We start from the raw sequence: 115,343 nt of genomic DNA on the forward strand, positions 1-115,343 counted from the left end.
CGGAGGCTCCGAAGAAGGAGTCGGCTGGCGGCGGCGGCATGCCTGGCGGCATGGGCGGCGGCGGCATGGGCGGCATGGGCGGCATGGATTTCTAATCCAGGCCACCTGGCTTATTATGCATACGGAAGGGGCGGCAGCGACGCCGCCCCCTTTTTTTGGGACGGAGCCGGTCGGAAAAGGTTTGGGCTCGCGTGATATTGTAGTGCGCGCGCCTCCACGGCCACACTACATCGTCGCAGTGGAGCTTTCGGGTGGCGAACTGAACAAACATGGCTTTGTGCGCGACTATCAAGACTTAGCAGCGCTCAAGCCACTACATCGATGGCACGTTCGACCATGGCGGTCGGTTTCGATGTGCCTGATATGAGCGGCCGTGGAAGCCGCTCAAAGAATGATACCGCAGTGCTGTTGCCAACGTCGGCGATTTCGATGATCGACTCCGCCTATGCCAGCTGTTCACGAGCTCTATCCGCGCTTGCCTGTTATGGAGCGAAAGCCTTAGCGCGACTCGTGATTATTGCTATGGGCTAATCAGTCGGGAAGCTGCGCTTGCAATGACGGAGGGCCGGAACGATCTCGTCCGATCATCTGGCACAAGGTGTGCTTATTAGTACGTTGCGAAGCTAGTAACTTAACCATGAAGGGGGACGACGGTTTGACCGTGACACAGTCGCTGACGAGACGTCTCAAAAATCCCGAGCTATTTGACGATCTGGCCGGTGTGCCTGGTCGGAAGGCGGAGCAATCCACGAGGCGTTTTTCGGTGTTCAATCCCTCAACGGGCGAGCTGTTGGCTGAACTTCCAGATATGGATGTCCGGGACGTTTCCAAGGCAATCGATAAGGCTGAAGCTGCGCAGGAACATTGGGCGGCGCTCACCGCGCGCGAGCACTCCGACATCTTATGGGAATGGCACCAACTGATCCTCGACCACAGCGAGGATCTTGCAGCCATTTTGACGGCTGAAATGGGTAAGCCGCTTGCAGAGGCGAAGTCTGAAATCGCCCATGCCGCAGCCTACCTCCAATGGTATGCCGAGGAGGCCAATCGCATCTATGGCGAGACGATTTCGCCGCCTTCTAACGACAGGCGTATGCTGGTAATCAAACAGCCGATCGGTGTTGTCGGCGCCATTACTCCTTGGAATTTTCCCGCCTCGATGGTGGCTCGCAAGATTTCGCCTGCGCTTGCCGCCGGCTGCGCGATTGTTCTGAAACCCGCGGAGCAAACACCGCTTGTCGCGGGTGCTATGTTCACGCTTGCCCGGATGGCAGGTTTTCCCGATGGCGTTCTAAACTTGATCTACGCATCGGAAGGCGATGCGGTTGGGCGTGAACTTTGCTCGAACCCGAAGGTCCGCAAGATCAGCTTCACTGGGTCGACCGAGGTCGGGCGGCTGCTCATGAGGGAGTGTTCGGATCAGATCAAAAGAACCAGCTTCGAACTTGGTGGTAACGCTCCTTTCATTGTTTTTGATGATGCAGAGACGTCGACGCTGCCGTCGATGGTGCGCTACAGGCAAAGTTTCGGAATGCAGGCCAGACCTGCGTTTCAGCCAATCGGCTTTACGTACAGTCCAGCGTGTATAATGAATTCTGCGACAAATTCACCAAGCGCGTCAGTGCATTGCGCGTCGGTGACGGTTTCGAGCCAGAAGTTGCGATCGGTCCCCTGATCGATAAGTGCGCGCTTGCAAAGATTGAAGATCATATTCGCGATGCTGTGCGGCAGGGTGGGAAGATCCGTTGCGGTGGCAACCGTATCGGCGAATCGGGAACCTTCTTCGAGCCCACGGTGATCACCGACGTCGAAAGGACAATGCGGGTCGCTCAGGAAGAAACCTTCGGACCGCTGGCTCCCATAATCCGCTTCAACGATCCCGACCAGGTGGTGCGCGAGGCGAATGACACGATTTACGGTCTTGCAGCCTACTTCTACGCTTCCAATCTAAAGCGCGTGTGGCGCGTGGCTGAAGCCCTCGAATACGGAATGGTCGGCATCAATACGGGACGCATGTCATCCGAGGCCGCACCCTTTGGCGGAATGAAGCAATCAGGGATCGGTCGTGAGGGGTCGCGCCACGGCCTCGAGGATTATCTCGAAATGAAGTACCTGTGCATGGGTGGGCTATAATCCCACAGCATCTGCGTCCCATTGACTTCGCCCTGACAATCCGCCGCGGCCATCGATGGAATGGTGGCCTTCGATCAAGGCCCAGCGTAAAACCTTGATGCTGTCATCCTTGCCTTCGGCCGCATTCACCGATCCCTGATTGACACGTGCTTGCCATGTACCGCTTCAATCCGCCGGGAGTGGTTTTTCCTGTCTCGGCCGCGATACTGGACCAGATCAACGAGCACAGGGGCGTGCTCGCCACCTGTCGAGCCGTGCTTGCAATAAGGAATTCGCCGCGCTGACCAATGACGAGGCACGGCGGATCGAGGCGATCTACGGGCAAACCTTTGGTGGCGGTTGAAGGCGTGATCATCATAAGGATTGATCTTTAGTCCGACGGCACGGCGGTGCCCTTAATCCGCCCATTGTTTCCGGACCTTGGTTTGTCGCCGACACATGCGCGAGCGTCCCTCGGGTTCGACCGGCCGCCGATGACCGCCGCGAGCCGAATGCGCTTAACAAGATGGCAGATCGTCCGCTCGATTTGACGCATTCACTAGGGGAGTCCCGGCAAGGGGCTGAGATACTGCTGGCTTTCGCGGCGCAGTGACCCATTGAACCTGATTCAGTTCATACTGGCGTAGGGACGGTGCGAGCGTTGCGCGTCCCATGCCCGAAAACCTTGTAAGTAGGCAGGCCGAAGTGCCCGCCTCGCGGTGCGCAAAATCTCCGTCCATCCGACAGCCGGCGAGCCTTCGATCACAGTTCTACCGTCTGGTCGAATGGCGGCATCTTCTGAAGCCTTATTGCAGCCCTAGCTTCCTCTTCAGTTCCGCGTTCTCTGTGCGCAGGCGTTCCGCGAGCAGGCTCTTCAATCGCTTGTTTTCTTTCTCGAGGGCGACCAGGTCCTTCAGATCGTCACCATCGGATCTAGGCGCCGCGGCCTTCTTCCAGTGATAATAGGTCTGTTCCGATATACCCGCCTGCTTCACGGCGCTCTTGAGAGTGGTGCCGCCGCTGATCGACGTCTCGACCTGAGCGAGCATTTGGGCGCGCTCTTTTCCGGAGTAGACCTTCCGGGCGCTCCGCACGGCCGCTGCTGTTGCTGTTGCTTCCGCCGGGGACGCCGTATTGGCGCCATTCTTGCGACCAGGCTCAGTCTTGGCCTTCCGCGAAGGTGGGGTTTTCTTCTTCGTTTCAGGCGTCCTTCCTTTGGGAGCGTGTTCGGTTGCAGCTTCTACTGATTCAGCGTCTAGGGGATTTGCCATGAGATACTCCGCTCGGGGTTTGTGCGCGTGTTCAGCATCAAGGGCTATGACATTAGAGTCAATCAGCCGACGATTTGGCAGATCCATATCTTTGAGCTCCCTTGTTGTGTCGGCTATAGCCGCGGAGAGATCGACATCGCTCCAGATGGAATGGCCCCGTTTTTGATAATTGCGCTTTTGTTTGACCTCCACAGTGAACGGTCGGGTCTGCCGCCTCATAGTTTCTTCCTTGTTAGAACGAATTGCACAGGAGGTCGCGGCTGACGATGACTGAACAACTGGCGCTTCCTCTGTTGCGCCGAGCTATATGGATGAGATAGCCCGAGAGCAAGCGGCACTTGCGGTGTGCATTGACAAATGCTCGGGCCACGTCGCTGGCTGGCCGCAGCTTTGTTTTCATATCGATGCGTTTGCAGAGCTGGAACAGCGGCTCGCGCGTCGCAACGCCATCGAGCACGTTTTGAAGGGGTGGATTTGAAGGCATCCGGTTTCTGCTGGGCGCACGCCAGCGGCTCGCGGAATATTGTCCGCGATGGCTCACGTGGTTGCGAGCTTGTCAGCGAATCTAAAGCGGGGGTAGGGGGTACATGTAACGACACATCACGACACAGTCGGCTAGTCGAGCGTCTGATCGACGTGGCCGGCAAGGCGGGTCATGCTGTCGTGACGTAAGTGGGCGTCGCCGGGTCAGGTTTTCATTTAGCGTTTCAATTGAATTTCGGAAATGAAAGTCCCCTAGCTTTCCAGTTGGATAGGCCTCGCCGGAAGTCATGATCGTCTCGTCCCAGTGAAGGTCGCAATCATTCGTGATTGCGACCTTCACTAGCCAGCTCCGGCCAATCATTGCGGGAGGATATGCAATACAGGTCGAGGCGTTGTCGGCGTTTCGGCGGGTAAGACGGGATAGGCGACCTCCGGTACTTTTCCGGTCAGCGAATTAAGGAAGGCAACGAGCAGGTCGACTTCTTTTTCCGTCAATTCTTGGCCGAGCTGGGTGGTCCCCATAATGGCGACGGCCTGTTTCAGATCCCAAACCTTGCCCGAATGAAAGTATGGCGCGGTGAGTGCTACGTTGCGCAACGGCGCCACGCGGAAAACATAGGAATCGTCGGCTTCATGGGTCACGGCAAATCGGCCCTTGTCGTTTTCCGGCAGGACATCGGTGTTGGGCTTTTCAACGAGGCCGAATGGGGAATAGCCCTCCCCACCCACGTTGATACCGCCGTGGCAGGACGAGCAGCCTTTGTCCATGAAAAGCGTCAGGCCCTGTTTCTGTTCGGAAGTCATAGCGGCGTCATCGCCGTTGAGGAAGGCATCGAAGGGCGCCGGTGTGACCAGTGTCGCCTCAAAGGCTTCGATTGCCTTGGCGACGTTTTCGAAGGTGACGCGATCGGCTTCGCCCGGGAAAGCTGAATTGAACCACTCGACATATTGCGGCATCGACTTGAGCGTGGCGATGAGTTGACCTGGTGTGTTGGCCATTTCGTCAGCGGCTTGGATCGGTGCCTTGGCCTGAACCTTCAGGTCTTCAGCACGACCATCCCAGAACTGCGCTATGTTGAAGACAGCGTTCAGTACCGTCGGCGCGTTGCGCGGTCCCTTCTGCCAGCCATGGCCGATCGAGCTTTCATGATTGTCGTCGCCCCCCGTGGCCAAGTTGTGGCACGAATTGCACGACAAGACGCCTGACGCCGAGACGCGTGGATCGAAGAACATTGCCTTGCCCAGGGCTATCTTCTCCGGTGTGATCGGGTTGTTGGCGACTGTCGGCGTGATGGATGGTAGAGCCTTGAAGGTGGCCCGTGCTGTTTCTCTGAGGTATACGGGGATCGTTTGCGCAGCAAAAGCGATGGCCGGCAACGCGACAGCCACCGTAGTGAATAGGATTTTCACAAGTGATCTCCCTGCGTTTTGCACGGAAGCCATTGTTGATATGCGGTTCGTGAACGCCTTGCGCTAAAGGCGGCAATCCTCTTTGCATAAAATCGATTCTGACGCGGACCTGACATATTGTCTTCCTTCGTTGCATTGCGCGATGTCACCCACGATGAACGCCAGTCGGTATCTCCTGTCGCCTCTCGAGAAGCATCAAAAGTCGTGCCAACTGAGCAGAAGGAACCTCCGGGGGATTTTCTGGTCATCATTCAATAGGTTGAAGGAATTCGCAGCAAAGCGCAGCCCTATTCCGGTGTCGCGGATCTGACAGCCAACAGTCGGGCTGAAACAGAGAGATGTTGGTCCCTCAGCGTCTTGTCCGATGGGCACCCGGCCTCCAGCATGGGCGGGAGGGGACCACACGGTATTAAAGCTCAAGATGAACGCCGCCGGCAAGCATCGCTAGACAGTCCCCGCAGATACTTTGACGCTGGTCCGCGAGCTGGTGCGCCTAGTGCCCGACCGCCAGATCGCGGCTCCTCAATCGCGCCGAAAGCCGACGGCGCGTTAAAGCGGCCGCGCAATCATCGATGTGAGCGTGATGACGGCGCTGCGCACTGTGTCGTCGAATTGTGGCCACTGGAGCAATCCTCGTAAAGCGAGCCAAGGTTCTTGATCTAAACGGCGGCGGCCGCCATATTAGCGTAGCGCCTCTCACACGTTCGAGAGTGATCGCATTTTTGGATGCCGCCGGCTCGGGCTGTTTCGGCATGCTATTTCAACATCGGCCGCCGCTTGTTTCGAGTTATCGAATGGCCGTTCTCTGCATTTGGAGGCAAAATGACCGCAACGCCTTTCGCGCTGCCCGAGGCAGTGCTTACCGCAATCTCAAACGGAAAACCCGTAATCCAGGCATGTCGGGAACATCTTGGCTATTCGACCGAGGACGTTGCCGTGACCAGCGGTCTGACAGTCGAGGAGGTCGGGCTGATCGAATCTGGCCATTGTTTCGACAAGGGCTATCGCGATCGGATCGCTCGGGCGCTTGGCTTGGCTGAGAGTATCTTCGATGAAATCTGGGGTATCCCGAACGCTGCCTGACGTCGGCCTCTGAAGATTACCCGCCGCCTGCCAGGTCGGATCAAAATCCCAAGGGTATATCAATACCCTTACGGCGGCGGGGCGGTGGCAGAATTCTTATTTCTACGGAATCGATTCGCTCTGCGGAAGATCGGCCTCATGCTGGGCGACACGGATGTAACCTTGGCCCGCACGAGAGGCCAGATCTGTGGATAGAGAGAACCGGCTAGCCGGTTGATGGTACGAGGGCATGTGGACAAAATATCCCTACCCGATGGTGGCGCCGAACTACGGCACAACGATCAGCGCTTGCGAAGTCGAGCGCTTAGACGAAAGATTTCGGCGAAACCATCCGAGGCCATCAGGAAGGTTCGTCACGATGAAAGCGATCCCTTGCCCGTTCTGCACAAGCTGCGAGGTTAGGCCATATGAGACGGACGAGGCGCGCGTTGTGATGAAATGCGAGGACTGCGGTGCATCGGGGCCGGTCTGCATCGACGAAGTCAACGCCGTCGAAAGCTGGAATTACCGTCCATCTGCCCAGCCCGAATAGGATTGTCCACGTGGCATGGCGATAGCGATGCGCCTACGCCTAATGGCCCCGGTCCGTCACCGGCGCGCAGGAGCGTATTATCTTCGTCAGCCGGTGCCGCGTTTCTCTTCCGAGCCCCCGCCAGTCAGGCCCGGCGCATGCTGGCCTACCCCGTCAGAGTGCCAGGCCGCTCATCTCGCGCCTGCCGTACATGGCAACGAACCTTATCGCGCACCTGATCGAATGATATTGCCGATCACCTTCCGCAACTCGAGCGGCTGTAGCAGCGCATGCCGTTACATCGGATGCGCAAGTGTCGTCTGACAATCTCGCCGGAAAACTGCCGTCTCAACAATTCGGCCAGCCTGTCGTTGCGACATCGCTCACTAGCCATACTGATAAAACCTGTTCTGGTTTGCCTCGCCTTGCCTAGCCGCCGGTCGCCTGACAGCCCACATGCCGACGCAGGTTCGGTCTGCCAGCCACCGTAGGGCATGTGACGTGGGACTGTCAGGTTCGACCGTATACGTCCTCAAGCCGCACGATGTCATCTTCGCCGAGATACTCGCCGCTTTGGACCTCGATCATCACCAGTCCGATATTGCCGGGGTTTTCGAGCCGGTGTTTGTGGCCGCAAGGGATATAGGTGGATTGATTAGTGGTCAGGAGTAGCTCCTGGTCGCCGTTGAATATTTTTGCAGTGCCGCTGACCACGACCCAGTGCTCGGAGCGGTGATGGTGCATCTGCAGGCTCAAGCGTCCGCCCGGCTTCACCTCGATGCGCTTGATCTTGAAGCGCTCGCTTTCCTCCAGAACCGTGTAGGTGCCCCAGGGCCGGTGCACGGTACTGTGAAGCAAGTGCGCTTCATGTCCCGCAGCCTTGAGGCCCTCGAAGAGTTTCTTGACGTCCTGGACGCGATCGCGGGATGCAACAAGCAATGCATCGGGGGAATCCACGATCACCAGGTCGCTGATGCCGACAGTGCCGATGACGCGTTTGTCCGAGCTTATGTAACTGCCCACGGTGTCGACCACATGGACATCGCCGCGAATCCTGTTGCCGCTCCCGTCAGCGGCGATCAGTTCGGCCATTGCGTTCCAAGATCCAATGTCGTTCCACCCCATTTCGCAGGGAACGACAGCGAGATTGTGGGTTTTTTCCATCACCGCATGGTCGAGTGAAATACGCGGCGCCATGGCGAAGTGCTCAGATGAGAGTTCGACGCTGGCAACATGTTCGCCGTGGCTGACGCGAGCGTTATCATAGCTATCGAGAACGGCATCGATCACCTGCGGGCAATGCGCAGCCATTTCGTCGAGCAAGACCTGCGCCTTGAAGCAGAAGATGCCGGCGTTCCAGAAGAAACGTTTGGACGCGACATAAGATTTGGCAGTCTCGGCGTTCGGTTTCTCGACGAACCGGACAACTTTCTCACCGTCGGCCTCGATGTAGCCGAATGCGGTGTCTGGCCTATCCGGGGTTATGCCCAAGGTTGCAATACGCCCCTGCTGCGCCTGTTCGATTGCCCGGTTCATGGCGGTTTGAAATGCGGGCAGATCACCAATCATATGGTCGGCGGGAAAAACACACAGAACAGCATCGGGACCCTGTGTTGCCTTGGCATGGACGGTTGCCGCAGCGACGGCGGCGGCGGTATCCCGACCCTCAGGCTCAAGCAGAAAGGTGCGTGGCAAAACAACGGAATCCAGCTCGTCGAAAACGTCTTTCGTAAGGAAGAGGTGCCCCGTGGACGTCACGGTAACAAGCTCCACGACATGCTGCATCGAAGCGGCGCGCAACACGGTGTGCTGGATGAGCGAAAGTCCATCCGCCACCTTGAGGAAAGGTTTGGGGTGCGATTGCCTTGAGGCGGGCCAGAGCCGCGAACCAGCTCCACCGCTGATGATGACCGGAACCACTTTCATCAAAGGTCCTCTATCTCGTCTGTAAGCGCGAACGCATGTGCCCCTTGCAGCGTCGAGGCGACGATCGCCATGGCCCTGCTCTCGGTCGAAGCTTCCGAGTAGCAGCGCAGTTCCGGGGCATTGCCGGAAGGCCGCAGATGTATGATCTCACCTGAAAGCATCCGCGCCCTGAGGCCATCGGTTTCGTCAATTTCGGCGACGGTCCCGAACGAGGCAAGAAAGTGCTGCAGTGCGTTCCGGCTTGCGAGATGATCCATCAATCTGCGCGAACTTTCCGCGGGGAAGTTCTGAAGCCGGTCACTGGCGCACACAGGAAGATTCCAAAGCCCGCGCAGTCGCGAAAGCTTCTTTTTTGTCGACGCCATGGTACTGAGGACGGCCATAATCGGGAGGAATGAGTCCCGCGTCGGCAGTGCAGTCAATGTCTTCCCATTCACCACACAATCCGAGCCCAGCAGAACACCACCATTGGCCTCAAAGCCGACGATGACGCCGCCGGCGCCGTGTAATGCTTCCATTGCTTCAATGACAAATGGAGACCCGACTTTCGTCCTCTGGACCGCGAAACCAAAGGCCTTCGAAATTCCCGAATTGGAGGTCACTGGCGTCACGATCGTGTCTGCCTTCAGGAAAAGAGCCGTTGCAAGCCCAACCAGGTCGCCGCGAAGAAGATCGCCATTTTCATCAGCTATGAGTGGCCGATCAGCGTCCGCATCGGTCGACACGATGGCATCGAGACCGAATTCGCGGACCCACTTCTTCAATTTTGCGATTGTTGCTGCGTCCACGGCTTCGGTATCGACAGGTACGAAGGTCCCGGTTTTCCCGACGGCGACCACGCTGGCACCGAGCGATCGAAGAACCTGTACCAACAGTTCCGCCGCGACCGAACTGTGCTGATAGACACCAAGTCTCATGCCGGAAAGTGAGCCCGGCTCCAGCATGTCATGGGCGCGCTCTCGATAAGAGGCGATCGCTTCTTCACGGTGCATAGGCCACGTCGTTCCCAGACAAGCCGTTGGTAAGCAATACGCAATTGATCTTTCGGCTACAAAGCGCGTAATCGCGGCCTCATCCGCCTTGCTGATTTCACCATTCGGGCCATAGAATTTGATGCCATTGCGATCGGCTGGAATGTGCGACCCGGTGACCATAAGAGCCGCCGCGCCGTGTTTGCATGCATATAGTGCCAGGGCAGGCGTGGGTATGGTGCCGCAATCGATCGGCTGGAAACCATTTGCGGCCAACGCCGCCATGCAATTGTTCGCTATCGCCTGACTGCTGTCACGTAGGTCGCGGCCTATGAAGACCGAACTATTCGGCTGAACCCGGCTGGAAATCAAACGCCAAGCGAAAGCTTCGGTATAAAGTCCGCTGGCCTTGCCGACCAATTCCGAAGCCAAACCTCGAACGCCGCTTGACCCGAATTTCATGATTTCGCTTTGCTAGTGGACAGGCAGGGTGGGGTAATGTTGCAATGGGCTAGTACTTTCTACTGCAAGCGCCATCGTTCTCAGGCACCTGCTGTTCAGGTATGCGGTCTCTACAACACGGTGTGGCGTAAGGACCCCTCAGAGTTCCGCCGAACAGCAGGGCATCCACTGGCACAGGGGCATCCACAGTTCTCCTTCTAATGGAATCTTTTGGCGCGCTCATCTAATGATCAAGGAAGTGGAGTGATCGATCGGTGCCTGCCGGTATTTCGCTATGCAGCATCATGACAGGTCCGTAAACTTGGTTGTTTGGATGGAACGCATCCATGGCATGGATAGGGCTAGAAAGCCGTCTCGATCAGCGCAATGGAACCCTGTGATTCTTGGGTAATGGATTAAGGTCAGCCAGAGCGCTCGCCGACCATGGCGTCGCCTAGGGCGCTGGACCCAAGCAGGAACCGATGCTTGGATCAGTTGGGGCGACGATCAGCGCCGACAATGTCTTGCCTCGCGACGCCTTCAGAAAGTTGTTTCTGGAATTGCGTTCGATCAAGGCCCAGCGCAAAACCTTGATGCAGTCGTCGCCGCCGCAATCTTCGCCTTCGGCTTTGTCTACATCCATCCGTTCGAGGACGGAAACCGGCCGCATTCACCGCTACCTGATCCACCACGTCCTTGCCATGCACCGCTTCAATCGCCGGGAGTGGTGTTTCCCGTCTCGGCCGCGATCCTGGACCAGATCGACGAGTACAGGCGCGTGCTGGAGAGCAATTCGAAGCGCCTTCTGCCATTGGTCGAATGGGAACCGACGCCGCAATTCAACGTCCGGGTGCTGAATGACACACCGGGGATTTCTACCGATACTTCGATGCAACCCCGCACGCCGAATTTCTTTATGCCTGCGCTCGGCGGACGATCGAACGGTACCTTCCTGGCGAAACAGCTTTTCTGCAGCGCTACGATCAATTCCGGCAATAGGTGAATGCCTTTATCGACATGCCCGAGCGGCTGATCGATCTGCTCTTCCGTTTCCTTAACCAGAATGGTGGCCCCTATCGAGCCGCGCCCTCGGAAAGGAATTCCCAGCTCTGACCAATGACGAGGCGCGGCGGCTCGAGGCGATCTATGCGCAGACCAGAAAACGGCAAAGCACGAGGCAGAAGCCTTTCACTGGACTGCCGGTCGACCGTTGCGTTGTCGCCGAAAGTCGGGACGTCATGTGCTGGGGCAAACCGGACAAGCCGAAGGTGTGTCGGGAATGCTGCTGCGCCACGGCAGTGATTTCTGCATCGTCTATACGCCTATATACGCAGTGCCGGCGTCAGCACTCCAGCGGTCGAAGATACGCGACAAGTCGCGTGCAAAGTCATCTTGGGGACGCTGACAACAAGGTACGTGGGCTCAATCGCGTCCACCCCATTCACAAAACCGGCTCCGTGGAGTAGTGGGAACGCAGAGAAATCTCCGGTCGCAGCCTTACCCGGTCAAAACAAGGACTCAAACCATGAATGCCCTCGTCATCTGCTCCGGCGGATTGGACTCTGTTTCGCTCGCTCACAAAGTGGCGACCGAGCAGAAACTCATTGGCCTGCTTTCGTTCGATTACGGCCAGAGGCACAAAAAGGAACTCGGCTTTGCCGCCATCTGCGCCAAGCGGCTGGGTGTTCCGCACCAGATCGTCGATATCCGCGATGTCGGCCGGAACCTGAGCGGCTCGGCGCTGACTGATAATGTGGACGTGCCCGACGGGCACTATGCCGAAGACTCCATGAGGATCACGGTGGTGCCGAATAGGAACGCCATCATGCTGGCCATCGCCTTCGGGGTTGCCGCCGCGCAGAAGGCCGATGCGGTGGCCACTGCCGTCCACGGCGGAGATCATTTCATCTATCCCGATTGCCGGCCCGCTTTTATCGACGCCTTTCAGACGATGCAGAACCATGCGCTCGCAGGCTACGCCGATATCCGCCTGTACGCTCCGTATGTGAATATGTCGAAGGCCGACATCGTCAGCGAGGGGGCAAAGTACGCCACACCGTTCGAGGCGACGTGGTCCTGCTACAAGGGCGGCGCACGTCATTGCGGTCGCTGCGGGACATGCGTCGAACGGCGCGAAGCATTCGATCTGGCCGGCATCACCGACCCGACAGATTATGAGGACGCAGACTTCTGGCTCCACGCTATCCAGACAAGGAGCGCGTGATGTTCCGCATTACCAAAGAGTTCCACTTCTCGGCCTCGCATCAGCTCACCTCCTTGCCACCAGATCATCAGTGCGCACGTCTGCACGGCCACAACTACATCGTCGTAGTGGAGCTTTCAGGTGGCGAACTGGACGAACACGGCTTTGTGCGCGACTACCAAGATCTGGCGGCGTTCAAGCACTACATCGATGGGACGTTCGACCATCGGCATCTTAACGACGTGCTGGGGCATGACCATGCCACAGCGGAATGTCTGGCCAGGCACTTTTACGACTGGTGCAAGGTGCGGCTACCCGAAACCTCCGCCGTGCGGGTGAGCGAGACGCCGAAAACCTGGGCGGAATACCGACCATGACTTGCGCGTTGCATCCCGGAATCCGGGTGAGCGAGATTTTTGGGCCGACCATTCAGGGCGAAGGCGTGCTGATCGGCTTGCCGACGGTGTTCGTAAGAACCGGCGGGTGCGATTATCGCTGTTCCTGGTGCGACAGCCTGCATGCGGTGGACCGTCGCTTCCGCCATGATTGGGAGATGATGTCTCCCGACGCGGTTTGGCAAAAGGTCATTGCGCTTTCCGGCGGTCAGCCCGTGATGGTATCGCTGTCGGGCGGCAATCCGGCCATCCAGCCGCTTGGCCAGTTGATCGACCGCGGGCATGGTGAGGGCTACCGTTTTGCATTGGAAACCCAAGGCTCGGTGTCTAAGCAATGGTTCGCGGATCTCGACGTGCTGGTATTAAGCCCCAAGCCGCCCTCAAGCGAAATGACGACAGATTGGGCCGCGTTCGACGCCTGCTTAGAGGCGGCGCAGGATAAGCCGCAGATGGCGCTCAAGCTCGTTGTCTTCGACGATGATGACTATGCCTATGCAAAAGACGCCGCGGCGCGCTACCCGCAATTACCCGTCTATCTGCAGCCCGGCAATCACACGCCGCCGCGTCCCGGCGACGAAGACGGGTTCATCGACATGGCCGGTGTGATGAGGCGCATGGAATGGCTGGTTGAAAAGGTGACCCGTGACAGGTGGTTCGAGGCGCGTGTACTGCCGCAGCTTCATGTTCTGCTCTGGGGGAACAAACGGGGCGTCTAGCCGAAGCGGAAGGATTGCCGACGACGAGCAAGACAGACATCTATAGCAATCTCACCCCAACTGGGTGGCAGCAGCGTCGTTCCGGAAAGCCCCGAAAATACCGTGCTGGAAAAGGCACCGAATCCGCATGAGGCCTCGCCTTATTGGGGGCGCTTCACCGCTGCTCTGGGGCGTCACTTGCTCTCGATGCTAGCATGCTTTTCCGCTGGGTTTGTTTGGTCGTCGATCACCGCTGCGGGACGAATGCGCTTGACAAAATAGCGCCGGCCCATTCAATTCGACGCATTCACCAGGGGAGTCCCGGCAAGGGGCTGAGATACTGCTGGCTTTCGCGGCGCAGTGACCCGTTGAACCTGATCCAGTTCATACTGGCGTAGGGACGGTGCAAGCGCTTTGCGGGAGTTTACGCCCAAGGTCCTGTTTTGGCAGGTCGACCAAAGCGTCTTTTCATCCTTCCGGCACAGAACTGGGTCTCCAATGCATGAGCAAAGGAGCCTCAAGATGAATGCCCTCACCCCAGCCGTCTCGACGGGACCGCTACCTGCCTCACGGAAAATCCACAAGTCCGGCGTCCTCTATCCGCACATCAAAGTGCCGATGCGCGAAATCTCCGTCCATCCGACGGCGGGCGAACCGCCGGTCATCGTCTACGATCCATCAGGCCCCTATACCGACCCGACAGTCGAAACCAGCATCGAAAAAGGCCTCGCCCGGCTTCGCCATGAATGGATTACGGCGCGTGGCGATGTCGAAGCCTATGACGGCCGCCATGTCCGGCCGGAGGACAACGGATTTGCGACCGGCGAGCGCCTGACGCCGGAATTTCTCACTCGCAACCGGCCACTCAGGGCCAAGCAGGGCAAGGCGGTGACCCAGCTCGCCTATGCGCGCGCCGGCATCATCACGCCCGAGATGGAGTTCGTCGCCATCCGCGAAAACCTCGGCCGCGAGATGCTGCGTGGCAAGCTTGAGCGCGACGGCGAAGCCTTCGGCGCGGCGATCCCAGACTTCGTCACGCCGGAATTCGTGCGCGATGAGGTTGCGCGCGGGCGTGCGATCATTCCCGCCAACATCAATCATCCCGAAAGCGAGCCGATGATCATCGGCCGCAATTTCCTGGTGAAGATCAACGCCAATATAGGCAATTCCGCCGTCACCTCCTCGATGGCCGAAGAGGTCGAAAAGATGGTCTGGGCGATCCGCTGGGGCGCCGACACGGTGATGGACCTGTCGACCGGCCGCAACATCCACAACATCCGTGAATGGATCGTACGCAATGCGCCGGTGCCGATCGGCACGGTGCCGCTCTATCAGGCGCTCGAAAAGGTCAACGGCATTGCCGAGGACCTTACCTGGGAGGTCTACCGCGACACACTGATCGAGCAGGCCGAGCAGGGCGTCGACTATTTCACCATCCACGCCGGCGTGCGGCTGCACTACATCCCGCTGACTGTCGACCGGGTCACGGGCATCGTCTCGCGCGGCGGTTCGATCATGGCCAAATGGTGCCTGCAGCATCACCGGGAAAGCTTTCTCTACGAGCACTTCGCGGAAATCTGCGACATCTGCCGCGCCTATGACGTGTCCTTCTCGCTTGGCGACGGTCTTCGTCCCGGCTCGATCGCCGACGCCAACGACGCGGCGCAATTCGCCGAGCTGGAAACGCTTGGCGAGCTGACGCAGATCGCCTGGGCCAAGGATTGCCAGGTGATGATCGAGGGGCCTGGCCACGTGCCGATGCACAAGATCAAGGAGAACATGGACAAGCAGCTCGCCGTTTGCGGCGAGGCGCCGTTCTACACGCTTGGACCGCTGACGACCGACATTGCGCCGGGCTATGACCACATCACCTCCGGCATTGGTGCTGCCATGATCGGGTGGTTCGGCACCGCCATGCTCTGCTACGTCACGCCGAAGGAACATCTCGGCCTTCCCGATCGCAACGACGTCAAGATTGGCGTGATCACCTACAAGATCGCCGCCCATGCCGCCGATCTGGCGAAGGGCCATCCGGCGGCGAAAGTCAGGGATGATGCCCTCTCCCGCGCGCGCTTCGAGTTCCGCTGGGAGGACCAGTTCAACCTGTCGCTCGATCCTGAAACCGCGCGGTCCTTCCACGACCAGACCTTGCCCAAGGAGGCGCACAAGGTGGCGCATTTCTGCTCGATGTGCGGGCCGAAATTCTGCTCGATGCGCATTTCCCACGACATCCGCGCCGAGGCACAGAAGGAGGGCATGGCGGCGATGGCGGCGAAATATCGCGCGGGTGGCGATCTCTATATGCCGGCTGACAAGACCGGCGTAGCACTCATGACAGGGGCGCCGGAGCCGTCATGAGGGTGCTGGTCAAAGGGGCCGGCATCGCCGGCCTCACCGTCGCCTTCGAACTCGCCACGCGCGGCGCGGCGGTGACAGTTGCTGAGACAAGACATGCCCTCGGCGGCAATGCGTCGTGGTTCGCCGGCGGCATGCTGGCGCCATGGTGCGAGCTCGAAAGCGCCGAGCAACCGGTGCTGGATCTGGGACGCGATGCCGCCGACTGGTGGGAGGCGGCAACGCCCGGGCAGGTGACGCGGGCCGGAACACTGGTCGTGGCCGCGCCGCGCGATGCGGGCGAACTCGACCGGTTCGCCAGCCGCACGTCGGGTCATCGGCGCGTCGATGAGGATGAAATCGCGTTGCTGGAGCCCGACCTCGCCGGCCGCTTCCGCCGCGGACTGCTTTTCTCCGACGAAGCCCATCTCGACCCGCGCCAGGCGATGGCAGCACTTCATGACAAGCTCACAGCCATGGGTGTCGAATTCCACTTCGGCGCCGACGCGCGGCCTGTTTCCAGTTTCGAATGGCAGATCGACTGCACGGGAATGGCCGCTGTCGATGACAGGCTGCGCGGCGTGCGTGGCGAGATGCTGATCCTGCGCACACCCGACATCTCGCTGTCACGCCCGGTCCGGCTGCTTCATCCGCGCTTTCCGCTCTATGTGGTGCCGCGCACCGACCATCGTTTCATGATCGGCGCGACGATGATCGAAAGCCAGTCCGCCGGACCGGTCACGGCGCGTTCGATGATGGAGCTTCTGGGTGCTGCCTATGCCCTCCATCCCGCCTTCGGCGAGGCTGGCATCATCGAGACCGGCGCCGGCGTTCGTCCGGCCTTTCCCGACAACCTGCCGCGTATCGAGGCACTCGGAAACACGGTCGCGATCAACGGGCTCTATCGCCATGGCTTTCTGCTCGCCCCAGCCATGGCGCGCCAGGCGGCCGAGCTTGTCTTCAGTCACGACAAACCCGCGGAGTTTGCACATGAATCTGATCGTCAACGGCGAACCGCTTGAGACCGCCGCCACATCGCTGGCGGCGCTGCTTGCCGCGCTCGACTATGAAGGCGATTGGCTAGCAACCGCCGTCAACAGCGACCTCGTACACAAAGCCAACCGCGCGGAGTTCCAGTTGAGCGACGGCGACCGGATCGAAATCCTCTCGCCCATGCAGGGAGGCTAGCATGTTTGAACTTTTCGGAACGTCGCTTCCCTCGCGGCTGCTTCTCGGCACGGCTCAGTATCCTTCACCGGCCATCCTTGCCGATGCGGTCAAGGCGTCGGGCACATCGGTGGTGACAGTCTCGTTGCGGCGTGAGATGGCAGGCGGGAGGGCCGGCGAAAAATTCTGGTCGTTGATCCGCGCGCTCGGCACGAGAATCCTTCCCAACACTGCCGGCTGCCACTCCGTCAAGGAAGCGGTCACGACCGCGAAGATGGCGCGCGAAGTGTTCGGCACGAGCTGGATCAAGCTCGAAGTGATCGGCAACCAGGACACGCTGCAACCGGACGTGTTCGGCCTGGTCGAAGCCGCGCGCATCCTGTGCGAGGACGGTTTTACGGTATTTCCCTATACCACCGACGACCTTGTTGTCGCCGAGCGGCTGCTGGAGGCGGGCTGCAAGGTCCTGATGCCGTGGTGCGCACCGATCGGTTCCGCCCTCGGGCCGGTCAACATCATGGCACTGCGTTCGATGCGCGGACACTTCCCGGATGTCCCGCTGATTGTGGATGCGGGGCTCGGACGGCCGTCGCACGCGGCAACCGTCATGGAACTCGGCTTTGACGCCGTGCTGCTGAACACCGCGGTCGCCAGGGCGGCTGATCCGGTCGGCATGGCGCGTGCGTTCGGCAAGGCTGTCGAAGCCGGCCGTGAAGCTTACAGCTCGGGAATGCTCGAACCGCGCGACGTCGCCGTGCCATCGACGCCGACAATTGGCAGAGCCGTTTTTTCATGAAACTCGATCCCTTCTACCTGATCGTCGACAGCGCTGCCTGGATCGAACGGCTGGTCCCACTCGGCGTCAAGCTGGTTCAGCTTCGCATCAAGACCATGGATGAGGCCGGGTTGCGCGCGGAGATCCGCAAGGCAAAGGCCTTGTGCGCCCAAAACCGTTGCCAGCTCATCGTCAACGACCACTGGCGCCTGGCAATCGAGGAAGGCTGCGACCTCGTCCACCTTGGCCAGGAGGATTTGCAGACCGCCGATCGTTCGCGGATTCGGGTAGCCGGCGTGAGGCTCGGACTGAGCACACATGATGATATCGAACTGGAAACGGCGATGGCCGCCGGGCCGGACTATATCGCGCTTGGGCCGATCTATCCAACCATCCTGAAGACGATGAAATGGGCGCCGCAGGGACTCGAACGGATCAGAGAATGGAAGCATCGGGTAGCGCCAATCCCATTGGTCGCCATTGGCGGTCTCAACCCTGACAGGCTCAACGGTGTTTTCGCGGCGGACGCCGATAGCGCGGCAGTGGTCACCGATATCACGCTGAATGCCGACCCCGAAGCGCGTACGCGAGAATGGATCGAAAAGACGGAGCGATGGCGCTGAGGCGAGAACCGCATGTCCTTGTCGTTGGCGGATCGGACTCCAGCGGTGGAGCTGGAATTGCCCGCGATATAGAAACGGTTTCCGCCATCGGGCTGCGCAGTTGTCTTGCCATCACCGCCGTGACAGTCCAGACGCACTCGGCTGTCGAGCACGTCAAGCTTGTGCCGTCGGAGCTTGTCGCCGCTCAGATGCGCGCCGCGTTCGCTGCCAACGCTGTCGCGGCCGTCAAGATAGGCATGATTGGGACATCGGCGGCTGTTGAGGCAGTCGGCGCTGTTTTGGTCAACCGCCAAGTGCCTGTGATACTCGACCCGGTCCTGGCCTCTACCTCGGGACGCAATCTGCTGGCGGACGATGCCATTAATATGCTGCGCCACGATCTGATGCCGATCTGCCGGCTTGTAACGCCTAACCTGGTCGAGCTGGCTGCGTTTACCGGCTCCTCACCGGCCGCGGACGAAGAAGGGGCTTGTCGTCAGGCTGAAGAGCTATCGAGGACGGTGAGGACCGCCGTACTCGTCAAGGGCGGACATGCACAAGGAACCCGTTGCGTCGACGTGCTTTTGCAGCCGAACCAACCTGCAGTTCGGTTTGAGGCGCCCCGCTTGCCGCGAGAGATGCGCGGAACGGGTTGCATGATGGCCAGCGCAGTCGCCGCCTCGCTTGCTCTTGGAGCGTCGCTGGAAGCGAGCGTGCGCCAAGCCAAGCAACATGTTTTCGATGCGCTTGCCGGATCGAAGGATATCGGGCCGATAAGCTGATCGGCCCGAACGTATCCAACGCTCCGATCAAGTCTGGCAGGCGATCGTGGGTCTAAGGACATGAAGGCCCTATCGGGGTGAGAATGCGGCATACACGGTCGCTTTCGCCTATGAACAACACGCCGCTTCGAGGAGGAAGCCGCATGCCTCTGTGCCAACCGGTTGATGGGTCATCCGAAACCCGCACCTAGTCGTCGCTAGCGACAGCATGCCGCTTGGCACGTTGTTGGGTGAGCGAACGTTCGAACCGGGGTTAGCCAACTCGAGCCATAATTGCGGATTGAATCGCCGTTGCGGTATATAGGGAAGCATCTAACGACAGATTCCCAAACGCCGGTTGACAAAGGAGGTAGTTTGCACCCGCCGCTTCCAGCTGATCAAGAAGAGCTTGTCCCGCAGATGCTGCCGTTCCTACTACGCACAATTCCTTCTCGATTGCTGCATCGAAGGTCAGCGGCAGGTTTGGTGGAGTCGGCATGGCATTGAGATCATAAAGGAATTTAAAGCTCTTGAGCCACCGTTCGTAAGCAGGTGCGGCGAGTGAACGTGCATCTGTTTCAGAACGCCCAATCACGACCATTCGGAGCAATCCAAGAAATGGCGCTTGGTCGTCCGCCTCACTGGTGTGCTCTCGACCGGCGCGGAAGGCATCAGTGATTCTTCGAACGGAAGAGGAAGGTCCCACGCACGCTATGTTCATGCCATTCGCAGCGGCCCAGACTGCCGATTCCGGTCGATTGGTGGCGATCCAAGTCGGCGGATGTGGACGCTGATGAGTTCTTAGCGTCAGCGGAACGCTGTTCAACTCAAAATGGCGACCTTGATACGATAGCGTGCCGCCCTTCAGCGCATTGATAAGAATTTCGCTGGCTTCCGCATAGTGGTTTGGCGCCACGTCCGAGCCAATCCCGAAGTAACCCAATTCGATCGGGAGCGAGCCGCGCCCTATCCCAAGTTCGAGCCTGCCACCGCTCAATTGGTCCAGCATACAGATCTCTTCGAACGCACGTAGCGGATGATAGAGGGCAAGCAGCATTACCAACGGGCCGACACGAAGGCGCCGGGTTCGCTGGGCTACGCTCGACAAGAACAGATTCGGTGAGGGACCTCTCCCATGTGGGGTACAATGGTGCTCTGCGAGATGATATGCATAGAACCCAAGGTGATCGCACGCCTCCGCTAACATCAGGCGATCTTCGTACTGTCGGGCGATATCGGGGCCGTCCTCGTCCAGATGATCGAAGATGCCGACAGCTAGGCCTGAAGGAAAGGCCTTATCCATGATATTGTCTCCATTTTTGACGCAGAAAGTCCGGTTGCTTGCGTATTCCAAGCAATTTAAAGATTTCTCGCTCGTGTAATCGCTCGGATTATTGCCTGCGAAATGCTAAAGCAGAGCCTTAGCAACCTAATGCCGGGGTGTTGACATATTCAATATTCTGCTAATACGACTAGCGGCACGAAGAAACGCATCCATTTGCTCTTTTGTACCGATGCTGACGCGGATGTAATTTTCCAAACCTTTATCTGGAAAGACGGCAACAAGTATTTTTTGCCTTGCGAAGGCTGATTGCCACCATGAGCCGTCCTGTGCCGTTGGCACGCGGGCAAGCAAGAAGTTTGCGTGGGAAGGGATTACGGAAAATCCAAGTTGCGACAGCGCGAGCGTCACTCGCCGTCGTTCATGCCTGATGTGTCTGTGGTTGTCTGCATAGGCGGCGCGGTGCGCAAGGACGCTGATACCAACCGCCTGCCCGATCACATTCATGTTGAAGACGTTCTGGATGTTGCGTAGCCTGCCGATAATTTCAGGATGACCGAAACCGAAACCGACGCGAACGCCGGCGGCAGCATAGCTTTTCGAAAATGTCCTTAAGACCAGAAGGTTCGAATAGCGATTGATGAGGCGTAGACCATTCTCGGGTGCAAAGTCGACGTAGGCCTCATCCAGCACGATCAAGCGGTCCGATTTCGCTACCAGGCGTTCGATATCGGCCACCGGAACGAACGTTCCAGTCGGATTGTTCGGATTGGCTAGCAGAATGAACTTGGCGTCCTTTGCAGGACCGAAGAGCAATTGCTCCATCGGCAAGGAATGATCTTTGCTAAATTCGATTTCGACAAATTGAGCACCCTGCAACGTTGCAAGTTTGCGGTTGAACGAAAAGCCTGGCGACATCATCGCCACGCTATCCCCCGGGGCAAGGAATGCTCTGTAGACAAGTCCAAGCAGTTCAGACGATCCGTTGCCGGCGATCACCTGATCCATGGAGACGCTGTAGGCATTCGCGGCTGCTTCTCTCAAGCTGATGTTATCGTCTTCTGGATATAGATACTGCCGTTCGAGAGCTGCAATCGCACTTTGCATTATGATTTCCGGAAGCGGGAAGGGGTTCTCATTCGTGTTTAGTTTTACCCAACTTGAATCCGGCGCTGGTGTATCGGATGGCAGAGCATCTAACTGTCTCGCCACTTGCGAAAGAGACGACAGCACACTCTGAAGTTTTGCATCGGACATGTTTTTCTCCGTTTCAGTCGCAGAGGGAATCCGGGATGAACTGATGGTCTGAGCACATGGCCGACCAACAGTGCATTCACACCGCCGTTGTCAGCACATTGACCCCGCGAGGTCGGGCGGGCTGTCCTCCCGGGTCGGATTGGCCCGACGCTCAGTCCGCATCCACTCGTCATCGGGCCAAGGCTGCGCCAACCACCAACGCTTGATTTGTCCCTGATATTTGCCTCGGTCAGCCTTTCAAGGACGCTTGATCTGATGCCGTATTTCCTCAGCGTGTATCCAATCTGGCGCGGCGTCAGTCCAAGCAGGCGCCGCGCCTTTGCCTGCACCGAGCCATCTCTCCACGGCCGCGATGACACGCTCGCGATTTGACATACTCGTACCTTTAAAGAGGCTGCGCTGGCAGGCGCCAGCGGTGCCTGGTCCCTGACGACGGACGGGACCGTAGCGGCGGCCCAAGGAGCAGCCTCAGTCGGCCGCGTGGCCGGCCTTGTCTGGCATCATCGGCCCCAGTTGCAGAACCTTGGTGCCCGGTCCGCTCTTCCATGGCGTTGCGGAAAACACTGTCCGTGGCAGCAGTCAAAGTCGTTTCAGCCGATTGACGCTCCCGCTGCCAGGAACATGCGATGCAGCTTCACTGTCTGCCCAACCAGATTGGCGATTGTGGTGAGGAGGCGGAGGTCGTAATCGAGGAGGGAACCTGATTTGTTGTCCAGAATGCGGTCGATGGTCGGCGTGCCCACGACGTTCGCATCGACGCGAACGGGTACGCCGATGAACGACACTTTCATGTTGTCGGACGCCCCGAGCACGTCCTTGTCGGCGGCGTTGAAAGCCGGATCCACCGCTTGGTTGCGGATTTTGACTGGTCACGGGCAAGCGCGAAAAACGCCCTGGCCGTAAGTCGGGGCGCCGCAACGTGGTCGAGTGCACAGCGGAGCGATGCCTTGCCATGGGTTTCCTTTCATGAATCGCGACCGTCGACTGACTTCTGCACGCCGCAACCGCACGTTGATTCACGAGACCGGAATGGGGCGGGAGAGTCAATCGAGCTTTCTTTCATTCGCGAAAGGAAACTCTGCGCTCATGATAGAATTCCATCAGTTTCATATAGCTCCGGTAGATGATATCGAAAGGCAGAATGTCTGCCCCGGCGTCCCCGCGGTGCCGGTGCTGATGGCCCGGGCCATCAGCCTAATCAGCTCCTGGCAAAGCTGGCACAGTGGCGTGGCGACCGCCATCGCGACGATGTCATCTACGTGGGCCGACCGCGACTCCGGCGTGATTTCATTCACAATCGCGACAAGGTCTTGACCTTGCCCACCTCGCGGAGCGGCTGACGGCCCCCTGCCCCGCCGAGCTGCGCTACGCCGTTTCCCAAACGTCTAGGTCACATTTTCGAAGTGCGTGTTGGAATCGGTGATTCCGTATCACATTATCGCCACGTTTTAGCCGCGACGTGGTCGCAATGCCCCACCAGAAAGCCGGCGTTGCCCTGACAGTTCGGTCCGGCATCGGCTCAAACCAGCCCCCCGCTTAAGGGTCAGTGCCGGATCGAACGCTTCTTGCATCTCTTTTTGAAGGAAATCAGGTGCGACGCCCGAAAAGCATACGGCGGCCATTAGAAGCAAGCTGATCCGCTCCATTGATCGATACATGGTCCGCCAAATTGCACAGCGCGCCAAGGATCTGCAAATCAACGATGGTTTGAGGCGGCGGCTGCCAGGCGAGACACATCTCGGGCCGACAGGGCCATTCCGAGCGCCAGCGCGCGAGATGCTTCGGATCGGAAGTGTTGCGCAGCTCACTTCTCGAGGATCGATCCCGGTCGCAAAGACGCATCACGGATCGTCGTGCTCGACCAGTAGAATTGAAACATTGTCGGCCTAAGCATCTCGATCTTGTCGGCGACCTCGGCTTTTTCGGTCGCGTTTAAGCCGGCCAGTGGCTCGCCCAGCGGCATGATACGAGGTCCAGCCGCCAAAGCTGTCGAGATGCTAAGCATTCGACGGAGCCCGCCAGAAATTCCCGCCGAACTAGGTCGAGCACATGACGGCACTGACGGAACGCGATACTCAATACGGCGCGTGCATGAAGATAAATGACGTCGCCGTCGACGGGCCTGACGCGTGGGCCGTACAGTCCCGGCAACATCATGAATTGAATCGATATCAGGAACTGGACGGCCCTTATGCGCGCATCACTAGTAGCCGTGACCGTCTTGATAGTTTTCGCTGCACCGTCTTATGCCGGCGGCACACTGGCAGAGAAAATACGGGAAAATCCGACCTGCCAGCAGTTCAATGACGGATGCAGTATCTGCAAGATCAGCGAAGGCGTCGCGTCATGCTCAAGTCCCGCGATCGCCTGTATCAAAACCGAGTGGCGTTGCACGTTCGATCATTCGAAGACTGGCCAATCAGGGGGCGAAAAGCTTCCTCTGCAATGATCGGAAAACCGGGTAACGACGCATTGTAAAACGTCAATAGGGTTTGGCGAGGCTCACTTTCTTTCCAATATGATCTCGCCATAGCCCTAGCCGCTTTATTCGATATTCAACAAGTTCCGGTGAGGTCCCGAAGAAGGACGCGATCTCGGGGGCACTTTTGCCACCCGAGACCATACGCTTGATCGGGTCTCGTGGAAGCAAAGTTGCCGATGCCAAGAAATACGCGTCGTGCTCTTCAGCGCTATCATATGTTCGACCGAAGCAGCCAGCAATCTTAGCTATCTTGGTTAGCTTGTGCCCGGCAAGAATATGCCAATATTCCTCAAGGAGCGTCACTCTTTGTCTCTCAACGGTATGGTAGTCGTTTAAAAAGACAACCCACCTATCCTGATCGGAATTTAAGGGAACGCTCATAGCGGACCACTCGCCTCGCGACGGTCCAGCAAGTGTGTTCTTTGCCTTTCCAGTAATACAGGAGGTATCCCGCAATCGCTCTACCATAACAGAATCAACAACCAAATAGAATGGATCTAGCGGGTCGCTTTTCTTCAGCCCTAAATCTTTTCGGAAATCTTCGGCCGTCTGCTCCAGCTCTTCCTTTGACATGGCGATAACTTCGGCATCTATCGGCGCGCTGCTCGGGTCTGATATGTCACCCTTAGTGTAGTGCTGACGAAGACACACGGCAGCGTCCAGTAGGGTTTGCACAGTCTTGGAGGACGCGTTTTTGCCAGCGCGGAAGTGAACGAATGCCACCCGATCAAAGCCAAGCTCGTGTTCATCGGCATCGGGGCCGAGCCACTCGAGCAGCCTAATTTTGGAATTGTTGTCGGGCGACCCGTCGCCCCGCTCGATGCGGGCCAGCGTGGAGAAGCTGATTCCCACAATCCCCGATAATGCCCTTATACTAAGACCTTCGCGTTCCCGCTTCTCGCGGACCGCCCCGACGAGCTTTTCTTCGAATTCGTTCATGTTCACCATTGTGCGATCAGCACACCTTGACACGCTTCGCTCCAGAATGCATCCTGTGCTGGTGACACAGACTCGCACATTGGCAAGCAAAATGAAAGTGTTGTTGACCGACGATGCGCGGGCTGAGTTGCATCGGATTGGCGTCGGTTTGGACGCGCGCCGGCCCGTGCGGGTGAAGGACGGGGGCATCGTTATCCTCGACCCACAGCCCACATCACCCACTGTCCAGGAGAAAAGTAATGAGCAACAGCAAGGAGCGGGAGGACCCGCAGCCCGATCATGGCAAAGGTCCACCCGGCGGCAAAGGTCGTCCGGTAGATCACGGGCGCCCCGTGCCGGATCACGGATCGTCGGCCTCGCCGGCAACTACGCCGGGCAGCTAGAGAATGTGCAACGGGCATACCCCGGCGCAACTCTCCTCCCCGATGACCATGGAGTATGGCTTCTCGCTCGCAGCCAAGTGATAGATGGCTTATCGCGAGAAGCCATATTCCTTATTGCCCTACCAGAAACGCCAGCGGTCGAGCCGCGTGGATGGGCGTTCTGGCAGCAAGATGGGCAGGTCGAATGGATCGGCCCGCGACATACCAATTTCCCTGACGGCTCGGTGTGCGCTTATCACCCCATGCTCGATAAAGCTTGGTCGCCAGGCAGTGATTTGTGCACGTTGCTGGACCTTTATAGCGTATGGGCGCTTCGCCAGCTTCATTTGGTGGTGTTTGATCGGTGGCCGGGACGCCAGTATGCGATGCTGGATGAACGGGGCCAAGCTGATCCCTATTATCGGCTAACCCAGTTTAAGGAGGCCGAGCTTTGCAACTGCGGATCAAATCGGCGCTATGGCGAATGCTGCCGGCCGCATGATCTGAAGCTACCCTTCCCGTCGATTCTGCACGCCTTCAAAAGCCGTAATCTCGGTCTCGGCATCTTTGATCGAGCCCCTCCCGCCGAAATTGCAGTGTTGATCGCCGAAGGAGGACAAAATCCTCCACCCCCCATGCTAGGGGTTCACTCTACTTTGCGGGCTCATGTCGCGGACGAAAGGGGGAATCCTTAGCTCTACATCCCGTAAGAGATGCTCGATCGGGTCAGAGGGAAAAGCATTCCGCTTCTGACGAAATCCCCAATGCCAGGTGCCGACGACTTCCGAGCCGTCGAACCATGTCGAGAAGTTCAGCTTCGGAAAATGCAGCAACACGCGGGCCGCCCACCATATTTTCTCAATATCGTGGTCGCCTGGACCCTTTGCCCATGGGGTCCAGCCCTTGCATAGCCGTTGCGCCAATTCGCTGTTTCGCATCTTCAATCCCACGGAATGATGGATAAAATAACGGGGTATATCCGTCGTAATAGGGAAGTCTACGAACTGCCAGCAGGTGGAATTTACCAGATTTGTTCATCACTCTTGCACCAAATTCAACTTTAGGAGATGCTAACTCGGCCTTGGGAGGGCTGGGGGATGGTGCCACGGCAGCGCTGGGCGGCTGTCAAACAAGCAATCAAGCCGACTACATGCAAATAGGCTACGGGCCTAGTTTCGACGTCGCCCACGCTCAATGCGAAATGCATAAGGGGTCGGTTCACCAAGGCTATATTGCTATCGGGTCCCCGGGCTTTGTTGCGGGGGCCGGAATCGGCAATGCCCTCGGCAACTTGGCTGCCGAAGACCAGTATATGAAGAACTGCCTCATCCTAAGCGGGTGGAAGCGTGCCCCGCATGGCCAGGGTGCCACGGCAGCTCCAGCCGTTGCTGGTGGCGCGCCACCGACACCGTATGGGATCCAGCGCGCACCTGGCAGCTGGATCAATACGGCGCTGCTGGACTGGTCAGACGCGAATAGCAAGTGCGTCGCCGGCGACAAGGCCGCGTGTGGGACTCGAGCGAAGCTTGGTGCGCAACTGAGAGCCGCCGGCATAAACCCGGCGCCGGTCTAGGGGCCATGCAGTGGAACCTGGCGATCTGCCTTGGCATCGTTCTGGCATTGAGCGGCTGCGCAGCGGATTATCTCAATCACTATGACAGTGTGACGCTCTCTGCCGGCGACGCCAATCGCGCCAATAGTCTCGCCCAGACAGTCGACCCGTTCAACCCGAACAGTCAGAACACGCATATCGAGGGCGACGGCCAGCGAACAGCTGGAGTCATCCAGGCCTTTCGCGGAATCCCGCTGACACCGCCAGGCCAAGGTGCGCGCCAAGGTGGCGGCGGGGACTCTGGCAATCATCCATGCGATCTGCGCAATGGGGTTGACAGCCTAGGCCGGGCTTGTGGTGAACGTGCCGCCGAAGCGAAACCGGGCGGCCGCACCGGACATGAGGCGAACTAGCAATGCTGCGTAGAATGCGATCGCCTCGCCGGAGGCCACTTGGCGTGGTGCAAAGGCGCCTGATCTTGGTGACGGTGGCCGCGGCCGGCGCTCTGGCTGCGCAAACGGCCATGCAACACAGCGACCACATGCCCGAGCTCCATCTGCCGAATTGGACCAGCGCGGGCCTGGCGACGATTGCCGGCGTGGCATCCGTCATCGACGGCGACACGATCGAAATCCACGGCCAGCGCATCCGCTTCAACGGCATCGACGCGCCGGAGAGCCAGCAGCTTTGTAAAAATGCGAGCGGGGCCGACTATCCTTGCGGGCGGCGATCGGCCGCCGCGCTGGACGGCTTCCTGGCAGCCTCGAAGCCGGTGCAATGCACCTTCGTGACCTGGGACCGCTATCATCGCTATATCGGCGACTGCCGGCGCGCCGATGGCGCCAGCGTTGCCGCCTGGATGGTCGAGCACGGCCAGGCGCTGGATTGGCCCCGCTACAGCCACGGCACCTACGCAGAGAAGCAGGCGACGGCCGAGGCGTCGAAAGTCGGCATTTGGGTCGGCAAGTTTCAGTCGCCGTGGGATTGGCGCACGGAGCATGCAGACGGCGCGGCTCCGTCGAGCCAGCCGCTCGGCATCAGCCGCCAACAGGTCGCGCAGAGCTATTCGTGCCAGCCACGGCGGACCTGTTCGCAGATCGGCTCCTGTGAGGAAGCCCAATGGTATCTCAGCAACTGCCCTTGGGGCCGGAAGCTGGATCGGGACGGCGACGGCGTGGCGTGCGAGACGTTGTGCTAACGCGGCGCCCTGAGTTGCGCTTCAAAGGCCCCAGCCCCATCGACATGGTCGAGACCCACATCGAGACCTGCGCCGAGGTCAGGGTCGAGCGGCGATGCTACATCTCCTCTCGCATCCTCACCGCAAAAACTTTCGCCGAGGCCGCCCCGTTGGGGATCGAGAACGGGCTACGCTGGGTTCTCGATGTCCAATTCAAGGATGATCAGTCCCGCCTGCGCCGCAGCCACGGCGCCACAAACATGGCCATGGTCCGCCACCTCGCCCTCAACCTCATCCGAGCCATGTCCGGAAAACAATCCATCAAGGGAAAGCGAAAACTCGCGACCTGTGATACCGACTACCTGATTGCAGTTCTCCAATTCCGGGTGGTCGACCCATGCCAGCATAATAGGAGGATATTTGCTGCTCTTTCCTCGTCCCGCTATTGGAGGAAACGGCACCGCGACCTTGATGCAGTGTCATGGATGGATAGGGCATTATTCGGGAACCGAACCAATCCACAGAAATATTTTGTTGGTATTTTTGTTGGTCCGCGCTGCTATTGCTCCATGCCGAGGCGATTGAAAACGAATTCAAATTTCCTCTACTTGGATTCCGCCTCTGGCACCATCACCTTTCGGGTCCATTCTCCCGACATTCCCTCTCGCCGAAGCCTCTACGCTTCTGTGTCTGCAAATCCATGAAATCGCTCATCTTTTTGTAGGGAATGGCGTGGCTAGGCGCGTTTCACGGAGATCCGGGCGTACTTGGTCCAACGGGCCGCCGGGATGGGGACGCAATCATCCTGGTGCACAATGATCTCGCTCGGCACCCCAGATCTCGCTCGGTACCCCAAGGCCTTGCCGCTCAAGATCAGGCACGCGTGAATTCAATATCAGCTGGTTGTGGCTTTCTTCTCGGTATCGGCACGAGGGTGACAAACCACAGACGTCCTAGCCACATGTTTCTCGCTGAGGACATCGGCAGATCGTTGAGAGAAAGCCATCGCAGGCTAGTCTAGGGATCAAGCATCACAGATCCATTGTCCGCCTCGCTACCGCTGCTTGCACCAAGCGATCAGTAAGAATGGCCAGGAAGGCGATTGATAGCCCGGCAATCAGACCCATGCCGGCATCGGCCTTGCCCAGCGCGACATAGACTGCCTGTCCGAGATCGCGCGTGCCGACCAGTGCTGCGATGGCAAGCATCGACAGCGCCGCCATGATAGTTTGATTGAGGCCAAGCATCACCACCGGCAGCGCCAGCGGCAGCTTCACCTGGAACAGCGTCTGCGCAGGTGTCGCGCCCATCTGCTCGACCGCCTCGACGACATCGATCCGAACGTGCCGCAGCCCATGCTCGACATAGCGGATGGGAGGCACGATGGCGTAGAGCATGATGGCGATCAGCGCGGTGAATTCGCCGACCTTGAAGAACATCAGGGCCGGGATCAGGAAAACGAATTGCGGCACGGTCTGCAGCGCATCGCAGATCGGTTTCAGGATACGCGACACGCGCTCGCTATGCGCGGCCCAGATGCCGAGCATACCGCCGATCACAAGGCAGAGCAGCACCGCCAGCGTGCACAGATAAAGCGATTGGACGAGCGGCCCCCACAACCCGTTGAGAAGGATCAGCAGAAATCCGACAGCAGCAAAGAGAGCGAGCCGGACGCCGGAGACCTGCCAGGCGAGAAGGGCAGCGCCCAGGATGAAGGCCGGCCAGGGAAAGCCAAGAAAGCCGGTATAGAGAAGGATACCGGCAACCAGCACCGCCAAGGCCGGACGCCACCTGAGGCGGCGCATCAGCAGCGCCGAGACAAGCAGGACGGCAGTGGCATAGGCCGTGTTTGCCAGCAGCGTCAGCGCGAACCCCCAGATCGCCGGGGTAGCGGCACCCGAAATGCCGATCCTCAACGGCAGCAGCAGGCAGTAGAGAACACTGTTGCGAACACCGTCAAAGAACCAGGCATAGTCGCGCACAAGCCCCAGCAGCCATTGGTTGACGACGCCCATCTGCGTGCGCAGCCCGGTGCTCGGCAGCAGCGTTTGATCCGGCCAGAGGAAGCGGATCGTGATCGCCAGGCCGGCCGCGGCAATCATAAACAGCGCCAGCCGGCGGCCCGTCATCCAGATCATGGCCGGCGTCGGACCCGCCGGTCTTTCCCTGGCGAAGCCGATCGTCAGCCGGTCGATGAGGATGGCCAGCAGCGCAATGACGAGGCCCGACAGGATGCTCTGGCCGAACTCGGCCTTACGCATCGAAGACAGCACCTCCCAGCCGATGTCCTCGAAGCCGCCAATTATGGCAGCGACGATCACCATCGACAGCGCCGCCATCGTGGTCTGGTTGAAGCCGACAAGGATCTGCGGCAGCGCCGTCGGCACTTCGACGTGCCAGAACTGCTGGCGGCGCGTGCAGCCGCTCATCAGGCCCGCTTCACTGATGGCGGCGGGCACACGATCGAGGCCGAGCATCGTGTTGCGCACCATCGGCGGCGTCGCATAGATGGCGCTGGCGATGAGCCCGACCACCGGCCCGAAGCCGAACAGCAAAAGCAGCGGAATAAGATAGGCGAAGGCCGGCACGGTCTGCATCAGATCGAGCGCACCGAGCAGAACGGGCCGCAGACGGGGATTGATATAGCCGAGCACGCCAAGGGCAAAGCCAAGCACGGTGGAGATCGGCACGGCGATCAGCACCAGGGATAGCGTGCTCATGCTTTGCGGCCAATAGCCGGCCAGCAGGATATAGGTCAGCGCCAGCAGCGCGAAGACCGCCAGCCTGATGCCGCTTGACTTCAGCGCCAGCGCCGCCACTGCCAGCATCACCGCCGGCCACGGTAACCAGACCAACGCCAGACGCGCGCCGCGCATCGGCGCCTCGAGCATGGCGGAGAGCGCGCGAAAGCCGGGCTGGACAACAGTCACCACGGCATCCGTGACGATGTTGACGCCTGCGGCCAGCGGCAGCGTCCATTCCTTGGGAAACGTTACCAGCCAGGGAAAAGCCGTCTTCAGGAGGAGGCAAAGCGCGGTCACCGCGAGGAACCCGCACCAGGGCAACAGGGCCGGCTCGATCGCGACCCTCGGCGGGGATCGGAATGTCGCGGCCGGCGCCGTCATGGCCGGGTCCGGCGGGCCTGTTCCCGCTCCAGCACGGCAAGGATGGAACCGGCCGTCAGCAATGACGGCGGACTGTTGCCCTCGCCGGGCACGGCGAAGGCGCTGACACCGGAGGCCAGGCGCGGAATGAGTTCCTCCAGGCTGGTGCCGGCGGCGACGCATTCTTCGGGCAGCGCCGTCCCGTTGGCTGCGATCGCAAGGTCGCCCGCCCTGATGACGCGCAGCAGCGGCATGTCTTCGGTGAACTGCGCGACATAGTCGTCGGCGGGGTTGAGCACGATGTCGGCCGGACGGCCGATCTGGACGATCTTGCCGGCGCGCATGATGGCGAGCCGGTCGGCCAGCCGGAAGGCCTCGGCCATGTCGTGGGTGATGAAGATGATGGTCTTCTTGAGCATACGCTGCAGGCGCAGGAATTCATCCTGCATCTGCCGGCGGATGAGCGGATCGAGCGCCGAGAACGGCTCGTCGAGGAACCACAGTTCCGGCCCGACGGCGAGCGAGCGGGCGATGCCGACGCGCTGCTGCTGGCCGCCGGAGAGCTGATGCGGAAACGCGGCTTCGCGGCCTTCGAGGCCTACCAGCGAGATCATCTCGCGGGCGCGGATCTCGCGCTCCTTCGAGGACTTGCCCTGGATCTTCAAGGGGAACGCGACATTGCCCAGAACGGTCAGATGCGGCAGCAGGCCGAAATTCTGGAACACCATGCCCATGGCATGGCGGCGAAGCTCGATCAGCTCCTTGCCGGTGGCCTTGAGCAGGTCCCGCCCGTCGAGCAGGATCTCGCCGGCACTTGGCTCGACCAGCCGCGACAGACAGCGCACCAGCGTCGATTTGCCAGAGCCGGACAGGCCCATGATGACGAAGATCTCGCCGGCCGCGACCTCGAAACTGGCATCGACCACGGCCGGCAGATGGGCTTCCGCTCGCAGCCGCTCGGCGAGCGCATCGGGCTCGATGATATAGCCGCGCGAGTCGAAATAATAGGCGGGGCGCCGCCCATAGACCTTCCACACATTGCGGCAGGCGAGTTTTATCGGGCGCGCGGCGGTGCTCATCGCAAGCTGCCGGCGCCAACCGTTCGCCCGGCCCCCGAACTGGCGGGAACCGAGCGGCGATTTTCGTCATCGCTTGAGCGAGACATTGTGAAATTACCCCTTGGCCGCGTCGACCCAAGGTTTCCAGACGGCCTCGTTCTTGTCGACCCATTCCTTGACGACGGCGTCGAGGTCCTTACCCTCCTTGTCCACCGCCAGCATCATCTTCTGCTGCTCGGTGGCGTCCATCTTGAACGCCTTGAGGAACGCATAGGCGGCGGGCCATTTGGCGCCGAAGCCGGACCAGACGATCTTGTCGACATCCGGCGGGGTGATGCAATGTTCGTTGGTCTGCTCCTTGCACGGCGGCATGGTGATCCAGCCGACCTCGTTCTTCGCCAACGCGTAGTGCGGGCCCCAGAACATCATCACCAGCGGCGACTTGGCGGCCTCGGAGGCTTCGAGTTCGGCGACCAGCGCGCCCTCAGAGCCGGCCGGCACGGCAGTGTATTGCATGTTGTTGTCGGCGAGGATCGTGGCGGCGCGCGATCCCCAGTCGGCCGGATAGTCGAGGAAGCGGCCATTGGGCGCGGTTTCGGGCGTCGACAGTGCCTGAATGCATTCAGGCTTGTTCAGCGCGGTCCAGTCAGGCAGCCCAGGGCAAACCTTCTCCATGAACTTCGGATAGATCCAACCCTCCTGGGTTTTCAGATCGAGCTTGCCGATGTCCTCGATCTTCTTCTCCGCCAGCACCTTCGGATAGATGTCGCCGACATTGTTGAGCCAGATCTCGACCGAGGCGCTCAGCGAGCCGTCGGCAAGGCCGGAAAACTGCGGGAAGTTGCCGGCGGTGACGTATTCGACCTTGTAGCCGAGCTTTTCGAGCAACTGTCCGGCGATGTGGGTGGATACGTGGGCGCCGGTCCATTCGAGCATGGCGAGCTTGATCGGCTCGTCCTTGGCGCCGGGTTCGGCGGTTCGCCCTTGAGCGGTTGCGGCAAGCAGAAGCGCCAGCCCGATGCCGACGCCTTTCAAGACATTGGTACTTTTCATATCAGTTCCCCTGTCGGTTTGACTTTTCCTTGCTTTATACCGGCCTCTTCCCATGAAGGCCGCAACCATCCAGCGCGAGCGCTACCACAACGCTCCGCCGGTGATCTGTATGTTTTCCATGGTGATGCCCTTGGCCAAATCCGAGCACAGGAAGACGGCGAGTGCCGCGATCTCCTGCGGCTGCAGCATGCGCTGCTGCGGGTTGCCGCGGGCGATCTCGGCCATCGCTTCCTCTGGTGTGCGCCCCTTGCCCTCGCGCTCGACGACCTGCGCCACGTTGCGGCGCATCAGCTCGGTCTCGACCCAGGTCGGGCTGATCATGACGCAGGTGACGCCGTGTGCTGCCCCTTCCAGCGCCACGCAACGGGTCAAACCGAGCAGCCCGGCCTTTGAGGCGCAATAGGCGGGATTGTCCTTCCAGCCGACCGAAGCCGCGGTCGAACCGATGTTGACGATACGGCCCCAGCCGCGCTCGATCATGCCGGGCAGTGCTGCACGGGTCATACGGAAGGCGCCGGTCAGATTGGTGTCGACGATCTTGTCCCAGAGCGCGTCGGAATGGCCGCAGACCGGCTGCTCGGCGGTGGTGCCGGCGGCGTTGACCAGTATGTCAATCGGGCCGATGGCGGCTTCGGCGTCAGCCGCGAAACGGTTGGTGACGTCGCTGTCGCGCACGTCGAGATGGGCGGCGTGGACCTTCGTTCCATGGGACGCGAGGGCCGCCCGTACACGCTCGATCTCGTCCGCTCCGGGGTAGTAGGCGGCATCGGATTTATCAGTGCCGACAGGGGCGATATAGGAACCGACAGCGACATTCGCACCCGCCTCCACCAGCGCCGTGGCAATGGCAAAGCCCATGCCGGAGAACCCGCCGGTGATAATCGCGCTACGACCGGAAAGATCTGTCATCGCGCGCATTCTCCGGTCGGTTTGGGGCAAGCAATCAGGCCGGGCGAGATTTGGCGATTACACGGCAAGGTAGCCTCCATCGACGACCATTTCGGAGCCAGTGACGAATTTCGATTCATCCGAGGCGAGGTAGAGCACCATGTAGGCGATATCGTCGGGCTCGCCGAGGAAGCCGATCGGGTGGCGCGCGAGCGCCCTTGCCTTTTCCTGCTCCAGCGTGCCGAGGTCGCGCAGATAATTTTCCGTCTGCGGCGTCCAGATGTAGCCGGGATGGATCGAGTTGCAGCGAATGCCGTAGCGCTTCTCGGCACAGTGCACGGCAACCGCCTTGGTCAGCGTGCGGACGCCGCCCTTCGAAGCGCAGTAGGCGGCAAGGTCGGCCTCGCCGATGATGCCGTCGATGGACGACAGGTTGATGATCGAACCGCCGCCCGATGTCTTCATCAGACGGATGCCTTGCTGGCAGCCGAAGAACACACCGTCGAGATTTACGGCCATGGTGCGCCGCCATTCCTCCAGCGACGTGTCCTCGATGTTCCTGGCGATGGCGATGCCGGCATTGTTGATCAGCACGTCAAGCCGGCCGAATTTTTGCTCGACCGCTGCCATGACCGCTGGCCAGGCTTCGGATCTGGAGACGTCGTGGTGGTGGTGAAGGCTTTCGCCGCCAGCCTGCCCGATCAACTCGGCCGACTGCCGGGCGGCGTCCTCATCGATGTCGGTGACCACGACCTTCGCGCCTTCGGCCGCAAGCAGCAAGGCAGCCGCCCGCCCGAGCCCCATGCCGGCCCCGGTGACGAGCGCAACCTTGCCTGCGACGCGGTTCACAGCATCATGTTCCTTCGAGCGGCTTTCCCAGCCAGTCGCGATAGAACCCTTCGAGGTCGGGTTCGAAATCATGGACGATCGGATAGCCCGGTGCCGCCGCCTCGACCTCGTGCAGCGTGCCGCATTGCGGGCAGATGAATTCGCGGATCTCCATCCACTGGGGATCAGGGAGGTCGCTGTTCGGATAGATCTCGCGCAGCGACTCTTCCGTGTTGCGCACATGGATCGCAGCGCTCAGCTTCCAGTTCTTGCGGTAGTCCCCGAACGAATGACTGCATTCGCATCTGGTCACTCGGCTATCGCCGCTCTGGCAGATGAACAGATGGTCGCTGACCGGCAACAGGATGGGGTCCTTCCAGGCGACGCGGTCTTGATAGACGGCGACCATCTTGAAGAAGCGGTCATCGTCCTTGTAGGCGCTCATGATGCGCCTTGTCTGCGGCCACGGCAGCTGGCCGCCAGCCAGATCGCGAAGGATTTCCTTGCTGTACGAGGTCATGGCTTTGCTCCCGGCGTGAAGATCGATATCGCATCAACATTCCAGAAATCATTGAAATCCTTGGTGAAGCGCGACGACAGCTTGATCGCGCTGGCGTACATTTTCTTGACCTCGGGTGCGAAGTCGGCCTTCTCGACGCGACCACGCTCGGCGGCGATCCAGTCCGCCACTGGTATCGCATTCGCCAAACGTTGCTTGCGCACGGCGGCGCGGCGTTCGACCGTGGCTTCAATATCGGCAACCGGATAGCCGTCGGCATCGTCCTTCAGCACAATGCCGAAAACCTGGTCCGCGGCTTCGCGGGTGAGAAAGCCGTTCTCGACATCCCAGGCCGTCTTGATCGGATCGCGCTCAAGCACGTCGCCGTAACCACCGCCGCCATTGTAGGAATGACTGAAGATGTCGCCGGCCTTGTGCGGCGCGGTGATGTAGGGGCCCTCGACCACGACATGGTCGCCGCCGATGTTCTTCTGATAGTCCGAGACGTGCGGGTCGATGCCGGGCGCATGCGCCAGCGGCGCGCCTTTCGCGGCCAACTCGTGAATGTCTGAGTTGCGCACCGCGCGGTGCTTCTGGCAGGTCGGCGCCGGATAGCCGCCGCACATGCCGCCATTGTCGAACACGCGCGAGGAATGTTCCGACGTATGCAGCCTCAGATGCGAGGTCTTGTTGATCAGCCAGGTCGAGACGAAGGAACAGCCGCCGCGATATTTGCCAGCGCCGCCGGAGTTGGGCACGATCGAGCGGCCGATATAGACCATCGGCATCGACTGTTCCCAGACCTCGATGTTGCCCATGTCCGATTCCGGGTTCCAGCCGACATAGGCGGTGTCGAGGCCGTCCTTGATGGCGAGCGCGCCGGAGCCGGCGGCGGCGCATTCGAAATGCGCCATGCCGAACGGCGTGCCATACTGGCTTTCGCCTCCCATCTCGATCATCGGGCTGTTGACCTGGCCGACGAAGGCCTCCTCGACGAAACCACGAGCAATGAAGCTGCGCGACAGCAGCCGCTGGAACACACCGTAAGCCGGCAGCAGCAATGCCCATGACGTTGCGGTCGCCACCATCTCGTTGTCGGGGTTGGTCCAGGTGCCGTGCGGCAGTTTCAGTTCGGTCGCCATCCAGGCGCCGTCATTGACCAGCCCTTCGAAATTCATGTGCTGGGTCAGCGTGACGAACATGCCGCCATCCATGCCGGCCGGCGTGCAGTTCATCGAATGGTAGCCCCAGGGCTGGGTGCCATCGAAGTCCATGGTGATCTTGCCGTCGGTGGTGATCTCCATCTCGATCGGGATGTTGTAGAGCCAGTTCGGATCGCCGAGCGGCTGGAAGCCAGGCTTTCCCTCAGTCACGTGGCCATAGAAGGTATGGCCACGATAGATGCCGGGCACGGTGAGCTGGCGCGTGCGGGCAAGCTGGGCGCGCCGACCTTCCTCGATGAACTCCTTCGACACCTTCATCCAATAGTCGAGGCCGATCTCGGAGATCAGCTGCTTGACGCTTTCGCGCATGTCGATGCAGGAGGCGACCTTGGCCTTTTCGTCCAGCACCCAGTAGATCGGCATGCGCAGATTGCGCTCGCAGCGGATGACGTAGTCGCGGCGAATCTCGTCATTCTCGCCGATCTTCTCGGCGCAGACGAACAGGCCCTCGGTGAAACGCTCCTGCGCCAGACAGACATCGCCGCCCGGCGTGATGCCGCCGACCTCCAGCTCGTGGCAGACCGCGCCCGCCCAGCCGACCAGCGTGCCCTCGTAGAAGATCGGAACCACGTCCATGACATCGGGAACCTGCACGGTGCCGATGAAGGCGTCGTTGTTGGCGAAGATATCGCCTTCGCGGATGCGCGGGTTTTCCTCGTAGCCCTCCTTGATCATCCATTTGATGAAGCGGCTCATGGTGTGGACATGGACCATGATGCCGTTGGACAGCGCGATGGCGTCGCCTTCGGGCGTATAGATGGCAACCACCATCTCGCCGACCTCGCGCACGCCGGGCGAGGCGGAGATGCGGCGCGCCATCTCGCGGGCCGAGACGCAATAGGCGCGCAGCTTGGTGTGCAGCGTCTCGAATTTCAGCGGATCCTGGTTGCGCAGCGACAGTTCAGTGATGCCGTCATAGCAGCCGGTCTCGTCCATCAGCCGTTCGGATTCGATCAGCCTTTCGCGAAGGCGCAGAGCCGAGGCAGGTTTGTCCAACATGGCGTTCGCCCTCTCAAGCATGGGAATAATGCAGCAGCGTCCATTCATCGACAAAGACACGATCTTGCGGATGGACGACGAGCGTGGTGGCGGGGTGTTCGATGATGGCCGGGCCGATCACTTCATGGCCGGGCTGCAGCAGGTCCATCTCGTAGAGATCGGCCTTGTGCCAGCGCCCAGCGATATAGGCCTCGCGCAAACCCTTGTGGGCGGCTGCGGGATCGGAAGCCCCGAGCGGTCGCTTGAGCAGCACCGGCTTGACCTTGTCGGCGGTGGCGATCAGTCCCAGCTCGGTGATGGTGAAGCCGGCTTCGCCATAGCGCGAAACGCGATGGTTGACCTTGGCGTAGACCGCCTCGAACTCGTCGATGACCTTGCGCATGTCGTCGGCCGACTTGACCTCGGCAAGCGGTGCCATGACCTCGACGTCCTCGAGCTGGCCGGTGTAGCGCATCATCAGGAACGGCACGGTCCTGATCTTTTCGCCGGCGTGACCGTCGGCGATCATTTCGTCGACCGCGGCCTTGGTCAGATCGTTCCAGACCGTGGTGACTTTGGCGCCGAAGCCGGCAAGCGTCGCCTCGTCGGCGCGCGACGGGATGTCGTGCTGCGTCGACACCGAATGCCGGCGCATGAAATCGGCGGTGGTGCAGCCGAAAGCGGAGAAGGCGGCGGCGAACTGGAAGGTGATGATGTCCTTGAAGCCGATGCCCCGCGAGCAGCCGGCGAGATGCAACGGGCCGGAGCCGCCATAGGAGAGCAGCGTGAACTCCGACGGGTGGATGCCTTGCCCGGAGATGACGCGGCGCAGTGCGTTGTTGGCATCGGACTCCAGCATGTCGATCATGCCTTCGGCGGCCTCCTCCAGGCCGACGCCCAATATGTCGGAGCACTTCTCCTGGAAGGCGCGGCGAGCCTTCTCGACTTGCAGCACGACCTTGCCGCCAAGGAAATAATGCGGGTTCAGGCGACCAAGGATGGCGTCGCAATCGGCAATGGTCGGCTCGGTGCCGCCGCGGTCGAAGCAGATCGGGCCGGGGTCGGAGCCGGCGCTCTCCGGCCCGAGCGAGACCTTCTTGGTCAACGGATCGACCTTCAGGATCATGCCGGCGCCGGCGCCGATGGTGTCGAGATGCAGCGTCGGCACGTTGAGCTTGAAACGATCCATCAGTGGCTCGTTCTCGATCCGCGTCTGGCCGCGTGTGATGACCCCCATGTCGAAGGAGGTGCCACCCATGTCCGAACAGATCAGCGAGTCGTTGCCGATCAGCTTGCCGACATAGGCCGCCCCAAGGATGCCGCCGATCGGGCCGGAGATCATGGTTTCGTGCAGGCGAGGGTGATTGATCGAAGTCAGACCGCCAAAGGAGAGCAGCGTCTGCACGCCATATTTGAAGCCGTATTTCTTCGAGACGTCCTCGATCCCCTTGAGCTGCTTGCGGCCACGCGAGGTGGCGTAGGCTTCGATCAGCACCGAGTTCAGCCGCGACTGCTCGCGGATGACCGGACGAACCTCGTGGCTGGTGTAGACGATGATGTCGACGCCGGCCTTGTCGATCTCCATACGGCAGATCTCGGCGATGCGCTTCTCATGCACCGGATTGACGTGCGAGAAGATGGTCATGATGCAGATAGCTTCGACCTTGTCGGCGATCAGATTCTTCGCGGCAACGGAAACCTCGTGCTCGTAGAGCGGCAGCACGATATCGCCGAACTGGTCGATGCGCTCGGTGACGCCATGGGTGCGGCGACGCGGCACCAGCGGATCGGGATGGTGATGTGTCACCGCGTGCAGACGGTCGGCGTAGGAATAATCGGCCCAGGCCTGCAGGCCGCGGCCCATCAGGATCATGTCCTCCAGGCCCTTGGTGGTGATCAGGCCAAGCCTGCGCCCGGTGCGCGACAAAAGCGTGTTGAGCATGCCGGTGCCGGAATAGAGCACGACATTGACGCCGGAGAAGAGCGCTTCGAGCGAGATGCCCCATGCATCAGCCGCGTCTTCGGCCGAAGCGAGGAAGCCCTCGGCCTCGTTCTTCGGCGTGGTCGCCGACTTGCCGATCTTGAAGTGTCCGTCCTGATCCACGAGGATCGTGTCGGTCATGGTGCCGCCGGCGTCGATGCCGATAACGATTGGATTGCCAATGATTGGCGGATTGCCAACGATCGGGCCGGTGAGGTTTGGCTGAGTCACGGTCGCCTCGGGGATCTGTCCAGGTTGACGCTAGGCTAGATTCGGCGAGTGGCCTCGCGCCATATGCCTAAAGACACAATGACGGGTGGCTGTTCATCGCCGAGAAAAGGGCATGCGCATGGGGAAAATCTGGATGCCGCTGGCGAAGGCGATCGCGGCCACCGGCACAGACCGGCATGTCGACTGCCTGATCGACCTGATCGGCGCCGACATTCCGCACGACCTCGTCACGGTGACCCGCTATTCGGCGACGCAGACCCCTGAATTCGTCAAGCACCGGCGCTTCTCGGACGAGATGGTTCGGCGTTATCTCGACAGCTACTACGTGTTCGATCCGTTCTATGCCTCGTGGCGACGCGAGCGAAGGCTCGGAATCATGCCGCTAAAGCGGTTTGCCGACGACGAGGCCAAGCGCGGCCAGTACATAGCCGACTTCCTGGCGCAGTCGGAAATCTGCGACGAGGTCGGCATTATGCTGGCCGATGGCGGCGACTGGTGTCTCGGCATCTTCCTCGACCGCTCGACCACATCGTTCAGGGACAGCGAAATAGCCCAACTGGAGCAGCGGCTGCCGGTGTTCGAAGCGCTGCATGCGCTCGACATTACCACGCGCGGTGCCGATTTCTCTCGTACGTCGGCACCAACCAGCCCTGGCGCATCGCCGCGGCAGGAGCCGACCATCCCGGTCAGCCTGTGGCCGGAGCTGTCCTTGCGCGAGCGGGAACTCGTCCAGCTTATCCTTGCCGGCCACCCGACCGCCAACATCGCCGAGCGTCTCGGCATCACCGTCGGCACCGTCAAGAACCATCGCCGGCGCATCTACGAAAAGCTCGACATCACCACCGAGCGAGAGTTGTTCTTGCAGTTCTTCCAGTACCGGATGGAAAAGTAGCCAACGCCCGGCTTGGTCCCGTCGCGGTTCAGCCACGACTACAACCCGGTCGTGGAACGATGCCAGGGCGGCAAATTCATCGTCGTCGACTATAGCCGCGCCGACTTTCCACCGCCTTCGATGTTCCTGGACGAGTAAGATTGCTGCGCCGGCGGCTGGCTGCGCCCGACGATCATATCCGCCGCCTTTTCAGCGATCATGATGACGGCGGCGTTGGTGTTTGACGAAACGATGCCTGGCATGACCGAGCTGTCGCAGACGCGCAGGCCCCCGAGTCCGCGCACGCGAAGTTCGGGATCGACGACGCTGTCGGCATCGCCGCCCATCCGGCAGGAACCGACCGGGTGGTAGGCGCTGCGCCCGTGTTGACGGGCGAAGGCTTCGAGCGCGGCGCGCCCCTTGGTTGCCGCGCCCGGAAGGTGCTCCCGGCTGATGTATTTGGCGAAGGCCGGTTGCGACAGGATCTCACGGCTGATCTCGATGCCGTCGATGGCGCGCTCGAGGTCGTAGCGCTCGGCGAAGGGGTTGGGATCGATAACAGGCGGATCGCGCGGATCCGCTGATCGCAGCGTGACGCTGCCGCGCGAGCGAGGGCGGACATGGTAGGAATTCAGCGTGCAGCCATTGCCGCCGGGGACCGAGCCGATGCCTTCCTCGACCCCGGCACCGGGCAGGAAATGAAACTGGATGTCAGGCGTCTTCTCCGCCCGGTCGCCCCACCAGAAGCCGCCGGCCTCGACGATGTTGGACGCCACCGGCCCCTTGCCGAACAGCGCGTATTCGAGGCCGGCGACCGCCTGCCAGCGCTTCTTCTTGTAGCGGTCAATGCCATGCGGCCCGTTGAGCTCGGCGACGACGTCGACATCCATGTGATCGTGCAGGTTCTGGCCGACGTTCTTCAAATCGTGGATCACCTTGATGCCGTGCGCGCCGAGATGGGCGGCCGGGCCGATGCCCGACAGCATCAAAAGTTTCGGCGAGCCGATGGCGCCGGCCGTGACGATCACCTCGCGCCCGGCGCGCAGCAGCTCGGCGCGGCCATTGGCGATGATCTCGACGCCGATGGCGCGGCCGTTCTCGACAATGATGCGGCTGACCGTGGCGTCGGTCCGCAAGGTCAGATTCCTGCGGCCAAGCGTCGGCTTGAGATAGGCAACCGCCGTGCTGCTGCGCTTCCCCTGACGCGTCGTCGTCTGGTAGAATCCAGCACCTTCCTGCTGGCCATCGTTGAAATCCGCCCTGAAGGGAAGACCCGCCTGCTGTGCCGCCTTGACGAAGACCCGGGTCAGCGGATGCGGCGCGCCGCTGGAAACGCCGAGCGGTCCATCGATGCCGTGCTGCGGACCGGCGAATGTGTCGTTGCCCTCGGAGCGGATGAAATAGGGCAGCACCTCGGCGTAGCTCCATCCCGCACAGCCTTCTTCGGTAGACCAGCCGTCGTAATCCTGCGGGCAACCGCGGGTGAACACCTGGGCGTTGATCGAGGAGCCACCGCCCAGCACGCGCGCCTGCGGATAGACCATGGTGCGGCCGTCGATCGCCTTGCCCGGCGCCGTGTCATAGCCCCAGATCAGCGGTCCCGATGTCATCTTGAAGAAGCCGACCGGCAGATGGATGTAGCGATCGGTGTCGGGCGGGCCAGCCTCAAGCAGGACCACGGACACATCCGGATCCTCGCTCAGCCTGGCGGCGAGAATACAGCCGGCCGTGCCGCCGCCGACAATGATGTAATCCGGCATTTTTCCTCCCGATGCTGCCCGGCCTCTCATGCGCGCGACGATCTCAAGTCCCTTGTGTCGCGTCAAGAGAAAGGGTATGGTTGCCGTGTTGAAGGGTTGTCGTACAAGTGGAGGAACTTGGCAATCCTTGCCGAAGGCGAGGCGCTCCGCGCATGCCGCCGAACGGAAAACGGAGATTCAACTGGGAGGTTCGAGAATGAAGGACAGGACGATTTCCACACGTTCCGGCACGGTCAGCCGCCGGACGCTGATGATGGGCGCCACCGCCGGACTGGCGACGCTCGCCATGCCGAGGGTGTTGCGGGCGCAGGACAAGCCGACGCTGGTGACGTCGATTCGCTCGCTATCCAATCCCTACCATGCGGTCTGGAAGACCGGCGCCGAGGCCTACGCCAAATGGGCCGGGCTCGAACACGTCACGCTGGTTTCCGAAGGCAACAGCGAGAAAGGCATCGCCGACATCAAGGCAATGCTGGCCAAGACCGGCGGCAACATGGTGCTCAATTCCGATCCCAACGACACGCCCGATGCGCGTCCGATTGTGGAAGCCTGCGCCAAGGCCGGCGCCTATGTCGTGACGCAGTGGAACAAGCCGGCGGATCTGCACCCGAAGGACTTCAATCCGAACTATGTTTCCCATATCGAGTTCGACGGCATTGCAAGCGGCAAGACCATCGCCGAGATCCTGTTCAAGACCATCGGCGGCAAGGGTGGCATCGTCGCACTCGGCGGCCTGATCTCGACCACCGCGGCGATCGAGCGCAAGAAAGGTCTCGACGCAGCGCTTGCCGCCAATCCCGACATCAAGCTGCTCGACTTCCAGGTCGCCAACTGGAAATCGACCGAAGCCTTCGACCTGATGGGCAATCTGCTCACCCGCTTCGGCGACGACATCAAGGGCATCTGGGCCGCCAATGACGACATGGGCTCCGGCGCGCTCGAGGCGCTGCGCGCCGAGAACCTCGCCGGCAAGGTGCCGATCGTCGGCGTCGACGGCATCAAGACGGCGGTCGACGCGGTGCGCACCGGCGAGTTCGCGTGCACCGTCACCTCCGATCCGTTCTGGCAGGGTGGCATGGGACTGGCCATCGGCTACAACGCCAAGATCGGCAAGTTCGACCCGGTCAAGGAGCCGCCGGAGCACCGCGAATTCTACGGCAAGGCGGTGCTAATCTCGCACGACAATGTCGAGGAATATTACAAGACCAATGTCGATGCGAAGCCGGAGATCGACTGGAACGACCTGTGGGGTCGGGTGACCGGAGCCATCCGTACCTGACCGCCCGAGCGGGCCTGCCACCCCCCCTTGGCGGCCCGCTCCCTCTTACAGGCGCCGTGCACGGTATCCGCATCGGCGACGGTCATGACGCAGACGGGAAGCGGTTTCTTGACAATCCATACAGAACCCCTGAAGTCCGTTTCGGACATCGAGCGGACGACGCTTATGACACTGATCCCCGGCCGCATCGCCGGCCTGTTCGGCGGCAGGCGCTGGCGCAGCCTGGCGCCACTGGCGGTGCTGATCGTGCTGTGCGTGCTGATCGCCATTGCCAATCCCAACTTCATTGAACTGCGCAATCTCGTGCGCGTCGCTAATTCGGCCGCCGTGCCTTTGACGCTGGCGATGGGGCTGACCTTCATCATCCTGATGGGCAGCATCGACCTCTCCGTCGAGGGGACCTTGTCGGTGTCGGCGATGGTGGTGGTGCTGCTGGCCGCCAATGACGGCAATGGCAATGACTATGGCTGGTGGGCCGTGCTCGCCGCGATTGTTGCCGGCACCGCCATGGGTTTCGTCAGCGGTCTTGTCCAGACCATGCTGCGCATCCCGTCCTTCATGGCCACACTTGGCATGTGGTTCATCGGCCTTGGCCTGTCGGTCTATATGCTCGGCGGCTCGGCGATCCGCCTCAACGACGCCTCGATCCGCGACCTCGCCTTACACCGTTTCTTCGGCATGCCGCTGGCGGTCTGGGTCGCGACGGGGGCATTCCTGCTCGCCGCTGTCATCCAGTACCACACCAAGCTCGGCCGCCACATCCTGGCCATCGGCGGCGACGAGGACGTGGCAAAACTCTCCGGCGTCAACGTGATACGCGTGCGCATCACCGCCTTCGCGTTGGCGGGGTTTTTCTTCGGCATCGCGGGCGTGCTTGCCGCCGCGCAGCTTGGCCAGTCGCACGCAGTGATCGGCGACGGCAGGCTGTTTGCCGCGGTCACCGCCGTCGTCGTCGGCGGCACGGCGCTGACCGGCGGCGAAGGCGGTGTCGTCAACACGCTGATCGGCGTGCTGATCGTCACCGTGCTCGCCAACGGCATGATCCTGCTCGGGATTTCGCCCTATATCCAGCAGACCGTGCAGGGCCTGATGATCATCGCCGCGGTGGCGCTCTCGCTCGACCGCATGCGCCTCAGAATCGTCAAGTGAGCGCCATGCTGAGCGCATCCGGCATCATCAAGAATTTTCCCGGCGTCCAGGCCTTGCGTGACGTCTCGATCGAGGTCCGGCCGAACGAGGTGGTCGGGCTGATCGGCGAGAACGGCGCCGGCAAGTCGACGCTGATGCGGGTGCTGGCCGGCAGCTACCGGCCGGACGGCGGCAGCCTGACGCTGGACGGCGAACAGCTTCGCATGCGCAGTCCGCGCGATGCGGCCAGGCATGGCATCGGCATGGTGTTCCAGGAACAGTCGCTGGTGCTCAATTTGACGGTCGCCGAAAACATCTATCTCGGCGAGGAAGACCGTTTCACCCGAATCGGCATCGTCAACTGGCGCGCCATGAACGCGGCGGCGCGCCGCCAGCTGGCCAAGATCGGCATCGATATCGATGTCACCCAGCGCACCTCGGAGCTGACGTTCGCCGCGCGCCAGATGGTGGAGCTGGCCAAGGCGCTGACGCTGGAGGAGATGGTCGAGCGGCCGCTGCTCATCCTGCTCGACGAGCCGACCTCGGTGCTCAACGCCGCCGATATCGAGGTGCTGTTCGCGCGCGTGCGGTCGCTGAAATCCCGCGCCAGCTTCGTCTTCGTCTCGCACCGCCTCGACGAGGTGCTGGCGATCTCCGACCGCGTCTACACCATGAAGGACGGCGCGGTCGTCGCCGAACACCGTGCGGCGCAAGTCACCGCGCCAGAGCTGCACGAGATCATGGTCGGACGCGGGCTGCAGGCTGAATATTACCGCGAGGCCCGCCAGCAGCAGCCGCGCGAGACGGTCATGGTCGAGGCCAAGGGATTGGGCGCGAATGGTGCCTATCATGGCGTCGATCTCAAGATCAGGGCCGGCGAGATCGTCGGCATCGCCGGCGTCGTCGGCTCCGGCCGGGAGGAGGTCACGCGCACCATCGGCGGCTTCCTCCAGCACGATGCCGGCGAGATGAAAATCGCCGGCGACACGGTGCGCTTCGGCTCACCGGAGCCGGCGGTGCGCAAAGGCATCGGCTATGTGCCGCGCGAGCGGCGGCTCGAAGGACTGGTGATGTTCCTGTCGATCGCGGAAAACATTTCACTGGCCGATCTGTCGAGCGTCATGCGCCATGGCGCCATCGACTATGGCAAGGAGCGCCGACTTGCCGCCGACTGGATCAAGCGGCTGCGCATCAAGGCGCCCGGCCCTGACGCGGCCTGCCGAAAGCTCAGCGGCGGCAACCAGCAGAAGGTGGTGCTGGCGCGCTGGATGACGGCAGGCTCGCGCATCCTGGTGCTTGACCATCCGACGCGCGGCCTCGATGTCGGCGCCAAGGAAGAGGTCTACGAACTCGTGCGCGATCTCTCCGCGCAAGGGGTCGCGATCCTGCTGATTTCCGACACTCTGGAAGAGACGATCGGCCTGTCGCACCAGGTGCTGGTGATGCGCGACGGCGAGATCACCGCGCGCTTCGACGCCAGTCCGGGCAACAAGCCGAACCAGGTAGACCTGTTGCGAGCGATGGTGTGAGCCGATGAACGAACCTTTTCCCCTCAGGCGGATCTTCGAAGGCAAGTGGACTCAAGGCGCCATTCCGCTGGTCCTGCTTGTCGCCCTGTTGCTGATCATCGAGATCGCCGCGCCCGGCTTCCTGACCGGCGAGACCGTGTCGCTGCTGTTTGCCAACACCGCCGTGCTGTTCATCCTGGCGACCGGCGTCACTTTCGCCATCCTGCTCGGCGGCATCGACCTTTCGATCCAGGCGGTGGCTTCGCTGGCGAGCGTCATCCTGGCGCAGTTGCTGCCCTCATTGGGTCTCGCCGCTTTCCCGGTGGCGATCCTGTCCGGCCTTGCCTTCGGCACGTTGAGCGGCATCGTCCATGTCAAGCTACGCGTTCCGTCCTTCGTGGCGACGCTGGCCACCGGCGGCGTGGTCACCGGCATCGCGCTGTGGGTGTCCGACGGCCGCGCCATCACCATCGAGGAGGGTGGCCGCGAAAACACCGCCTGGATCAACGCCACCGTCGTGGGCGTACCGGTGGTGGTGCTGATTTCGGCGGTCATCGGCATCGCCGCCTTTCTGGCGCTGCGCTACACGCGCTTTGGCCGCCAGGCGATCGCGGTTGGCGCCGGCGAGCCGGCTGCCTGGGCGGCGGGCATCAATGTCGACCGCACCAAGATCGTGGCCTTCGCCGCCTCAGGCATGCTGGCCGCTGTCGCTGGCGTCGTGCTGGCAGCCAGGCTGTCGAGCGGCTCGCCGGTTCTTGCCAACCAGCTGCTGCTGCCGGCGATTGCCGCCGTCATCGTCGGCGGCACCGCCATCACCGGCGGGCTGGGCGGCGTCGCCCGCACGGCGGTCGGCGCGTTGATCATCTCGATCGTGCGCATCGGCATGACCTTCGTCGGCGTCAACATCTTTCTGGAAAACATGGTGTTCGGCGCGGTGCTCATCGCCGCTGTCGCCATCACCATCGACCGCAGCAAGATCGCGGTCATCAAGTGACAGTTTCATCCGCACCGCCTCCCAAGCAAGCGCGGACAGGACGGGGTCGCATCACAGGCCCGATGCGACCCCGCCTGGTCGAATCACATCGTGTCGAGGCCGATCAGCTCGATCTTGTAGCCGTCCGGGTCCTCGACGAAGGCGATGTGGGTGGTGCCGTGCTGCATCGGCCCAGGCTTGCGCGGGATCTTGGCGCCGCGCTTTTCGAGCTCGGCGCAGACCGCATAGATGTCGTTGACGCCGAGCGCCAGATGGCCGAAGCCGGTGCCGATCTCATAGGGCTCTTCCCTGCCCCAGTTCAGCGTCAGCTCGACGACGGCCTCCTTGTCCTCGGGGCCGTAGCCGACAAAGGCGTTTGTGAACTTGCCGCCGGGATAATCGTCGCGGCGCAGCAAGGTCATGCCGAGAACCTCTGTGTAGAAGGCGATCGACTTGTCGAGGTCGAGCACCCTGATCATGGTGTGCATATAGCGAAAGCCCGGGGCGTCGCTCATTGGGAAAGTCCTCCGAATTCAGTGATTTGCTGGTCTGACCATCCACATCAAACGGCTGGTTGGAATGTGGTCCCGCTTGATGTTCTAAATCAGGGTTGTATGATAACACGACAAGAAAGGTGCTTGTCCAGTCGTTTTCCCAAGGGGTGCAGAGTCAATTCATGAATGCCGTGCCTCCCACCTCAGCGTCGCTGATCGCAGCCCTTGCCGGCCTGCTGCCGAATGGCGGGTTGCTGACCACGGACGAAGACCTGGCGCGCTACAGCCGCGACTGGTCCGGCGACCATTTCGGCCGTCCGCTGGCGGTGGCCCGTCCGGCTTCGGTCGAGGAGATGTCGGCCTTGATGCGGCACTGCCACGCGGAGCGCATTCCCGTCGTGCCGCAAGGTGGCCTGACCGGCCTCGTGGGTGCAGCCGTGGCGGCGGATGGCGGCGAGATCGTCATCTCGCTGGAGCGCATGAACAGGATCCGCTCGATCAGCCCGATCGACTTCGCCATGGTGGTCGAGGCCGGCTGTATCCTGGAGGATGCCAAGCGCGCCGCCGAAGAGAGCGACTGCCTGCTGCCGATCACCTTCGGGGCGCAAGGAAGCTGCCGCATCGGTGGCAATGTCGCCACCAATGCCGGCGGTTTCAACGTGCTGCGCTATGGCATGACGCGCGACCTGGTGCTCGGCCTCGAAGTGGTGCTGGCCGACGGCCGGATCTGGAACGGGCTGAAGGTGCTGCGCAAGGACAATCGCGGCTACGACCTCAAGCAGATCTTCATCGGCTCGGAAGGCACGCTCGGCATCGTCACCGCCGCCGCGCTGAAACTGTTTCCCAAGCCGACGCAGATCGAAACAGCTCTGGTGGGCTTGCGCTCCGTCGAGGATGCGATGGCGCTCTATGCCCGCGCCCGGCGCGACTGCAGCGACCTGCTCACCGCCTTCGAACTGATCCTGCGCGGCGGCATCGAGATCACCATGCGCGAGGGCAAGGACTTTCCCGATCCGCTGGGCAAAGCCTATCCAGCCTATGTGCTGATCGAGGTTTCCGCCGGCGGGCTGATCGACCTGTCTGCCATGCTGCTTGGTTTTCTCGACGGCGTCGCTGATATCGTCGAGGACGGCATCGTCGCCTCGACGCGGGCGCAGGCCGAGCGGCTGTGGCTCTACCGCGAGATCATGGTCGAGCGGCAGGGCCGCGGTGGCCGCTATCTGCGCACCGACGTTTCGGTGCCGATCTCGAAACTCGCCGATTTCGTCACCGACGCGCTCTTCGACTTGCAACGGGCGCGTCCCGACGCGCTGGCCGTCACCTATGGCCATGTCGGCGACGGCAATATCCATCTCAACGTCGTGCCGCCGGAAGGCATGACGCCAGAAGCGATCGAACATCTGTTCGAAGAGGCCGAGGCACATATCTTTGCCGTCGTCGATCGCTGTGGCGGCTCGATCAGCGCCGAGCACGGCATCGGCCGGGTCAAGCAGAAGGCATTCCTCGAGCGCATCGATCCGGTGACGCTCGATCTGGCCGCAGGCATCAAGGACGCGTTCGATCCGCGCCACATCCTCAGCAACGGCCGCATTCTGGCGTCCACATCCGCCCTCGACTATAGGTGAGCGATGGCGCTGAAACTCGACAAGGTCAATCGCGGTCCACATCTCTCCACTTTGGTGGCGAGTTCCATCTCCCGCGAGATCGCGCAGGGGCGCCTGAAGCCCGGCGACCAGTTGCCGACCGAACAGGCACTGGCGACCACGTTCGGGGTCAGCCGCAACGTGGTGCGCGAGGCAATCGCGCGGCTGCGCTCGGAAGGCCGCATCTGGTCGCAGCAAGGGCGCGGCGCCTTCGTGGTGGAGAGCAACAACCCGACGGTGCTGACCATCGACTACGAGGCGCTGCAACGCGCCGATTCGTTCCGCAACCTGTTCGAACTGCGCGGCATCCTCGAAGTGCAGGCCGCCGCCCTCGCAGCAAAGCGGCGCTCCGAGGCCGATCTGATCGCGATGGGCGATGCGCTGGCCGGCATGCGCGCCGCGCCCTATGGCAGCGTCGCCTGGCTGCGCAGCGACCTCGAATTTCACCGCACCGTCGCCGAGGCGACGCGCAACGCCTACATGGGCCAGTTCCTGGTCTTCGTTTCCGAGCGTGTTCGCGAAAGCATTCTCGCCGCCGGCAACCAGCAGAAATCCGACGACATGGCCCGCATCACGCTCGGCGAGCACGAGCGCATCTTTGCCGCCATCCGCGCCGGCGACAGGGAGGCGGCGCAAGCGGCCATGCGCGACCATCTGGCGGGTGCCGCCCTGCGTGTCGGACTGCACGAGGGTGATGCGGCTGCGGAGCCTCCGGCGCAGGAGGCAGCCTCTCCGGTGCGGCATTCAAGGCTGAGAAAGGCTATCCGTAAGCAGGCCGCGGGATAGCTGCTTCGTCCGAATTTTTCGGCTAGTCGCCGGTTCGCTCTCACGGCAGAGTGTGGCCATGTGCAACCTCTACAACATCACGACGTCGCAAGAGGCCGTCCGCCAATGGACCAGGACCTTGCGGGACATCTTGGGCAACCTTGAGCCGTCCATCGACATCTATCCCAACCGCCCCGGCCCGGTGGTGCGCAATGCGCTGGACGGGCAGCGAGAGCTGGCCAATCTCCTGTGGGGCATGCCGACACCCGTTGAGCGGATGAAGGGCAAGGCCGACTACGGCACCACCAACATACGCAATCCTCAGTATGGCCATTGGCAGCAGTATGTCAGCGTCGGGAACCGCTGTGTGGTGCCAGTGACCAGCTTTGCGGAGCCCAGCCCAACGCCCGGCGACAAGGACCCTGAGACAGGCATTCAGCGGAACCATTGGTTCGCGCTCAATAAGGATCGCCCGCTGTTCTTCTTCGCTGGCCTCTGGACGCCATGGCACGGGGTTCGCAAAGTAAAGGACGGCCCAGGCGACTTCGAGCTTTACGGCTTCCTCACGACCGCGCCCAACGCCCTCATCAAGCCTATCCACGAGAAGGCCATGCCGGTGATCCTGACCACGCAAGAGGAAATTGAGACGTGGCTTACTGCGCCATGGTCGGAGGCAAGGCGACTACAACGCACGGTACCGGACGACGCTCTTGTGATCGTCGCGAAGCCAGCTACGCAGATCAAGTTCCCTCAGGCTGTCATAAGCCCTAACGGCCAACTGTCGTTGCTGTAGGGCTGGGATGAGGCAACCGCACGACCTCAGGGGCATTCGGGGGAAAAGTGGCAAGGCATTCCATAGATGATATTGCAGATGCGCTTCGTTTGAACGGCGGCAGAGGCCGACGCTGCACTGTCCTGATCGGGGCCGGTTGCTCGGTCAGCGCCGGTATTCCAACAGCCTCAGAAATAGTTGCAGAAATTCGGCGATCCTTCCCGTCGGCTTTCTCCCGGGCGTTGGTCAAGGACTATCCTAGCTGCATGGCAGCACTTGAGATCGGAGTGAGGCGCGATCTCATTGCCCGATACGTTGATAGCGCGAAGATTAACTGGGCCCATGTGGCCCTCGCACAGCTCATTGAAGCAGGTTTTGTCGATCGCGTTCTGACAACGAATTTTGACCCGCTTGTTTCCAGAGCCTGCGCGCTCATCAACCGGTTTCCCGCTGTCTATGACCTGGCCGCGTCCCGTATTTTTAAACCTGATCAAGTAAGTGAACAGGCGATCTTCCATCTGCATGGGCAACGCGACGGATTCAATTTACTAAACACGAAGGATGAAGTTCAGCGGCAGAAGAGACGGCTTGGGCCGGTGTTCGATGAGGTAAAAAGGGGACGAATCTGGATTGTCGTTGGATACAGCGGTGAAAATGATCCCGTCTTTGAGTTGTTGGCACGCGTACGGCATTTTGAGTTCGGCCTATATTGGATTGGGTACGAAAGCGCACCATCGCCGCATGTGGAGCGCGAAATCATTGCCCCCGCAAAGGGCGCGCATTTTCTGGGCGGAGTTGACGCCGACGACTTCTTTGTCTCGCTAGCTCAAAAGCTTGAATGCTTTCCGCCCAACTACGTTGCACAGCCATTTTCCCATCTGCACCGCACCATAAGTATGCTGGCGCCCTATGGCGCTCCACACCCCGAAGATTCCGAACATCCGGTGTTTCGGAAGAGGCGTTTCGACATCTGCCAGGTGATCCGATCTGAACTTGATGAACTAATTTCAAGCCGGGAACGGGGCGTGTCTGCAGGATATTACTTTCTAGCTGGGAACTACGATCGCGTGGTTGAACTGCTGGGACAGCAGAAGCTCACAGGTATGTCTCAATCGGATAAAGATGCCCTCGGCTGGTCCCTCGCCGAGCAGGGGAACCGCCTTCATGTCGAAGCGAGGGAGTCTGGTTCCGAAGGGCGCTTTAGGGAGGCCATGCAGAAATTCAGGCAAGCAGCAAAGATACTCTCAACGAGAGCTGACGCGCTCTACAACTGGGGTAATACCCTTTTTGATTTTTCAATTATGAAGCGATACGGCGCGCCGGAGGTTATGACGCGCGCTGGTGAGCGTCTACTTCGCCAAGCGATCAAGAAGTATCAGAAGGTCATAGCGATCGAGCCGAACTACGCTGATGCACACAATAATATGGCAAATGCTCTCACCGATATTGGGCGATCGGTAAGTCAGGAGGAGGGAATACCGCTATTCAACGAAGCTCGCAGGCACTACGAGATCGCCTTAAAATATACCGAGTCGCCCGATGTCGTCCACAATAACTTTGCGAAGGCTCTTCACGAACTAGCAAGAATAACAAATGATCAACAGGCGTTTGACGACTGCCTGGTTCACTTTTCTATCGCTGCTGATTTCAACCCGAAATACTATAGCGTGTTCCTGAGTTGGGGAAACGCACTCGCGGATGTTGCCCGTCGTTCAGGTGACCGAGATACTTTGCGAAAAGCTTGCGCTATGTATCGTCGCGCGTCAGAAATTCGCCGATCGGACTCTGCGTCTTGTTGGAATCTAATTGGGGAGTTGACCCGACTCGCCGAAATGGAGAGTGGCATGGAAAAGACGGCAGTATTGGAAGAGGTTGCATCTCTTCGTAGGAAGATGGCACGCCTCCGCCGCGCTCGAGCTAGGGTCCGGACTCATAACCAGTAGCTGACGATTGCCGCGAGGAAGACGGCGGCGAGGAAGCTCGTCGCCGATCGATCGTATCGTGTGGCAATGCGGCGGAAATCCTTGAGCCGTCCAAACATCCGCTCGATGGTGTTGCGATCGCGGTATAGGAATGGCGAGAAGCAGTTCTTCCAGCGTCGGTTAGCTTTCGGCGGAATGTTCGGCATCGTCCCTTTGCCCTCGACCTTGTGCCGGATGGCATTGGTGTCATAGCCCTTGTCGGCGTGCAGGATCGGGCTCTTCGGCATCTGCTCCAGAAGCAAATCCGCGGCACTGCAATCGGCGACCTGGCCACCGGTCAAAAGGAAAGCGATTGGACGGCACAGGCCGTCGGTCAGGGCGTGGATTTTCGTGGTTCGACCACCGCGCGATCGGCCGATCGCCTGATTTTGTTCCCCTCCTTTGCCGCCTGAGGCACATCGATGCGCCTTCACCGCCGAGGAGTCGATAAGCACCTCCGCGGGCGGTCCGCTAGCCGAGACCAAGGCATGGAAGATGTCGGCCCAGACGCCCTTGGCCGCCCATCGGACGAAGCGGTTGTAGAGCGTCTTGCGCGGGCCGTAGGCATCCGGTGCTTCGACCCAACGACCACCTGACTTCAGGACATGCACGATACCGCTGATCACCCGGCGATCATCAACCCGCGGCTTCCCGCGTGTGTCAGTTGGCAAGAGCCACGAGCCGCCCAAACTGCTCCTCGGTCAGCCAGAAATAATCGCGATTCATCCGTGTGGTCTCCCTTTGGAGACCGTGAATCACGAAGCAGATTCCGACGAAATCCCTGTTGATTCCGTGCCCCCTTTGGACCACTGTCCTAGATCGGGCAAGGCCGCGACGGGATGGTGGACTCAGGGGGATCGCAATGCCCAACGCTTTCACTACTCTCGTCGGCATAGAAATCCCGATTGTCCAGGCGGCAATGGGTGGAGCTACGTCTCCGCAATTCGCGGCCGCAGTTAGCAATGCAGGCGGTCTCGGGATGCTCGCCCTCGGCTGGAGTCCGCCCGAAGCGGTACGCGCAGAAATTCGGGCCACCAAGGCCCTGACCGAGCGACCATTCGGCGTCAATCTCGTGTTGACATATCCGCAGGAGGAGCGCCTCGCGATCTGCTTGGAAGAAGGCGTGCCGGTAATCTCATTTTTCTGGGGCCAGGCAGGCCCGCTGATGGCTGAGGCGCATCGTGGCGGGGCAAAGGTGCTGCATACGGCAGGAAGCGCCGAACAGGCTCGGATATCAGCCGAGGATGGCGCGGACGCAATCGTCGCGCAAGGCTGGGAGGCCGGTGGCCACGTTTACGGTAGAGTTGCCACGATGGCGTTGGTTCCGGCAGTTGTTGATCAGGTCGCGCCGGTCCCAGTTCTTGCCGCCGGTGGCATTGCGGATGGACGCGGTCTAGCCGCGGCGATGGCACTTGGTGCCGCGGGCGCTTGGATCGGTACCCGCTTTCTCGCGAGCATCGAAGCTCCAATCCATGCGCGCTATCGCGACCGCATCCTCTCGGCCAAGGAGACGGACACAGAATATGGGACGGTTTTCGACGTCGGCTGGCCCGACGCTCCGCACCGTAGCCTCCGCAACAAAACCATTGAAGCTTGGGAGGCAGCCGGACGCCCGCCGGCGGGTGGGCGTCCCAACGAAGGCGTCGTGGTAGCAAAGTCGCCATATGGTGATGTGGTTTCATACCAATCTCACACGCCGGGATCGGGTGACGAGGGCGACATTGATGCCCTTGCCCTATGGTCGGGCCAAGGCGTCAGCCTCGTCCGCCACGTCCAGCCCGCCGCCGAGATTGTCCGCGAAATGAGCGACGAGGCGCGGGCAATACTCGCACGGCTTGGGAACGATCCATCTTTCTAAAGCTCACGTGGGAAGTACCGCCGATCTCAATCGCGGACTTATGGGTCCGGACCCTAAATTGGCGTAGAACTCACTTCACCCACGAGCGGAGTGGGCGTGAATGGGATTGTTCGGCGCTGTCGAATTCGATGATCTTTCCCTTACCTGCATCTTGTCCGCCCTTGGGTTATCGGTGGGGCTTGGGCGGCAAGCTTCAATCCTCATACCGCCAGACAATCCGCCGAACCATCCTTATCTCTGCAAGTCTCGTCACGCGGATGCCCTCCCGCTCTCGTGCTGATGGGTTTTGCGTCTCGGCGTGCATATACTCGTTCTTGCCGCAGCGCCTACAATTCATTTTGCTCCCGACCAATTCGGCCTCAACATCCCCAAAGATTTCCCTCAGGTCACCTGGCTGATACCAGCGCTTGACGTTACAGAGCCCGCAGCGGACCAGCACGAGCTGCCCAATCTCATGAGCATTGCTGAGCTTCCATTCGCCGCCGCGCTTTCGTCGTCCATCAGTATCAGGCATGGCCCAAAATAGGAACTCATTCCTCTCTCGGTCAATTCACTCTTGACATTTATGTTCTCTTTTTGTTCACTGCGATCATGCAGCGTTTGGAGTAATTGCTATGGACCGCATTGTGACACTCAACAGTCGCCAGGAGGCCGCCCTCCAGGCTCACGCCGAGGATTTCATCGCTGTCCACAAGGGCGATGTGATGAAGGCGCTCAAGGAAATGATCGTGCTCAACGGGCATCTTCAAGAACGACTTGATGCACTCACCGCACCCCGCCGCGCGGCACGTTAGGAGGAACGGCAATGGGTACCATGCACTTTGACGACGAAGCGAAAGCCGAATTGCATTCGGAAGCCGTGAAGCTGATTGCGCGTTACGACAGCCCGCTTGAGACCGTGAAGGCGCTCATGGCCTATAATTGCGAGCTTGAGACCCAGATACTCGCCATAGCGCACCGGCATCCGGGGGTCGTTTCAATCGGCTACGATCCTACGCCACCTGTGCTGGGGTGAACGCTTGTCATTGGCTGCGATAGTCGGCCCGTCACCCCGTTGGCGGCTCGACCAGCGACACCCCGTTCAACCCCGCCACAATATCGGAAAGCGCCGGTACGAACTTTTCGCCATGGCCGGTGGCGACAGCCGTGGCAAAGCCGTTGCGCACCGCGGCCCCGATCGGATTGGCGACGCCGCCCGCCTGGGCGAAGGACGCGAGATAGGTCATGTCCTTCAGCGCATTGACGATGGCGAAGCGCTGCGCGTTCTCGTTGCGGTTCAGCACGAAGTCGAAGAAGGCCTGGTAGAAGCCGCAATCCATGCGGCTGCCCGAGATGACGCTGTTGAAGACCTGCGGCGTCAGCCCGGCTTTCACGCCCAGTGTCAACGCCTCCGAATAGATCGCCGAATAACCCATCGAGACAAAATTATTGAGCAGCTTCATGGTGTGGCCGCTGCCGGTCGGCCCGGTATGGACGACGCGCGCGGCAAAGGCTTCGAGCACCGGCCGCGCCCGCGCGACAGCCTCGGCCGAGCCGCCAACCATGACGTCGAGCTTGCCTTCCGCCGCTTCCTTTGGTGTGCGCGCCAGTGGCGCATCGATCAGCGTCAGGCCCTGAGCGGCGAGTTCGACCGCCAGTGCCGTCGTCGATGACGGGTTGGAGGTCGAGCAGTCGATGATCAGCAGCGGCTTGCCGGCCGAAGCCAGCCCGCCCGGCCCCTTCACCAGCGCTTCCACCTCGCGCGAACCGGTGACGCAAAGCACAACGACGTCGCTCGCGGCGGCAAGCTTGTGCAGGTCCTCCGCCTCCGTGGCGCCGGCCGCCACCAGCCGTTCCATCGCATCGCGGCTGCGATGCGCCCAGACCGTCAGCGGCCAGCCTTTGGTCAGGAGATTGGCGGCCATGCCGGCGCCCATGCTGCCCAGTCCGATGAAGCCTATGCGTTCTTTCATGCTTTTCTCCAACAACCATGGCCCAGGCGGGCGGGCCGCACTTTCGTCACCTTGCGGCGGGCACCTGTCGATGCAATCCTTTGAAGAAGAATCGGCCTTTGCCGAAGAATCGGACCGGAGTCCCCCGATGGCGGAGCCCATGCTTTTCGACGCCATACCGCAAGCGCCCAATCTCAGAAGCGGGCTGGTCAACACGCTGATCGCGCAGATCGAATCCGGCGACCTTGCGCCGGGCCAGCGGCTGCCGACCGAGCAGGAGATCGTCGCCGCCACCGGTGTCAGCCGCACCGTCGTGCGCGAGGCGCTGGCCGCACTGCGCGCCCGTGGGCTGATCACCACCCGCCAGGGTCTGGGAGCTTTCGTCGCCAAGGATCCCCTGCCCCGGACCTTTTCCATCTTGCCGGACGACCTCGAATCGATCGACGAGGTGTTGCGGGTGCTGGAACTGCGCATGGGCATCGAGGTGGAAGCGACCGGCCTTGCCGCCGAACGGCGCAGCGACGCAGCCCTTGAGCAGATGAGTTCCCGGCTCGACGCGCTCGAAGCCGCTGTCCGCGCCGGCGAGCCGGGTTCGGAAGAGGATTTTGGCTTCCACCGCGCCATTCTGGCGGCGACGCGCAACGCCAATTTCACCCGGCTGTTCGACACCTTCGGCAGCGCCATGATCCCGCGCCAGTGGACCCGGCTCGACCGGATGACGGTTCCCGAACGGGAAAAATACCTGGCCCGCATGCAGCGCGAACATCGCGCCATTCTTGCCGCCATCGAAGCCAGGGACGTCAAAGCGGCTCGCCGCGCCATGCGCAGCCATCTGACCAAAAGCTATGCCCGTTTCGAGACCTTGCGCGACAAGGCCGGGCGCGGCGACTGAGCCCTTGCTCATGATGCGGCTCCCGCCACGCCGCCGAGATAGAGGTCCCGCATCAGCGACATGTCGCGCAGTTCCGCGATCGGTCCGGAGACGACGATGCGGCCGTTCTGCATGAGGTAGCCGCGCGAGGCGAGCGATAGCGCGAGGCCGGCATTCTGCTCGACCAGCAGCACCGAAGCGCCGAAGCGCTCGCCGATGTCGAGGATGATTGCCTTGATCTCCTTGACCAACAGTGGCGACAGGCCGAGCGACGGCTCGTCGAGCAACAGCACGCGCGGTCGCGCCATCAGCCCACGCGCTATCGCCAGCATCTGCTGCTGGCCGCCGCTCAGCGAGCCACCCTTGTCGCGCTGCTTGGTGGCGAGGATCGGGAAGAATGCCAGCATCGTTGCCAAGTCGGCTTCGATGGCGTCGTCATCACGACGCGGATAGGCGCCGAGCCGCAGATTCTCCTCGACAGTCATGTCGACGAATATCTTGCGCCCCTCCGGCACCAGCACCACGCCGCGCGTTGCCATGATATCGGCGGATAGGCCGGTGACGTCATCGCCGTCGAAAACAATGCTGCCGGCGCGCGGCTTGACCAGCCCGACGATCGCCTTCAGCAGTGTCGACTTGCCGGCGCCGTTGGGCCCGAGGATGGTGACGATCTCGCCCTTGGCCAAAGTCAGCGAGACACCCCGGTTGACGATGGTCGGGCCATAGCCGGTGACGACATCGGAAACGGCGAGCAGGTTCACAGGTCGCCTCCCAGATAGACTTCCAGGACCTTGGGATCGGCAAGCACCGCCTCGGTCGGCCCGTCGGCGATCTTGGAGCCGAAATCGAGCACGGCAAGGCGCCGGCACAGCATCTGCATCAGCTTCATGTCGTGGTCGATGACGCAGACGGTGATGCCGTGGCCTGGCAATTGGCGAACAAGCCCGACAAGGGCAGTGGTTTCGCGGTCGTTGAGCCCCGCCGCCGGCTCGTCGAGCAGCAGCAGCGCCGGTTGCGTGGCGAGTGCCAGCGCCAGGCCGAGCAGCCGCAGGCTGCCAAACGGCAGCACGCCGGCCTTTTCATCCGCCAGCGCTGTCAGGCCGACGAAATCGAGCAACGCCTGCGGCGTCGGCCAGGGGGTGTTGGCGTTTGCTCCGGCTCGCACATGCTCGCCGGCGATCTGCACATTCTCCAGCATGCTGAGGCCGGCGAAAGCCATCGCCTGCTGGAAGGTGTAGCCGATCCCGGCCCGCGAAATGGCGTGCGGCGCCGAACCAGTGATATCGCGCCCACGAAACGACACGCTGCCTGCGTTGGGCCTATGAACGCCGGTGACGACGTTGAACAAGGTCGTCTTGCCCGAACCGTTTGGGCCGACGACGCCAAGGATTTCGCCCTCCTCGACGGCGAGATCGACGCCGGCGAGCGCGGCGACGCCGCCGAACTGTTTGCTCAAGCCGCGGATCTCCAGGATCGGGCTCATCGCCGCGCCTCCGAGGGATTCGAGACGACGCCGTTTTCTTGCCTCTGCCGTTCCTTCGATTTCGCAGTGAAGACCTTCCGGACAAAGGCAGCGATGCCGGCGATCAACCCGTCGGGCAGAAGCAGAATGACGGCGATCAGGCAGACGCCGTAGACGATGCGCGACTGGACCGGGTCGAGATTGAGCACTTCCGGCAGGAAGGCGACCAGGATGCCGCCGGCGAGCGGACCTGTGATCAGACGGGCGCCGCCGATCATCACCATCAATGCCAGATAGATGCTTGGGAAGGACGCAAACTGCGTCGGCGAAATGTGGCCGAGGAAATTCGCCAGCAGCACGCCCGATATGCCGGCAAAGACTCCGCTGACGACGAAGGCGCCGATCTTGTGCCGGCCGACATTGATGCCGAGCGAAGCGGCAAGCTTCTCATTTTCCCTGATGGCGCGCAGCGTGCGGCCATAGGACGAGTTGATGATCGCCCAGCTCGCCACCGCCGCGACGGCGACGAAAGCCACCACCATCAGGTAGTAGCGCGTCAGGTCGCCCATATCGGCGCCGAACAGGTTGACGGGGCCAACCATATCGAGCCCTGTTGCGGCGCCGGTGTAGTCGCCGCCATTGGTGAGCACGATGGCGAGCAGTTGCCCGAAGGCGAAAGTCATGATGACGAAGTGATGGCCGCCGACCCGCAGCGACGGAATGCCGACGATCATCGCAAACACGGCGCTGGTGAGTGCGGCGACCGGCAGCGCCAGCCAGAAACCAACGCCAAAGTCCCGCGCAAGTATCGCCGCCGTGTAGGCGCCGACGCCGACCAGTGCAGCATGGCCCATCGACAGGATGCCGGTCTGTCCGAACAGCACCGAAAGCCCGTAAAGCGCGATGACGTTGATGCCGGCCGAGATCGCCAGCGACAGGAAGCGGTTGCTCGGCGAGAGCAGCGGCACAAGGGCGATCAGCGTCAAGACCACCAGCACCGGCACTAGAGATCGCAAGGCCGGGGCAACGGAATGCGTGGGATGTTTGCCCTGCGGGGTCGAGCCTTCGCTCATGACGCCATCCTGGGTCCGCTGGTGCCGCCGAAGAGGCCGTGCGGACGAAAGAGCAGCACCAGGATCATCAGCACGAAGGAATAGGCGTCGGTCCATTGTGAGAAGCCGTAGCCCGCGCTGAAGCCTTCGACGATGCCGAGGATGAGGCCGGCGGCAACGGCGCCGTAGATATTGCCGAGCCCGCCGATCAGCGCCACGGCAAAGCCCTTCATGACCATGGTGCCGCCGATGAAGGGGGTGATCGGAAACAGCGCGATCAGCAAGGCGCCGCCGAGCCCGGCCAGTGCGCTGCCGAGCACGAACACGCCGGTGATGTAGCGGCGCACCGGAATGCCCATCAATGCCGCGGTATCGCGATCCTCGACGCTGGCCCGCAGCGCCCGACCATAGCGGCTGGTCGTGATCATCCGGAAGCTCAGCGCCACCACGGCGACGGTGATCAGGATGACCATGACGCGAACCGAAGCGATGCGCACGCCACCGACGTCCCAGACCGTGGTCAGCGGACGCGGGATGCTTTTCTGGTTCGGATTCCAAAACAGCACGACGACATGCTGCAGCACGACGATGAGGCCGAGCGAGACGATGAAGCCATTGGTCGGTCGCTCCAGCGTGAAGCGAAAAATGCCGCGCTCCAGCACATAGCCCATCAGACCGACCGCCAGGATCGCCAGCACGACCGCCAGCGGGAAGCTGAGGCCGGCACTGACGGCGAGCCAGGTGACGATGCCGCCGATCATCAGGAATTCGCCATGGGCGAAGTTGATGATGCCGGTCAGGCCGAAGATCAGGGTCACGCCGACGGCGATCAGTGTGATGACGCTGGCGATCGAAAGGCCGTTTAGGATCTGCTGTATGAAAATGTCCACGGCTCGCATCCGCTATTGACTGGTGGCCGGCGATTCCGACTTGCCCTGGATGGGTATTGGCGGCGCGGCTGGCGCCGCCAATACGACGTCGACCAGGATGTCAGCTCTTCGGCGCTTCAGCCGGCGGCTGCTGCATCGAGCAGGAGATGTCACCGCCGGGCGCCGCGGCGCAGACCTCGGTGGCGTGGGTAACTTGGTGGGTCGGATTGAAAGTCAGGTCATCCGAGACCACGCCCTGGTGGTGGATTGACAGCAGTGCCTCGACCGTCTTGTCCGGATCGAAGCTGCCGGCTTTCTCCCACGCCTCGGCCAGGAAGTGGACATAGTCGTGGTACAGCAACGACACCGAAGAGGTCACGCCGTGCGGCGCGCCAGCCGCGAAATAGGCGTCGAAATAGGCCTTGGCCTTCGGGTTGGACGACTCGCCCCAGCACACCGGCACGCAGCTCATCGCCACCGGCACATCAGCCGTCAGCGCCTTTTCCTTCCAGATGCCGGGGTCGACGCCGAACAGGAAGTAGCTCTTGGCGGCTCCCAGTTCGAGCGCCTGCGGCAGCGCCGTCAGCGTTGAATCGCCATTGTACCAGAAGTGGATGATATCCGGATTGAGGCTCTTGGCGCGGGTCAGGAAGGGCGAGAAGTCGGTCGTATCGGGCGGGTAGAAGATGATGTCTGGAACGTCCTGCCCCTCGGCCTTGAGCGCCTTGAAATAGTAGGACGACAGGAACTGGCCTGTGGCGTCGTTGCCGACGATCATGACCGATTTCTTCGGCTTGTAGCCGAGCAGCGGCTCGAGCAGGGTTAGAACACCACGCGCGGTCGATCCGGATCGCTGGAATTCCTGCGGCTCGGACTGGAAGAGATAGTGATCTTCCCCACCCGGCTTGACTGAGTCCGGTGTCAGGATTTTCGCCAGCGTCGAGTTGCCGGCGAAATGGATGACCTTGGCCGGCTGCGTGATCTTGGCCATGGCCAGCGTGAAGTCATGCGTTTCCGACCCGAAGATCGCCTGCACCTTCACGTCGCGCACCAGTTCCTGGGTGGCGGCGATAGCGGTGGCGATGTCGGTGCGGTCATCGCGCTTGACCATTTCCAACTTGTAGGTCTTGCCGCCGACCTTGATGCCGCCGGCGTCATTGATCTGCTTCACGGCAAGGCCGACGCCTGCCGGCAAGGTATGGCCGGCGGAAACGAACGAGCCCGATTCCGCCGCGACGACGCCGATCTTAACGATGTTGTCTTCCGCGCATGCAGGATGAGCAAGCGCGCCAAGGCAAAAGGCCGCCGACGCGCCCATTTTCAGAACGGTTTTCAACTTGAGATCCTCCCGACTCCAAATCATTGCAGTCTTACCGGGTTGTCATACAACCCTGTAATCTGGTAAATCTAACGCACGGAGATGTCAATCGCGTTGCCATGCGATAAAAGGTGACCCGCAGATCAGGAATCACACCAAAGCCGCAGTTAGGAACAGGACATGCAGTCACGGAAATTCGGCCGCACCGGCCGCGACGTCAGCGAGATCGGCTTTGGTTCATGGGCGATCGGCGCCGCCTGGGGCGAGGTCAATGACGACGACGCCGTTGCTGCCCTGCACGCGGCCCTCGACGCCGGCGTCACCTTCATCGACACCGCCGATGTCTACGGCGACGGCCGTTCCGAAAAACTCATTGCGAGGGTGATGAAGGAGCGTGGCGGCGAGCGGCCATTCATAGCCACCAAGGCTGGAAAGCGGCTGCCAAAGCAGACGGTCGAAGGCTTTACCCAGAAGAACCTGACCGACTGGATCGACCGCAGCCTCAGATATCTCGAGGCCGACACGCTCGATCTCGTGCAACTGCATTGCCCGCCGACGGACCTCTACTACCACCCGGAAGTGTTCGAGCGGCTCGACGGCCTCGTCGAGCAAGGCAAGATCCGCAACTACGGTGTCAGCGTCGAGCGCGTCGAAGAGGCACTGAAGGCGATGCAGTACCCGGGCGTCGTCAGCGTTCAGATCATCTTCAACGCTTTCCGGCAGCGACCTGCGGAATTGTTCTTCGACTTAGCGAAAAAGAACAATGTGGCGGTCATCGCCCGAGTGCCGCTGGCCAGCGGATTGCTGTCGGGCAAGTTCAAGGCCGAGACCAAATTCGAGGATAATGACCACCGCAAATTCAACCGCAACGGCGAGGCCTTCGATGTCGGCGAGACTTTCTCGGGCGTGCCTTACGAGGTCGGGCTGGCAGCGGTCGAGCGCATCCGGCCGCTGGTCTCCGGCGACACGACGATGGCGAAATTCGCGTTGCGCTGGATTCTGATGTTCGACGCGGTCACGGTTGTCATTCCGGGCGCGCGCAATCCGGCGCAAGCCCGCTCCAATGCCGAAGCAGCGGACCTTGCGCCCTTGTCTGCTGACACTATGGGCAAGATCCGCCACATCTACGACCAGGACATCAAGCCTTACGTGCATCAGCGCTGGTGATCATACGCCTGCCGGACCGAGCTATTGCGTGGTGCTTTGGGTAATCTGGATTCTTTCCGGCCCTAAAGCGCGTCGCGTTCGACCGGCCTCATGCGACGCACTTTAGGTTCTTGTTTTTATGCATGTCGTTGCCGCAAAACCGCTGCACACTTTTGCGCGACATGCATTAAACAATCCTGGTGCCGTTTCGGGCATCGAACAAGTGCACCTTATTTACCGCGATCTCCAAGCCAATCTCTTGATCCGGTTTGAAGGGAGGCCGATCCCGTACCTCGACCATGAGATCGAGGCCATCCGCACTTAAGGTAAGTTCCTGGGCTTCACCGGTCGGCTCGACGACCTGAACCCTCGCCCGGGCGTGATTGCCGCCAACGGCAATGTGCTGGGGACGAATCCCGTAGACTACTCCATCCCTGTCTCCCATCCGAGCGTCCTCCGGCAAGGGTAAGCGCAGGCCCTGCTCGGCGACGAATGCGCCGTTGTCGATTCGGCCCCTGATCAGGTTCATTTCCGGAGACCCGATAAAGCCAGCGACGAACAGGTTGGCGGGTTGCTCGTAGAGCTCTGAAGGCGTGCCGATCTGCTCGACCCGGCCTCGGTTCAGCACCACAATGCGGTCGGCAAGTGTCATCGCCTCGGTCTGGTCGTGAGTGACGTAGATGCTCGTTCGGCCCAGCCGTTGGTGAAGCTTCTTGATCTCGGCGCGCATCTTGACACGCAGCTTGGCATCGAGGTTGCTGAGTGGCTCGTCAAACAGGAAGGCGGCAGGATCGCGCACGATCGCCCGGCCCATGGCAACGCGCTGACGCTGACCGCCGGACAACTGGCGCGGCATGCGGCCAAGCAGATCCTGCAGGCCAAGGATCTCGGCAGCTGCCTTCACCCTTGAGACGATCTCTTCCCTTGGGACCTTGGCCAGTCGAAGCGCGAAGCTCATATTGTCGGCTACGCTCATATGCGGATAGAGCGCGTAGCTCTGGAAGACCATGGCAATGTCGCGCGACTTGGCCGGCATCTCGTCGACGACACGCCCGCCGATGCGGATCTCGCCGGTCGTCTGTTCTTCCAGCCCTGCGATCATGCGCAGCAGCGTTGACTTGCCGCAACCGGACGGACCGACCAGCACTACGAATTCGCCGCTGGCGATTTCGATATTGATGTCGCGCAAGACTTCCACGGCACCGAAGCTCTTGCCGAGCTGTTCTATCTCAATTGCAGACACCTATCGTCCTCCCGTCCCAGCACGACTCATTTCTGTTGAGCATGCCGCCATGCGCGGTATTCGGCCTCGCCCTCGGGGCTCAATGGATAGTATTTCCGCAGGTCGCCCCCCTCGGCCAGGCGTGAGCGCGAAAACTCTTCCCACTCGACATGTTCGCTGGCGAGCTCAACCAGTTTAGGGGCAAGGGCGACCGGTACCACGACCACGCCATCATCGTCGGCGACGATGATGTCTCCCGGTATGACGAGCACGTTCGAGCAGGCGATGGGAACGTTGACGGCAAAGGGGACGATGTTTGTCTGGGCATGGAAATTCGGCGTAACATCCCTCACCCAGATGCCGATGTCCAAGGCAGCCGCCTGTGCTGAATCGCGGATACATCCGTCGACAACCACACCAGCCCCGCCGCGCCCGGCGAAGAAGGTCAACATCATCTCCCCGAAGATACCGCTGCCAAGGTCACCACGCGCATCGACGACGACCATGTCGCCAGGCTGCGTGGGGTACAACACGTGCCGGTGGAGTTGGCGCTCTGGCTCCTCGTACTCAGTCTCGTTGTAGAGATCTTCGCGCTTGGGCATGCATTGGAGCGTAAGGGCTGGCCCGGCGGCCGTGCGGCCGAGCCTTAGCGGCCGGGGCCCTCGGATCTGAGGATCGCGAATACCCATCTTGTGATAAAGCTCGCTGGCCAAGGTCGCTGAACCGATCGCTGCAAGCGCGTCGACCAGTTGCCTCGGTGGCCGCGAAATGTCCTTTATTGCCGCTGCTTGGCCTACTTCCACGTTTCATCCTCCCGTCGATCAAGTTTTTCATGATCCCTCAATTCAGCCGCGAACTGCACCGGTCGTCAGACCCTTGACCAACAGGCCTTGAGCAAACCAGACAAACACCAGTGTCGGGATGACCATGAGGACGCCGGCCGCCGACATGGCTCCCCAGTCGATACCGAACTGCGAGACGAAATTGGTAAGCCCGACTGGCAGCGTCTGTGCTGCCTTGCTGGAAGTCAGCGTCAACGCGAGCAGCAGGTCATTCCAGGTGAAGAGGAAGGTGATGACCGCGCTGGCCCCAATGCCAGGCGCAATCAATGGCGCCACGATCTGGACCAGTGTGCGCACCGTGCCGGCGCCGTCCGACTGGGCGGCCTCCTCGATCTCTTTCGGCACATCCTGGATAAAGCCCAGCAGCAGCCAGATGGCGACGGGCAGTTTGGCCGCGGTATGGCTCAGGATCAGCGCCCAGATGGTGTCGAGCAGGCCAAAAGCGGCAAACACGGCGAAAAGCGGGATGGCGAGCGCGATGACCGGGATCATGCGCATGATCAAGAGCAGCCCGAAAATCAGCATGGCGCCCGGCATCCTGAAACGCGACAGGGCATAGGCGCAGGGAATGGCCAGCAGATGGACGAGAATGACCGTCGCCACCGAGACGATCACGGTGTTCCAGACATAGTCCATCGTGTCGTACTCCGTGAAAACGGAGACGTATTGCGTTAGCGTCGCGGTCTCGGGGATGATGTGCACCGGCACCGAGAAGATGTCGGCCGAACTGCGGATCGAGGTCAGGAACAGCCACACAAGCGGAAAGACGGTGAGGGCGACGGTCAGGGCGAGCGCCAGGTACTGGCCGGCGGTCCCCGCCGTGAACCGGCGGCGCCGGCGCTTTGGCCTGGGGCGTGTGGCGACGGTTGCGGCGTCGGTCATATCGCTCTCCGTTTCGCAATCAGCCACGGTATTCCGTAGAGGAGCCCGAGCACGAACAGCGACATCCCGAGGGCGATGTAGGAGACCGCCGCCGCATGTCCGAAATCCACTGCCTGAAACGCCAGCAGGTAGGAGTAGACGGTAAGCAGGTTGGTGGCGCCGCCCGGCCCGCCCTGGGTCATCAGCCAGACGACGTCGAAGGTCCGGAAGGTGTCGATGATGCGCAGCATCAGCGCGATCATGATGACCGGACGCATCAGCGGCAGCACGATGTGCCAGAAGCGCTGCCATGGCGTGGCGCCGTCCACCGTGGCAGCCTCGAGCGGCTCCTGCGGCAAGGATTGCAGGCCGGCAAGGAACAGCAGCACCATCAGCGGCGTGTTCTGCCAGACATCGGCGATGATCACCGAGACAAGCGCCCAGGTCGGGTGGTTGAGCCATGGAATTTCGGGCAGGTTGAACATGCGCAGCAGCGCGTCGACCAAGCCGTACTGGGTGTTGAACAGCCAACGGAAATTCAGGCCCACGACGGCGGGCGCAATCATCGGCGGCACCAGGAGCAAGGTGCGCGCCAACCGCATGCCGCGCAATTTGCCGTTGACGAGCACGGCGATCGCCATTCCGGCCACCACTTCGATCGTGATGGAAACGACGCTGAATATGGTCTGATTTCGCAGTGCCTGGTTGAACTGGCGGCCGAAGAGTTCGTCGGTGTAGTTGCCCACCCCGGCAAACGGCGCGGAGCCGCTCAGATCCCAGCGAAAGAAACTCATGATGAAAGAGTATCCGAGCGGATAGATAAGGATGGCGACCATGACGAGGAGCGCCGGGCTGGCCAGGAGGTAGCCTCTCTGCCAGGTGTAGGGCAGCGGCGAACGTCGCCGACGCCCCGACACCTGGTGCTGCGCGACGGGCGGCATCCTCAGTCGTATGCTCCGGCCCGGCGCATGATCTCCTCAGCCTCGGTTGCCGCCTGGTTGAGCGAATCGCTCGGCGAGACCTGGTCAGTCAGCGCCTGTTCGATGGCCGAGAACATCAAGGTGCAGACTTTCGAGAAGCCGGCCAGCTTCGGCCACTCCTTGCCGTTCGCTATCGTCGTCTCGAGTTGCTGCAGCCATGTGGCCTGCGGGCCCTTCGCCGCTGCTATCACCTCCTTGGCGATCACCTGGCTGCTGGGAAAGTTGGTGAACTGCTCGAACTGCAGACGCTGCGCCTCAGGACCGACCGTATATTTGATGAATTCGACGGCGGGTTCCTTGCGTCCAGACTGTCCGTTGAGGGCCATGGCGTGGGAGATGGCGCATGAGATCGCAGCCTTGTCCCGGATGTAGGGCGCTGTCGACCATTTGCCGACGATGCGCGAGGTTTCCGGATTGGACAGGGTTGCGAAAGCGCCCGGCCAGTCGAAATTGGCATAGACGGTGCCCGACGAGAGTTCGGTCGAATTTTCGTTCCATTGATATCCGACCGCATCCGGCGGCACGATTTTGTGCTTCTGGATCAGGTCGCGATAGAACGTCAGGGCTTTGATCCCGGCTTCGGAATTGAAGGCCGGTTTGTTGGCCTGGTCGACCCAATCCCCTCCGGCTTGCCACAGGAGATCGCTGAACGTGCGCTGGGCGGGGTCACCCTGCCCCGGCACGACCAGCCCATAGTGGCCGTTGCCGGTGAGTTTGAGGCCCACGTCAACCAGGTCTTCCCAGGTCTCGGCCGGCTTCAGGCCTTTCTCCTGGTAGACGTCGCTGCGATAGTACTGCACACGCGCATCCATATTGCGCGGAATGGCGGCCAGATTGCCGGTCTTGGGGTCGCTTAGATACTTGACCGCAACCGGATAGAACTCAGCCAATTCAGACTCGCTGAAATAGCTGTTCAGGGGTGCAAAGTGGTTGAAATAGGAATCTATCTGCGCCGTGTGGGTGCTGTAGACGTCGTATTGGCTCGATCGTGCAGCGCTCAGCGTGACGACTTTCGATGTCAGCGGCGTGAATTCCAGCAGGTCATAGCGGACCTTGATGCCGGTCTTCGCCGTGAAATCCTGGACAATCTTCTCCCAATATTTGGGGTAAAGCGGGCCGCCGGTGATCAGCAGCGCGGTAATCTCGTTCGCCTGCGCCCTGGCGACCCACGGCGCGGCGAGCGAGCCGGCCGTCACGGCAGCACTCGCCGCCAGGAATTTGCGTCTCGATAGGCTTGCGGACATCACAATCTCCTCCTTGTTTGCGACTGGTCGGCCCTTCCAAGGGTCGGCCGATGACTTCCAACCTTTCTGGCAAATCCGCGGCGGCTTGCTCCTCCCGCAGCGAGACTGCCTGGATTACTCCCCGAACGATCCTTGCGAGCCCGCCGGGCGATTAGGCACCTTTGTTCCAACGCGCCTCGCGCGTCTGCGAAGCATATCGATCCTGATCTCGGACGACCGAAGCCGGGGACGCGACGTTGGACCCGCCATTCGATCCTCCCTTCACGCAGGCCGAGTTATAGGCTAGTGAGCACTATGGGATAAGTTGACTGCATATCTAGCTATCAGCCTATAAGCTTATCGGACAAGTGGATGTTAATGATGGATGCCATGGAGGTCAAGCTTCAAACTTTGCCCAGGCAGGTGGCGGGCGTGCTAGCACGTCGCATCGCCAGCAGCGGCGTCACCGGCGGCCAAGGACCGTCGGAACAGCAGATCCTCCAGGAGTTCGGGGTTTCGCGCGCGGTGGCGCGGGAAGCGCTGAAGATCCTGGCGTCTCTCGACATGATCGAGATCGCGCAGGGACGGCGCGTGGTGCTGCGTCCGGCCGAAGAATGGGACTATCTCAGCCCATTGCTCATCGACTGGCTGCCACCCGAGCAGATGCGCGAGATATTGGCAGAGGCTCACGCGACGCGGATAATCATCGAGCCTGCCATCGCCGCCATCGCGGCCAAGCACATGACCAAAGAGAATCTTGAGCGTCTTGGCACTCTGCTGGCGGCGATGTCGGCCAGCGAGGACAATGCGGACGCCTATCTGAAGCTCGACCTGGATTTCCACATGGAGATTTGCCGGGCGGCCCAGAACAGGATTCTCGACCGCTTCATGTACTCGTCCCGGTGGTGGCAGATGGCGAGCAGACGCATCAGCAACCAGATGCCTCATGCCCTGCCCTCGGCGACTGAGATGCACAGGGCGATCTACGAGGCGCTCCTGGCGCGCGATGCAAAACGGGCGGAAGAGGCGATGCGCCGGCATCTGAAGATCACCACCGCCGTTGGCCTGCCTCCATAAGAAATCGCCAGCCGATGCTCCCGAGCGGCGCAGCCAGCAATCCGGCTGGCCGCGCCGCTGCGCGCCGGGAGGACGCGGCCGATATCAGGCGCTTTTCGCTTGCTGTTCCTGACGCTGGCGCGCGCGGAAACCGAACATGTCGCCCTTGTCCTTGATTTCCGCCCAGACCGGTGCGGTGATGTTGTCCATGGCCGCGATGTCCGCGTCTGAAATCGTCCAGCCGACGCTCTCGACGTTTTCCTCCAGTTCCTTGACCGTGCGTGCGCCGACCAGCGGCGAGCTGACGCCAGGCCTGCTGGTAAGCCACTGGATCGCGAGCTGCGGAACCGTCTTGCCGTAGCGCGCCGCAATCGGCTTGAGGGTGTCGACGGCGTTAACCGCGCGCTCGTAGGTGCCCGGCTGGAACAGAACGGTGGTGCGGCGCTCATCGCCTTCGACGAATTTGGTGTCCAGCGACAGCAGCCCCGTGAGCAAGCCTTGGGCGAGGCCGCTATAGGGCATCACGCCGATATTATGCTTGCGGCAATAGGGCAGAGTCTCAGCCTCAACCTCGCGCCACAGCATGTTGTAAGGCGGTTGGAGCACGTCGATGACGCCATGCTGGCGAGCGCTGTCCATGTCGGCGGTGCTGAAATTCGAAACCCCGACCGCCTTGATGCGGCCTGACGACCGCAACCGCTCCATCATCTCCATAGTCGGGCCGATCGGAAAATCCGAGTTCGGCCAGTGGATAAAATAGACGTCGACATAGTCCGTTTGCATCCGCTTCAGCGAACCGTCCAGCGCCACCTCTATCGCCGCGGGTTCGAGATGGTTTGGGGCAACCTTGGTCGCAATGACCGCCTTGTCGCGGCTGCCGGCCAACGCCTTGCCGACGACTTCCTCGGCGTGGCCATGCCCATAGGCCTCCGCCGTGTCGATCAGCGTGATGCCAAGCTCCAGGGCGCGCCTGATCACCCGGATCGATTCCTCGTCGTCGGCCGCGCCCCAAAAGGCGCCGGACATACCCCAAGTCCCCAGACCGATCTCCGATACCTTGACCGGCGACGATCCCAACTGTCGCTGTTGCATCCTCTTCCTCCTGATTGGCGGCATATACGGGCTGGCGCCCTGCTGGCATACAATTTATACGCTTATATACTCGTCTAACAAGTAGGCTTTGGCGTATTTGTGTCGTTTGCATGAGAATACGGATTTGCTAATTAATTCAATGTTTTCATTCATTGCAATGTGGCATTGGCGCAAAATTTCGCAAAGGGGGTTTACGTTTCCGACTCTCATCTTGTATGCTTATTGGACAAGTTTACTCAAGCGCGCATGCCGCGAATTTGAAGGCGTTGCGCGCCATCAACGGGAGGGTTCGATGAAGATCGTGGACATCAAGACGGCGGTCGTCGCCTATCACGGCAAGGCGACCCTGATCCGTATCGATACGGACGCCGGCATCTCCGGCTATGGCGAGGCAAATCCCGACGCGGGCGCGGCCGCGATCGTCGGCCTTATTTCGGAATTGAAGTCGGAACTCATCGGACAGGATCCGCGCAACGTCGAGTATTGCTGGGACAAGATCCGCCGTGACCATGTGTTCTCCGGCGCCCAGGCCGGTATCTTTTTGATCGCGCTGACCGGGCTTGAGATGGCGCTCTGGGACGTAGCCGCGAAAGCTGCGGGCCAGCCGCTCTACCGCATGTTCGGCGGCAAGTTTCGCGACCGGATAAGGCTCTATGCCGATTGCGGCGACGGCGATGAAGAATCGGGATCGCCAGAGGGGTGCGCGGCGCGTGCCCGCCGTATGGTGGCCGAGGGCTTCACGGCGCTGAAATTCGACATCGACAATCTGCACCATCCAGCAAAGTTCGATGCCGTGAACCACACCATCAACGGCGCGGAACTGCGCTTCATGGTGGAGCGCGTGGCGGCGGTGCGCGAGGCAGTCGGTCCTGACATCGATCTTTGTATCGACCTGCACGCACGCTACGATGTGCTAAGCGCCAGCCGGGTTGCAGCGGAGATGGAGCAGTTCAATCTTCTGTGGCTGGAAGAGCCTATTCCAGCCGAGAACGTCGAGGCCCTGAAGCAGATCCGCATGCGAACCAAGACGCCGATCTGCGTCGGCGAAAACCTTTACCTGCGCTGGGGTTTCCGCGAGTTGTTCCAGAATTATGGCGCCGACGTCATCATGCCCGACGTGCCGAAATGCGGCGGCCTTGCCGAAAGCCGCAAGATCGCGAATCTCGCTGAAATGTATTATGTGCCATTCGCACCACATCTTGTGTCGACACCGCTCGGCACGATGGCGACATGCCATGTCTGTGCGAGCGTTCCAAACTTCCTCGTGCTGGAGTGGCATGCCCTCGAAGAACGGGAAGCGTGGGACAGTTATGTGCGCCTGCCGGACGGCGCCAAATCGATCGTTGAGGATGGCCACATCGTCGTACCCGACACGCCAGGCATCGGCGTCGAGCTCAACATGGACGGCGTACACAAATACGCCGTGCCTGGCTTCGGCATCTTTGAATAACGGATGACCGGATAGCGTGCGCTGGGCGGAGATGCCTTCTGGCGAGGCTTCTGCCGCTCGACGAATAAGGCCGTTGGGAGGAAACCATGGGCAAGCGGATCGTCTTCACTGGTGGCAGCGGCAAGATCGGCCGTCACGTCATTCCCTACCTGCTCGAACGCGGGCACCAGGTCCTGAACCTCGACCTGACACCGCTTGATGTGCCAGGTGTGGACACCATTATCACCAACCTTGCCGACGCAGGCGAGACCTACAATGCGCTGACGCTGCATTTCGGGTTCAACGAATATTTCGGAGGAAAAGGCCGCGGCCCGGTCGACGCCGTGGTCCATTTCGCGGCCCTTCCGCGGATATTCCTGCGGCCGGACAACGCCATGTTCGCCGCCAATGTGCTGTCGACCTACAATGTTATCGAGGCAGCCACCAAGCTTGGCATCCGCAAGGTCATCACCGCGTCCAGTGAAACGGTCTATGGCGTGTGTTTTGCCGAAGGCGAACGCGACTTCACATCGTTTCCGGTGGATGAGGACTACGATACCGATCCGACCGACAGCTATGGCCTTTCCAAAGTCCTGGGCGAGAAGATCGCGCGTTCCTTCGCTTCGCGCACAGGGAGCGACATCTACGCCCTCAGGATCGGCGGCGTTGTCGAACCGCAGGACTACGTCCGGTTTCCGGAGTTCCTGGCGGACGCCTCAAAACGGCGGCGCGACGGCTGGACATATATGGACGCGCGCGATCTCGGCCAGATCGTGCATCTGTGCATCGAGAGGAATGGTTTGGGATTCCAGATCTTCAACGCCGTCAACGACAACATCGTTGCCGACACGCCAACGGCGGAGTTTCTCAAGAAGCATGCGCCCGACACGCCAATTACGCGCTCCATGGACGTGTTCGAGGGGCCAATCTCAAATCGAAAGCTGCGCGAGATCCTGGGGTTCAGACAAGAACATGATTGGCGAACGCGCCCAGCGGGTTCATGAGAGCGCAACGAGACCGCCGCCATAGCCGATCCCCAAGGAACGCAGCTACCGAAAGCCGCAAGCCCAACCCGGTCGCCGATTGGGGACTTGATGAATCGCCGAAATTGACGCGCCGTTGTGGGAACCGACGCATCCCCTCAGGAATGCGTCGAGGCGAAAGGCTCAAGCGTGGCGTATTTCCGTTCCCAGTACCTTCAGGCATTCGCGGATGAACGCCGCAAGCGCCGTCCAACCTTTGGCCGAAACCATCGTCCCATCCACATAGGCATCGGTGGGGGATAGGTCGATGTAAGTGCCGCCAGCAAGCGTCACCTCTGGCTCGCAAGCCGCGAGCGCCGCCACCTTCTTGCCACGCACGACGCCGTCGACCGCAATTAGAATCTGGACGCCATGGCAGATCGTGAAGATCGGCTTCTTGGCCTCGTGGAAATGACGCACCATCGCCTGCACCCGCTTGTCGGTGCGGATGTATTCGGGGCCACGACCGCCGGCGCAGTAGACGGCGTCGTATTGGCTCAGCTGCTTCTCAGCATCGGAAAAGGTCTTGTTGATCAGCGCATTGTGACCGGGCTTTTCAGTGTAGGTCTGATCGCCCTCAAAATCGTGCAGCGATGTCTTGATCATGTCTCCGGCGCTCTTGTCGGGGCACACGACATGGACGGTATGGCCCACCGCTTCCATCGCCTGCTGATAGACGAAGATTTCATATTCCTCGGTGAACTCACCGGTCAGCATCAAGATCTTTTTGCCTGGCATGGGTCTTCCTCTCGGCTTGTGGCAGGGCAAGGCGCACGTCGCGCCTCGCCTTCCAGGGGATCGAAATCGGGATGGAACGGGTCTCGGTGAGACAATATTCCTTAGTGTTGGATTCCTTGGCGTTGGCTGGGGTGATCAGCGGCGCGTCGAGCTCGACGGCGTCCCGGACAAGCGACATCGCAATGGCTACTCGAACGCAGGCAGGAGCCGGTCCCGCGAATTCTCGATGTGCACACGCATCGCCTTTTCGGCGGCGGCCGGATCGCCCGCAGACAAGGCAGCGAGAATCGCCTCGTGCTCGTCTAGCGCCTCTTCGGTCACCCGCGAGTGATACATCAGTCGGAAGATATGGAAGTGGGTATGCTGGTGGTTCAGCGTTTCGCGAATGAGTTCGTTCTGGGCGAATTCCACGATCTTGTCGTGGAATATCGCATCCTGGCGGGCGAAGTTCGAATAGCGCAGGCGCTCGTCTTTCCCCACCCGCCGGGCCATTACGCCAGCCGCCTCCTGCAGCACGGCAAGGCGGTCGTCGTCCAGTGTTGCGGTGGCTTTGGCCGCGGCAGCAGGTTCAAGCAACAGGCGCAGTTCGTAAAGCTCGTCAAAGCGGCGGCGGGTGATTTGCGGGGCGGCCCGATAGCCGATCAGGTGGGTCTTCACCACCAGGCCCTCGCCCTCCAATCGGCCAAGCGCTTCACGGATGGGCGTATGCGAGACGTCGAATTCCTTCACGAGATTGTCGACGGTGATGCGCGATCCCGGAGCAATCCGCAACGACATCAATTGCGCGAAGATTGCCTCGTAAACGTCGCCGGCGAGGCTGTTGGCGCGCTGGATACGGCCGGTCGGGCGGGCCTCATTGTCAACCGTCAGGTCCGGGTTCTGCATTGTTTGCCTCTTGACAGAAGCACCCACTAACACGATGCTTCGGGCAATTCAATACTATATCCTATACGATTTTATAAGGCATCACGTGAGAATGAGCGGAAGCGTCGAGGCCGGCCTCTGGAATGAAACCAATTCTTATCGCCCCCAATCGGTCTTTGTAGGATCCTGTGCATGACCTTGTTTGCAGCGGCGCGCCTGCCGCGCGAAATTCTGTTCGGCAAAGGCCAGCGCCATGCGTTGCCTGCCGTTGCCGCCAGGTACGGGCGGCGCGCGTTCGTCTGCACCGATGAGCGTTTCGCGACGACATCGGAGTTTGCCGAGATTCTTGCTGGCTTGCGCGCCGCCGCCATAGACACGTTGGTCTACGACCGAACACTGCCGGATGTGCCACGCGACAGTGTCGCCGCCTGCATTGCGCAGGCGAAGGATTTTAGGCCGGACATGGTGATCGGCATCGGCGGGGGCAGTTGCCTCGACATGGCCAAGTGCGCCGCGCTTCTGCTCAGCCATGGCGGCAAGCTCCAGGATTACTATGGCGAGTTCAAGGTACCAGGCCCTACCCTTCCCGTGATCGCAGTGCCGACAACGGCGGGAACAGGCTCCGAAGTAACCCCCGTCGCCGTGATCTCCGACCCGGAGCGGACACTGAAAGTGGGTATATCGAGCCCTCATCTCATCGCCGCTGTGGCGCTCTGCGACCCGGACCTGACGGCGACATGTCCCCCTTCACTGACAGCGATCGCCGGCGCCGACGCGCTGACGCACGCAATCGAGGCCTTCACGGCGGCCAAACGCGGCACCGATCACAATTTGCCGCAACAGCATGTCTTCGTCGGCAAGAGCGCTCTGACCGACCATTTCGCCCTTCTGGCCATCAGGCTGCTGGGCCGCAGTCTCGAAAAGGCATATCGCGACGGATCGGACGAGACTGCCCGAGCCGACGTCATGATGGGAGCGCTGGTCGCCGGTTGCGCCTTTGGCACGGCTGGGACGGCCGCCGCGCATGCGGTGCAATATCCGGTCGGCGCCCTCACCCATACTCCGCATGGTCTGGGCGTCGCCACCACATTGCCATATGTGATGAGCTACAACCTCCCCGCCGCGGCCGCAGAGATTGCCGAAGTCGGCACCGCGCTCGGCCTGCCCCAGCAGAGTGGCGGCAACGCCGATGCATTGGCGCACGCCACCATCCAGGAGGTGAGCCGGCTGTTCGGCGCCATCGGCATCACGCCGACATTGGCCGAACTGGGTCTTCCCGAGGACAAGATCGACTGGACGGCCGAGCAGGCGCTCGGCATCGACCGGCTGATCAAGAACAATCCCCGCCCATTCGACCTCACCGCGATGCGAAGACTGGTCAGAGCCGCTTACGACGGTGACATGGCCGCAGCCACGATGCGACAGGAGTTCGCCCAATGAACATTTCCGCAGATATATTCGATGAGGATGAAAGTACGTCCGACTACGCTACATTTTCCCATGGTCTCTACATTGGTGGCCGTTGGCAGCCCTCGTCGGATCGTCGTGTGATCGAAGTGATCGATCCATCGACCGAGGCGGTGATCGCAGCGGTACCCGATGCCACGCTCGCGGATGCTGCCCTCGCCGTCGACGCGGCTGCAGGGGCAGCGGCCGGTTGGCGCGAAACACCGCCACGCAGGCGTTCGGAAATCCTCAGGCGCTGCTTCGAACTGATGACCGAACGGGCGGAGACGTTGGCGGCGCTTATCTCGCTGGAGAACGGCAAGGCGCTGCGCGATGCGCGCGGCGAAGTCGCATACGCGGCGGAGTTTTTTCGCTGGAACGCAGAGGAGGCGGTGCGCATCAGCGGCGAGTTCGGCCTCGCACCCTCTGGCGCGAACCGGATCGTCGTTGATTACCAGCCTATCGGCATCTGCGTGCTTATCACGCCATGGAATTTCCCCGCCGCCATGGCGACACGCAAAATCGCGCCGGCGCTCGCAGCAGGCTGCACCGTGATCTTGAAGCCCGCCAGCGAGACGCCGCTGACGGCCTATGCGCTTGCAGCGCTCTATGAGGAAGCCGGCGTGCCGCCTGGCGTCGTCAACGTCCTGACGACCTCGAACCCCGGGCCGGTGACGGCCGCCATGCTGGCCGACCCCCGAGTGCGAAAATTGTCATTCACCGGCTCGACCGGCATCGGCCGCGTGCTCCTGGCCGAGGCCGCAAAACACGTCATCTCCTGTTCCATGGAGCTTGGCGGCAATGCACCGTTCATCGTCTTCGACGACGCCGACCTGGAAGCAGCGCTCGACGGTGCGATGGTCGCCAAGATGCGCAACGCCGGCGAAGCCTGCACCGCCGCCAACCGGCTTTACGTGCAGGCCGGCATCCATGATGCCTTCACGGATGGATTGCGCAAACGCATGGCTGCCCTCCACGTTGGCCCTGGCACACACTCGGAAACCGAATGCGGTCCGATGATCACCAGGAAGGCCGTGGACAAGATCGATCGGCTCGTCCAGGACGCAGTTGCCCGTGGGGCCAAGGTTCTGTGCGGAGGGACGATCGCCGAAGGCAAAGGCTACTTCTACCCGCCGACAGTGCTTCGCGACGTGTCCGCTGACGCCGTCATGGCCCACGAGGAGATATTCGGTCCGGTGGCTCCGATCATGCGCTTCGACAGCGAGGCGGAAGTAATCTCGAAGGCCAATGACACCGAATATGGCCTTGCCGCCTACATCTACACCCGTGACCTTGCCAGGGGAATGCGCGTGGCATCGAAGATCGAGTCGGGCATGATTGCCCTGAACCGCGGCTTGATGTCGGACCCTGCGGCGCCTTTCGGCGGGGTCAAGCAGAGCGGACTGGGCCGCGAAGGTGGTCAGAAGCACGGCGTTGCCGAGTTCATGGAGGCGAAGTACATCGCCGTGACCATCTGAGCAGACAACCATGCAAAAAGATCCATTCCGCATTCGCGATCATGTGGCCGAGTTCGATGAGATCGTCGCCGGGATGGTCCGCCGCAGCGCGGAAACCAGGGCGAAAATCCCCATGCTCGCAAACGTCGCCTACGGTTCCGATACCACCGAAACCGTCGACCTGTTCTTTCCGGAAGGCGACCGCGACCGCCTGCCGGTTCACATGTTCATCCATGGCGGCTACTGGAGGATGTTCTCCAAACGCGACTATTCCTACGTCGCCGACACGGTGACCCGCGCCGGGGCGATCGCGGTCATCGTCGACTACGCTCTGATGCCTGCCGTGAGGATGGCCACAATCGTCGACCAGGTGCGCCGCGCCAAGCGGTGGGTCCTGGCCAACATCGCCGATCATGGCGGAAACCCGGCGGACCTGACTGTCAGCGGTCATTCGGCAGGGGCACATCTTGCAACGTTTCTGTTCAACAGCGAAAACGCCCCCGCGAATGTGCGGGCAGCTCTTCTACTCGGCGGGCTCTACGATTTGAAACCGCTCCAGAACTCCTTTCTCGCCAACGAGATTGGAATCACCGATGAGGAAGTCGCCATGTTTACACCTCTTGCCTATCGGCATGATCCTCGAACCAAGGCGACGGTTCTGGTCGGAGCCAACGAGACGCCGCCCTTCCATCAGCAGGCAGATCGATTCAAGGAGAACCTGCTGCAGCAAGGTTCGCCGGTAACCTCGCTTGTTCTCAGGAACCGCAACCACATGGACAGTGTCAGGGATCTCGGCGAGCCTGGGAGCCAGGCGGGTGATTGCCTGACGAAACTGATTGTCAGCGGCCGCCGCTAACCCTCCCTGCCGCGATACCGCCGGCACTCATGGCGGCTCAAACGCAATCTATCGACGTTCGCCAGGGGCAAAGACGCAGCCGGCAATATCGCCTTTGTGCCCGGCGGCCGGGCGCCGGCATCGTAGCCCGCTCAATCAGTCGAAAAACCCCGCGTCCTCCTCCAGCAGATACTTCCTGGCGCCTTGGGCGTCGATGTCGAGGCCGAGCCCGGGGGCTTCGAGCAGATCGATCATCGAATCCTTCACCACCTGCTTGGGCAGGCCGATGACGATGTCGTTCCACCACGGGTCCGAGGCGCTGGGATATTCGAACGCCACGTAATTGGCGGGCAAGGTGGCGCACACATTGATCAGCGCACCGAGGCCGAGCAGGCCGTTCGCGGTGCCGTGCGGCGCCATCAGGATCGAGTGCATATAGGCGTGCTCGGCGACCCATTTGAGCTCGGCAATGCCGCCGATATCGGTAGGATCGGGGCCGATGACGCGCACCGCCTGCGTCTCGATCAGCTCCTTGAAATTGTGCCGCAGGTAGATCTGCTCTCCGGTATGGATCGGCGTCGAGGTGGAGGTGGTCAGTTCCCGATAGGCCTGCGGATTGACCCACGGCACATAGTCGCCGGTCAGCATGTCCTCGAGCCACATCAAATTGTACTTTTCGACCGCGCGAGCGAACTTGATCGCATCGGGCAGCATCCAGCCCGGGCCGCAGTCGAGCGCCAGGCTGACCTTGTCGCCCAGCACTTCCTTCATCGCGGCCACGCAGTCGAGCATGTGATTGAAACCGCGCTCGCTGATCACGCCCTGATCCATGGCGCCGTGATAGCCGGCCTTCTTCTGCGTCACGCCGTAATGGAAGCCCTCGATGGTGTCCTTCATGTTGGAGTGGAACGAGATTCCCTGCTTGATCATGAAGAAGTTCTGCGGCTGCTCCATCATCCATTTGACGTCGGCGGCGTAGTCCTCCGGCCGGTCGCCCGTGCGTTTCTGGCGGATCGAGCCATTATAGACGCGCACCTTGTCGCGCACCTTGCCGCCGAGCAGCTTGTAGGCCGGCACGCCCGCCGCTTTGCCGGCGATGTCCCACAGCGCATGCTCGATGGCGGAGACGGCGGCACCATAGGGCTTGAAAGAACCGCGCTGGCGGATCTTCAGCATCACCCGCTCGACGTCGGTCGGATCCTCGCCGATCAGCGCCTCGCGGAAATGCAGCACGAAGGGCTTGAGGTAGGTCTTGGTGAACTCGACCTCGCCCAGGCCATAGAGACCCTCGTCGGTAACGATGCGGACGATGGGGTGTTTGCCGATAACGGCACAGCGCAGGTCGGTGATCTTCATGGCGCAGTCCTATTTCACAGACGAGAAAGCTGTCGGCGTGAGCAGCTGGCTGCTGATATTGGCAATGATCTGCCCGTCGCGCTCAGACTCGTCCCGGGCCCTGTGCCATGCCGGATCGGTGACGAAAGCCGCCCATTTCGCCTCACGCTCGGCCAGCGATTCCCAGGCGAGGAAATAGGTGAGGCGATTGCTGTTTTCGCCGATTGCCGTGGTGAAAAACCCGGCCTGGCGGATGCCATGCCTCTCCCAGATCGCCAGCGTTTGGTCGGAAAAGCGCTTGAGCAAAGCCGGCAGCCTGCCCGGCAGGCAGTCATAGATACGCAGTTCGTAGATCATGGTTTCGTCCGTTTCTTTCTTCGCCTCTGCCTTGGGAGAGGTCGACACGAATGGTCGGTCGTTGGCCCTGTGAGCCTGGGGGGAATGAGGGAAGGAGGTCTGGGCTAACTCCAGGTCCGGTCCCAGCTATATTCATTGTCCCAATGCTCGGTGGATTGCCATATCCCCGTGACACCCGGTTGCAGGTGCAGCGAGATCACCTCGTCGACCACGTCGTCGATCCCCAGGCCCGGCTTGTCCGGAACAGTGATAAAGCCGTCCTTGACGAGCGGCTTGGGAACGCCGGTGACGATATCGTCCCACCAGTCGACATCGACGGAGTGATATTCGAGCGCCATGAAGTTTTCGGTCGCGGTCGCGACATGTGCCGCAGCCATTGCCGCGATTGGACTTTCCGCCATATGGATCGCCATGGCGACGCCATGGTCCTGTGCCGCGTCGCCGATCTTCTTGGTCTCGAGGATTCCCCCGGTGGTCAGCAAGTCCGGATGGATGACCGAGATGCCTGAGTTGAGCAGCGGCTCGAAACCTTCCTTGAGGTAGATGTCCTCACCCGTGCAGATCGGCACGGACGTAGCCTGCTGCAACTGCCGATACTGCTCGGTGTACTGCCAGGGGATCACGTCCTCGAGCCAGGCCGGTGCATATTTCTCGATCCGCCGGGCGAGACGGATCCCGTCTTGCAGCGAGATGTGGCCGACATGGTCGATGGCGAGCGGGATCTCGTATCCGATCACCTCGCGGACCTCGTGGATATACTGCTCGAGCAGGTCGATACCCTTTTCGGTGAAATGCAGGCCCGTGAACGGGTGCTGCACGTTCTGCGCATCGTAGGCGAGATTGCGCGCCTTGCGTTCCTCCAGCGCGCCGCCACGGCCGCGTGGATTGGCGTGAAACCCTTCGAGCGCGCCGGCCGGCGCGGCCACGGCGCCCGGGACATGGGCGATCTGCATCAAGCCCAGGTCCATCTTGAGGAAGGTGAAACCGCGGTCCATGCGCTCCTTGAGGCGCTTTCCGGTTTCGGTGCCGCTCGGTTTCTCGGCGTCGGTATCGCAATAGACGCGCACCCTGTCGCGAAACTTGCCGCCGAGCATCTGGTAGATCGGGACGCCATAGGCCTTGCCGGCGAGATCCCACAATGCGATTTCCACCGCGGAGACGCCGCCGCCTTGCCGGCCGTGCCCGCCGAACTGCTTGATACGGCGAAACAGGCGATCGATGTCGCAAGGGTTCTCGCCAAGCAACCGGCTCTTCAGCATCAGCGCGTAGGTGGCGCTGGCGCCGTCGCGCACCTCACCAAGCCCGACGATACCCTGGTTGGTGTAAATCTTGAGCAGCGCCGAGGTGAACGGCGCGCCGACGATTTCGGCAACCCGCATGTCGGTGATGCGAAGCTCGGACGGCTTGGAGTCCGTGTTCACCCGATTGAGTGCCTCGTCGGCCCCGTCCGTTTTTGGCATGATCAGTCCTCGTTCTGGTCAGCTGGGCTCGTGGGCAGGCATAAGCTAGCCCAGCTCGATCTCGTGGGCCTGCAGGTAATCGCGATTCATCTCAACACCGAGACCAGGCTTCGACGTCAGCTTGAGGCTGCCGTTCGAGACGTCGAGCGGTCTGTCGATGAGGTGATCGTATTTGCCCAGGTTCCACTCCGACGTTTCGAGTTTGTAGAAATTGGGAACGGTCATCATCACCTGCGCTCCCGCAACCACGTTGATCGGCCCGGCGGCGTCATGCGGCGAGACCGGGATGTAGTAGGCTTCGCATAGGGCGGAAATCTTCTTGAGCTCGGTAATGCCGCCGGTCCAGGTGACGTCAGGCATGATGTAGTCAGCGAGCTTGTTTTCGAGTACCGGCACGAAATCCCATTTCGTGTGGCCGCGCTCGCCCCACGAGATGGCGGCACTGACCTTTTCTCGCACCTGCTTGAGGGCATTGAGGCTCTCGGGCGGGCAAGGCTCCTCAAACCAGTCGATCTGGCCGGCTTCCTCGAGGCTCCGACACAGGCGAATGGCGGTGGGCACGTCGAAGCGGCCATGCGCGTCGATGAGAATGTCGACGTCGGGCCCCGCCGTTTCGCGGATCAGCGCCGTCAGTTCGGCCGCTTCGCGCTCGTCTTTGCGGGTGATGCTGCCGTCGAGATAGCCGTCCCGCTGTTCGCGCGACAGGCCATCGACGGTGTGGCCCTGGTGGGGGAAAGGATCGAACTTGAGCGCAGTGTGTCCGGACCCGACGATATCCCTGATCTCAGCGATCACGCCCTCCTTGCTGGTAAACTTGCGCTGGTTGGGATGGGTGTAGAGCGCGATTTCATCGCGTACCGGTCCGCCCAGCAGCTCGTAAATCGGCTTGCCGAGGACTTTGCCGCGGATGTCCCAGAGGGCTATATCGATTGCGCTCACGCATTCGACGGCGGCGCCGCGGCTGCCCATGTAGGTGAAGCTGCGGAAAATCTTGTGCCAGAGATGCTCGATACGCGCTGGATCCTCACCTTTCACTGCGACACCGATCTGCTGCAGGATCGTGCAGAGAGCGCGGTTGGCGAGCCTTGTGGTGGTGGTGATCTCTCCCCAGCCACTCACCCCCTCGTCGGTCGTCACTTCGACGAACAGATACTCTCCCCAATAGGAAGCATCGGACTTGATCAGCCACGGCCGAATGCTCGTGATTTTCATCTCAACAACCTCTATCTGAATGGTCAGGCTAATGATGTTCCAGATTGGCTATCCGGCTCGAGCTGCGTTGCGCGCGCGCATCTGTTCGAGGACATGCCGGCCGGAACCCTCGACATGGCGGGAGATGAGGTCGGCTGCCTCGTCGGCATTTCCCGCCTTTACGTGCGCGATGAGTTCGCGGTGCTCGCGCATGATCGCTGCACGCCGTGCGAGCGTGAAACTGAACCGCCGGCTCACGGCTCGCAGCACTTCGCGATGCTTCCACCAAAGCTCGGCGGCATGGCGGTTGTAGTGGCGCTGGTACATCACGGTGTGGAAGGCGGTATCCAGCTCACTGTGCCTGACTATGTCGGCGAAGTTGTTCTCTTCGATCAGGCCCTGGAGACGTTCGAGTTCGGCGATGTCCTCGCCGGTAGCCATATTTACAAACCATCGCGTCAGGGCTGGCTCGATCAGCACGCCGATCTCATAGATATCCCGGACAAAATCCTGATCTATGGGTCGCACACGCGCCCCACGATTGGCGACAAAGGTGACAAAGCCCTCCCCGCGTAACAGCTGCAGGGCCTCGCGCACGGGGTTGGTCGAGGTGCCATGACGCCGGGCGAGATCGGTGACCACAAGCCGTTCGTTGGCGGCGAGCCGTCCCTCAATGATGTCTTCCCTGATCAGTTCATAAAGCGAGGCGCCTTCGCTGGAGGCCCCGATGGGGTCAATCCCCTCGGGTGGCTCTGCTTTGAAAGCGCTCGTTTCCGACAAGGCCAGCTCCCCAGATTAATACACGCCTTGTTCGATACCACGCACGGTTTCTACAAACAATGTACGATTTATCGCGTTGACATGAAATCTACGATCTGAAAACGTACGAAGCGCTCGAAGGGATACATTGAATGGAAACCGTCCCGCGGTCGACGAGCATAGACCGCTCGCCTCGATGCAGAGCGGCATGGGAGAGAAACCTGGAGGATACCTATGACGAGGATTACGCTCGGCGGTGCCGTCCTGCGCGGCACTGTCTCGACTGCTTTAGTGGCATCGTTGATGTCCGCACCGGCGCTGGGTGCGGCGCCGGTCGACCTGAGCAAGTGGTCGCCGGAATATGTGCGCTCCATCGCGGGCACACAGGATTTTGACACGGCGGCCGATTGCGCCAAGGTCACCCCGCTCGACTATAAGGGGCGACTGACTTTCTGGTATCAGGGCGTGTTCGAGGGCGACCCCGACCTCCTGCGCCAGTACTACAAGGATTTCTTCGAGACCTTCCGCAAGACGTACCCGAACATCCAGCTCGAGGATCAAGCCCTCACCTATAACGATCTTCTCGACAAGTTCCGCACGGCGCTTCTGGGCAATGCCGCGCCGATGGCGGTCCGGCTGCAAATCCTCGGTGGCACCGAGTTCGCCTCCAAGGGCTATCTGCAGCCGCTGAAGCCCGAGGATGTGGGTTATTCGACCGAGGATTTCTGGCCCGGCGCCATGAAGGCTGTCACCTGGGACGGAGTGACCTACGGTATTCCGACCAACAACGAGACGATGGCGTTCATCTGGAACGCCGACATCTTCAAGCGTGCGGGGCTCGATCCGGATAAGGCCCCGGCAACCTGGGACGACGTCATCAAGTATTCCAAACAGATCCACGACAAGCTCGGCATTGCCGGCTACGGCCTCGTGGCCCGCAAGAATGCCGGCAATACGCCGTACCGCTTCATGCCGCAGTTGTGGGCCTATGGCGGCGGCGTCTTCGACGAAGCGACGGCGAACCCGACCTATGAGCAGGTCGAGCTCGATAGCCCGCAAAGCAAGGCGGCGCTGCAAGCATCATACGACATGTATGTTCGCGACAAGTCGGTTCCGGTTTCGGCGCTCACCAACCAGCAGGCCGATAACCAGCCCCTGTTCGTCGCCGGCCAGCTCGGCATGATGATCTCGCACCCGTCCGACTACAACGTCATGCTCGACCTGCAGGCGAAGGCGACGGGCGCCGACAAGGAGAAGGCGCAGACCGTCATCGACAACATGCGCTACGGCCTCATTCCAACTGGCCCCGACGGCAAGCGCGCCGTCGTGTTCGGCGGCTCGAACATCCACATCCTGAAGCCCGAATATGTCGAGGGCGGCAAGGTGGACGAGCCGGCTGCAAAGGCGATCATCTGCATGTGGACGAGCCCTGAATGGTCGCTGAAGATGGCGTACGCCGGCTCGAACCCCGGCAACCTTAACGGCTTCAAGACCAAGTGGATGAAGGAACGTCTGGACAGCATCAAGTTCCTCGACGTCACGACTTCGATGCTGCCATACGGCATCCCGTTCCCCGCGCTGCCGCAGTCCCCCGAGATCATGAACATCATTGTCCCGGACATGCTGCAGAATGCCCTGACCGGAGCGATGACCGTCGACCAGGCAGCGGACGACGCGGCCCAGAAGGTGAAAGACCTGATGGGCGGACTCTAGTCCACATCTGACCTGCGATCTTGACCGGCTGCGCCGTTAGCGCGGCCGGTTCGTTCCGAACAATAAGGGCACGCCACAGTGACGATCGTGACCGGCAAGGCCGAGGCTCGGCGAAGATTGCAACCCGGTTGGTCCGGCGCGCTACGGAAGATCTGGGAGCATCGCGCGGACTACGCGTACGTACTGCCTGCGATCGTCGTGATGCTCATCGTCATCGCCTATCCGATCTACTACACGGTCGAGCTGTCGTTCTTTAAGACGCCGCCTGGCCTGCAGCTCCGCGACAAGAGTTTCATCGGCTTCGACAACTACACGGCCATCCTCACCAGCGCGGTGTTCTGGAAAGTCACCTGGAACACTCTGATCTGGACATTGGGGTCCACTTTCATCGCCTTTGTCCTGGGGTTTGCCACGGCGCTGGCGCTCCACCGCGACTTTATCGGCCGTGGTGTCTTGCGCGCTATCCTGATCATTCCCTGGGTCATCAGCGCGGTCGCCGCTTCCTATATATGGAAGTGGATCTACCATTCGGACTTCGGGATCATCGGCGCGGTGCTGGTCGGCCTCGGATTGGCCGATCGGCCGCCGAATTTCATCGACAACGTCAGCACGGTGCTGCCCTCCCTGATCGTCGTCAATATCTGGCGCGAGTTCCCGTTCGCCATGATCATGATGATGGCCGGCCTGCAGACAGTGCCCGACCAGTTGCTGCGCGCCGCGAGAGTCGACGGAGCCAGTGCATGGCAGCGCTTCTGGCACGTCACCTTCCCGCACCTGCGCAACGTCTCGGTGGTGACGATCCTGCTGCTCGCAGTGGCCAACTTCAATTCCTTCATCATCCCCTGGATCATGACCGGCGGCGGACCGTCGAACGCATCGCATATCTGGATAACCCACATTTATGAGCTCGCCTTCGGCCGGCAACGCTGGGGCGTCGCATCGGCCTATTCGGTGCTCCTGTTCCTCATGCTGATGACGCTGGGCTACTTCTACGTCCGTGCGCTCAGCGGCAACGATCGGAAAGAGGGGAGCGCATGAGCACGATTGCCGAGACAGCCTCTCGAGGCCAGACCCGTCGCCGCAGCGTCGACGGCTGGCAATGGGCGGGACGCGTCTTCCTCCTGTTTATGCTGCTTTACACCGCGTTGCCGATGATCTGGATGCTGATCACCTCGATCAAGTCCGGGTTCGCGGCGACGCAATTCCCGCCGCAATGGTGGCCGGACGAGCCTACCCTCGCCAGCTATCAGAAGCTGCTCGATCCGCAGAACAGCGTCGGCCAGGACTTCCTCCGCTTCTTCTGGAACAGCCTGTTCGTGTCGACCGTCACGACAATCCTTTCGGTGATCGTGGCTGTCCCCGCGGCCTACGCGTTTTCGCGCTTCAGTTTCCCCGGCCGAAACTTCCTGTTCTTCGCCGTGCTGCTGCGCAACATGTTCCCGGCAGTGATCTTTCTCGTGCCGCTCTTCATCCTGATGCGCGCGATCGGCCTGGTAAACACGCATGGCTCGCTGGTTCTCACCTATCTCACCTTCGGGCTGCCGCTGGCGATCTGGCTGCTCAAGGGCTTCTACGACAACATCCCGGTGCAGCTCGAGCAGGCGGCGCGCATCGATGGCGCAACGCGGTTTCAGGCCTTCATTTTGATCGTGATGCCGCTTTCGACGCCGGGGATCATCGCCACCGCGATCTATTCCTTCATCGGCGCGTGGAACGAGTACATCTACGCCTACACCTTCCTCTCCAAGAACGACCAGTTGACCCTGCCGGTCGGCATCCAGCGTTTCTTCTCGGAGAATACGACAGACTTTCCGGGCCTGATGGCGGCCAGCTTCATGATGAGCGTGCCCGTCGTGGTGCTGTTCCTCGTCCTGCAACGATATTTCGTACGCGCCCTTACAGAAGGCGCGGTCAAGCACTAGAGCCGGATGATTTCAGGTCGAATCGACCTGAAATCTGAATCCGGCTCTAAATCAGAGAGATAGAGCATGATGTCGTCCGAAAACCGCTTCACACTTTTCGGCATCATGCTCTAGGGAGTTGCCAATGGCCCACGTGGTCCTCAAAGATCTCGTCAAGACCTATGGCAGCTTCAAAGCTGTCAACAACGTTTCGCTGACGGTCAATGACGGCGAGTTCGTAGCACTCGTCGGTCCTTCAGGCTGCGGCAAGACAACCACGCTCAATCTCGTGGCGGGGCTGACCCCGATCACGTCGGGCGATATCGTCATCGGGGAACGGTTGGTCAACGACCTCGACCCCAAGGACCGGGACATCGCGATGGTGTTCCAGAACTACGCGCTCTACCCGCAGAAATCGGTCTACAAGAACCTGGCGTTCCCGTTGCAGATGCGCAAACTGCCCAGGGACGAGATCGACAGGAAGGTCAAGGAAGCGGCGCGGGTGCTCGACATGACGCATCTGCTCGAGCGCAAGCCGCGCGAACTTTCGGGTGGGCAACAGCAGCGCGTGGCCCTGGGCCGCGCCCTCGTTCGAGACCCCGCTGTATTCCTCATGGACGAGCCGCTCTCCAACCTCGACGCCAAACTGCGCGTGCAGATGCGGTCGGAGATCAAGCGCTTCCACCAGGACCTCAAGGCGACGATCATCTATGTGACGCACGACCAGCTTGAAGCCGTGACCATGGCCGACAAGATGGCGGTGATGAACGGCGGCTACCTGCAGCAATACGATTCCCCGGCGCAGGTCTTTGCCCATCCGGTGAACATGTTCGTCGCCAGCTTCATCGGCAGCCCGGCGATGAGCCTTATTCCGCTGGAGGCATCGACGGCAAACGGCAACACCGTGCTGACCAGCGCGGAAGGCTGGATCCTCGAGCTTTCGCAGCTCAACGCGCGCAAGGTCCAGAGAGCGACGACCAAGAAGGTCGTGCTCGGTGCGCGACACTCGACGATCAAGCTGCACAAGAGCGCGGCCCCAGGCGCCATTCCGGCCAAGGCCTATACGGTGGAACCAACCGGGGACGTCACCTTCGTGCAGGCGTTCCTCTCCGGCGCCATCGTCAACATCAGCGTGTCTCCCAACATCGCCGTCGCACCTGACGAGCAGATCTGGCTCGAGTTCGACCAGGAGCGTACGCACCTGTTCGACGGCGAAACTGAAATGGCCCTCAAGGCAGACTGAGACAAGACGGGTTCGTGGGAACGGTGGCTGGATGACCGAGAAGCTGAAGATCACCGCGATCAAGCCCTACCCTGTGTGGGTTGGAACGCGCAACCAGATGCTCGTCAAGGTCGAGACCGACCGGGGCATCTTCGGCTGGGGCGAGAGCGGCATGAGCGGCCGCGAGAAGGCCGTGTCCGGCGCGGTCGAGCATTATCGCGAGTTTCTCATCGGCCGCGACCCTATGCAGATCGGGCGGATCTGGCAGGAGGTCTATCGCAGCCAGTACTTCGAAGGCGGGCGCGTTCTGCAGGCGGCGATTTCCGCCATCGACATCGCGCTGCACGACATCAAGGGCAAGGCGCTGGGGGTGCCGGTCTACGAGCTACTCGGCGGCAAGCAGCGCGACCGCATCCCCACCTTCGCCTCGACCGGAGACGAGGCCGAGGGCGATGCCGCCATCGAACGAGCCCGCGAGCTGTGCGCACAGGGTTGGCAGGCGATCCGCTTCTTCCCCGTCGGGCAAAGCAGCAAGGACATCTTCGAGCCGCGCGAGTCGATCGGCGCCACCGCGAACATGCTGAACAAGGCGCGCGAAGCGCTCGGCGACGACGTCGTCCTCGGCATCGACTATCATCACCGGCTGTCGGTGGCAGAGGCGGCGAGCTTCTGCAACAAGCTTCGCCGCGGCGTGCTTGATTTCCTCGAGGAGCCGATACGCGATGAGACGCCGGAAGCCTACGAATCCCTGCGTACGATGACCGACATTCCTTTTGCCATCGGCGAGGAATTCGCCAGCAAATGGCAGTTCCTGCCCTACATCGAGCGCGGCATCCATCAGTTCAACCGGCTCGATATTTGCAATGTCGGCGGGTTCACCGAGGCGATGAAAGTCGCCGGCTGGAGCGAGGCGCACTATGTCGACCTGATGCCGCACAATCCCCTTGGTCCAGTGTGCACGGCCGCGACCGTGCATCTCGCCGCCGCGGTTCCGAACTTCGCCTGGCTCGAGACCAGGGTGCCCGAAAGAAAGCTGGGCTTCGACAATTCCGACTTCTTCCCCGTGCAGCCACGGCTCGACGGCCCCGATTATCCGGTCAGCGATCTGCCGGGGCTCGGCGTCGAGGTCAACGAAGAGGCGGTTCAGGCGGAGAGCTTTCGTTTTTGGGAAGCGCCTCACCTCAAGCGCCGCGACGGTTCTGTTACGAACTGGTAGTTCCTTTTCAACCGGAGTCCACGATGACACATGCTCCCGACATTACGCGGCCGCCTAAAGACCTGATCGATGCGCTAAGGGAGATCGGCGCCGCGACGGTTGCCGGCACGCTTGGCCACATGGGCTTTCGCAATCCGCACATGGTCGGTCCGGTGGCGCAGAACCACGGCAAGTCGATCGTCGGGCCGGCGCTGACGCTGCAGTTCCTGCCGCAGCGGCCGGACCTCTTCACCGAGGGAGAATATGCCGATCCGGAGACGCAACTGCACCGGCACGTGCTCTACCACGCGCAACAGGGCGATGTGGTCGTGGTCGACGCGCGCGGCGACATGAGCTCGGGCGTCTTCGGCGATATGATGTCGACGTATTTCAAGGGCAGAGGCGGCGCGGGCATCGTCATCGACGGGTGCATGCGCGACCGACCCAATGTCGAAAAGCTCGATCTGCCCCTGTGGCTGCGCGGCTGGACGCCAAACTATCATGTGCAGACCAGCATCTATCCCAACGCCGTCAACGTTCCGATTGCCTGCGGCGGTGTCACGGTGATTCCCGGCGACATCATCGTCGCCGACGACGACGGGGTGGTGGTGCTCCCCGTCGCGATGGCCCGGAAGGTAATCGAAGAATCACAGAAACATCACGACTGGGAGGAGTTCTCGCGAATGAAGCTCATGGGGGGCGCGCCGTTGCAACGCTACTATCCGCTGCATGACGATGCCCGCGGGGAGTACGAGGAGTGGCGGAAAGCCAATCCCAAATCTTGACGGCAATCGCGTCTTCCATACGACGACTTTCGTCGAAACTTCGCTGGCTGTCGCGAGTCGTCAGTTGCCATATGCGTGGTGCCGATAAATTTTTTCCCACGCGAAACGTTTGGCTCCGTTGCCGCGTATTTATCTGGAGGGAGTCCAGATGGTTATTCTAAGCTGGCTTGGCGTGCTGATAATTCTGTATGCCGTGACGAACGTTCCGCTGCCGTCGACGAATGAGTACCGATGTCGAACGTCGGCGCGCGTACCCGATCCGAAGAACAGACATCTCCAGCGATTTGGAATTCTGCTCGCGCTGGGGAATGGGATTCTGCTTTTCGGGCTTTTTGGCGCGGAAGGACTGTAGGCCCGGCCGGCAAGCTCGACCTCGCAAACTTTCGGGCCGCTTTCGTGCGACCCTGCGAAATGTCACGGCCAATATCGCCAGGGGCCGCCTTTCCAACCATCAGCCTGATCGTCATGCTGCGCCCGCCGTCGCTGACCCCGCGCCCTCTTGCCGACAGATGACGCAGGTCAGGAATTAGCTATCGCTAATGCGGCGAAAATCCGAGCGGCGATGATTCAAATCCGCCTCTGGCACCATTTTTCTTCCACGAATGCACTGCATTCTGCGGCAGCTCAAACCAGCGATTCCAGTGGGACAAATCGCCTGGAGTAACGGGACAATCGAAGCATGGATCAAAAAACGGTGGCAAGCCGCCGCCAGAAGGTGTTGAAGACGATGCCGATCGCATTCAGCACGGCGCCACCCGGTTGCGCTCGGCGAGGCTTGATGATTTGTTGCCACCATATGGAGTGCGAATGATGCGAGAGCCTGCCGGCCAAGACGAATATGGGTCGACCAACCCCTTCGACCCGGATGAGTTTTCGACGTTGAACACAATGGGGCCGGCTGTCGGCAGCAACGACTTCGAGAAATACGCTGTCGCCGTGATCATCGTATTCGGCGCCCTCATCATCGGCGGGCTGATGGCCGCGGCGATGGCCTTCGGTCACCGCAACGGCTTCCTTTTCGCGCTTGGCGGCGCAACGTCCGCCTGGATATCCGGCAACGCGCTTTTGCTCGACCGGCCCCGCATCTACGCCCTGTTCGTCGGCATCGCGGCGCTGATGCTGGTCGCGTCCACGCTGACGCTGGTCCTCTGATTCGGCTGCAAGAAATTCAGTACCCAATTGCCTCGCCGGACGCGGCGCGGCTATCGATGGCGCCGTTGTAGCGGGCACCGCCGCCCTTTTCGATTTCCGCCAGGCTCTTGCCGCCGACCAGAATGCCTGCCGCCTGGCCCCAGGTCGTATCGCTGATATCGAGATGATAACCCATGCCGGCAAGCAGTCTTTCGGTATCCGGCGAAAGGCCGAAGGGTTCGACATAGACCGTGTCCGGCAGCCACTGGTGGTGGATGCGCGGCGCGTCGACGGCTTCCTGGATGTTCATGCCGTGATCGACAACGTTGACGATCGCCTCCAGCGTGATGGTGATGATGCGCGAACCGCCGGGGCTGCCGATGACCATGAACGGCTTGCCGTCCTTGGCGACCACGGTCGGGCTCATTGACGACAAGGGCGTCTTCCTGGGCTGGATGGCGTTGGCCTCGCCCTGCACGAGCCCATAGAGGTTGGGCACGCCGGGTTTTTGGGTGAAATCGTCCATCTCGTTGTTGAGCAGGATGCCGGTGCCGTCGGCAACGACGCCGGCGCCGAAGGAGCCGTTCAGCGTATAGGTGACCGCAACGGCGTTGCCGTCATTGTCGATGATCGAATAATGCGTCGTCTCCTGGCTCTCGCCAAAACCTTTCGGCATCAATTCCTGCGAGACGCCGGCCCGGAACGGATCGACCTTGCCGCGGATGTCCTTTGCGTAGTTCTTGTTCAGCAGTTTTGCGACCGGGTTGTCGACGAAATCGGGATCGCCGAGCGCCGAATTGCGGTCGACATAGGCATGGCGCATCGCCTCGACCATGACATGGACCGTCTCGGCCGAGCCCGCGCCGAGATAGGACAGCGGATAGCCTTCCAGCACGTTGAGGATCTCGCAGATGATGACGCCGCCCGAACTCGGCGGCGGCGAGGAAATGATCTCGTAGCCGCGATAGTTGCAGGTCACCGGTTTGAGTTCGCGCACCGCATATTGCTCGAAGTCGGCCTTTGCCAGGATGCCGCCCTTGGCGCCGCTCGCCTTGACGATGGCGTCGGCGATCGGGCCCTTGTAGAAAGCATCCGGCCCCTGCTCCGAAATGGCTGAGAGCGAGGCGGCAAGATCCGACTGGATGAGCCTTTCGCCCATGGCATAAGGCTTGCCGTCCGGCTTCAGGAAAATCGCGGCCGCCGCCGGATCCTTCGCCAATCGTTCGGCGCCGCCCTGGAAAGAGGCGGCGTCTCCCTGATTGAGGACGAACCCGTCCCTGGCATAGGCAATCGCAGGCGCCATCAGTTCCTGCCTGGACAAGGTGCCGTATTTCTCGCGCGCCATTTCAAAGCCGGCGACCGAGCCCGGCACGCCGACCGCGAGATAGCCGTCGAGGCTGGCACCCTTCACCGGCTTGCCGTCCTTGTCGAGATACATGGTCCTGGTCGCCGCCAGTGGCGCCCGCTCGCGAAAATCGAGGAAGGTTGAACGGCCGTCCTTCAGGCGGATGGTCATGAAGCCACCACCGCCGATATTGCCAGCGTTGGGATAGACCACGGCCAGCGCATAGCCGACGGCGACTGCCGCGTCGACGGCATTGCCACCTCTCTTCAGCACCTCGATGCCGACTTCGGATGCCAGGTGCTGGGCGGTCACCACCATGCCGTGCTCGCCCTTGGCGGGCTGCGGCGAGGCGGCGAAAGCGGCCACGGGGAGGGTAAAGGCAAGGCTGAAGGAGAGACTGACGGCGATCAGCGTCCGGCGGGTGTGATGCATGGCGGTGCTCCGAGGGATGTGGACCCCCTAGAAGACCCGGCCAAGGCGATCGAGTCCACTGCCAATCAGAGGCCCGTCGATCAAATTAGAGTTCAAACAATGCCGCCGCCGCCGCCAGCAACCGCCGGCCGTTCGGCCGCGACCTTCGCGCGGTAGCCGGCCGCCCGGTAGGCCGCGACCGGATCGATGGCACCGCCTGTCTTCAGCCGCGCCATGGCCAGGATCGGCTCGACATCGGTGCGGTAGGCCACCTTTAGCGTCTGCGTCGCCATCAGCGCGTCGTTGGCGTCCTGAAAGCCTTCGAGCGCCTCGCGCTCGACCAGCAGCGCCTGCGCATAGGCGCGCTGCACCTCGACCGCCGACAGCATCAGGCTCTCGATCGGATCGGTGACGTTGTGGCTCTGATCGAGCATGTGGGCCGGATCGAAGCCGTTGGCGCCAGAAAGCTCGGCGTCGACCAGTTCGTTGAAGACCAGGAACAGCCGGTAGGGGTCGATCGAGCCGGCGTCGAGATCGTCGTCCCCATATTTGGAATCGTTGAAATGGAAGCCGCCGAGTTTCTTGAACTGGATCAGCCGCGACACGATCATCTCGATGTTGACGTTGGGCGCATGATGGCCGAGGTCGACCAGGCAGAATGCCTTGTCGCCGAGTTCGGTGGCGATCATGTAGTTGGTGCCCCAGTCCTGCACGACGGTGGAATAGAAAGCCGGCTCGTACATCTTGTGTTCGGTGAACAGCTTCCAGTCGTCCGGCAGGCCCGCATAGATCTCGCGCATGGCATCGAGATAGCGCTCGAACGCCTTGGCGAAGTGGACCTGGCCGGGAAAGTTGGAGCCGTCGCCGATCCACACCGTCAGCGCCCTGGAGCCCAGCGTCTTGCCGATCTCGATGCATTCGAGATTGTGCTCGACGGCCTGGCGGCGCGTTGCGGCATCGGCATGCGACAGCGAGCCGAACTTGTAGGAGAGCTGCTGATCCCTGGCATCGGAGAAGGTGTTGGAATTCATGGCGTCGAAGCCGAGGCCGAAGCGGGAGGCCGCCTGCTTCAGCCGGTTCGGATCGGCCTTGTCCCAGGGAATGTGCAGCGAGACGGTGGGGGTCGCCCGCGTCAATTGCTGGATGACGGCGCAGTCCTCGATCTTGTCGAAGATATCGCGCGGCTCGCCGGCACCGGGGAAGCGGGCAAAGCGGGTACCGCCGGTGCCGACGCCCCAGGACGGGACGGCGACCGCGAATTTCTCGACCTTGTCGCGGATGGCGTCGATGGCGACGCCGCGCCGGTCGAGCCGCTCACCGAGCGAGCTATAATCGCGATCGAGGTCGGCGTTGCGCGCCGCGTTGTTCTTCTCGACGACATCGGCGGAGATGATGGTTTCGGACACTGCAATTCCTCCCAAAATGCGTTAGGCCGGCGCTACCCTCATCCGCCCACCAAGCGCGTCATCCTCGGGCTTGTCCCGAGGATCCACAGGCCTCTGGATCCTGATCGCGTCACATTCCCTTTGGAGCGCAGATCCTCGGGACAAGCCCGAGGATGACGGCGCAGGACTTGTGGAGCCTCGCAACACGATCTCGACCAAATAGAATAACTGTCAGAGCCATGACGCTATCGCGTAAAGCTCTGGGCGTTGCCCGCATCGACATTGATGATGTTGCCGGTCGACTTGGCCGACATGTCGGAGGCGAAGAAATAGATCGCCTCGGCGATGTCCTCGGGAAACACCGAGCGCTTCAGCATGGAACGCGAACGGTAGTGCTCCTCGAGGCCGTCGGTCGACATCTTGTAGGCGGCGGCGCGCTGTTCCTTCCATTCGCCGGTCCAGATCTTCGAACCGCGCAGCACCGCATCCGGATTGACGACATTGACCCTGATCTGCGCTTCCGCGCCCTCCAGCGCCAGGCACCGCGCCAGATGGATCTCGGCGGCCTTGGCCGTGCAATAAGCGGCGGCGTTGGGCGATGCGGCAAGGCCGTTCTTGGAGGCGACGAAGACGACGTTGCCGCCGATCTTCTGGGCGCGGAACAGCCGGAAGGCTTCGCGCGACACCAGGAAATAGCCGGTCGACAAAATGTCCATGTTCTTGTTCCACAGCGCCAGCGTCGTTTCCTCGATAGGCGCCGCGGAGGCCAGGCCGGCATTGGAGACCAGAATGTCGATGCCGCCGAACTCGACCGAAGTCTCGGCAAAGCCCGAGACAACCTGGTCCTCTGAGGTGACGTTGATCAGCACCGGCCGGACAAAATCCTTGCCGTAGGCCTTGGCAAGATCGTCATTGGCGCTGGCAAGCGCGGTCTCGTCGATGTCGGCCAGCACGACGCAGGCGCCTTCGCGCAGCAACCGGTTGGCGGTGGCGCGGCCGATGCCGCCGGCGCCGCCGGTGACCAGTGCGATCTGGCCGGCCAGTGCCTTCGGCCTCGGCAGCCGCTGCAGCTTTGCTTCCTCGAGCAGCCAGTATTCGATGTCGAAGGCCTCCTGGTCGGGCAGGCCGACATAGGACGAAACGGTCGAGGCGCCGCGCATGACGTTGATGGCGTTGACATAGAATTCGCCCGATATGCGCGCCGTCGCCTTGTCGCCGGCAAAGGTGAACATGCCGACGCCGGGCATCAGGTAGACCACCGCATTGGGATCGCGCACGGGTGGCGAATCCGCATGCTTGCACTTGTCATAATAGGCCTGATAGCCGAGGCGATAGGCGGCCACGTCATCGGCAAGACGCGCGATGACGGCATCGACATCTGGATTGGCCGGATCGAACTCGATGACCAACGGCCGGATCTTGGTGCGCAGGAAATGGTCCGGGCAGGAGGTGCCGAGTGCAGCCAGCGGCCGCAGATCCCTGGAATTGACGAATTCAAGCACGGCGGGCGAATCGTCGAAATGGCCGAGTTTGTGGCTCTTTTCCGAGATCAGGCCGCGGATCCTCGGCATCAGCTTCGCGGCGACAGTGCGACGCGCCGTGGCATCGAGCGATTTGACAACTTCGCCGCCGAAGATCGCGACGCCTTCGGACCGGCGCTCGAACCACGCAATCGCCTGGTTGATCACCGAGATCGTCGTCTCGTAGCACTCCTTCGGCGTGTCGCCCCAGGTGAACAGGCCATGGCTTGCCAGCACGACACCCTTGGCCTCGGGGTTTTCGAGGCAGAATTTCTCCAGCCACAGGCCGAGCTCGAAGCCCGGCCGCTTCCACGGCAGCCAGCCGATGGCGTCGCCGAAGATCTCCCTGGTCAGCGCCTGCGAATCCTTGGCAGCGGCAATGGCGATGATGGCATCGGGATGCATATGATCGACGCAAGGTTTTGGCACGAATGCATGCAGCGGCGTGTCGATCGAGGCCGCGCGAGGATTGAGGTTGAAGGTGCAGTGCGGCAGATAGCCGACCATCTCGTCTTCGTGCTCAAGGCCGCGATAGAGGCCCTTCAGCGCCCTGAGCTTGTCCATGTAGAGCGTGGCGAAGCCGTCGAGCTTGATCGAGGCGCTGTCGCCGCCCGAGCCCTTGACCCAGAGCACTTCCACGCTCTCGCCGGTCAGCGGATCCTTCTGCCAGATCTTGGAGGAGGTGTTGCCGCCGCCGTAATTGGTGACGCGCTTGTCTGAACCGAGCACGTTGGAGCGATAGACGAGCAACCCCGGATCGCTCATCCCCAGGGCTTTCGCATCATCCCACAGATTGGCGAGGCGCGTGCCGGAGCGCTTGTCGAGCATTTGAATATCCTCCCGTGAGACGCGCAAACGATGCGGTCGATCGCCACCGCATAGCGGGTCAGCTTTGGCCGAATGTCCACGGAAGCAATGGTGTTGTCAATCACAAACGATCAATATCGATCATACTGCACTGCACAATGAAATTATCTGATCGGAAATGATTGACACTGCGCGTTTTGGGTGCCTAGATGATCAGGCAGGGAGGAACCATGCACGAGAAAGAGCGCCACAGGATCATTCTGTCCGCCGTCCAGGAAAAGCCTGTGGTGACGGTGCAGGAAATGGTCGACCTGACGGACTCCTCCGAGGCGACGATCCGGCGCGACATCGCCGCGCTTCACGTCCAGAAGCGCCTGCGCCGCGTGCGTGGCGGCGCCGAAGCGATCTCGCCGCCGCAGTTCATCGGCCTTGCCGGCCGGCCCTTCTCCGTCAACGAGACGCTCAACGCCGCGCAGAAGCGAGCGATCGCACGGGAAGCGGTGGAACTATGCAAGGACGGCGAGCCGATCATCATCAATGGCGGCACCACCACCTTCCAGATGGTGCATTTCCTGACCGGCCGCCGCATGCCGATCTTCACCAATTCCTTCCCGATCGCTGAGCATCTGCTCAAGCATTCGAAGAACACGGTGATGCTGTCGGGCGGCACCATCTATCGCGAGCAGAACATCATCCTGTCGCCTTTCGACAATGACGTGACGCGCAATTTCTATGCGCGCCGCATGTTCATGGGCGCGCAGGGGCTGGGGCCGCTCGGCTTGATGGAAGGCGATCCCCTGCTGATCCAGGCGGAGCAGAAGCTGATCGATCAGGCCGACGAGCTGGTGGTGCTGGTCGACTCCTCGAAATTCCGCAAGCGCTCCAGCCTGATCCTGTGTGGTCTCACGCGCATCGCCACCGTCATCACCGACGACGACATCGAGGACCGCGAGGCCAAAATGCTGGAGACCGCGGGGGTGGCGCTGATCGTTGCCCGCAAGACGGCAAGCAACAAGGAAGAATCTTCACTGCAGGCCTGAGACAACCCGCAGCGACGATGGAATGCAAACGCTCAAGGGAGGAAATTCGATGAGCTTTCTGAAGAAATTGATGGTTACGGCGGCGTTTTCGGCCGCCATGTTCGTGAATGCCGCCTATGCCGAGAACGTCAAGATCGCGCTGGTGGTGAAGTCGCTCGGCAACGGCTTCTTCGACGCCGCCAACAAGGGCGCCGAAGAGGCGGCCAAGGAACTGGGCGATGTCGACATCATCTACACCGGCCCGACCAAGGCAACCGCCGAAGCGCAGATCGAAGTGGTCAATTCGCTGATCGCCCAGAAGGTCAACGCCATCGCCATTTCGGCCAATGACGCCGATGCGCTGGTGCCGGCGTTGAAGAAGGCGATGGAACGCGGCATCACCGTTATCTCGTGGGATTCGGGCGTAGCACCCGAAGGCCGCCAGCTTCACCTCAACCCGTCCGACACCGGCCTGATCGGCGAGACCATCATCAAGCTCGCCGCCGACTATCTGCCGGAAGGCGGCGATGTCGCCATCCTATCGGCCTCGTCCACCGCGACCAACCAGAACGCCTGGATCGACGCGGCCAAGAAAATCCTGCCGGAGAAGTTCCCCAAGATCAATCTCGTCGCCACCGTCTATGGCGATGACGATTCGGCCAAGAGCACGGACGAAGCCAAGGGTCTTCTGAAGTCCTACCCGAACCTCAAGGCGATCATCGCACCGACCACGGTCGGCGTCGTTGCCGCCGCCCAGGTGGTGACCGACGAGAACCTGATCGGCAAGGTCAATGTCACCGGCCTGGCGCTGCCCTCGGAGTTCAAGAAGTTCATCGACAATGGCTCTTCGCAGGCGGTGGCGCTGTGGAACCCGATCGACCTCGGCTACTCGGCCGTCTACCTCGCTCACGACCTGGCGGTGAAGAAGGAGGAGGCCAAGCCGGGCGCGACATTGTCGATCGGCCGCGTCGGCAAGGTGACGCTCGACGACACCAACTCGGCTGCGATGGCTCCGCCCTTCCAGTTCGACAAGACCAACATCGAGAAGTTCTCCAAGATCTACTGATCCTGGCGCCTTCTGAACTAGCGCGGCGGGACCAAAATCCCGCCGCGGCTTTAAACGGACCTTGTTTCAGGGCTTGATACGATTATGGACACGACAGCCCAGCACAGCACGGTGAGGGAAAGGCCTCAAGCCTCCACCCCACGCCTGACGCTGTCCGGCATCTCCAAGAGCTTTCCCGGCGTGCGCGCGCTGCACGATGTCAGCCTGTCGCTTTATCCCGGCCAGGTGACCGCACTGATCGGCGAGAACGGCGCAGGCAAGTCGACGCTGGTCAAGATCATGACCGGCATCTACCAGCCCGACGCCGGCGCGATCAGCATCGACGGCCAGGCCGTCACGCTGCCCAGCGCACATGCCGCCTTTGGCCATGGCATCACCGCCATCCATCAGGAAACCGTGTTGTTCGACGATCTTTCGGTCGCCGAAAACATCTTCCTCGGCCATGCGCCGCGCACACGCTTCAAGACCATCGACTGGCGAACCATGCGCAAGAACGCCAAGGAAGTGCTGGACACGATGGGCGCCGGCCATATCGACGCCGACGCACGGCTCAAGGATCTCGGCATCGCCAACAAGCACCTCGTGGCGGTTGCGCGCGCCATGTCGATCGACGCCCGCATCGTCATCATGGACGAGCCGACGGCAGCGCTGTCGATGAAGGAGATCGAGGAACTTTTCCTGCTGATCGAATTCCTCAAGAGCGAAGGCAAGGCGATCCTGTTCATCAGCCACAAGTTCGACGAGATCTATCGCATCGCCGACCGTTACACGGTGTTCCGCGACGGCGAGATGGTTGGCGAAGGCATGATCAAGGACGCCGGCCAGAGCCAGATCGTGCGCATGATGGTCGGCCGTTCCGTCGACCACATCTTTCCGCAGCGCCAGGCAGCAATCGGTGCGACGGTGCTGACTGTCTCCGGCCTGTCGCATCCGACCGAATTCGATGACATCGGCTTCGAATTGCACAGGGGCGAAATCCTCGGCTTTTACGGCCTTGTCGGCGCCGGTCGCAGCGAGGTGATGCAGGCGATATCGGGCATTACCCGCACAGCCAAGGGCACCATCACGCTGGAGGGCAAACCGATCGCGCCGAAATCGGCGGCGGATTCGATCGAGGCCGGAATCGTCTATGTACCGGAGGAGCGCGGCAAGCAGGGCGTGGTGATCGGCCTGCCGATCTTCCAGAATGTCTCGCTGCCCTCGCTCACGCGCACATCCAAATCGGGCATATTGCGGCTGGCGGAAGAATTCGCGCTGGCCCGCGCCTTCACCGAGCGGCTCGACCTGCGTGCGTCCTCGCTCAGCCAGGATGTCGGCACGCTGTCGGGCGGCAATCAGCAGAAGATCGTCATCGCCAAATGGCTGGCGACCGCGCCAAAGGTGATCATCCTCGACGAGCCGACCAAGGGCATCGATATCGGCTCCAAGGCCGCCGTGCACGGCTTCATGGCCGAGCTTGTCGCGCAAGGCCTTTCGGTGATCATGGTGTCGTCCGAACTGCCCGAAATTCTCGGCATGTCGGACCGCGTCGTCGTCATGCGCGAGGGCCGCATCGCCTCTGTCTATGACAACAAGGAGCTCGACGCCGAGACGCTGGTCAGGACGGCTGCGGGGATCGCGGCATGAAGGCTTTTCTCAAATACCGCGAAATCTGGCTGCTGGCGGCCATCGCCGTGCTGATCGGGCTGATCTCGACGCGCTTCCCGGGTTTTGCCGACCCGGCCAATCTGCGCCAGGTGTTCAACGACACCTCGATTCTGATGATCCTGGCGCTGGGGCAGATGGTGGTGATCCTGACCCGCTCCATCGACCTGTCGATGGCGTCCAACCTCTGTTTCACCGGCATGGTGGTGGCGATGCTGAACGCAGCACTTCCGGCCATCCCGATCCCGCTGCTGATCGTCGTGGCACTGCTCGTCGGGCTGGTGCTCGGCGCCATCAACGGTTTTTTGGTGTGGCGGCTGAACATCCCCTCGATCGTGGTGACGCTGGGCACGCTCACCATCTATCGCGGCGCGACTTTCGTCATCTCTGGCGGCGCCTGGGTCAATGCCGACCAGATGAGCCCTGACTTCATCGGTTTTCAACGTGCAGCGTTCCTCGGCATTCCGGTTCTGTCATGGATCGCCCTGCTGGTCATCGCGCTGTTCTTCCTGTTGATGACGCGCACGGCGCTCGGCCGCTCGATCTACGCCATCGGCGTCAACCCGACCGCGTCGGTCTATGCCGGCATCGATGTCGGCCGCACCAAGTTCGTCGTCTTCTGCATCTCCGGCATGATCGGCGGGCTCGCCGGCTATCTCTGGATCTCGCGCTATGTGATCGCTTCCGTCGAGGTCGCGAACGGCTATGAGCTCAACATCATCGCCGCCTGCGTCATCGGCGGCATCTCGATTGCCGGCGGCATCGGCTCGGTCGGCGGCGCGGTGCTCGGCGCGCTGTTCCTCGGTATCATCTCCAATGCGCTGCCGGTCATCAACATCTCGCCCTTCTGGCAGATGGCGATCTCGGGCAGTGCCATCATCCTGGCGGTGGTGCTCAATGCGCGCGGCGAACGCCGGCAGGGCCGTATCATCCTGAAGAAGGCCGAAACGGCATGACCGACACCCCTGCCCCGCGCCACATACCGGATCGGCTGGACAAGCCGCTCTCTTCGGCGATCTTCTCGTGGGAGGCGCTGCTGGTCGTGGTCGCGATCGCGATTTTCGCCATCAACAGCTTCGCCTCGCCCTATTTCCTCGACCCGTGGTCGTTGTCTGACTTGACCTTCAACTTCACGGAAAAGGCGCTGATTGCCTTCGCCATGGCGCTGCTGATCATTTCCGGCGAGATCGACCTGTCGGTCGCCGCCATCATCGCGCTCGCCTCGACCATGATGGGCATGGCGGTGCAGGCTGGCGCCGGCACGCCGGTGCTGGTGGCGATCGGCATCCTCGTCGGGCTCGGCTGCGGCGCCTTCAACGGCCTGTTGGTCACAAGGCTCGGACTGCCATCGATCGTCGTCACCATCGGCACGATGAGCCTGTTTCGCGGCATTGCTTTCATCATTCTCGGCGACCAGGCCTACAAGGGTTATCCCGCAAGCTTCGCCTTCTTCGGCCAGGGCTATGTCTGGTGGGTGGTGTCGTTCGAACTGGTGTTGTTCGCCGTCGCGGCCATCATCTACTGGTTCGTGCTGCACCGGACGAGCTTCGGCCGTCGCGTCTTTGCCATCGGCAACAACTCTATCGCGGCGCAATTCTCCGGCGTGCGCGTCGACCGCATCAAGTTCATCCTGTTTTGCCTGACCGGGCTGATGTCGGGCATCGCCTCGGTGCTGATCACCTCGCGGCTCGGCTCGACGCGGCCTTCGATCGCGCAAGGCTACGAGCTGGAAGCCATCACCATGGTGGTGCTCGGCGGCGTCAGCATTCTGGGCGGCGCCGGCAGTATCCTGGGTGTCGTGCTTGCCGCCTTCATCATGGGGCTGGTCACTTTTGGCCTGGGGCTGCTCAACGTGCCCGGTATCGTCATGTCGATCTTCATCGGCCTGCTGCTGATCATCGTCATCGCATTGCCGATCCTCTGGCGGCGGCTGCGCGGGGGACGCTGATGCCTGAGAAATACGCGTTCAAGATGATGCTCGATCCCGGCATGAAGGCCGAATACAGGAAGCGCCACGACGAGATCTGGCCGTCGCTGGTCGAACTGCTCAAACAGGCCGGCGTTTCCGATTATTCGATCCATCTCGACGAAGAGACCAACATTCTCTTCGGCGTGCTGTGGCGCAGCGACAGCCATGGCATGAACGATTTGCCGAAGCATCCGGTGATGCAGCGCTGGTGGGCGCACATGGCGGACGTCATGGAAACCAAGGCCGACAACGAGCCGGTGGCGGTGCCGCTGGAAACCATGTTCCATATGGAATGACTGGACTTCGCCACATCGCCGTCATCGATATCGGCAAGACCAACGCCAAAGTGGCGCTGGTCGATCTCGCCACATCAAGCGAAGTGGCGCTGCGCCGTGTGGCCAATGCGGCTTCCGCTGATGGTCCCTACCCGCATCATGATGTCGAGGCCCTGTGGGCTTTCATCCTCGACAGCCTCGCCGCGATCCATCGTGAGCAGCGCATCGACGCCATATCGATCACCACGCATGGGGCGACGGCGGTTCTGGTCGAGGCCGAAGGCGGCTTGGCGCTGCCAGTGCTCGATTATGAATTCGCCGGGCCTGACGCACTCGCCCAAGATTATGACGCGATGCGTCCGCCCTTTGCCGAGACGGGCACGCCGCGCCTGCCGGTCGGCCTCAACATTGGCGCGCAGCTCTTCTGGCAGCAGAAGCTGTTCCCGGCCGAATTCGCCCGAGCCGCGATCCTGATGTACCCGCAATACTGGGCCTTGCGGCTGACCGGCGTCGCTGCCAACGAGGTGACCTCGCTCGGCTGCCACACCGATCTGTGGAACCCTTGGCAAGCCGATTTTTCGTCACTGGTCGACAAGATGGACTGGCGCCGTCAGATGGCGCCGGTGCGGCCGGCGAGAGACCGCCTCGGCCCGATCCTTCCCGCTCTCGCCAGACAAACCGGGCTCGACCCGCAAACGCCGGTATTTTGCGGCCTGCACGATTCCAACGCCTCGCTGCTGCCGCATCTCATCGCCGACCTACCGCCCTTCTCGGTCGTCTCGACCGGAACCTGGGTGGTGTCGATGGCGGTCGGCTGTGCCAAGGTCGTGCTCGATGCGGCGCGCGACACGCTGGTCAATGTCAATGCGCTCGGCGATCCCGTGCCTTCGGCGCGCTTCATGGGCGGGCGCGAGTTCTCCCTGCTGACCGACGGCAAGCCGCAGGACTGGAGCGACGCCGATGTCGCGGCCGTGCTGGCACGCAAGACGTTGCTGCTGCCGTCGACCCAGCAGGGCTCGGGGCCTTATCCACGCCACGCCGCCCAGTGGCTCGCCGCCGAAGACATGACCAACGGTCAGCGCTTCACCGCCATCTCGTTCTATCTGGCGTTGATGACGGCGACCTGCCTCGACCTGATCGGTGCCGGTGGACCGACAATCGTCGAGGGCCCCTTTGCCCGCAACCGGCTTTTCACCCGAATGCTGGCGGCCGCCACGGCACGCGCCGTCATTGCGTCCGAAGCCGCAACCGGCACCAGCATCGGCGCCGCCTTGCTGGCATCGGATCACGGCGCGGTCGGGAGCAAGGGCGAAAGGACCGAACCACCTGACGGCCCGGCTTGGGCCGACTATGTTCGCGCCTGGCGGGCAGCTGTCGATGCAAGCTAGCTCTTGTTTTTATGCATGTCGTTGTCGCAAAACCGCTGCGCACTTTTGCGCGACTTGCATTAGAGAATCCGCTTGCCGAAAGCCGACATGACGAAGCTGACGGTGTCTTTGGCGATCCGCGGATCGAGATCGGCCGTCAGCCCGGACACATCCATCGACAGCAGCCTACCGGACAGCGCGATCGCCTCCATCGCCTGATGCGTTTCGCGCACGGTGAGGCCGCCGGACCCTGCCGCCCAGCCGGCGAATTCGGTCACATCAGGCGAATAGCTGACATGAAAGCCTTGCGTGCCAGAGGTGGCGATGCGGATCGCCTCATGCATCAAGTCGCGCATGCCCATGGCGTCGATATCGGTCATGGTGAAGGCCGAAACGCGCGAATCCTTCAGCACCCGCACTTCCGCCGGATCGGCATGGCGCAGGCCGACGATGACGACATTTTCCGGCGAAAGCTGCGGCTGAAAGGCGCCGGGCTTGTGATCGAGACCAAGAGCGCGCGCCAGCACTGAGCGTTCCGGCAGTTCGATGCTGTCTTCGCCTTCGGGCATCAGGGCTGCGATGGAATCGATCCAGATCAGGCCAAACGAGTGGGTTGCCCGCGCCGTCGCCGCCAGCGCCTTGTGGGCAATGCGGCGATCGCCGCCGGCGGTCAGCCGGATCAGGCCGGACGGCGGCCTCTCGATATCGGCCAGTTCGACGACGTCGAAATTCATCGCCTCCAGCCGCGCGCCGGTCGCTTCCCGGGCGAGGATGCCGGCTGCCGCGGGCTCCGCCGATATCGACACCATCTTGCGGCCGGAAAAATCCTCGACATCGTGCATCGGCGCCTTCTCGACATATTCCGAGGTCATGGCCAGCAGCATGGCGCCGTAGCTCATGCGAAAGGCCACGCGGTCGCCAACGGCGAGCGGCGGATCGGCGTCATGCACGTCGAGCAGCAGATGGTCGCTGGAAGCGCCGAGCACGCGCACGCCCTTGGCGATCGGCGTCAGCCCCTCGACCAGCACGTCCTCGCGGCCGATATTGGCGATGGCCGCAGCCTGTCGCCCTCGTCGGGAAACACCGGCTGGTTGCCGAAAGCGTCGTAGCCGGACTGGCCGATCGGGCGCGATGGCTTCAGCTTGACCTCGATGATGTCGCTGGTCAGGCGGCAGGCATCGGGCTCGAGTTCGTCCCAAGGTGTGTCGCGAAAGGTTTCGACGCCGCCCTGCAGGATCGCCTCGCCGACACGCAGGTTGTTGATGCCGGCGGGCAGCCTGCCTTCGAGCAGCAATGTCAGCGACGACGAAGCTCCGCCCGAGATCCAGTCGAGCCTGGCGCCGGACAGGCGTTCGGTCTTGTAGGCGTGGGCGACAAGCTGCCCGAGATTTTCCTCCGTCGGCATGATGGCGCCGAAGCAGCCGAGATTGGTGCCGATGCCAGCGATGCGCACGCCCTTGAGCGCCAGGATCTGCTCGACCGTCGGCACGAGATCGTTCGGCCAGATGCCTTCCCTGAGGTCGCCGAGGTCGATCATCAGCATGATGTCGTGGACGCGGCCCATGCGCTCGGCGATGCGCGATATCTCGCGGATGGTGGCGAGTTCGGATTGCAGGCTGATGTCGACGGTGCGCACCACCTCCTCGACACGCGCCATCGGCGGGCTGCGCAGCAGCATGATCGGCGCGTTGATGCCGCTGTCGCGCAGCCTTCGGATGTTTTCGAAGCGCGATTCGGCGATGCCGGCGACGCCGCCGCGCAGCATGGCGCGCGCCACTTGCGGCATGCCGCATGTGCCCTTGGTGACGCCGAAGACCTTGATGCCCGACAGCGCGCAGCGCTCGACGATCGTGCGCGCATTGCGCTCGATGCGGCCAAGGTCGATGGCGACTTGCGGTCCCGACATTGCCTAGTTCCTGTACAGCAGCCCTTGCGGATCGATCTCCGGCTTGCGGCCGGCGACCATATCGGCCAGGAACTTTCCCGAACCGCAGGCCATGGTCCAGCCGACATGGCCATGGCCGGTGTCGAGATAGAGGTTCCTGTAGCGCGCCTGGCCGATGACCGGCACGGAGTTCGGCATCATTGGCCGCAGGCCGGCCCAAAGCACGGCCTTCTTCTCGTCGAAGGCGCCTGGGAACAGATCATTGCCGGTCCTGAACATGGCGGCGAAATCGCTCGGTCTGTGCGTGCGGTCGAAGCCGGTGAACTCGGCGGTGGAGGCGAGCCTCAGACGATTACCGAGCCTGGAATAGGCGATCAACTGGTCCTCGTCGGCGCCGCCCATGGTCGGTCCCTTGCTTTCGTCGTCCAGCGGGATGGTCGCGGTGTAGCCCTTCACGGGATAGACTGGCAGGTCGATGCCGTAGCGGCGGCCGAGCAGGCCACTTTCCGGCCCCATCGAGATCACCACGGCATCGCAGGCGACAGGGCCAGCAGACGTCATCACCGCGCGCACGCGGTCGCCCTCGATGTCGAGACCTTCGACCGTCGTGCCGTAGAGAAACTTCACGCCGAGTTTTTCGGCGGCATGAGCAGCAAGGTTCTGGGTGAACTGGCTGGAATCGCCAGTCTGGTCGATCGGCGAATAGACGCCGCCGGCGATCTTGTCCCTGGCTCCGGCAAGGCCGGGTTCGAGCTCGACCAGCCGGTCGCGGCCGACGATCTCGATCGGCAGGCCATGCTCGGCGAGATAGCGATAATTGTCGGTGCCGGTATCGAGGCTCTGCTGCGATCGGAAGAAATAAAGAATGCCCTTCTTGCGCTCGTCATAGTGGATACCGGTATCCGCAGAGATGGCGTTGATGCAATCGCGGGAATAGAGCGCCAAGCGCAGCTTGACCTGACTGTTTGCGCGCAGCCGCGCCTGCGTGCACTGCCTGAGGAAGCGCAGGCTCCAGGCGAAAAAATAGGGATCGAAGCGCAGCCGCACCTTGATGCCGAGATCGTGGTTGTAGAGCGCGCGCAGGAAGGTCTTCAGCGCGGCGGGCGAAGCCCAGGCGGTGGCATCGCCCGGCGATACCAGCCCGGCATTCGACTGGCTGGTGCCGCCCGCCGCCGCCTGATGGCGCTCGATGACGGTGACGTCGTGGCCGTCGCTGGCCAGGTAATAGGCGGCCGCCGTGCCGACCACGCCGGCCCCCAGCACCAGGATCTTCATGCCATCCCCCAAGGCTCAACGACGCGGTGCAGCGCCTCCACGCTCCGCCGCGAAGCCCATTCATAGCGCGTCCACGGCCAGCTTTCGAGCCCACGGCCGAAGAACCGGTGGATCAGGCCCGCGCCGAATTCTTGCCGGTCAGGATGCGCTCCCAGGCCAGCGCATCGGCGACGATCAGGTCGAGATCGTCGCGCTGCGGCGTCCAGCCGAGTTCGCGGCGCGCCAGGTCCGAATTGGCGACCACCGCCGCGGCGTCGCCCGGGCGACGCTCGCCCATCCGCACATCGAAATCACGGCCAAAGACGCGCCGCACGCTGTCGATGACTTCAAGCACCGAATAGCCGTGGCTGTAGCCGCAATTGGCGACGAGGCTGGTGCCGCCGGCGCGCAGCCGCTCGAGCGCCAGCCGATGTGCCGCCGCCAGGTCGCTGACATGGATATAGTCGCGCATGCAGGTGCCGTCCGGCGTCGGATAATCGGTGCCGAACACCTGCATGAAAGGGCGCTTGCCGAGCGCCGTCTCGCAGGCGACCTTGATCAGGTGCGTAGCGCCCGGCGTCGACTGGCCGGTGCGGCCCTTGGGATCGGCGCCTGCGACGTTGAAGTAGCGCAGTGCCGTATAGCGCAGGCCGTAGGCGGTTGCCGCGTCGCGCAGCATCCATTCGCTCATCAGCTTGGACAAGCCGTAAGGTGATTCCGGCGCCAGGCGGCCATCCTCGCGCACGGGCTCCAGCCCGGCGCCGCCATAGACGGCGGCGGTCGAGGAAAAGATGAAATGGGGCACGCCTTCGCGCACCGCGGTCTCGATCAGCGTGCGCGTCTTGCAGGTGTTGTTCTCGTAATAGCCAAGCGGGTCGGCGACTGATTCGGGAACCACGATCGAGCCGGCAAAATGGATGATCGCGTCGACCTGGTTGTCGCGGATGATGGAGCCGACCAATTCCTTGTCGGCGACATCGCCGACGACCAGCTTCGCCTCGGGCGCCACCGCCCATTCGAAACCGGTCGAGAGCCGGTCGAGAACGACAACGCTTTCGCCCGCATCCAGAAGCTCCCAGACCATGTGGCTGCCGATATAGCCGGCACCGCCTGTCACCAAAACCGTCATCCGTATCCTCACACCATCTGATTTATCGGAAACTGTCTCAACAAGCGCCTTACTGGAAAGCCTGCGGCATGGCCATTAAAACCCTGCATGTTAAGTCGGTAACAGTTGCTCCGGCCCGCGGCATGATACCGAAACAAAGTTGATCCACATCAAGGGAATAGGCCACGATCCATGGTCGTTAGGAACAGGCTTGGGGCGTGGCATTTTGACCAAAAAGGTCCGGTGGACGCCGAATGAGGCAGTGACTATGATCCCGCGCAAAAATTGGGAAGCCGACATGAACTACCAGCGGTTCTTCGAGGAAGCGATCGACCAGCTCCATGCGGAGCGGCGCTATCGCGTCTTCGCCGACCTCGAGCGCATCGTGGGGAAATTCCCGCGCGCTATCTGGCGCGCCAACGGCCGCGCCCAGGAAATCACCGTCTGGTGCTCCAACGACTATCTCGGCATGGGCCAGCATCCCGATGTCATCGCCGCGTTCCAGAACGCGGCCGGCAAGATGGGTTCGGGCGCCGGCGGCACCCGCAACATTTCCGGCACCAGCAACCCGCTGGTCGCGCTCGAACTGGAACTTGCCGACCTGCACGACAAGGAAGCCGCATTGGTGTTCACCTCCGGCTTCGTCTCCAACGAAGCGTCGATCTCGACCATCGCAAAGCTCCTGCCCAATTGCCTGGTGCTTTCGGACGAGCTGAACCACGCCTCGATGATCGAGGGTGTGCGGCGCTCGGGCGCGGAGAAGAAGATCTTCCGCCACAACGATGTCGCGCATCTCGAAAGCCTGCTGCAGGCCGCTGGCCGCGAACGGGCCAAGCTGATCGTCTTCGAAAGCGTCTATTCGATGGATGGCGATATCGCGCCGATCGAGCAGATCGTCGATCTCGCCGAGCGCTACAATGCCATGACGTATATCGACGAGGTCCATGCCGTCGGCATGTACGGCCCGCGCGGCGGCGGCATCACCGAGCGCGAAGGCCTGGCCGACCGCATCGACATCATCGAAGGGACACTGGCCAAGGCGTTCGGCACGCTCGGCGGCTATATCACCGGCCCAAGTGCTGTGATCGATGCCGTGCGCTCCTATGCGCCGGGTTTCATCTTTACCACGGCGCTGCCGCCGGCAGTCGCCGCCGCCGCCACCACCTCGATCCGGCACCTGAAGCGCTCGCAGGCCGAGCGTGACGCGCAGCAGCGCCAGGCGTCCCGGACCAAGGAGATTCTTGCCGCCGCAGGCCTGCCTGTGATGGAATCACCCACCCACATCGTGCCTGTGCTGGTCGGCGATCCCGAACTCTGCAAGATGGCCAGCGACCGCCTGCTTGGTGTGCACGGCATCTACATCCAGCCGATCAACTACCCGACCGTGCCGCGCGGCACCGAGCGGCTGCGCATCACACCGACGCCGTTCCATTCCGACGCGCTGATAGCCGAATTGCAGGACGCCCTGGTCGAGACCTGGGACGCGCTCGGCATTCCCTATGCTTCGGCCGGCCGGCCGGCCGTTGCCAAGAGCGACCGCATCATCCCCTTGCTGGTGCCCAAGTCAGGCGGGTGAGGCCCGCCAGAAACCCTGCCCGGACTTCAGACAGCTCAGACAGTCTTCATCCACCTTGCCAATCGGTGCGCCGCCTCCTCGAGCTGATCGAGGCGGCGGTGGAAGCACAGCCTAAGGAAGGCTTCGCCACCGGGGCCGAAGGCGGTGCCGGGCGCCAGGCCGACATTGGCCTTGTCGACGATGTCGAAGGCGGCAGTGCGTGAATCCGTGATGCCGTCGACAGTGAAGAACAGGTAGAACGCGCCCTGCGGCACGGTGAACCGGGCCTTGCCGGTTGCACCAAGGATGTCGCAGACCAGATCGCGCGCTGCCCGCGCCCGCTCCACCTGTTCGGCAATGAAGGCGTCGCCCTCGTCGAGCGCAGCGATCGCGCCGCGCTGCATGAACTGGGCAACGCCCGAGGTCGAATACTGGATCAGGTTCTCGAACACCTGCTGCAGCGCGGGATGCGTCTTGATCCAGCCGACGCGCCAGCCGGTCATCGCCCAGTTCTTGGAGAAGCTGTTAACGAACAGGATGCGGTCCTCCCCCGTGGCGATGTCGAGGAAGGACGGGGCGCGACCATGACCATAGTGGAACAGCGAATAGATCTCGTCCGCGATGATCCAAAGGTTCCTGGCGCGGGCGAGATCGAGGATCGCCCGCAAGGTCTCACGATCGGCTGTCCAGCCGGTTGGGTTCGACGGCGTGTTGATGAACAGCGCCTTTGTGCGCGGCGTGATCGCGGCGGCGATTTTCTCGACGTCGCAGGACCAGCCATTGCCGGAATGATCGAGCGTAACCGCAACGGGAACGGCGCCCGATATTGCCGCGGCAGCCTCGAAATTCGGCCAGGCCGGCGACAGATAGACAATTTCGTCGCCGGCGCCGGCGAGCGCGTCGAGCGCCAGCTGGATAGCATGCATGCCGGACCCCGTGACGATGAATTCTTCTTCGGAGAAAGTCTTGCCGAAATGCCTGGCATAGTAGCGGGCAAGCGCCTGCCTGAGGTCAGGGATGCCCTTTTGCCAGGTGTAGAATGTCTCGCCTCCGGCCAGCGCCCTTGACGCGGCATCGGTAATGAATGCGGGCGTCGGCAGATCACCCTCACCGGCCCAGAGCGGGATCATCCCCTCGCGCAGGCGGCCGTAGTTGATGACGGCGACGATGCCGCTTTCGGGCGCGGCGCGAGCTTCCGCGCGCAGGGTCTCGATCAAGGTCATGGATGGATCCGGTTTCGCTTCTGGACTGCTAGCGCATCGGCCCGAAAATCGGAACCGAATTTTCGGAAAGCACGATGCCTAGATTCAAGTGTTAGAGCGTACTTCGTGCGTCCAAGTGGACGCACGTCGCTCTAATGTGTTTTGCAACAGCCGAAACAGAAACCCCGGCCGCGGGCGGTCAGGGTTTTGGTCCAGAAATCCGCCCGGCGCTATTTCCTGGCGAGCAGATCGCGAATTTCGGTGAGCAGGGCGACATCGGCCGGCGGCGCGGCCGGGGTAGCTGGTTTTTCCTTCTCCAGCCGCCTGCGCAGATTGTTCACCGCCTTGACCATCAGGAAGATGATGAAGGCGAGGATGACGAAGTTCAGCACCACGGTGATGAAGCTGCCATAGGCGAAGACGGCGCCCTGTTTCTTGGCATCAGCCAGCGACGTTGCGTTGACAGCAGAGGAGAGGCCGAAGAAATAGTTGTTGAAGTCCAGACCGCCCAAAATGGCGCCGAGGATCGGCATGATGATGTCGTTGACCAGCGAATCGACGATCTTGCCGAAAGCAGCGCCGATGATGACGCCGACGGCCAGGTCCATCACATTGCCCCGGGAAATGAATTCCTGGAATTCCTTCAGCATTCGACCCTCCTTGCCATGACCGGCCGAACTGCCGCCTTCACCCGATCCGTCCGGCGCCGACCTGCGGGCACCATAACAAAAACCTGCGGTTGCAACATAGGCAAAAGACCGGTTTCCACCGGCCAGGTTGTGCCCGAAGCCGCAGATATCATGCACCGAAAGCGGTGATGGACTTGCCCCTCAAGCTGTGATTGCCTCTCGATAGGCCGGAGGAAAACCGGCGAGGGAGGATTTCTGGGCCGTGCAGGGCTGGTTCATCGTCATCATCGCGATCGCCTATGTGACGTTGCTCTTCGCCATCGCCAGCGTTGGCGACCGGCGCTCGACGATGTCCAGGCCCGACCGGGCCCGGCCCTTCATCTATGCGCTCAGCCTGGCGATCTACTGCACATCCTGGACGTTTTTCGGCTCGGTCGGCCTTTCCTCCGAACGCGGCCTCGAATTCCTCGGCATCTATACCGGTCCGGTGCTGGTCTTCGTGTTCGGCTTTCCGCTGCTGCGACGCATCGTCAGGCTGGCCAAGACCGAGAAGATCACCTCGATCGCCGATTTCCTCGGCGCCCGCTACGGCAAGAGCTTTGCGGTCGCCGCGATCGCCACGCTGATCGCAACGATCGGCGCGGTGCCTTACATCGCGCTGCAACTGAAGGCGATTTCCGGCTCGGTCAGCCTGATGGTCGAGCACTATACCGGCTCGCCGCCCTCGTTCGATCCCTTCGTCAGCGACATCTCGCTGGTCGTCGCCATGCTCCTGGCGCTGTTTGCGGTGCTTTTCGGCACACGCCACGCCGACGCCACCGAGCATCAGGACGGGCTGGTGCTGGCGGTTGCGGTCGAAACGGTGGTCAAGCTTGCCGCCTTCCTGGCGATCGGCCTGATGGTGACCTTCCTGATCTTTGGCGGCCCGGGCGACATGATCGACAAGCTCGCGCAGAATGAGCAGGTGCGCCAAGCGATGAACTACAACACCTCGCTCGCCACCTGGCTGGTACTGACCGGCCTCAGCGGCTTCGCCATCATCATGCTGCCGCGTCAGTTCTATGTCACCATCGTCGAGAACCGCAGCGAGGCCGAGCTGCGCACCGCGACATGGGTGTTTCCGCTCTATCTGGTGGCGATCAACCTGTTCGTGCTGCCGATCGCGCTGGCCGGCCTGTCGCTGGTCGGCACGAGGACCAGCAGCGATCTCTACGTCTTGTCGCTGCCATTGCTCAACGGCCACGATGTGCTGGCCATGGCAGCCTTCATCGGCGGCCTGTCGGCGGCGACCGCGATGGTGATCGTCGAAAGCGTGGCGCTGTCGATCATGATCTCCAACGACCTCATCATCCCGCTGTTCGTGCGCCGCCTGCTCAAGACCACGACCTCGCAAAACGAGGACTGGTCGACGCTCATCCTCAATGTGCGGCGCGGCGCGATCTTCATCATGCTGTTCATCGCCTTCCTCTATTACCGCGAGAGCACCAACAGCGCGCGGCTCTCCTCCATCGGCCTGATGTCGTTTGCGGCCATTGCGCAGTTCGCGCCGGCGCTGATCGGCGGGCTGGTCTGGCGCGGCGCCAATGGCAGGGGGGCTGCACTCGGCATGGTCGCCGGCATCCTCGTCTGGTTCTATACGCTGCTGCTGCCGTCGCTCGCCGCACCCGATACCGGCATTGTCGTCCATGGCCTGCTCGGTTTCGAAGCGTTGCGGCCGCAGGCGCTGTTCGGCACCGTCGCCGAGCCGCTGAACCACGGCGTCTTGTGGAGCCTGTCGATCAACACGCTGTTTTTCGTGCTCGGCTCGCTGTCGCGCGCGTCGGTGCCGCTGGAACGCATCCAGGCGGCGATCTTCGTGCCGCGCGATGCCGGTCCGATGCCCAGCCTGCGCCGCTTCCGCACCACCGTCACCGTCAACGATCTCAGGGACACCATCGCGCGCTACCTCGGCGTCGAACGCACCGAACGCTCCTTCCAGTCGTTCGAAAAGAGCAGTGGGACCTCGCTGCACGGCAACGAGCAGGCGAGCATGGACGTCATCCGCTTCTCGGAGCAGCTTTTGGCGAGTGCGGTCGGCTCGTCGTCGGCGCGGTTGATCCTGTCGCTGCTTTTGCGCCGCAACGATCGCGAATCCAAGGATGCCTTCCGCCTGCTCGACGACGCCACCGAAGCGCTGCAGCACAATCGCGACCTGTTGCAGATCGCGCTCGACCAGATGGAGCAGGGCATCACCGTCTTCGACCGGGATTTCCGGCTGATCTGCTGGAACCGCCAGTACCGGGCGCTGTTCGACCTGCCCGACGAGATGGGCCAGGTCGGGGTCTCGCTCGACCGCATATTGCACCACCTCGCCCAACGGGGCGACATCCCTGCGGACCAGCGGGTGGCGATGCTCAACCGGCTGACCAGTTTCGTCAGCCCGTGGCAGATGGAGCTGAAGACCAGCGGACGCATCCTCGAATTGCGTTCCAATCCGATGCCCGACGGCGGCATCGTCGCCACCTATGCCGACATCTCCGGACGCGTCGAGCAGGATCTGGCGCTCAAACGCGCCAATGAATCGCTCGAACAGCGTGTCAAGGACCGCACCGCCGAACTGACCCGCGTCAACGAGGAGCTGGCGCAGGCGCAGATGCTGGCCGAAGAGGCCAATCTCGGCAAGACGCGCTTTCTTGCCGCCGCCGGCCACGACATCCTGCAGCCCCTGAACGCCGCCCGGCTCTATTGCTCTTCGCTGATCGAAAAGGCCGGCAAAGGCGCGGCCGGCAAGGCCGCGATGAACATCGAATCCTCGCTGGAATCGGTCGAGACCATCCTCGGCGCCGTGCTCGACATTTCCCGCCTCGACGCCGGTGCGATGAAGCCGGACGATACCGCCTTCAGCCTCGACGGAATGTTGCGCCAGATCGGCAACGACTTTCGGCCGCTGGCGGCGGAGAAAAAGCTCGGCCTGACGATCATGCCGTCGTCGCTCGGCGTGATGACGGACCGCAATCTGTTGCGCCGCCTGATCCAGAACCTGGTGTCAAACGCCATCAAATATACGCGCCATGGCCGCATACTGGTCGGTGTCAGGCGGCGCGGCGAATTG

At 61.6% G+C, this 115,343-nt stretch carries 101 protein-coding genes, 2 pseudogenes and 2 riboswitches (1 of these 105 running past the window's edge); of the genes and pseudogenes, 53 read left to right on the forward strand and 50 right to left on the reverse strand.

Annotated features, from left to right (window positions below; genetic code table 11):
- The first annotated feature begins 637 nt into the window (after positions 1-637).
- Positions 638-2,133, forward strand: a pseudogene (locus tag C9427_RS27470) (NAD-dependent succinate-semialdehyde dehydrogenase).
- A gap of 530 nt (positions 2,134-2,663) precedes the next feature.
- Positions 2,664-2,780, forward strand: a riboswitch (TPP riboswitch).
- 138 nt (positions 2,781-2,918) lie between these two features.
- On the opposite strand, the gene C9427_RS27475 reads toward C9427_RS27470, so the two are convergent.
- Positions 2,919-3,602 (reverse strand): transposase, encoded by a 684-nt coding sequence (locus tag C9427_RS27475; protein WP_107652201.1) that lies wholly within the window; start codon positions 3,600-3,602, stop codon positions 2,919-2,921.
- A gap of 621 nt (positions 3,603-4,223) precedes the next feature.
- A complete protein-coding gene (locus tag C9427_RS27485; RefSeq protein WP_107652203.1) occupies positions 4,224-5,309 on the reverse strand; it encodes a cytochrome-c peroxidase in 1,086 nt (361 codons plus the stop codon).
- A 789-nt stretch (positions 5,310-6,098) separates the two neighbouring features.
- On the opposite strand from C9427_RS27485, the gene C9427_RS27490 reads away from it, so the two are divergent.
- Positions 6,099-6,359, forward strand: a complete 261-nt coding sequence (locus C9427_RS27490) for an XRE family transcriptional regulator (RefSeq protein WP_027033144.1) — start codon at positions 6,099-6,101, stop codon at positions 6,357-6,359.
- Positions 6,360-7,380: 1,021 nt separating this feature from the next.
- Here the strand turns inward: C9427_RS27490 and C9427_RS27500 are convergent.
- The 3 genes from C9427_RS27500 to C9427_RS35445 all read right to left on the reverse strand — a co-directional run bounded on the left by C9427_RS27500 (position 7,381) and on the right by C9427_RS35445 (position 10,878).
- A complete protein-coding gene (locus C9427_RS27500) occupies positions 7,381-8,796 on the reverse strand; it encodes a mannose-1-phosphate guanylyltransferase/mannose-6-phosphate isomerase (RefSeq protein WP_107652206.1) in 1,416 nt (471 codons plus the stop codon).
- Entirely contained in the window at positions 8,796-10,229 is a 1,434-nt protein-coding gene (locus C9427_RS27505) for a phosphomannomutase (protein WP_006334013.1), read from the reverse strand. The genes C9427_RS27500 and C9427_RS27505 overlap by 1 nt, the downstream gene beginning before the upstream one ends.
- A gap of 433 nt (positions 10,230-10,662) precedes the next feature.
- Positions 10,663-10,878: a hypothetical protein gene (locus tag C9427_RS35445; protein WP_425351683.1), complete on the reverse strand. Its 216-nt coding sequence runs from the start codon at positions 10,876-10,878 to the stop codon at positions 10,663-10,665.
- On the opposite strand from C9427_RS35445, the gene C9427_RS35355 reads away from it, so the two are divergent.
- From C9427_RS35355 to C9427_RS27555, 10 genes are all read left to right on the forward strand, one after another.
- Positions 10,822-11,211: a hypothetical protein gene (locus C9427_RS35355; protein ID WP_425351687.1), complete on the forward strand. Its 390-nt coding sequence runs from the start codon at positions 10,822-10,824 to the stop codon at positions 11,209-11,211. The genes C9427_RS35445 and C9427_RS35355 overlap by 57 nt on opposite strands.
- A gap of 522 nt (positions 11,212-11,733) precedes the next feature.
- Entirely contained in the window at positions 11,734-12,432 is a 699-nt protein-coding gene (gene queC / locus C9427_RS27515; protein WP_006334015.1) for a 7-cyano-7-deazaguanine synthase QueC, read from the forward strand.
- Positions 12,432-12,788: a 6-carboxytetrahydropterin synthase QueD gene (gene queD / locus C9427_RS27520; RefSeq protein WP_044548957.1), complete on the forward strand. Its 357-nt coding sequence runs from the start codon at positions 12,432-12,434 to the stop codon at positions 12,786-12,788. The genes queC and queD overlap by 1 nt, the downstream gene beginning before the upstream one ends.
- Positions 12,785-13,522, forward strand: coding sequence for a 7-carboxy-7-deazaguanine synthase QueE (gene queE / locus C9427_RS27525; RefSeq protein WP_107652207.1), 738 nt, complete (start codon positions 12,785-12,787; stop codon positions 13,520-13,522). The genes queD and queE overlap by 4 nt, the downstream gene beginning before the upstream one ends.
- Before the next feature lie 281 nt (positions 13,523-13,803).
- Positions 13,804-13,920, forward strand: a riboswitch (TPP riboswitch).
- Between the two features lie 103 nt (positions 13,921-14,023).
- Positions 14,024-15,859: a phosphomethylpyrimidine synthase ThiC gene (gene thiC / locus C9427_RS27530; protein WP_107652319.1), complete on the forward strand. Its 1,836-nt coding sequence runs from the start codon at positions 14,024-14,026 to the stop codon at positions 15,857-15,859.
- The gene (thiO, locus tag C9427_RS27535; RefSeq protein WP_107652208.1) at positions 15,856-16,857 is read left to right on the forward strand and encodes a glycine oxidase ThiO; all 1,002 of its coding nucleotides are present in this window, start codon (positions 15,856-15,858) and stop codon (positions 16,855-16,857) included. The genes thiC and thiO overlap by 4 nt, the downstream gene beginning before the upstream one ends.
- Positions 16,826-17,023 carry a sulfur carrier protein ThiS gene (gene thiS, locus C9427_RS27540; RefSeq protein ID WP_027033134.1) on the forward strand — a complete coding sequence of 66 codons (198 nt, stop codon included), beginning with the start codon at positions 16,826-16,828 and terminating at the stop codon, positions 17,021-17,023. Before thiO ends, thiS begins: the two co-directional genes overlap by 32 nt.
- Before the next feature lies 1 nt (position 17,024).
- Positions 17,025-17,798, forward strand: coding sequence for a thiazole synthase (locus tag C9427_RS27545; protein ID WP_006334021.1), 774 nt, complete (start codon positions 17,025-17,027; stop codon positions 17,796-17,798).
- On the forward strand, positions 17,795-18,400 hold the full coding sequence (locus C9427_RS27550; RefSeq protein WP_107652209.1) for a thiamine phosphate synthase: 606 nt from the start codon (positions 17,795-17,797) through the stop codon (positions 18,398-18,400). Before C9427_RS27545 ends, C9427_RS27550 begins: the two co-directional genes overlap by 4 nt.
- Positions 18,391-19,161 (forward strand): hydroxymethylpyrimidine/phosphomethylpyrimidine kinase, encoded by a 771-nt coding sequence (locus tag C9427_RS27555; RefSeq protein WP_107652210.1) that lies wholly within the window; start codon positions 18,391-18,393, stop codon positions 19,159-19,161. Before C9427_RS27550 ends, C9427_RS27555 begins: the two co-directional genes overlap by 10 nt.
- Positions 19,162-19,414: 253 nt before the next feature.
- Here C9427_RS27555 and C9427_RS27560 read toward each other — a convergent pair whose 3' ends face one another.
- The 3 genes and pseudogenes from C9427_RS27560 to C9427_RS27570 all read right to left on the reverse strand — a co-directional run.
- Positions 19,415-20,443: an LLM class flavin-dependent oxidoreductase gene (locus tag C9427_RS27560; RefSeq protein ID WP_006334024.1), complete on the reverse strand. Its 1,029-nt coding sequence runs from the start codon at positions 20,441-20,443 to the stop codon at positions 19,415-19,417.
- A 126-nt stretch (positions 20,444-20,569) separates the two neighbouring features.
- The gene (gene hisC, locus C9427_RS27565; protein ID WP_107652211.1) at positions 20,570-21,679 is read right to left on the reverse strand and encodes a histidinol-phosphate transaminase; all 1,110 of its coding nucleotides are present in this window, start codon (positions 21,677-21,679) and stop codon (positions 20,570-20,572) included.
- A gap of 617 nt (positions 21,680-22,296) precedes the next feature.
- Positions 22,297-22,539, reverse strand: a pseudogene (locus C9427_RS27570) (GAF domain-containing protein); the annotation flags it as partial.
- A gap of 106 nt (positions 22,540-22,645) precedes the next feature.
- On the opposite strand from C9427_RS27570, the gene C9427_RS34230 reads away from it, so the two are divergent.
- Positions 22,646-22,993, forward strand: coding sequence for a hypothetical protein (locus C9427_RS34230; protein ID WP_167434505.1), 348 nt, complete (start codon positions 22,646-22,648; stop codon positions 22,991-22,993).
- A gap of 490 nt (positions 22,994-23,483) precedes the next feature.
- Here C9427_RS34230 and C9427_RS34235 read toward each other — a convergent pair whose 3' ends face one another.
- Both C9427_RS34235 and C9427_RS27580 read right to left on the reverse strand, forming a co-directional pair.
- A complete protein-coding gene (locus C9427_RS34235) occupies positions 23,484-23,642 on the reverse strand; it encodes a hypothetical protein (protein WP_167434506.1) in 159 nt (52 codons plus the stop codon).
- A 519-nt stretch (positions 23,643-24,161) separates the two neighbouring features.
- Positions 24,162-25,100 carry an XRE family transcriptional regulator gene (locus C9427_RS27580; protein WP_167434507.1) on the reverse strand — a complete coding sequence of 313 codons (939 nt, stop codon included), beginning with the start codon at positions 25,098-25,100 and terminating at the stop codon, positions 24,162-24,164.
- A 91-nt stretch (positions 25,101-25,191) separates the two neighbouring features.
- Here C9427_RS27580 and C9427_RS34240 point away from each other — a divergent pair, with 91 nt between their 5' ends.
- The 4 genes from C9427_RS34240 (at position 25,192) to C9427_RS35450 (ending at position 28,895) form a co-directional block, all read left to right on the forward strand.
- On the forward strand, positions 25,192-26,157 hold the full coding sequence (locus C9427_RS34240) for an SEC-C domain-containing protein (protein ID WP_167434508.1): 966 nt from the start codon (positions 25,192-25,194) through the stop codon (positions 26,155-26,157).
- Positions 26,158-27,040: 883 nt separating this feature from the next.
- Positions 27,041-27,427: a hypothetical protein gene (locus tag C9427_RS27595; RefSeq protein ID WP_031260607.1), complete on the forward strand. Its 387-nt coding sequence runs from the start codon at positions 27,041-27,043 to the stop codon at positions 27,425-27,427.
- A gap of 68 nt (positions 27,428-27,495) precedes the next feature.
- Positions 27,496-28,212: an excalibur calcium-binding domain-containing protein gene (locus C9427_RS27600; RefSeq protein WP_244730957.1), complete on the forward strand. Its 717-nt coding sequence runs from the start codon at positions 27,496-27,498 to the stop codon at positions 28,210-28,212.
- Positions 28,213-28,226: 14 nt separating this feature from the next.
- Positions 28,227-28,895: a transposase gene (locus tag C9427_RS35450; RefSeq protein ID WP_146172602.1), complete on the forward strand. Its 669-nt coding sequence runs from the start codon at positions 28,227-28,229 to the stop codon at positions 28,893-28,895.
- A gap of 327 nt (positions 28,896-29,222) precedes the next feature.
- Here C9427_RS35450 and C9427_RS27610 read toward each other — a convergent pair whose 3' ends face one another.
- From C9427_RS27610 to C9427_RS27645, 8 genes are all read right to left on the reverse strand, one after another.
- Positions 29,223-31,316 (reverse strand): ABC transporter permease, encoded by a 2,094-nt coding sequence (locus tag C9427_RS27610; protein WP_107652217.1) that lies wholly within the window; start codon positions 31,314-31,316, stop codon positions 29,223-29,225.
- Entirely contained in the window at positions 31,313-32,374 is a 1,062-nt protein-coding gene (locus C9427_RS27615) for a quaternary amine ABC transporter ATP-binding protein (protein WP_107652218.1), read from the reverse strand. The genes C9427_RS27610 and C9427_RS27615 overlap by 4 nt, the downstream gene beginning before the upstream one ends.
- 93 nt (positions 32,375-32,467) lie before the next feature.
- Entirely contained in the window at positions 32,468-33,406 is a 939-nt protein-coding gene (locus C9427_RS27620; RefSeq protein WP_107652219.1) for an ABC transporter substrate-binding protein, read from the reverse strand.
- Between the two features lie 81 nt (positions 33,407-33,487).
- Entirely contained in the window at positions 33,488-34,315 is an 828-nt protein-coding gene (locus C9427_RS27625; RefSeq protein WP_107652320.1) for an SDR family NAD(P)-dependent oxidoreductase, read from the reverse strand.
- A 57-nt stretch (positions 34,316-34,372) separates the two neighbouring features.
- The gene (locus C9427_RS27630; RefSeq protein WP_107652220.1) at positions 34,373-35,143 is read right to left on the reverse strand and encodes a glucose 1-dehydrogenase; all 771 of its coding nucleotides are present in this window, start codon (positions 35,141-35,143) and stop codon (positions 34,373-34,375) included.
- A gap of 4 nt (positions 35,144-35,147) precedes the next feature.
- Positions 35,148-35,642 carry an acetone carboxylase subunit gamma gene (locus tag C9427_RS27635; RefSeq protein ID WP_107652221.1) on the reverse strand — a complete coding sequence of 165 codons (495 nt, stop codon included), beginning with the start codon at positions 35,640-35,642 and terminating at the stop codon, positions 35,148-35,150.
- Positions 35,639-37,843: a hydantoinase B/oxoprolinase family protein gene (locus tag C9427_RS27640; RefSeq protein WP_107652321.1), complete on the reverse strand. Its 2,205-nt coding sequence runs from the start codon at positions 37,841-37,843 to the stop codon at positions 35,639-35,641. The genes C9427_RS27635 and C9427_RS27640 overlap by 4 nt, the downstream gene beginning before the upstream one ends.
- A gap of 13 nt (positions 37,844-37,856) precedes the next feature.
- A complete protein-coding gene (locus tag C9427_RS27645) occupies positions 37,857-39,986 on the reverse strand; it encodes a hydantoinase/oxoprolinase family protein (RefSeq protein ID WP_107652322.1) in 2,130 nt (709 codons plus the stop codon).
- Between the two features lie 160 nt (positions 39,987-40,146).
- Between C9427_RS27645 and C9427_RS27650 the strand changes: the two genes are divergently transcribed.
- Positions 40,147-40,926: a helix-turn-helix transcriptional regulator gene (locus C9427_RS27650; RefSeq protein WP_107652222.1), complete on the forward strand. Its 780-nt coding sequence runs from the start codon at positions 40,147-40,149 to the stop codon at positions 40,924-40,926.
- An 89-nt stretch (positions 40,927-41,015) separates the two neighbouring features.
- Here C9427_RS27650 and C9427_RS27655 read toward each other — a convergent pair whose 3' ends face one another.
- Positions 41,016-42,665: a GMC family oxidoreductase gene (locus C9427_RS27655; protein WP_107652223.1), complete on the reverse strand. Its 1,650-nt coding sequence runs from the start codon at positions 42,663-42,665 to the stop codon at positions 41,016-41,018.
- Between the two features lie 196 nt (positions 42,666-42,861).
- On the opposite strand from C9427_RS27655, the gene C9427_RS27660 reads away from it, so the two are divergent.
- From C9427_RS27660 to C9427_RS27675, 4 genes are all read left to right on the forward strand, one after another.
- Entirely contained in the window at positions 42,862-43,944 is a 1,083-nt protein-coding gene (locus C9427_RS27660) for a sugar ABC transporter substrate-binding protein (protein WP_107652224.1), read from the forward strand.
- A 108-nt stretch (positions 43,945-44,052) separates the two neighbouring features.
- Positions 44,053-45,093, forward strand: a complete 1,041-nt coding sequence (locus tag C9427_RS27665; protein ID WP_245437189.1) for an ABC transporter permease — start codon at positions 44,053-44,055, stop codon at positions 45,091-45,093.
- Between the two features lie 5 nt (positions 45,094-45,098).
- Positions 45,099-46,601 (forward strand): sugar ABC transporter ATP-binding protein, encoded by a 1,503-nt coding sequence (locus tag C9427_RS27670; protein ID WP_107652225.1) that lies wholly within the window; start codon positions 45,099-45,101, stop codon positions 46,599-46,601.
- Between the two features lie 4 nt (positions 46,602-46,605).
- Complete coding sequence (locus C9427_RS27675) at positions 46,606-47,574, forward strand: ABC transporter permease (protein ID WP_107652226.1); 969 nt, start codon at positions 46,606-46,608, stop codon at positions 47,572-47,574.
- Between the two features lie 83 nt (positions 47,575-47,657).
- Here C9427_RS27675 and gloA read toward each other — a convergent pair whose 3' ends face one another.
- On the reverse strand, positions 47,658-48,068 hold the full coding sequence (gloA, locus tag C9427_RS27680) for a lactoylglutathione lyase (protein WP_019856614.1): 411 nt from the start codon (positions 48,066-48,068) through the stop codon (positions 47,658-47,660).
- A gap of 161 nt (positions 48,069-48,229) precedes the next feature.
- Between gloA and C9427_RS27685 the strand changes: the two genes are divergently transcribed.
- The 4 genes from C9427_RS27685 to C9427_RS27700 are packed head-to-tail and all read left to right on the forward strand — an operon-like array spanning position 48,230 to position 53,170.
- Complete coding sequence (locus C9427_RS27685) at positions 48,230-49,672, forward strand: FAD-binding oxidoreductase (RefSeq protein ID WP_107652227.1); 1,443 nt, start codon at positions 48,230-48,232, stop codon at positions 49,670-49,672.
- 3 nt (positions 49,673-49,675) lie between these two features.
- On the forward strand, positions 49,676-50,476 hold the full coding sequence (locus tag C9427_RS27690) for a FadR/GntR family transcriptional regulator (protein WP_107652228.1): 801 nt from the start codon (positions 49,676-49,678) through the stop codon (positions 50,474-50,476).
- 58 nt (positions 50,477-50,534) lie between these two features.
- Positions 50,535-51,248: an SOS response-associated peptidase gene (locus tag C9427_RS27695; RefSeq protein ID WP_107652229.1), complete on the forward strand. Its 714-nt coding sequence runs from the start codon at positions 50,535-50,537 to the stop codon at positions 51,246-51,248.
- Positions 51,249-51,295: 47 nt separating this feature from the next.
- On the forward strand, positions 51,296-53,170 hold the full coding sequence (locus C9427_RS27700; protein ID WP_146172603.1) for a tetratricopeptide repeat protein: 1,875 nt from the start codon (positions 51,296-51,298) through the stop codon (positions 53,168-53,170).
- On the opposite strand, the gene C9427_RS27705 is transcribed toward C9427_RS27700, so the two are convergent.
- Positions 53,158-53,914 (reverse strand): IS5 family transposase gene (locus tag C9427_RS27705; RefSeq protein ID WP_245437195.1). Its coding sequence is split into 2 segments (ribosomal slippage): positions 53,158-53,860 and positions 53,859-53,914, totalling 759 coding nucleotides; the frame shifts between segments, so codons are not numbered across the junction. The two genes, C9427_RS27700 and C9427_RS27705, sit on opposite strands and share 13 nt — an antisense overlap.
- Before the next feature lie 136 nt (positions 53,915-54,050).
- Between C9427_RS27705 and C9427_RS27710 the strand changes: the two genes are divergently transcribed.
- The 3 genes from C9427_RS27710 to C9427_RS27725 all read left to right on the forward strand — a co-directional run bounded on the left by C9427_RS27710 (position 54,051) and on the right by C9427_RS27725 (position 56,061).
- Positions 54,051-55,046 (forward strand): NAD(P)H-dependent flavin oxidoreductase, encoded by a 996-nt coding sequence (locus tag C9427_RS27710; protein ID WP_107652232.1) that lies wholly within the window; start codon positions 54,051-54,053, stop codon positions 55,044-55,046.
- Positions 55,047-55,660: 614 nt separating this feature from the next.
- Positions 55,661-55,840: a hypothetical protein gene (locus C9427_RS27720; RefSeq protein ID WP_027042769.1), complete on the forward strand. Its 180-nt coding sequence runs from the start codon at positions 55,661-55,663 to the stop codon at positions 55,838-55,840.
- An 11-nt stretch (positions 55,841-55,851) separates the two neighbouring features.
- On the forward strand, positions 55,852-56,061 hold the full coding sequence (locus tag C9427_RS27725) for a hypothetical protein (RefSeq protein ID WP_107652234.1): 210 nt from the start codon (positions 55,852-55,854) through the stop codon (positions 56,059-56,061).
- A 31-nt stretch (positions 56,062-56,092) separates the two neighbouring features.
- Here the strand turns inward: C9427_RS27725 and C9427_RS27730 are convergent, their stop codons facing one another.
- On the reverse strand, positions 56,093-56,998 hold the full coding sequence (locus C9427_RS27730) for an NAD(P)-dependent oxidoreductase (RefSeq protein ID WP_107652235.1): 906 nt from the start codon (positions 56,996-56,998) through the stop codon (positions 56,093-56,095).
- Between the two features lie 127 nt (positions 56,999-57,125).
- Here C9427_RS27730 and C9427_RS27735 point away from each other — a divergent pair, with 127 nt between their 5' ends.
- Positions 57,126-57,869: a FadR/GntR family transcriptional regulator gene (locus C9427_RS27735; RefSeq protein WP_107652324.1), complete on the forward strand. Its 744-nt coding sequence runs from the start codon at positions 57,126-57,128 to the stop codon at positions 57,867-57,869.
- A gap of 8 nt (positions 57,870-57,877) precedes the next feature.
- On the opposite strand, the gene C9427_RS27740 is transcribed toward C9427_RS27735, so the two are convergent.
- From C9427_RS27740 to C9427_RS27760, 5 genes are all read right to left on the reverse strand, one after another.
- Positions 57,878-58,609, reverse strand: coding sequence for an ABC transporter ATP-binding protein (locus C9427_RS27740; protein ID WP_107652236.1), 732 nt, complete (start codon positions 58,607-58,609; stop codon positions 57,878-57,880).
- Positions 58,606-59,331, reverse strand: a complete 726-nt coding sequence (locus C9427_RS27745; RefSeq protein WP_107652237.1) for an ABC transporter ATP-binding protein — start codon at positions 59,329-59,331, stop codon at positions 58,606-58,608. The genes C9427_RS27740 and C9427_RS27745 overlap by 4 nt, the downstream gene beginning before the upstream one ends.
- On the reverse strand, positions 59,328-60,383 hold the full coding sequence (locus C9427_RS27750; protein WP_107652238.1) for a branched-chain amino acid ABC transporter permease: 1,056 nt from the start codon (positions 60,381-60,383) through the stop codon (positions 59,328-59,330). Before C9427_RS27750 ends, C9427_RS27745 begins: the two co-directional genes overlap by 4 nt.
- Positions 60,380-61,261, reverse strand: coding sequence for a branched-chain amino acid ABC transporter permease (locus tag C9427_RS27755; protein ID WP_107652239.1), 882 nt, complete (start codon positions 61,259-61,261; stop codon positions 60,380-60,382). Before C9427_RS27755 ends, C9427_RS27750 begins: the two co-directional genes overlap by 4 nt.
- A gap of 91 nt (positions 61,262-61,352) precedes the next feature.
- Complete coding sequence (locus C9427_RS27760; RefSeq protein ID WP_107652240.1) at positions 61,353-62,567, reverse strand: ABC transporter substrate-binding protein; 1,215 nt, start codon at positions 62,565-62,567, stop codon at positions 61,353-61,355.
- 162 nt (positions 62,568-62,729) lie between these two features.
- Between C9427_RS27760 and C9427_RS27765 the strand changes: the two genes are divergently transcribed.
- On the forward strand, positions 62,730-63,716 hold the full coding sequence (locus tag C9427_RS27765; RefSeq protein WP_107652241.1) for an aldo/keto reductase: 987 nt from the start codon (positions 62,730-62,732) through the stop codon (positions 63,714-63,716).
- A gap of 166 nt (positions 63,717-63,882) precedes the next feature.
- Here the strand turns inward: C9427_RS27765 and C9427_RS27770 are convergent, their stop codons facing one another.
- The 5 genes from C9427_RS27770 to C9427_RS27790 all read right to left on the reverse strand — a co-directional run bounded on the left by C9427_RS27770 (position 63,883) and on the right by C9427_RS27790 (position 68,844).
- Positions 63,883-64,938 (reverse strand): ABC transporter ATP-binding protein, encoded by a 1,056-nt coding sequence (locus tag C9427_RS27770; RefSeq protein WP_107652242.1) that lies wholly within the window; start codon positions 64,936-64,938, stop codon positions 63,883-63,885.
- Positions 64,939-64,964: 26 nt separating this feature from the next.
- Positions 64,965-65,696, reverse strand: a complete 732-nt coding sequence (locus C9427_RS27775; RefSeq protein ID WP_107652325.1) for an RraA family protein — start codon at positions 65,694-65,696, stop codon at positions 64,965-64,967.
- A 66-nt stretch (positions 65,697-65,762) separates the two neighbouring features.
- Positions 65,763-66,641 (reverse strand): carbohydrate ABC transporter permease, encoded by an 879-nt coding sequence (locus C9427_RS27780; protein WP_097576049.1) that lies wholly within the window; start codon positions 66,639-66,641, stop codon positions 65,763-65,765.
- On the reverse strand, positions 66,638-67,561 hold the full coding sequence (locus C9427_RS27785) for a carbohydrate ABC transporter permease (protein WP_097576050.1): 924 nt from the start codon (positions 67,559-67,561) through the stop codon (positions 66,638-66,640). The genes C9427_RS27780 and C9427_RS27785 overlap by 4 nt, the downstream gene beginning before the upstream one ends.
- 2 nt (positions 67,562-67,563) lie before the next feature.
- Complete coding sequence (locus C9427_RS27790) at positions 67,564-68,844, reverse strand: extracellular solute-binding protein (protein ID WP_097576051.1); 1,281 nt, start codon at positions 68,842-68,844, stop codon at positions 67,564-67,566.
- Between the two features lie 351 nt (positions 68,845-69,195).
- Here C9427_RS27790 and C9427_RS27795 point away from each other — a divergent pair, with 351 nt between their 5' ends.
- Positions 69,196-69,900, forward strand: coding sequence for a FadR/GntR family transcriptional regulator (locus C9427_RS27795; protein ID WP_245437190.1), 705 nt, complete (start codon positions 69,196-69,198; stop codon positions 69,898-69,900).
- An 84-nt stretch (positions 69,901-69,984) separates the two neighbouring features.
- Here the strand turns inward: C9427_RS27795 and C9427_RS27800 are convergent, their stop codons facing one another.
- Entirely contained in the window at positions 69,985-70,971 is a 987-nt protein-coding gene (locus C9427_RS27800; protein ID WP_167434509.1) for an aldo/keto reductase, read from the reverse strand.
- Between the two features lie 292 nt (positions 70,972-71,263).
- Here C9427_RS27800 and C9427_RS27805 point away from each other — a divergent pair, with 292 nt between their 5' ends.
- Together C9427_RS27805 and C9427_RS27810 are read left to right on the forward strand one after the other, a co-directional pair.
- The gene (locus C9427_RS27805) at positions 71,264-72,421 is read left to right on the forward strand and encodes a mandelate racemase/muconate lactonizing enzyme family protein (RefSeq protein WP_107652244.1); all 1,158 of its coding nucleotides are present in this window, start codon (positions 71,264-71,266) and stop codon (positions 72,419-72,421) included.
- Between the two features lie 86 nt (positions 72,422-72,507).
- Complete coding sequence (locus tag C9427_RS27810; RefSeq protein WP_107652245.1) at positions 72,508-73,404, forward strand: NAD-dependent epimerase/dehydratase family protein; 897 nt, start codon at positions 72,508-72,510, stop codon at positions 73,402-73,404.
- Positions 73,405-73,566: 162 nt separating this feature from the next.
- Here C9427_RS27810 and C9427_RS27815 read toward each other — a convergent pair whose 3' ends face one another.
- The 3 genes from C9427_RS27815 to C9427_RS27825 are packed head-to-tail and all read right to left on the reverse strand — an operon-like array spanning position 73,567 to position 75,045.
- Positions 73,567-74,160, reverse strand: coding sequence for a DJ-1/PfpI family protein (locus C9427_RS27815; RefSeq protein WP_107652246.1), 594 nt, complete (start codon positions 74,158-74,160; stop codon positions 73,567-73,569).
- Positions 74,126-74,338: a hypothetical protein gene (locus C9427_RS27820; RefSeq protein WP_107652247.1), complete on the reverse strand. Its 213-nt coding sequence runs from the start codon at positions 74,336-74,338 to the stop codon at positions 74,126-74,128. The genes C9427_RS27815 and C9427_RS27820 overlap by 35 nt, the downstream gene beginning before the upstream one ends.
- An 8-nt stretch (positions 74,339-74,346) precedes the next feature.
- A complete protein-coding gene (locus C9427_RS27825) occupies positions 74,347-75,045 on the reverse strand; it encodes a GntR family transcriptional regulator (protein WP_107652248.1) in 699 nt (232 codons plus the stop codon).
- A gap of 171 nt (positions 75,046-75,216) precedes the next feature.
- Between C9427_RS27825 and C9427_RS27830 the strand changes: the two genes are divergently transcribed.
- Genes C9427_RS27830 through C9427_RS27840 form a run of 3 tightly spaced genes read left to right on the forward strand, consistent with a single transcriptional unit; the run spans position 75,217 to position 78,783 of the window.
- Entirely contained in the window at positions 75,217-76,464 is a 1,248-nt protein-coding gene (locus C9427_RS27830) for an iron-containing alcohol dehydrogenase (protein WP_107652249.1), read from the forward strand.
- Positions 76,461-77,948 (forward strand): NAD-dependent succinate-semialdehyde dehydrogenase, encoded by a 1,488-nt coding sequence (locus C9427_RS27835; protein WP_107652250.1) that lies wholly within the window; start codon positions 76,461-76,463, stop codon positions 77,946-77,948. Before C9427_RS27830 ends, C9427_RS27835 begins: the two co-directional genes overlap by 4 nt.
- A 10-nt stretch (positions 77,949-77,958) precedes the next feature.
- Entirely contained in the window at positions 77,959-78,783 is an 825-nt protein-coding gene (locus C9427_RS27840) for an alpha/beta hydrolase (RefSeq protein ID WP_107652251.1), read from the forward strand.
- A 135-nt stretch (positions 78,784-78,918) separates the two neighbouring features.
- Here C9427_RS27840 and C9427_RS27845 read toward each other — a convergent pair whose 3' ends face one another.
- From C9427_RS27845 to C9427_RS27865, 5 genes are all read right to left on the reverse strand, one after another.
- Positions 78,919-80,118, reverse strand: coding sequence for a mandelate racemase/muconate lactonizing enzyme family protein (locus C9427_RS27845; RefSeq protein WP_107652252.1), 1,200 nt, complete (start codon positions 80,116-80,118; stop codon positions 78,919-78,921).
- Positions 80,119-80,127: 9 nt separating this feature from the next.
- On the reverse strand, positions 80,128-80,454 hold the full coding sequence (locus C9427_RS27850; protein WP_095486584.1) for an NIPSNAP family protein: 327 nt from the start codon (positions 80,452-80,454) through the stop codon (positions 80,128-80,130).
- Positions 80,455-80,558: 104 nt separating this feature from the next.
- Positions 80,559-81,914 carry a mandelate racemase/muconate lactonizing enzyme family protein gene (locus C9427_RS27855; protein WP_107652253.1) on the reverse strand — a complete coding sequence of 452 codons (1,356 nt, stop codon included), beginning with the start codon at positions 81,912-81,914 and terminating at the stop codon, positions 80,559-80,561.
- A 45-nt stretch (positions 81,915-81,959) separates the two neighbouring features.
- A complete protein-coding gene (locus C9427_RS27860; RefSeq protein ID WP_107652254.1) occupies positions 81,960-83,126 on the reverse strand; it encodes a mandelate racemase/muconate lactonizing enzyme family protein in 1,167 nt (388 codons plus the stop codon).
- Positions 83,127-83,174: 48 nt separating this feature from the next.
- Entirely contained in the window at positions 83,175-83,885 is a 711-nt protein-coding gene (locus tag C9427_RS27865) for a GntR family transcriptional regulator (RefSeq protein WP_107652255.1), read from the reverse strand.
- A 213-nt stretch (positions 83,886-84,098) separates the two neighbouring features.
- Between C9427_RS27865 and C9427_RS27870 the strand changes: the two genes are divergently transcribed.
- The 7 genes from C9427_RS27870 (at position 84,099) to C9427_RS27900 (ending at position 91,832) form a co-directional block, all read left to right on the forward strand.
- A complete protein-coding gene (locus tag C9427_RS27870; protein WP_107652256.1) occupies positions 84,099-85,577 on the forward strand; it encodes an ABC transporter substrate-binding protein in 1,479 nt (492 codons plus the stop codon).
- 78 nt (positions 85,578-85,655) lie between these two features.
- On the forward strand, positions 85,656-86,615 hold the full coding sequence (locus tag C9427_RS27875; protein WP_107652257.1) for a carbohydrate ABC transporter permease: 960 nt from the start codon (positions 85,656-85,658) through the stop codon (positions 86,613-86,615).
- Entirely contained in the window at positions 86,612-87,499 is an 888-nt protein-coding gene (locus C9427_RS27880; protein ID WP_107652258.1) for a carbohydrate ABC transporter permease, read from the forward strand. Before C9427_RS27875 ends, C9427_RS27880 begins: the two co-directional genes overlap by 4 nt.
- A gap of 124 nt (positions 87,500-87,623) precedes the next feature.
- Complete coding sequence (locus tag C9427_RS27885) at positions 87,624-88,721, forward strand: ABC transporter ATP-binding protein (RefSeq protein ID WP_107652259.1); 1,098 nt, start codon at positions 87,624-87,626, stop codon at positions 88,719-88,721.
- 31 nt (positions 88,722-88,752) lie between these two features.
- A complete protein-coding gene (locus C9427_RS27890; protein WP_097572902.1) occupies positions 88,753-89,916 on the forward strand; it encodes a mandelate racemase/muconate lactonizing enzyme family protein in 1,164 nt (387 codons plus the stop codon).
- A 23-nt stretch (positions 89,917-89,939) separates the two neighbouring features.
- Positions 89,940-90,680 (forward strand): ribonuclease activity regulator RraA, encoded by a 741-nt coding sequence (locus tag C9427_RS27895; RefSeq protein WP_107652260.1) that lies wholly within the window; start codon positions 89,940-89,942, stop codon positions 90,678-90,680.
- Between the two features lie 807 nt (positions 90,681-91,487).
- Entirely contained in the window at positions 91,488-91,832 is a 345-nt protein-coding gene (locus C9427_RS27900) for a hypothetical protein (protein WP_167434510.1), read from the forward strand.
- Between the two features lie 16 nt (positions 91,833-91,848).
- On the opposite strand, the gene ggt is transcribed toward C9427_RS27900, so the two are convergent.
- From ggt to C9427_RS27915, 3 genes are all read right to left on the reverse strand, one after another.
- Positions 91,849-93,588 carry a gamma-glutamyltransferase gene (ggt, locus tag C9427_RS27905; protein ID WP_107652262.1) on the reverse strand — a complete coding sequence of 580 codons (1,740 nt, stop codon included), beginning with the start codon at positions 93,586-93,588 and terminating at the stop codon, positions 91,849-91,851.
- 92 nt (positions 93,589-93,680) lie between these two features.
- Positions 93,681-94,973: an L-rhamnose catabolism isomerase gene (gene rhaI, locus C9427_RS27910; protein WP_107652263.1), complete on the reverse strand. Its 1,293-nt coding sequence runs from the start codon at positions 94,971-94,973 to the stop codon at positions 93,681-93,683.
- Between the two features lie 224 nt (positions 94,974-95,197).
- Positions 95,198-97,300: a bifunctional rhamnulose-1-phosphate aldolase/short-chain dehydrogenase gene (locus C9427_RS27915; protein ID WP_107652264.1), complete on the reverse strand. Its 2,103-nt coding sequence runs from the start codon at positions 97,298-97,300 to the stop codon at positions 95,198-95,200.
- A 209-nt stretch (positions 97,301-97,509) separates the two neighbouring features.
- Between C9427_RS27915 and C9427_RS27920 the strand changes: the two genes are divergently transcribed.
- The 7 genes from C9427_RS27920 to C9427_RS27950 all read left to right on the forward strand — a co-directional run bounded on the left by C9427_RS27920 (position 97,510) and on the right by C9427_RS27950 (position 104,640).
- Entirely contained in the window at positions 97,510-98,319 is an 810-nt protein-coding gene (locus C9427_RS27920; protein WP_107652265.1) for a DeoR/GlpR family DNA-binding transcription regulator, read from the forward strand.
- Between the two features lie 49 nt (positions 98,320-98,368).
- Positions 98,369-99,364 carry a rhamnose ABC transporter substrate-binding protein gene (gene rhaS, locus C9427_RS27925; RefSeq protein WP_107652266.1) on the forward strand — a complete coding sequence of 332 codons (996 nt, stop codon included), beginning with the start codon at positions 98,369-98,371 and terminating at the stop codon, positions 99,362-99,364.
- An 84-nt stretch (positions 99,365-99,448) separates the two neighbouring features.
- Entirely contained in the window at positions 99,449-100,990 is a 1,542-nt protein-coding gene (locus tag C9427_RS27930) for a sugar ABC transporter ATP-binding protein (protein WP_107652267.1), read from the forward strand.
- Complete coding sequence (locus tag C9427_RS27935; protein ID WP_107652268.1) at positions 100,987-101,964, forward strand: ABC transporter permease; 978 nt, start codon at positions 100,987-100,989, stop codon at positions 101,962-101,964. The genes C9427_RS27930 and C9427_RS27935 overlap by 4 nt, the downstream gene beginning before the upstream one ends.
- On the forward strand, positions 101,961-102,956 hold the full coding sequence (locus tag C9427_RS27940) for an ABC transporter permease (protein ID WP_107652269.1): 996 nt from the start codon (positions 101,961-101,963) through the stop codon (positions 102,954-102,956). Before C9427_RS27935 ends, C9427_RS27940 begins: the two co-directional genes overlap by 4 nt.
- Positions 102,956-103,273 carry an L-rhamnose mutarotase gene (rhaM, locus tag C9427_RS27945; protein WP_107652270.1) on the forward strand — a complete coding sequence of 106 codons (318 nt, stop codon included), beginning with the start codon at positions 102,956-102,958 and terminating at the stop codon, positions 103,271-103,273. Before C9427_RS27940 ends, rhaM begins: the two co-directional genes overlap by 1 nt.
- Entirely contained in the window at positions 103,270-104,640 is a 1,371-nt protein-coding gene (locus C9427_RS27950; RefSeq protein ID WP_107652271.1) for an FGGY-family carbohydrate kinase, read from the forward strand. The genes rhaM and C9427_RS27950 overlap by 4 nt, the downstream gene beginning before the upstream one ends.
- A gap of 59 nt (positions 104,641-104,699) precedes the next feature.
- Here the strand turns inward: C9427_RS27950 and C9427_RS34960 are convergent, their stop codons facing one another.
- The 4 genes from C9427_RS34960 to galE all read right to left on the reverse strand — a co-directional run bounded on the left by C9427_RS34960 (position 104,700) and on the right by galE (position 108,887).
- On the reverse strand, positions 104,700-105,647 hold the full coding sequence (locus C9427_RS34960) for an arginase family protein (protein ID WP_245437191.1): 948 nt from the start codon (positions 105,645-105,647) through the stop codon (positions 104,700-104,702).
- Positions 105,629-106,525 carry an alanine/ornithine racemase family PLP-dependent enzyme gene (locus C9427_RS34965; protein ID WP_245437192.1) on the reverse strand — a complete coding sequence of 299 codons (897 nt, stop codon included), beginning with the start codon at positions 106,523-106,525 and terminating at the stop codon, positions 105,629-105,631. Before C9427_RS34965 ends, C9427_RS34960 begins: the two co-directional genes overlap by 19 nt.
- Positions 106,526-106,528: 3 nt before the next feature.
- Positions 106,529-107,779 carry a D-amino acid dehydrogenase gene (locus tag C9427_RS27960; protein ID WP_107652272.1) on the reverse strand — a complete coding sequence of 417 codons (1,251 nt, stop codon included), beginning with the start codon at positions 107,777-107,779 and terminating at the stop codon, positions 106,529-106,531.
- A 112-nt stretch (positions 107,780-107,891) separates the two neighbouring features.
- On the reverse strand, positions 107,892-108,887 hold the full coding sequence (galE, locus tag C9427_RS27965; protein WP_107652273.1) for a UDP-glucose 4-epimerase GalE: 996 nt from the start codon (positions 108,885-108,887) through the stop codon (positions 107,892-107,894).
- Positions 108,888-109,164: 277 nt separating this feature from the next.
- Here galE and hemA point away from each other — a divergent pair, with 277 nt between their 5' ends.
- The gene (gene hemA / locus C9427_RS27970; RefSeq protein ID WP_107652326.1) at positions 109,165-110,442 is read left to right on the forward strand and encodes a 5-aminolevulinate synthase; all 1,278 of its coding nucleotides are present in this window, start codon (positions 109,165-109,167) and stop codon (positions 110,440-110,442) included.
- Between the two features lie 35 nt (positions 110,443-110,477).
- Here hemA and C9427_RS27975 read toward each other — a convergent pair whose 3' ends face one another.
- Both C9427_RS27975 and mscL read right to left on the reverse strand, forming a co-directional pair.
- Positions 110,478-111,644, reverse strand: coding sequence for a pyridoxal phosphate-dependent aminotransferase (locus tag C9427_RS27975; protein WP_107652274.1), 1,167 nt, complete (start codon positions 111,642-111,644; stop codon positions 110,478-110,480).
- Positions 111,645-111,853: 209 nt separating this feature from the next.
- Positions 111,854-112,273, reverse strand: coding sequence for a large conductance mechanosensitive channel protein MscL (gene mscL / locus C9427_RS27980; protein ID WP_107652327.1), 420 nt, complete (start codon positions 112,271-112,273; stop codon positions 111,854-111,856).
- 241 nt (positions 112,274-112,514) lie between these two features.
- Between mscL and C9427_RS27985 the strand changes: the two genes are divergently transcribed.
- Positions 112,515-115,343: the 5' portion of a PAS domain-containing hybrid sensor histidine kinase/response regulator gene (locus tag C9427_RS27985; protein WP_107652275.1), read on the forward strand. It continues 660 nt past the right edge of the window; the window shows 2,829 of its 3,489 coding nt (coding positions 1-2,829); its start codon is at positions 112,515-112,517; the stop codon falls past the right edge of the window.

The organism is Mesorhizobium helmanticense, from assembly GCF_003034915.1.
Taxonomy (GTDB): Bacteria; Pseudomonadota; Alphaproteobacteria; order Rhizobiales; family Rhizobiaceae; genus Mesorhizobium; species Mesorhizobium helmanticense.

What these genes read in the sequence shown, in the direction of transcription:
- C9427_RS27475 (WP_107652201.1), bottom strand. Translation starts at nt 3,602, where the DNA reads ATGAGGCGGCAGACCCGACCGTTCACTGTGGAGGTCAAACAAAAGCGC.
- C9427_RS27485 (WP_107652203.1), bottom strand. Translation starts at nt 5,309, where the DNA reads ATGGCTTCCGTGCAAAACGCAGGGAGATCACTTGTGAAAATCCTATTC.
- C9427_RS27490 (WP_027033144.1), top strand. Translation starts at nt 6,099, where the DNA reads ATGACCGCAACGCCTTTCGCGCTGCCCGAGGCAGTGCTTACCGCAATC.
- C9427_RS27500 (WP_107652206.1), bottom strand. Translation starts at nt 8,796, where the DNA reads ATGAAAGTGGTTCCGGTCATCATCAGCGGTGGAGCTGGTTCGCGGCTC.
- C9427_RS27505 (WP_006334013.1), bottom strand. Translation starts at nt 10,229, where the DNA reads ATGAAATTCGGGTCAAGCGGCGTTCGAGGTTTGGCTTCGGAATTGGTC.
- C9427_RS35445 (WP_425351683.1), bottom strand. Translation starts at nt 10,878, where the DNA reads ATGCGGCCGGTTTCCGTCCTCGAACGGATGGATGTAGACAAAGCCGAA.
- queC (WP_006334015.1), top strand. Translation starts at nt 11,734, where the DNA reads ATGAATGCCCTCGTCATCTGCTCCGGCGGATTGGACTCTGTTTCGCTC.
- queD (WP_044548957.1), top strand. Translation starts at nt 12,432, where the DNA reads ATGTTCCGCATTACCAAAGAGTTCCACTTCTCGGCCTCGCATCAGCTC.
- queE (WP_107652207.1), top strand. Translation starts at nt 12,785, where the DNA reads ATGACTTGCGCGTTGCATCCCGGAATCCGGGTGAGCGAGATTTTTGGG.
- thiC (WP_107652319.1), top strand. Translation starts at nt 14,024, where the DNA reads ATGAATGCCCTCACCCCAGCCGTCTCGACGGGACCGCTACCTGCCTCA.
- thiO (WP_107652208.1), top strand. Translation starts at nt 15,856, where the DNA reads ATGAGGGTGCTGGTCAAAGGGGCCGGCATCGCCGGCCTCACCGTCGCC.
- thiS (WP_027033134.1), top strand. Translation starts at nt 16,826, where the DNA reads ATGAATCTGATCGTCAACGGCGAACCGCTTGAGACCGCCGCCACATCG.
- C9427_RS27545 (WP_006334021.1), top strand. Translation starts at nt 17,025, where the DNA reads ATGTTTGAACTTTTCGGAACGTCGCTTCCCTCGCGGCTGCTTCTCGGC.
- C9427_RS27550 (WP_107652209.1), top strand. Translation starts at nt 17,795, where the DNA reads ATGAAACTCGATCCCTTCTACCTGATCGTCGACAGCGCTGCCTGGATC.
- C9427_RS27555 (WP_107652210.1), top strand. Translation starts at nt 18,391, where the DNA reads ATGGCGCTGAGGCGAGAACCGCATGTCCTTGTCGTTGGCGGATCGGAC.
- C9427_RS27560 (WP_006334024.1), bottom strand. Translation starts at nt 20,443, where the DNA reads ATGGATAAGGCCTTTCCTTCAGGCCTAGCTGTCGGCATCTTCGATCAT.
- hisC (WP_107652211.1), bottom strand. Translation starts at nt 21,679, where the DNA reads ATGTCCGATGCAAAACTTCAGAGTGTGCTGTCGTCTCTTTCGCAAGTG.
- C9427_RS34230 (WP_167434505.1), top strand. Translation starts at nt 22,646, where the DNA reads ATGAATCGCGACCGTCGACTGACTTCTGCACGCCGCAACCGCACGTTG.
- C9427_RS34235 (WP_167434506.1), bottom strand. Translation starts at nt 23,642, where the DNA reads ATGCCGCTGGGCGAGCCACTGGCCGGCTTAAACGCGACCGAAAAAGCC.
- C9427_RS27580 (WP_167434507.1), bottom strand. Translation starts at nt 25,100, where the DNA reads ATGAACGAATTCGAAGAAAAGCTCGTCGGGGCGGTCCGCGAGAAGCGG.
- C9427_RS34240 (WP_167434508.1), top strand. Translation starts at nt 25,192, where the DNA reads ATGAAAGTGTTGTTGACCGACGATGCGCGGGCTGAGTTGCATCGGATT.
- C9427_RS27595 (WP_031260607.1), top strand. Translation starts at nt 27,041, where the DNA reads ATGCAGTGGAACCTGGCGATCTGCCTTGGCATCGTTCTGGCATTGAGC.
- C9427_RS27610 (WP_107652217.1), bottom strand. Translation starts at nt 31,316, where the DNA reads ATGACGGCGCCGGCCGCGACATTCCGATCCCCGCCGAGGGTCGCGATC.
- C9427_RS27615 (WP_107652218.1), bottom strand. Translation starts at nt 32,374, where the DNA reads ATGAGCACCGCCGCGCGCCCGATAAAACTCGCCTGCCGCAATGTGTGG.
- C9427_RS27620 (WP_107652219.1), bottom strand. Translation starts at nt 33,406, where the DNA reads ATGAAAAGTACCAATGTCTTGAAAGGCGTCGGCATCGGGCTGGCGCTT.
- C9427_RS27625 (WP_107652320.1), bottom strand. Translation starts at nt 34,315, where the DNA reads ATGACAGATCTTTCCGGTCGTAGCGCGATTATCACCGGCGGGTTCTCC.
- C9427_RS27635 (WP_107652221.1), bottom strand. Translation starts at nt 35,642, where the DNA reads ATGACCTCGTACAGCAAGGAAATCCTTCGCGATCTGGCTGGCGGCCAG.
- C9427_RS27640 (WP_107652321.1), bottom strand. Translation starts at nt 37,843, where the DNA reads ATGTTGGACAAACCTGCCTCGGCTCTGCGCCTTCGCGAAAGGCTGATC.
- C9427_RS27650 (WP_107652222.1), top strand. Translation starts at nt 40,147, where the DNA reads ATGCGCATGGGGAAAATCTGGATGCCGCTGGCGAAGGCGATCGCGGCC.
- C9427_RS27655 (WP_107652223.1), bottom strand. Translation starts at nt 42,665, where the DNA reads ATGCCGGATTACATCATTGTCGGCGGCGGCACGGCCGGCTGTATTCTC.
- C9427_RS27660 (WP_107652224.1), top strand. Translation starts at nt 42,862, where the DNA reads ATGAAGGACAGGACGATTTCCACACGTTCCGGCACGGTCAGCCGCCGG.
- C9427_RS27670 (WP_107652225.1), top strand. Translation starts at nt 45,099, where the DNA reads ATGCTGAGCGCATCCGGCATCATCAAGAATTTTCCCGGCGTCCAGGCC.
- C9427_RS27675 (WP_107652226.1), top strand. Translation starts at nt 46,606, where the DNA reads ATGAACGAACCTTTTCCCCTCAGGCGGATCTTCGAAGGCAAGTGGACT.
- gloA (WP_019856614.1), bottom strand. Translation starts at nt 48,068, where the DNA reads ATGAGCGACGCCCCGGGCTTTCGCTATATGCACACCATGATCAGGGTG.
- C9427_RS27685 (WP_107652227.1), top strand. Translation starts at nt 48,230, where the DNA reads ATGAATGCCGTGCCTCCCACCTCAGCGTCGCTGATCGCAGCCCTTGCC.
- C9427_RS27690 (WP_107652228.1), top strand. Translation starts at nt 49,676, where the DNA reads ATGGCGCTGAAACTCGACAAGGTCAATCGCGGTCCACATCTCTCCACT.
- C9427_RS27695 (WP_107652229.1), top strand. Translation starts at nt 50,535, where the DNA reads ATGTGCAACCTCTACAACATCACGACGTCGCAAGAGGCCGTCCGCCAA.
- C9427_RS27710 (WP_107652232.1), top strand. Translation starts at nt 54,051, where the DNA reads ATGCCCAACGCTTTCACTACTCTCGTCGGCATAGAAATCCCGATTGTC.
- C9427_RS27720 (WP_027042769.1), top strand. Translation starts at nt 55,661, where the DNA reads ATGGACCGCATTGTGACACTCAACAGTCGCCAGGAGGCCGCCCTCCAG.
- C9427_RS27725 (WP_107652234.1), top strand. Translation starts at nt 55,852, where the DNA reads ATGGGTACCATGCACTTTGACGACGAAGCGAAAGCCGAATTGCATTCG.
- C9427_RS27730 (WP_107652235.1), bottom strand. Translation starts at nt 56,998, where the DNA reads ATGAAAGAACGCATAGGCTTCATCGGACTGGGCAGCATGGGCGCCGGC.
- C9427_RS27735 (WP_107652324.1), top strand. Translation starts at nt 57,126, where the DNA reads ATGGCGGAGCCCATGCTTTTCGACGCCATACCGCAAGCGCCCAATCTC.
- C9427_RS27745 (WP_107652237.1), bottom strand. Translation starts at nt 59,331, where the DNA reads ATGAGCCCGATCCTGGAGATCCGCGGCTTGAGCAAACAGTTCGGCGGC.
- C9427_RS27750 (WP_107652238.1), bottom strand. Translation starts at nt 60,383, where the DNA reads ATGAGCGAAGGCTCGACCCCGCAGGGCAAACATCCCACGCATTCCGTT.
- C9427_RS27755 (WP_107652239.1), bottom strand. Translation starts at nt 61,261, where the DNA reads ATGCGAGCCGTGGACATTTTCATACAGCAGATCCTAAACGGCCTTTCG.
- C9427_RS27765 (WP_107652241.1), top strand. Translation starts at nt 62,730, where the DNA reads ATGCAGTCACGGAAATTCGGCCGCACCGGCCGCGACGTCAGCGAGATC.
- C9427_RS27780 (WP_097576049.1), bottom strand. Translation starts at nt 66,641, where the DNA reads ATGACCGACGCCGCAACCGTCGCCACACGCCCCAGGCCAAAGCGCCGG.
- C9427_RS27785 (WP_097576050.1), bottom strand. Translation starts at nt 67,561, where the DNA reads ATGCCGCCCGTCGCGCAGCACCAGGTGTCGGGGCGTCGGCGACGTTCG.
- C9427_RS27790 (WP_097576051.1), bottom strand. Translation starts at nt 68,844, where the DNA reads ATGTCCGCAAGCCTATCGAGACGCAAATTCCTGGCGGCGAGTGCTGCC.
- C9427_RS27795 (WP_245437190.1), top strand. Translation starts at nt 69,196, where the DNA reads ATGTTAATGATGGATGCCATGGAGGTCAAGCTTCAAACTTTGCCCAGG.
- C9427_RS27800 (WP_167434509.1), bottom strand. Translation starts at nt 70,971, where the DNA reads ATGCAACAGCGACAGTTGGGATCGTCGCCGGTCAAGGTATCGGAGATC.
- C9427_RS27805 (WP_107652244.1), top strand. Translation starts at nt 71,264, where the DNA reads ATGAAGATCGTGGACATCAAGACGGCGGTCGTCGCCTATCACGGCAAG.
- C9427_RS27810 (WP_107652245.1), top strand. Translation starts at nt 72,508, where the DNA reads ATGGGCAAGCGGATCGTCTTCACTGGTGGCAGCGGCAAGATCGGCCGT.
- C9427_RS27815 (WP_107652246.1), bottom strand. Translation starts at nt 74,160, where the DNA reads ATGCCAGGCAAAAAGATCTTGATGCTGACCGGTGAGTTCACCGAGGAA.
- C9427_RS27820 (WP_107652247.1), bottom strand. Translation starts at nt 74,338, where the DNA reads ATGTCGCTTGTCCGGGACGCCGTCGAGCTCGACGCGCCGCTGATCACC.
- C9427_RS27825 (WP_107652248.1), bottom strand. Translation starts at nt 75,045, where the DNA reads ATGCAGAACCCGGACCTGACGGTTGACAATGAGGCCCGCCCGACCGGC.
- C9427_RS27830 (WP_107652249.1), top strand. Translation starts at nt 75,217, where the DNA reads ATGACCTTGTTTGCAGCGGCGCGCCTGCCGCGCGAAATTCTGTTCGGC.
- C9427_RS27835 (WP_107652250.1), top strand. Translation starts at nt 76,461, where the DNA reads ATGAACATTTCCGCAGATATATTCGATGAGGATGAAAGTACGTCCGAC.
- C9427_RS27840 (WP_107652251.1), top strand. Translation starts at nt 77,959, where the DNA reads ATGCAAAAAGATCCATTCCGCATTCGCGATCATGTGGCCGAGTTCGAT.
- C9427_RS27845 (WP_107652252.1), bottom strand. Translation starts at nt 80,118, where the DNA reads ATGAAGATCACCGACCTGCGCTGTGCCGTTATCGGCAAACACCCCATC.
- C9427_RS27850 (WP_095486584.1), bottom strand. Translation starts at nt 80,454, where the DNA reads ATGATCTACGAACTGCGTATCTATGACTGCCTGCCGGGCAGGCTGCCG.
- C9427_RS27855 (WP_107652253.1), bottom strand. Translation starts at nt 81,914, where the DNA reads ATGCCAAAAACGGACGGGGCCGACGAGGCACTCAATCGGGTGAACACG.
- C9427_RS27860 (WP_107652254.1), bottom strand. Translation starts at nt 83,126, where the DNA reads ATGAAAATCACGAGCATTCGGCCGTGGCTGATCAAGTCCGATGCTTCC.
- C9427_RS27870 (WP_107652256.1), top strand. Translation starts at nt 84,099, where the DNA reads ATGACGAGGATTACGCTCGGCGGTGCCGTCCTGCGCGGCACTGTCTCG.
- C9427_RS27880 (WP_107652258.1), top strand. Translation starts at nt 86,612, where the DNA reads ATGAGCACGATTGCCGAGACAGCCTCTCGAGGCCAGACCCGTCGCCGC.
- C9427_RS27885 (WP_107652259.1), top strand. Translation starts at nt 87,624, where the DNA reads ATGGCCCACGTGGTCCTCAAAGATCTCGTCAAGACCTATGGCAGCTTC.
- C9427_RS27890 (WP_097572902.1), top strand. Translation starts at nt 88,753, where the DNA reads ATGACCGAGAAGCTGAAGATCACCGCGATCAAGCCCTACCCTGTGTGG.
- C9427_RS27895 (WP_107652260.1), top strand. Translation starts at nt 89,940, where the DNA reads ATGACACATGCTCCCGACATTACGCGGCCGCCTAAAGACCTGATCGAT.
- C9427_RS27900 (WP_167434510.1), top strand. Translation starts at nt 91,488, where the DNA reads ATGATGCGAGAGCCTGCCGGCCAAGACGAATATGGGTCGACCAACCCC.
- ggt (WP_107652262.1), bottom strand. Translation starts at nt 93,588, where the DNA reads ATGCATCACACCCGCCGGACGCTGATCGCCGTCAGTCTCTCCTTCAGC.
- C9427_RS27915 (WP_107652264.1), bottom strand. Translation starts at nt 97,300, where the DNA reads ATGCTCGACAAGCGCTCCGGCACGCGCCTCGCCAATCTGTGGGATGAT.
- C9427_RS27920 (WP_107652265.1), top strand. Translation starts at nt 97,510, where the DNA reads ATGCACGAGAAAGAGCGCCACAGGATCATTCTGTCCGCCGTCCAGGAA.
- rhaS (WP_107652266.1), top strand. Translation starts at nt 98,369, where the DNA reads ATGAGCTTTCTGAAGAAATTGATGGTTACGGCGGCGTTTTCGGCCGCC.
- C9427_RS27930 (WP_107652267.1), top strand. Translation starts at nt 99,449, where the DNA reads ATGGACACGACAGCCCAGCACAGCACGGTGAGGGAAAGGCCTCAAGCC.
- C9427_RS27935 (WP_107652268.1), top strand. Translation starts at nt 100,987, where the DNA reads ATGAAGGCTTTTCTCAAATACCGCGAAATCTGGCTGCTGGCGGCCATC.
- C9427_RS27940 (WP_107652269.1), top strand. Translation starts at nt 101,961, where the DNA reads ATGACCGACACCCCTGCCCCGCGCCACATACCGGATCGGCTGGACAAG.
- rhaM (WP_107652270.1), top strand. Translation starts at nt 102,956, where the DNA reads ATGCCTGAGAAATACGCGTTCAAGATGATGCTCGATCCCGGCATGAAG.
- C9427_RS27950 (WP_107652271.1), top strand. Translation starts at nt 103,270, where the DNA reads ATGACTGGACTTCGCCACATCGCCGTCATCGATATCGGCAAGACCAAC.
- C9427_RS34965 (WP_245437192.1), bottom strand. Translation starts at nt 106,525, where the DNA reads ATGTCGGGACCGCAAGTCGCCATCGACCTTGGCCGCATCGAGCGCAAT.
- C9427_RS27960 (WP_107652272.1), bottom strand. Translation starts at nt 107,779, where the DNA reads ATGAAGATCCTGGTGCTGGGGGCCGGCGTGGTCGGCACGGCGGCCGCC.
- galE (WP_107652273.1), bottom strand. Translation starts at nt 108,887, where the DNA reads ATGACGGTTTTGGTGACAGGCGGTGCCGGCTATATCGGCAGCCACATG.
- hemA (WP_107652326.1), top strand. Translation starts at nt 109,165, where the DNA reads ATGAACTACCAGCGGTTCTTCGAGGAAGCGATCGACCAGCTCCATGCG.
- C9427_RS27975 (WP_107652274.1), bottom strand. Translation starts at nt 111,644, where the DNA reads ATGACCTTGATCGAGACCCTGCGCGCGGAAGCTCGCGCCGCGCCCGAA.
- mscL (WP_107652327.1), bottom strand. Translation starts at nt 112,273, where the DNA reads ATGCTGAAGGAATTCCAGGAATTCATTTCCCGGGGCAATGTGATGGAC.